Origin of the sequence: Streptomyces scopuliridis (genome assembly GCF_042790125.1) — a bacterium.
GTDB lineage: Bacteria > Actinomycetota > Actinomycetes > Streptomycetales > Streptomycetaceae > Streptomyces > Streptomyces scopuliridis_A.
Genome location: NZ_JBHTZS010000024.1, coordinates 1 through 114,704 on the forward strand (window position 1 = coordinate 1; position 114,704 = coordinate 114,704).

Below are 114,704 nucleotides of genomic sequence, written 5' to 3' on the forward strand. Positions count from 1 at the left end.
CAGCGATCAGTGGGCACAGCGCAAGCGCGCCTTGACCGGACGGTCGTCGTCGCGGTGGGCGGGCAGCATCACGAAGGCGACGCACGATCAGTGGGCGCTGGCCCGGCGCTGCCAGCTTGCTCACATCCAGTCCCTTGAGGCCGGTATCCGCGTGATCGCGCACCGCCTGTCGCTGCCCGTGGGAGCCAAGGGCAGCAAGCGGGCGCCGGGCGGATACCGCACCGCGCGGGAATGGTTCGCCAAGACCCGGCGCCTGCACGTGCTGGAGGACCGGCTGGCCGGCGAGCGAGCCGACCGCGAGGCCGGGCGGGTGCGCGTTGTACGCGGCGGTAAGCGGCTGATCAACAACCGGCACAACCTGACCGCCGCCCGGTTGGCTGAGCAGGAGTGGCGGCAGCGCTGGGAAGCCGACCGCCGGTTCCTCGCTGCGGACGGCGAGTCCGGGAAGCGCTACGGCAACGAAACCATCCGCGTCACACCCGGCGGAGAGGTCTCGGTCAAGCTGCCCACGTCGCTGGAGCATCTGGCCAACGCACAGCATGGCCGGTACGTGCTCGCCGCGAGAGTGTCGTTTGCGCACCGGGGCGAGCAGTGGCGCGACCGCGTCGAGGCAAACCGGGCCGTGGCCTACCGCATCCACGAAGACGCCGTTCGCGGGCGCTGGTACCTCACTGCGTCGTGGACGATCCCGCCGGTCAAGACGGTTCCCCTGGAGGCGGCCCGCGCCGGTGGGCTGATCGGTGTGGACACTAACGCCGACCACCTGGCGGCCTGGCGCCTGGACAGGCAGGGCAACCCGCTCGGCCAGCCGCGCCGGTTCGACTACAACCTGTCCGGCAGCACGGACCACCGCGATGCCCAGGTCCGGCACGCGATCATCCGCCTCCTGCACTGGGCCGCACGGCGCGGCCTGGCCATCGCGATCGAGGACCTGGATTTCGCAGGGGAGAAGACCCGCGAGAAACACGGCCGCAGGAAGCGGTTCCGCAAGCTGATCTCCGGCATGCCCGTGTCCAGGCTGCGGGCACGGCTCGTATCGATGGCAGCCGAGTCCGGTATCACCGTCGTCGCCGTGGACCCGGCCTACACCTCCAAGTGGGGCGCCCAGCACTGGCAGAAGCCCCTCACCAGCAGGACCAGGAAGACCACTCGCCATCACGCGGCAGCAGTGGCGATCGGAAGGCGCGCCCTGGGACACTCGATCCGGCGACGGATGGCACCGCCCCCGCACGACCAGAGCGATCGTGCGGGGCATCGGACCGTCCAGGCCAACTCGGGTGTCCCAGGGCGTGAGGAACCCCGCCCCCGCATACCCGGATCACGCACACGATGCGCTGACGCCGGGTGCGGCGAGAACGCGGGGAACCAGGGCGCCCAACACCGTTCGGGGCGTCCGGCTGAGCACGGGGCCTGGCAACAGGACTCACTCCCGCTCAGTCTTTAGGCACGGTCTCCCTCAGCGCCCGCCGAACGAGCACCGTCGCCCCCGACGCCCGCGAGGGCTGCCGTGGAACCAGGCCGTCGTGCCGCCGCGGGCGCTCTCCCAGTTCACCGTGGCGAGTCTGAACGGCTCCTGGTGCGTCATTTCGGGCCTTCTCGTTCCGGAGCCGCCCCTCTGGGCCCTGGTCACGGCGGCATTGACCGCCCGAGGGACAACCGGGCACGCCATGGCCGGTCCGACGGAGGCTCGCGCCGGACCGGCCACCGCTTCGTCATCGGTGCAGGCCCGTGCTCGTCGTCGGCGGCAGACCGATCACGCGGCGGGCGGCAGCTGGACGGCCCGCAGGTTGCGGCTCGCCCGCCACCCCGACACGAACGAGGTCATCGCCGACCGCGGCGACTCCTACTGCACCCCCGCCCAATGGGCCCAGCCCGCCCCCATGGCCTGGAACCGGCCATCGACGTCCACCCAGACCAGCGCGGCATCCGCCCCCGGCCCAACGACGGAACCGTCATCATCGACGGCACCCTCCTCACCGAAGCCCTCCCGCACCCACCGCGGGACCTGCCCGGCTGAGCGCCAAGATCCCCGACAGAGTCAAGCCGAAGTCCGTGATCACGAGTTTGGTGCATCAAGGCGTCCCGCAGGATGCGTTCGCAGAGGCGTCACACTTCCGGTCGGAGTTGTACGTGTGTCTGACTGCTCGGCGCGATGCATTGTTCGAGTTGTGCGACACCCTGTTGTGCACGGACGGACGTTACGACGTGGGCCGAGTCCTGGCCACCGGCGAGCCGTACAGCCGCCCCACCCACCACGAGACAGGCACCAAAACCCGCAGAACAGGCTGACATACGACAACGAGGATCAGCACACTGAGCACCGGTGCCGGGGCTGGTGTCCATCCAGCTGGCACCCGTTCAGCCAGGGGGTGGACTGGATGGCTGGTGACATGTGATGTCCGTAGCGTCGAGTCGTGATCTTTCACCGCTTATGGTTATCAACTGCTGCGCTGTCGCTGGCTGTGTCGGCTCTACCATTCACCGCATCCGCGGCAACGACACCTTCTTCTGCTGCGGGTTGGTCTGTGCAGCGTGGCGCCGACGCACTGCGTGACGCCGGGGTCACGGGGGTGTCGGTCCGTCTGGAAACCCCGCAGGGGACCACCACGGCCCGGTCCGGCGTAGGGGACATGGCCAGTAACCATCCGGTCCCGAAGGACGGCTATCTACGTCTGGGCAGTACCACCAAAACGTTCGTGGCCACCGTCGTGCTGCAACTGGTCAGCGAGAAGCGGCTGTCCCTCGACCAGACTGTGGAGCAACTGCTGCCCGGCACCGTGTCCGGGGTCGGTAACGACGGCCGGACCATCACGGTCCGCGACCTCCTGCAGCACACAAGTGGTCTGCACGACTACATCTACGACGTGTTCCCCGAATCGAGTGCTCAAACGTACTACGCCAACCGGTGGCGCACCTACCGGCCCGAGCAGCTGATCGCCAAAGCCATGCGTCATGAGCCTGCTTTCCCGGCGGGAACACGATGGGCTTACTCCAACACGAACTACGTCCTCGCCGGAATGATCATCGAGAAGGTAACCGGCCTTTCCTGGGAACAGCAGGTCCACGACCGCATCCTGCGCCCTCTGAGTCTGCGTCGCACGGAAACTCCCGGCACCTGGCCCTTCCTCCCGGATCCGCACGCGGCCAACTACCAGCAGTTCACCGCGGACGGCCCGATGGCCGACACCACGATCCCCTACCGCCCCTTCGACAGTGGGGCCGACGGCTCGATGACCGGCACGGCCCGTGATCTCAACCGCTTCTTCACCGCCCTGGCCACCGGATGGCTGCTGGGACCCGCTGAACTCGCTGCCATGCGGACAACCGTTCCGGTGCCGCAAGACAGCGGCCACCCGGCCGGCACCCGGGACGGCCTTGGACTGTTCTTCACCCCCTTGTCCTGCGGCGGTGGCTACTTCGGGCACGGAGGAAGCGGCTTCGGCTACGTCATCCGCACCGCCGTCACCACACACGGACGGCGCACCATTACCGTCTCTGCTCACAGCCGCTCCGCAGACCCGGACACCGCGATCCGCCAGGAAGACGCACTGCGCAACCTCATCGACCAAGCCCTCTGCCGTACGCAGTGAAAATGCTCGGCGCCATAGCCGATCAGATTCAGAGCGGGAGACAACCTGACGGACGTTTGGCTCCACGGGTGACCAGCGCTCCATCAGCTGTTTCGACGGCGGCCCCACTCACCTGTGGCAGCACCCGCCCCCAAGCGCAGGCCGTCCTGGCCCCCGCACTCAATGTCACCGAGGTCTTCGACAGCCTCGCCGTCCTCGTCAACGTCATGGAAGCCTCGAAGACAGGAGAGCTGAGCACCCTGTGGAAGTTCACCGACAACGGTGAAACCGCATGCCGCTGTTCCAACGGCACCCTCATCTACTACCCGGACCCCAAGGACACCACGGCGGAACTGACCTTGATCTTCTCCCGCACGAACCTGCCCGCAGTCCTCAACGCGAACGGTTCCCTGCCGAAGAACGTCCGTCACCACGGTGAGCCAGGAGTACTGAAACGCCTGCTGGCCCTCCTGCACAAGCCCGAGCCGGCACGATTCGCCATCGTCACTCCCTGACGATTGATCCACGGCCTCACCCGACCCGCGCCGCCCCCAGCCACAGCCACTCGTGTCCCGATGCCCGCAGGCCCTGAGTACCCCGCCCGAGTGAGTAGCACGGCGGATGGGCCGCACGGCAAGACCGACGTCGGATCAGCTACATGACGGCGACGCCCTCGTCCTCAACACCCACGCCGGCCCGTGGAAGAGACCCCCTCCGAGTCTGGTCCGGCCTGTGCGCCGCCTTGTCCGTCCGGGCGATCCCGGCCGCCGGAGTGCTGGCGCCGGCCTCGGAACGGGCCTCGCGCTGCGTGACATACGGGGAGAACTGCATCCCGGCGCTCCCTGGCTGGCTGTTCGGCTGGGCCGCCGGACTCTCGGCCGTAGCTAGCGCCGTCGCTCTCGCGGCACCCGCCGCACGCCTGCGGTGAGGCGCACTCGCTCTCCAGGTCCTCGCGGAGGGCACCTGCCTCCTGCCGGTCCTCAGCCACGCGTGACCAAGCGGGGAGGGTGGGACAGCGCAACCAGTGGGCCGTTGCGGGGGGAGGAGGGCACTCTCCGCTTACGTGATCCGTCGGCCCCTCGCTTCATGGAAGCCGCAAGGCTAGTAAGGCCCTCCCCGAAAGAGAGCACTCCCACGCGAACGCGGCCGGTCACCCCTTCGATACGCGGCATCAGAACGCTGCTCTGCCGATGAGCGATCGGCCAGAGCCCGCAACGCCCCCAGGCCGGCCAGGACTTCGGAACGGTTGTCCGCCCGCTTCATCCACACGGGAATCCGCGGGACCATCGCCGTCGTCGGCGAAGCGACACGCTGCCGCAGCACCGCGCCGACGAAAGCGCCCAGCTCATTGATGTGTTTCTCGTTGTACGCCCACAGGATGTGCCCGACGCAACGGGTCTGCAGCCACAACGGCTGCCGGAAGAACGGATCCTCGGTGCCCCCTACCGCCGCGCCCATGAGTGCGGCCCCCTCCGCTCTGGCTTCCCATTCGTCGGTGGCCCCGCATGCAGTGCACACAAGACGGCGCGGCATGAACATCAGCTCACTGAAGAACCGAGCCTTCTCAAGATCAGGCCGGGGCACGACGAGAGCGCGACTCCCGCACCGCGGACACACCACCAGAAGGCGGTCTGTGAACTGTGCCAGCCACTGTCCCGAATCGACGTGACGCGGCGGACGGCCCGGCTCGGAATCCATAGCGAGCACCATCGCACACACGCCGCGAAGCCTTCGGATGTGGGCTTCCACCCCACAGCTCCGCCGCTCTTGCCCGCTGGTCAGAGCCTCAGCCCCGCTCGTCCAGAAACGGACACATAGCTGTGCCAGCCGGCGTGCTCGGCCTGTGCGGCACCCCTCCGAAACAGACTGTCCATACAGGTCAGCGAGTTGTGTGAAACACCTGCGCGTACGGCGCGGACGATCCGGCCGGCTTTATCGAGCAGTAGCGGGATCAGGCACAAAATCCGTGAGGAGGATCAACGGCTTCAACTTCGTCGCCAGACGTGAGCGACGGCGTTCAGTCAGCCCATCCCGCGGTGTTCGAGTACGACTCATAGGAGTAGCGGGTGTTGCGGCCCCATTTCTCGCCGGTGATGCGTTCGTATGCATGGTCCGGTGCGTAGAGCAGGCTCTCGGCCCAGATGTGGTCGGTGGCGTACGGGACAAAGTCCGCAGGATCTCGGATGACGCTTTCGAACGCGGTGCGGCCGGCGGCGACGACCGCGCAGCGTGTGTAGAGGAAGGCGTCGCCGGACAGCCCCTCTCCGTGTTCCTTGCGGTCCAGACGGTAGAGCGTCCACGACAGTTGTTCGGCGAAGCCGGTGACCACAGACAGCGGGGACTGGGCGAGGCGGTCGCTCAATTCAGCTGCAAGCCGTTCGGCGTCAGGGTCCGGTCCCGTGGGCCTGCACTCTTCGATGAGCTGCCAGAAGGCGTCTTCGTTCATGCCGGTGAGCATGACGTACCGGTCTGACACTACGGCTGCGGTGTCCCCCTGTTTCCTGCTGCCGTCAGGAGGACACGTTGGTGGAGCAGGGGGAGCTTGACTCGTCCGAACATCTGGCGTTTGATCATCTTGATGTGGTTGACACGGTCTTCCACCGGACCGGAGTTCCAGCAGGTGGTCAGGCCCTGAACGACAGGTGCTCGGGGTGCCGCATCATCCAGCCGGTGACTTGACGGACGCCCGGAGGTGCTGGGGCGACAACTCGTATTCGTAGCCGCCGCCGCGGTCGCAGATAGTCGCTGATCGTCTGGTCTCGGCGCGGGCGGTGCGACGCACGGTGTTGCCGCCCCTGTGCAGTTCCCGGGCCATCTCGCGGATGCCGTGTCCCTGGTCCAACAGGGCGTGGACGGTCGCATGGCGTTCGCGGTTACGGGCCTCGATGGGCGACATTTCCTTCTCGGCGTCCGCGTGATCGGCAACAGCGTCGTTCGTCAGGCCCTCGTCACTGACGGTAGCCGACTTCAGGCAGTTGTTGTGGCGGCGCACGCTCCGTTCGACGGCCGTGCCGAGGTTCTGCCGGAGGTGGAAACGGTCAGCGATTTGGATGGCGTTCGAGGCAACGGTGCGGGCGGCTCTCGGCGTAAGAACCGGCGCGATCACGGCAGATGATCTCGGAACCGGGATGTTCCCGCAGCCATATGGCCAGGGTCGCAGCATCACGGCCGGGCAACAGGTCCAGAGGCCGACCGGTCTCGCAGTCGATGAACACAGTGCCGTAATGCTGTCCGCGGCGGGTGGCGAAGTCGTCGACGCCCAGCACCTTCGGAACGGTCCAGGCCGGATCGGGTAGGGCCATCACCGTCCGTAATAGTGCCGTCCGGCTCACCCGAGCGCGCAGAAGAGCAGCGAGACGGCTCCAGGCCCGGCCGGCGAGCGCGACGGTGACAGCCTCCAGAACTCGCCGGGCGGCAGGCGCACGACGGCCGTAGCGAACGGTCAGCCCCTCGACCTGCTCGGCAAACGTACGCCGTGAACAACGAACGTTCGCGCAGTACAGACGCCGCACGGTCAACTCGATCAGCACCGGTCGATCTCCAACCGGCGTGTCGGCAAGGCATCTTCCATACGTACTGTGCACCCGCTTGGACATCACCGCACATCCAGGGCAGGCGACCTCAGCCACCCGAGTTCTCGCCATCAGGCGAATCACTCCGCACTCGAAGAACACACGCTCCAGCAGTAGCGCGCTGAGGTGTGGAAACAGATCACCGACGAGCTCATCACACCGCACCACGGTCCCAGATGACGCCACGTCACCGAGACCGAACCCTGTTGATCCTCCTCACGGAATGTGTGCCTGATCCCAGCCGAGAGCATCCGCGACGACAGGGGCGGGCAGTTCGAGGAACTGCTGCCGGTCGGGGGCGCTGCGGGCACGGGCGGCGTCCAGGCCCTCACACCGCGCCGTACGAGTTCGTTCCTGCTCAGTGTTGACTGCCGAGGGCCTGGTGGGCGGCGTGGAGGCAGGCGGTGATGGCGGGGTCTTCCTGGGTGGTGGTCCGGGTGAGCGCCAGGATGGTGCGCTGCATGCGGGGAGCCAGTCGCAGTCCGGCGACGCCTGCTTGCTCCTGGGCGAGGCCGGCGGGCAGGAGGGCCACGCCGGCACCGGTAGCGACGAGTGCGGCCAGGATGTGGAGTCCCTCGAATTCCCAGCGCCGTGGGGGTGTGGCGTTGATGTCGGCCAGATACCGGTCGCCCGCGGCTCGGGAGAGTTGCCCGACGGGGGCGCACAGCCAGGTCTGGTTGTGGACGATCTGTCGCAGCCGTGCGGCGGTGACCGGGCCGGGCTGCTCGGCGAGGGGGCGGTCCTCGGGGATCGCCAGGACGATGTCCTCGCGGCGCAGACGGTGGACGGACAGACCGGTGCTCTCGACTGGTGGGTGCGCGGACCAGTCGTCGATGACGGCGAGGTCGTAGCGGCGGTCCAGGACGGCTGCGGCGGCGGTGGTCGAGCCGGTCTCGTGAGCGACGACGTTCAACTCGGGGTGCGCGCGTTGCAGCGCGGCCAGGTGGGGAGCGAGAGCGGGGGCCAAAGCGTGGATACAGCTGACGGTCACCCGGCCGCTGACGGTGCCGATGCGGGCGCGCATGCTGCTGTGAGCGGTTTCCGCGGCAGCGAGGATGCGTGCGGCGTGCTCGGCCAGTTCGCGTCCCGCGTCGGTCAGACTCGCACGCTGGGCGGTGCGCTCGATCAACGCGATACCGGCCTCCCGTTCCAGAGCGGCCAGTTGCTGGGAGATCGCCGACGGCGAATATCCCAGGTCGGCGGCCGTGGCGGTGATGGTGCCCCGGGCAGCGAAGCGGTGCAGGATTTCCAGCCGCCTCAGGTCCAGCATCAGCTCTCCTTAAAGCCCCCAACACGTTTTCGCGCTGTTGCTGATGCTACGCCTCGGGCACGCTGGGCGTGTGCCCGGCAGAGCGCTGCGGCACCACGACACCGGAGCTCGGTACCGATCAGGACGGTTCCTCATGACGACCCACTCCGCCACGCTCGCCATCGACGAGGCCGTTCACGCCCGCCTCGAAGCCGGGCATGACGTACTCCATCTGGGATTCGGGGAGGCCGGGTTGCCGGTCCCACCGGGCCTGGCCGAGGTACTCGCCGACGCCCACCTGCGCAATGGGTACGGCCCGGTTGCCGGCTCACCACAGGCCCGGACCGCCGCTGCGGGCTGGTTCACCAGACGCGGCCTGTCCACCGAACCGGGCCAGATCCTCTTCGCCCCAGGCAGCAAGACTCTGCTCTTCGCCCTGCTGGCCGCGATCGGCGGTGACGTAGTGCTGCCCTGCCCCTCGTGGGTCTCCTACGCGGCCCAGGCCGCCCTGCTCGGCCGTCGCGTCATCTCCGTACCCATCCCAGCCGAGGCCGGCGGCATTCCCGACCCCGAGCTGCTGGAACAGGCCCTGCGACAAGCCGCTGCGAACGGGGCCCGACCGGGCGTACTGGTCCTCACCATCCCGGACAACCCGACCGGCACCATCGCCCCCGACGAGCAGGTCGAGGCGGTCTGCGCGATCGCCGACCGACACGGCCTTGCGGTCATCAGCGACGAGATCTACGCCGAACTCAGCCACCGAGGCACCGCCCGCAGCCCGGTGCACCACCTGGCCGAGCGCACCGTCGTCACCACTGGGCTGAGCAAGTCCCTGGCCCTGGGCGGGTGGCGGATCGGCTTCGCCCGCACCCCAGCGGGCCGCTGGGGACAGCACCTGCAACAGGAACTGACCGGTATCGCCAGCGAGATCTGGTCCAGCCTGGCCGCACCCATGCAAGCCGTGGCCGCCCACGCCCTGAGCGAACCGCCAGAGGTCACCGCACACATCGCCGCCGCCCGCCGTCTGCACGCCCGCATCGCCACCGAGGTGCACACCCGACTGCTCGCGGCAGGAACACAGTGCCGCCCTCCCCAGGCCGGCTTCTACCTCTACCCCGACTTCGCCCCCGCACGTGAGGTTCTGCGCGTCCAGGGGATCACCATCGGCACCGACCTGGCCACCGCCCTGCTCGACCGGCACGGCATCGCCACCCTGCCCGGCAGCGCGTTCGGCGAACCCGCCACCGCCCTGACCCTCAGGCTCGCCACCAGCCTCCTGTACGGCGCCACCCCGGAGCAACGCCACATGGCGCTGACCGCGGAAGACCCACAGAGCCTGCCCTGGGTCGCCCCCGCCCTGACACGCCTCAGCGCAGCACTGAGCGAACTCACCGCCAGCCGATAGCGCCACCATCACAGGTGATCCTTTCGGTCACCCCGCCTCACTCTTCGCCCGCGTCCGACACACAAGGTCACCGGCGCCCTGGCCCAAGATTCGTAGGTGCCCGGTCCCTTGCGCAGCGATCCACCGACCATGGACGGCCCCCTTCGGCGGCCAGCCGCCCTGACGAGCGGCTGGCCGTCCCACGTTCTTGGACACGACAGTGCCGTCGTTTCTCATCGAGATCCGTGAGCCAAGTGATCACTAACTGGCTCCGGACGCGGTCGGCGCATGTTGTTCTTATAGATCAACGAAGCCAATCCGGCCTTGGGAGCGTGCATCCTCACTTTCTGGCCGCCGCCTACAGTTGCGGCCGGCCCGTTGAAGCCGCCCGTTGAAGCCGAGTCCATCACCACCGCGGTCCTCAGCGCGGTACGCGGCAAGGTCTCACCCCGCGTGGAAGCACTCGTCTGCGCCCGCCGAGCCCGTGCCCGCTCCACGGCGTCGCAATCCGCCCGGCGTACGAGCACGATCCGAAACCAGCGGGAACGTGACCATCCTCGACCTCCACCGGGAAGTCACCGTCGGCGGCTTCCGAGGCCAATACTCCCTCGTCCGCGACTGGATCCGGCGCGATCTGCCGCAGCAGGAAGGCTTCATTCCGGCTGCGCCCCCGCCGTCGGTGCGACAGGTGACCGGCTGGATCACCCGCCACCCCGCCACCCTCACCGAAGTGGAGAAGCTGCGCCGCAAGGCGGTACTCGACCGCTGCCCGGAACCCGTGTCCGCCGCAGAGCTGACCAGTTCGTTCGCCGAGATGCTCACCACACTCAGCGGCACCTGCCGGCACGTGTCGCGCCGCCCTGTAATGTGCGGGTCCGCACCTGCCAGACTTGCGTGAAAGCAGGTTCGCTGAGGAGACGGGGTGGGCGCATAGAGCGCATCGGTGGATTGTTGACGGGCTGCGGGTCCTCGGTGTTGGAAGCGCTCAGGACCGCCGGGTGGAGATCAGGACGACGGATCGACCCAGAGACCTGGACACAACAACTCATGGCGGCGGGGTTCAAGTTCAACGACGTAGCGACAGCGGTTTGGGCAGAGTTCGGCGAACTGACGATCGAGAGTTCTCCGGCTCGTGTCCCTTCCTCGTCGCTACGCCTGGATCCCGTTGACGCCTGTATCGACGCGTCTGCGGAGGCACAGAGGCTGAGGCGCCAATTCGGGGAGAACTACAGCCCTCTCGGCATGTGGTCAATCCAGTACAGGTCATACGTGGCGGCGAGCGGGCGTGTCATCGCCGTGGGACCGGGCATCCTGTGGGAACTGGGCACCAGCTTCGCAGAGGCACTGATCTACGTGGTGGATGGCGATGGCGGTGCCGATCGTGCCGAGCGGGCAGCCTGGCTGTGACTCCTTCGCATACCGTCTCAGGAACGATCCCACCAGGTGAGATGATCTTACGGTGTCTGGTGTGATCACGGCGTTGGAACCGTCCTGGATAGCCCCGTTCACCGGGCTGAGCCCGCGTGTCTTCGGCAAGCTGGTGACGGCCCCGTGCCGCGAAGGTGTGGATCCGGTCCACGATGGCCGCCCGTGGTCTCTTCCGCTGGAGGACCGTGTGCTGCTGGTAGTGGCTTACTGGCGCACGAACTTGACGTTGCGCCAGCTCGCCCCTCTCTTCGGTATCTCAAAGTCCGTGGCCGACCGCATCATCGAGCACCTCGGCCCATTGCTCGCGCTGCAACCCCGCAGGCGGTTCCGCAAGGACACTGTGCTCATCGCGGAAGGCACCCTTGTGTCCACGGATAAGCGAGCCGCCTGCCCGGAGGACGGGCACGTTCCGACTAGCCGGACGATCAATTGCGGGACAGCCCTTAGTCACCCATGAACAACAAGTAGCTGCCTGGCGTCGTTTCACATACTTCAAGGAGCTCGGCAAGGTCGAGCAGAGCCGCTTTCTGCTGCTCGTCAGCACACCCCCGCGTCAGGGCGGCGATTTCCTGGCGGGCGACTTGAGCCTCCTGTTCGTTGAACAGCGTGTCGCCGTAGGGATCCACCCATCCGAGCTTGCCCGAGCCATGCCGGTCAAGGGTTCTCAGCACCCTCGCCAACGCTTCACCGTGCTCGTAAGAGCCCCGCAGCAAGGTGTCCCGGGATGCCCCCTTTCGCGCGGGTCGCCCCGAGTGCAGCTCCAGCTCAATCCCCATGTTCCCTCCTTCGGCCTCGGACACCGAAGTTTCGCAGAGATCATTTGTCAGGCACGGCCCGGTCGGGCGCCGTCAGGATGACCGCCAGCTCGTCGGCCAGCGCGACGAGCCGATCCAGCTCCGCTCCCTGCCGGGCCCGGCGGAAACCGCGGCGGCGCCCCGAGAAGGCGGCTTGCACCGCGGAGAGCTGTGCCCAGCGTCGAGCGCGTTCACGATCGAGGCCGGCTGCCTCGGTGAAGATGTCGAGCGTACGGCGGATGGCCGTGCGTAGTTCGCCGTCTTCTACGAGGACCACGGAGCGGGACTTGAGCAGCGTGCCGCAGTCGGACGCGGGGTCCCCTGCCCACCCTTTCGGGTCGGCGGCCAGCCACGGCTCACGGTCCGCCTTGAGAATGTTGCGGGCGTTCAGGTCGCCGTGCACGAGGGTTCCGGGCTGGTCGCGGGCGAGCTCGTGGACGGTCGCGAGCGCGGCGCTCACGATGTACGTCGACAGCACGTGCGGCAACTGGGCAGCGTCTTGGCGCAGTTGTTTTTCCCATGTGTCGGCCTGTTCCTGCAGTCGGGGGAGGTGCGGAGGCGCGGGAGTGGCAAGGCGGCGGCTGATCTGTCCGGCAACCGTTGCCACTTCGTCGCCCGCTCCGGCCTGGGCCAGCGTGAGCGTCCGGGCCCGCTCCAGCAGCATCGCGAACTGCTGGTCGTCGCGTTCGTGCAGCAGGACAGCCCCGCGTCCGCCCCACTCCGCCAAGGCGTCCGGCTCATAGCGGTTTCCGGGGTGCGGGAAGGAGACCTTCAACGCGGTCGGCTCGCCGTCCTTCGGTGGCCGGCAGCGCGGCCAGCCACGGCGCGGCGCGCTCGCCCTCGCGCGCGAGGGTGCTCCGCACGAATAGCTCCGGCGGCTCGATCACCGGGCCCTCCTGCCGAATCCGTTCTCGTGCCGCCGCCCATAGGGGCCCATGTGCCCGGCGCCCAGATGCCTTCCTTCTCGTCCCGCAGGTGCATGAGGACCTCGCCGGCCTCGTTCGTGATCACTACCAGAGTCCCGTACGGGTCGTCCTTGGCCGGGCGGTCTTCTCGCGGGCGTCCCAGCACGCTCAGGACACGGGCGCGCAGCGCGGGGTCGCCCAGCTGCGAAGGGCTGCACCATTCGGCGCCGGAGGCATCCTCGGCCTGCAAAGTTACCTTGGCCGCGGAAGCGAGGGCGGAGACTGAGGCTGCCGCCGCGGAACTGTCTCTGGAACATCCGCAGCTCCCCTTGGCCTCCGCGTCGCCTGGCGACTGAGGTTTTCTCAGCGAATTTGACCTCCTTGAATCCGGTGCTCCGCTCCTCGCCCTGGCCCCTACAATCACACCGTGCTGGGACACAGGAGGAGGGCGAGGACGAGCGCGGGGCGCTCGTCGGGAAATGGGTCGTTCGACGAGACGAGCTGGTGGTGGGTCCCGGCCGGCGTCGTGGTGGGGCTCGCTGTGAGCTGGGGTATCGCCGGGCTCATCGAGGGTGGCTGCAGGCGGGGGCCGCGCGGCGGCTGCGTGGCAGCGGACGGCTACGAGTTGCACGGTTGGGTGCTCTTTCTCGCCGGCGTGCCAGCGATGGCGGTGGTGATCGTTGGAGTGGCCGCCGACTACTGGCCACCCGCACTGGGCCTCGCTGGCGGCGGTGCGGCCGGTGGGCTGTACGCGCTCGCTCAAGGTCGGACGGAACCGCACGTGATCAGCGCGGGCATCTTCTTTGCGCTTGCGATCGCGGCGCCCACTGTGACCTGGTGTCGCCGACGAACCCGTGACGGTGGACGTGCGAGGTCGCGTTGACGGGCACCGGCCACGGTAGGGCACACGAATGGCGCCGCCCGCACCTTGGTAGCCCTTGTCCGCCCAGCAGGCCAGGCCCGCCTCGGTGAAGGCTTCGATGATGCCGTGGGTGCGGGCGGCCTTGATGTCGTGCACTGCACCGTGCAGGGCCGAGGCCCACAGCAGCTTCGCGTGCGGATCGGCGATGACCTGCACGTTCATTCCGGGCTTCTTGTGCTTGCCGGAGTAGTAGGGCCGGTCGGCGGCGATCCGATCGATCGGCAGCAGCGTTCCGCCCAGGATCACGAACGCCTTGGCCGAGGCCGCAGTCACCGCCGTGGCGAGGCCGGGCGCCAGCGCCGCGAGCAGGCCGACGGCTTCCGTGATGTACCGGAACACCGTACTCACGCCCACCTCGAATCCGGCCGCGAGCTGTGCGTAGGTGTGCCCCAGTCGCAGGTGCGCCAGCACCTGCAGTGCCTGGCGGCCGGCGGACAGCTGACGCCAACGAGTCCCGACCGCCGCCCGATGCACGGACAGCCGGTCGGTCAGGAACCGCAGGTGCGGGGTGGACAGGTCGACGACATCAGCGCTGCGGCGTGCTCTGTATAGGCTGGTGCGCGTGGATGTGACGGGGTGTCTTGGGTGTGACCTTCTGACCGGGCGCCGGGAGTTGCCCGGGGGCGTCTTGCACGAAACCGCTGCTTGGGTGGTGAACCACGTCGTCGGGCCGATGAATCTTGGCACCTTGATCGTCGGTCCCCGGGACCATGTCGTGGCCGTCGCGGAGCTCGACGACATGGCAGCGGCGGAGCTCGGCCCCCTGCTGCGCGATACCGCTCGTGTCGTGGAGACGTTGTGCCGGCCTGAGCAGACCTACGTCTGCATGTGGTCGCATGGCTCTGACGCGCGCAAGCACCTGCACATTGCGGTCCAGCCGGTGACCGCCGAGGTGCGGGCCCACTACGGCGGGCTGCGCTCCGAGCAGCTCCAGGCCCGGATGCTGGCGGACGGTGATGAGCCGGACATCACGGACGTCCAGCAGTTCTGCGAGCGGGCTCGCGAGCTGTTCCGAGCGATCACCGACAGCGGCAATGAAGACCGCAGCTGATCATCGGCGCCAGACCGACACCACGGCACAGTCGGGCGAGCATACGCGAGGAAGCACTGCAGTCTTCTCCACCGCGCACCCTCAACGCGAGGTTGGAAAAGGCTCACTGAGGCCGGCGGGGGCGTTCGGGCGCACGGGGTGGTGGTGAATCCGGCCCCGGCTGTGCCGGTGCGGTTGCGTCGTGATCCAGTTCGGTGGCCAGGCGTCGCATGACCGTACGGTTGGCGCGCCGCATCGCGGCCCGGACGACGGGTGCCAGCAGGCGGTCGGCGAGCGGGGCGCGCTCCCAGGCGTACGTGAACGACACGCGACTTCCGCCGGTCCGCAGCGGTTCGATGGTGTAGGTGCCCTGGGCCAGCCGTCGGCCGGCGGCGCTGACGTTCCGTTCGACGATGCGCCGAGGCGGGTCCGCGTCGACGACCTGGATGGTGACGTCGGTCTTCTTGCCGCCCAGCGTGGCTGTGACCGTGGCGCACGATCCGATGCCGCGGCTCGGGCCGCTGTAGCGCCATCCGGTCAGGTAGTGGTTGGTGAATCGCTCGTGGTGAGCCATGACATCGAGGAAGTCATAGACCTGCTCGGGCGTCTGCGGAACATCGATGGACACGGCGACGGACTTCATGTACCACACGGTACACATGGCATGTACCAATTGGTACACTCGCGACGTGGTGAATATGGACAGCTCGCATCCTGAGGGCAAGGCCGCGCTCGGCACGGACGGGGACCGTCGTTCTCAACTGGTGAACGCAGCCGTCGACTACGTCGCGGCACATGGCTTCGCGGACCTGAGCCTGCGCGGCCTGGGCGCCGCGATCGGCGTCAGCCACCGCATGCTGATCCATTACTTCGGCTCCAAGGAAGCGCTGCTCGCCGAGATCGTCCGGACGTCGGAGCAGCGCCAGCGTGATCTGCTGTCGCGGTTCCGTCTGGAACCCGGTCTCTCGCCCTCTGATGCCGCGAGGCTTCTCTGGCGGCAGCTGACGGACCCTCAGCTAGCTGGTCAGGAGCGGCTCTTCTTCGAATTCTGCGGGCACGCGCTGCGGGGCCGCCCCGAAACCGCCCTGGTTCTCGAAGGGTTCGTGAACGACTGGCTGGATCCGCTCATGGCCGCCGAGGTTGCCGCGGGCGTGGACCCCGCCGTGGCACGGAACCGCGCCAGACTGGGGCTCGCCACCGTCCGCGGTCTGTTGCTCGACCTGCTCGCCACCGGTGACCGCGTCGGCGTCGACGCGGCGATGGAGGAGTTCCTCCGGCTGTACTACGGCTCGGAGTGACACAGTCGCCGATCAGGCCAGGCGGCCGGGGCACGTCCAGTAGCCGATGTCCGCGTCGAACTTCACCGGCTGGACGTGCCGGCGAGTTCGGGCGTGGCCCGCGGCGAGGATGTCCTCCCGTCAGGCGGGAACTGCCGCCGGCGCGCTGGCTCTGGGTGTGCTCCTCGCGTCCGACAACGGTCGGCGGGGGATCGCGGCCCCCCCGGGCTCTCCGCTGGGGATGTCCGTTCACCGATCGCGTTCGCTCTCGGTGCCCAGGATGGGTCTACGTCGATGGGCACGAGACTCGGCCGCCGTGCTCGTTTGACGAGCATCCTCGGCCACGACGGCGACTTCGCCCGCCGGGACGGTGATCATGCCCGGTGAACGGGTGCCCGAGAGGACATCGACCCCGGTCGTGGCCACCTGTGCGGGGTGGCCGGTGTGGTTCACGACGAAGAGCCAGGTCATGCCGCCGGTGGTGGTCCGGCGGGTGACCTCCACTCCTTGGCCGGCCCCTTGGACCGGCGCGGCGCAGCCCGCCTGTGCGGCCCATCGGGGAAGGAGCCGCAGGAGGGAGGTGGAGTCCGGGCGGGTGGCCAGGTAGCGGGTGTTGCCGCGGCGGAGGACGGCCGGGCCTCCTTGCGCGGGGCCGTCGATGAACCGGCTCTCCACCTCGGTGCCCGGATCGGGCAGGACACGCTCGGCCCACAGCTGGCCGGTCGCGTCGTCGTCCAGGTGGACCGACGCGCCGGCGGCGAGCGGAAGGTATTCGTCCACCCGCAGGCCGAGCAGGTCACGCAGCGCGCCGGGGTACGGGCCGGGGTGGACACGGTCGTGCGGGTCGACGACTCCGCTGAACGGGCCGACGACCAGGTGGCCGCCGCGTGCCGCGTAGTCCTCCAGTGCCCTGGCCGTGTCGGTGGACAGGGCGTAGAGCGAAGGCACCAGCAGGAGGCGCTGTTCTCCGGGGGCGGGTACCACGTCGCAGGACAGCCCGAGGTTCCACAGAGCGCGGTGCCAGTCACGAAGAACGCCGGAGCAGGTCATGTCGCCGCTGGGCCGGTGGGGCAGTTGCAGGGCCCACATGGCTTCGTAGTCCAGGAGGAGGGCGATGTCGGCGGGCGGGCAGGTGCTGCCGGCGATGTCGGCGAGGCCGGCCACGGTGGTGCCGAGGGCTTTGGCCTCCCGCCAGATCCTGGTGTCCTCTCCGCCGTGGGGAACCATGGCCGAGTGCCATTTCTCCGGGCCGTAGGCGGACTGGCGCCACTGGAAGAACAGGGCGCCGTCCGCGCCGCGGGCGAGGTGGGTCAGCGTGTTGCGGGTCATTTCCCCGGGGGTTTTGGCGACGTTGCGGGGTTGCCATTGCACCGCGGAGGTGGAGTGCTCCATGAGGATCCAGGGCTGTCCGTCCGCGAGACCACGGGTCAGGTCGGCGGCGAAGGCGAGGTCGGCGGCGCGGTCGGGGTCCTCGGACATGAGGTAATGGTCGTTCGAGACGATGTCGACCTCGCGCGCCCAACGCCAGTAGTCGCTCCAGCGGAGCGCGCTCGCCATGAAGTTGGTGGTGACGGGGCGGCCGGGGGAGTGGGCGCGTAGGATGTCCCGCTCCGCGCGGAAGCAGGCCAGGTGCTCGGCGTCGCTGAAGCGGTAGAAGTCCAGCCACAGCCCAGGCGAGAGGCTGCTGGTGCTGGTGCGCGGCGGAATGACCTGCCCCCAGTCGCTGTAGCGCATGCCCCAAAGGGCCGTTCCCCAGCGCTCGTTGAGGGCTTCCAGATCGTCCCCGTAGGTGGTGCGCAGCCAGTCGCGGAACGCGCCGGCCGAGGTCGGGCACCAGCAGTGGGCGTTGCCGTTGGCGTACTCGTTGTTGATGTGCCACATCACCACGGCCGGGTGATCGCCGTAGCGTTCGGCGAGGCGGCGGGTGACCAGCGCGGCGCGTTCCCGGTAGGCGGGTGACGATGCGCAGTACGCCTGACGGGAGCCGGGCGCGAGCGTACGCCCGTCGGCCGTGACCGGCAGCGATTCGGGGTGGGCGTGGGAGAACCACAGTGGGGGTGCGGCGGTTGGTGTGGCCAGGTCGACGGTGATGCCCGACGCGTGCAGGAGGGCGATGACCTCGTCGAGGCCGGAGAAGTCGAAGACGTCCGGCCCGGGTTCGATCCAGGACCAGGCGAAGACACCGAGGGTCACCATGTTGACGTCGGCCTCGCGCATCAGGCGGACATCGGTTTTCCAGGTCGCTCTGTCCCACTGCTCGGGGTTGTAGTCGGCGCCGTAGGCGGGGCGTGGCAGGCGGCCCCATGCGGGACGCGGGCGGTCGGATCGCGGCATGGCGAAGCTCCTGAGTCCTGAGCTGCGAAGTGCGGGGTCGAGAAGTACGGCGTCGGTCGGGGCAGTTGTGGGCGCGGGAGAGTGGGGAGCGGACCGAGGCGTGGGATTCGCTGGGGCCCGTCGGTGAACCAGGGGCGCCGCGGCCGGGGCACGGAGCTGTCGCGGCCGGTGGTGCGATCGCAGGGGTTGCCGGGACGTCCCACAGAGCGGCGGTGGAGGCTTTGCCGGTCACTGCCCGCCGCGGGGTCCAGGAGGCGGCGGTCCATGCCGCCCACGACGAGCGCGCTCAACTTAGGCGGGCCGCGTGGAGGTGTCAATGCGTGTGCGTGTGCCGGTGGCGGCCCCTCGTAACAGTCGTAAGGCTGCCGTCAATCCGAACTCCGCAGGTCGGCAGTTCGGATGATGCCCCGTCAGCCGTCGGACACGAACGGCCCGTTCTTCCCGGAGAGTCTCACGGCCCTGCTCCACGGGACACCCAAGTCGCCTGCCTCGGACGTCCGTTGAGTTCACCGCTGAGCAGGGTGGCCGAAAAAAACCTTCACGTCACACTCTTGACGCACTGTCGCAACGTCCGTACGTTCCCTGGTCATACGTAGAAGCGGAGACCGAAGGGTCTTCCACGGTCCAGGTCATACGTATGCGCACTTCTTCCGTGCCCCGCCCAGCCCTCACGAGGAGCCAGGAGTCAGCCATGCCCACGAGAAGAGTCTTTCTAGCGCGCACCGCCGCGGCGGCCCTCGCGATACCCCTCGGAGCGGGCGCCTGCACGGCTGGTACCGGCGGAGCCGGGGCGGGAGGCACGGGCACACAGGCGCTCGTATTCGGCAAGACCGACGGCGGGACCACCTTCGTCCGCAACTACAACATGTTCGGCCCCGCCACCCAGAAGTCCCCCAACAACGAGTTGATCTACGAGCCGCTGGCGCGGATCGACTACAGCGACGGTGCGAAGGTCAAGCCGTGGCTGGCCAGGAGCCTGGAGTTCGACGAGGCCGGCACCACCCTCACCGTGAAGCTGCGCGACGATGTGACGTTCTCGGACGGCAAGCCCATGACCGCCGACGACGTGGTCTTCTCGCTAGGCGTTCCTCTCAAGGACCCCGCCTTCAACACCGGTGGCACCACCTACGACCGCGTCACCAAGCAGGACGCCACCACCGTCACCGTCCACTGGCAGCGTCCCGCCTTCAGCGAACTGGGCCAGCTCGCGTCCCCGCAACTGCCCGTCGTGCCCCGGCACATCTGGGACGGCAAGGATCTCAAGAGCTGGGCCAACCCGGACCCGGTGGGCACGGGCCCCTTCGTCCTGGAGCGGTTCGCGCCCCAGCAGGTCACGCTCGGCGCCCGGAGCGACTACTGGGGCGGCCGGTTCGCCCTGAAGCAGCTGAAGATCATCCCGACCAGTGGCGACTCCGTACGGGCCCAACTGCTGCGCGGTGAGGTGGACTGGGCACTCGTGGCCTGGAACGGGGCCGAGCAGGAGTACGTCGGCAAGGACCCCGAGCACCACCTGTATCAGAAGTACGCCACAGGAGGCGCCTACTCACTCTTCTTCAACACCGCCAAGGCTCCCTTCGACAATGTCCATCTGCGGCGGGCACTCGCGATGACGATTCCGCGCAAGGACATCGTCACCACGCTCCAGCGTCCCGGTACGGAGGCGGGTCCCACAGGACTGGTCGACGAGATCTACGCCGACGCGATCCTTCCCGAATACCGGCACAAGGTGCAGGAGCTGGACGCCGGTGAAGCGCGGAAGGAGCTGGCTCTCAGCGGCTTCGAGGTCAAGGGCGGCAAACTGGTCAAGGACGGCAAGTCCTACGCTCCGAGGCTGTCGTTCAACCAGGACTTCGGCTGGGACCCCTATGCCAACATCATGATCCGCAGCTGGAAGAAACACCTCGGGATCGAGGTGAGGTCGGTCGGTGCCCCCAGCGCCAATCTCTACGAGCAGCAGCAGACCGGTGACTTCGACCTCACCATCAACTTCACGGGCGGCGCCGGCGTCGCCGGCATCTACAGCGCGCTGAGCAGCCGGGCCTACCGCCCGCTGGGCGAGACGGCCGCCACCAACGTCGGCCGCTGGAAGGACAAGGCCACCGATGCCGCGATCGAGAAGCTGCTGGGAACGCCCGACCCCGCGGTGGCGCGGAGCGCCGGGCACGAGCTTCAGAGGATCGTCGCCGAGCAGGTGCCGTACAGCCCCATCTACAACAGTTACTGGTTCATAGCCATCAGCGCGGACCACTGGGCCGGCTGGCCGACCGCCGAGGACTTCGACTATGTGCCGTTCCCGGGCCTGGGCCCCGACACCACGCTCACCCTCCTGAACCTGAAGCAGGCCAGCAAGTGACCGCGGTGACCACTTCCGCGGAGCCCGCCGCGCCCGCCGCGCCCGCCGTGCGCCGGGCCGGGGCACCCCGGCGCTGGGGCTTCCTGGTGCGTCGGCTCGGCTTCTATCTGGCCGCCGTCTGGTCGGCCATCACCTTGAACTTCTTTCTGCCGCGGCTGATGCCGGGCGACCCGTCCGCCGCGATCGTCGACAAGCTCCAGCGGGTCAGCGGCCAGCAACTGTCGCCCAGCGCCATGGAGTCGATCCAGAAGGTCTTCGGCGACCCGGACGCCAATCTCGGCCGCCAGTACCTCGACTACCTGGGCCAGCTGGCGCACTTCGACCTCGGTGTCTCGGTCAGCAACTTCCCCACACCCGTCAGCGATCTGGTGTGGCAGGGCCTGCCCTGGACCCTGCTGCTGGTCGGCACGACCACCGTCGTCGCGTTCGTCCTCGGCACCGGCATCGGCGCCGCGGCCGGCTGGAAGGCGGGCGGCCGCTTCGACAGTGTGATCAGCCCCCTCACCACGTTCGTCTCGGCCATCCCCTACTTCTGGATGGCCCTGCTGGGGCTGTGGCTCTTCGCCTTCCTGCTGGGCTGGTTCCCGCTGTCCGGTGGATACGACGCCGACCTGCCGATCGGTTTCTCCCCGTCCTTCCTGTTCAGTGTGCTGCACTACGGGGCGCTTCCCGCCGCCACCATCATCTTCTCGGCCTTCGGTGGCTGGCTGCTCGGCATGCGGAACATGACCGTGACCACCGTGCGCGAGGACTACGTCCTGCTCGCCCAGGCCAAGGGCCTGTCCAACGGCAGGGTGATGCTCCGTTACGCGGCCCGCAACGCTGTCCTGCCGAACTTCACGGGCTTCGCCCTCGCACTCGGTCATGTCGTCGGCGGCGCCCTGCTCACCGAAGTCGTCTTCAACTACCCGGGCATCGGCTATCTGCTCTACACCTCGCTCCAGCAGCGCGACTACCCGGTGATGCAAGGAGTCTTCTTCCTCATCATGCTGACCGTCCTGCTGGCCAACCTGCTGGCCGACTCGGTGTACGCCCTGCTCGACCCACGTATCAGAGAAGGAGGGTGACGGGCAGTGCGCACCGCGTTCCTCGCGAGTTGGAAGGTCCGTGTCGGCCTCGCCATCCTGGCCCTCTTCTGCCTGCTGGCCGTGTTCGGACCCTGGCTGGCGCAGGGCCTGCTCGGCCTCGACCCGCGCGCCAACGACACCAGCGTCATCGCCCAGCCGCCCATCGGCGCACACCTGCTGGGCACCGACCAGTTCGGCCAGGACGTCCTCGCCCAGGTCATCGCCGGCGCCCGAGGATCGATGTACGTCGGACTGCTCGGCGCCGTGGTCGGCACGGCGATGGCGATCCTGATCGGCGTACCGGCCGGATATTACGGCGGCCGGGTCGACGCCGGCCTGAACTTCCTGACGAACCTGTTCCTCGTCCTGCCCGTGCTGCCGCTGATCCTGATCGTGGCCGGCTATCTGGAGGGCACGGGACTCACCACCATCGCCCTGATCATCGGCTTCTTCGGATGGTCCGGCGGGGCCCGCACTCTGCGCGCCCAGGCTCTCAGCATCGCCAACCGCGACTTCGTACGGGCCATGCGCATGCTCGGTGAACGAGGCCGCCGACTGGTCTTCGCCGAAGTGCTGCCCCATCTGACGGGCCTCATCGCGTCCATGTTCCTCCACGCGATGATCGGCGCGGTGATGGCCGAGGCGGGGCTGGCGTTCCTCGGCATCTCCGACTCCTCGGCGATCAGCTGGGGCACGATGATCCAGTCGGCGCAGCAGCAGAGCGCCGTCCTGCGCGGCCTGTGGTGGTGGTTCGTCCCGCCCGGTCTGTGCATCGCACTCATCGGTACGGCCGCCGCCCTGGTCAACTTCGGCGTCGACGAACTCGCCAACCCCAAGCTGCGGGTCGCCCGCCCGGCGTCGGTGCGGCGCGCCAGGCGGCCGGCGCGAGCGGGCGGTGGGGCGTGATGACCGTGAGTCCCGTGCCGCCGCCTTCCCTGACCGTTCCGCCCGGAGGTGGATTCCGATGACCGTACAGGCCGAGCAGCACACGCCGTCCGTGGCCCCCGCCGGGCAAGCCGTCCTTGAGGTACGCGGCCTGACCGTCGAGTACGCCACCGGCAGCGTCCCCGTACGCGCCTGCTCCGACGTCTCCTTCACCCTGCGCCGAGGTGAGATCCTCGGCGTCGCGGGGGAGTCGGGATCGGGCAAGTCCACGCTGATCACCGCCCTGACCCGGCTGCAGCGCCCGCCCGCCGTCACCACCGCCGGGCAGATCCGCTTCCATGCCCGGGACGGCGCCCCGCCCGTCGACCTCGTCGCGCTCGACACCGGGCAGCTGCGCCGTTACCGGTGGACGACGCTGTCCATCGTGCTGCAGTCCGCGATGGACGCGCTGAATCCGGTGATGCGGATCGGCGCCCAGTTCGCCGACGTCCTGAGGGCCCGCGACCGCACGATGAGCAAACGGGCCGCCTGGGCACGGGCCGCGGAACTGCTCGCCCTGGTCGGCATCTCCGCGGACCGGTACCGCGACTACCCGCACCAGCTCTCCGGCGGCATGCGTCAGCGCGCCGCCATCGCCCTGGCCCTGGCCTGCCGCCCCGAACTGGTGGTGATGGACGAGCCGACGACGGCCGTCGACGTGGTGATGCAGCGGCAGATCCTCGCGCAAGTCCTGCGCCTGAGGAGGGAGCTGGGATTCGCGGTGGTCTTCGTCACGCATGACCTGTCGCTGCTGCTCGAACTGGCGGACCGTATCGCCATCATGTACGCCGGCCGCATCGTCGAGGTGGGCGACGCGGCAGCCCTCTACAGCGCCCCGAAACACCCCTACACCCAGGGCCTGCGGGACTCCTTCCCGCCTTTGCGCGCCCCGCTGCGCACCCTGCGCGGCATCCCCGGCACCCCGCCCGACCTGCGCCGCCCGCCGTCCGGCTGCCCGTTCCACCCGCGCTGCGCGCGGCGGACGGACGGCTGCGACCAACGGCTGCCACTCCTGCTGCCGGTGGGACCGCGGCCGAGGCACGAGGCGGCATGCCTCCTCAACGAGACCGGGTCCCGGACCGGGACCGGGAACCACAGCGGCGAGACGGGAGGCGGAGTCCGATGAGCGAGGTCCCGCGCGCGAAAGCGCCGGCAGCGGAGGAGCCGGAGTACATCCTGGAGGCGCGAAACGTCTCCAAGCACTTCACCGTCCGCGGTCCGCTCGGCCGTACCTCCGTCGTCCGCGCCGTCGAGGACGCGACCGTCCGCCTGAAACCCGGACAGATCCTGGCACTGGTGGGGGAGAGCGGCAGCGGCAAGACCACCCTGGCCCGGATGCTGGCCGGCTTCCACGAACCGACCCGGGGCGAGATCGTGCTGCGAGGCGAGCCCGTGGGCGGCAGCCGGCGGGCGCGGCGTGCGTACCACTCCGAAGTGCAGCTGATCTTCCAGGACCCCTTCGGCTCGCTGAATCCGCTGCACCGCGTCCGCTACAACCTCGACCGCGCGCTGCGACTGCACCAGCCGCACCTGAACGCCGCCCTGCGCGAGAGGCGGATCACGGAATTGCTGGAAGGGGTCAGCCTCATCCCGGCCGCCGAGTTCGCGGCGAAGTTCCCGCACGAGCTGTCCGGCGGGCAGCGCCAGCGCGCCGTCATCGCCCGTGCGCTCGCCGTGGAGCCCAGGGTGCTGCTCGGGGACGAGCCGATCTCCATGCTGGACGTGTCGATCCGGCTTGAGATGCTCAACCTGCTGCAGCGGTTGCGCACCGAGGACGGCCTCGCGTTGCTGTACGTCACGCACGACATCGCCAGCGCCCGCTATCTGTGCGACGAGATCGCCGTGATGTACGCCGGGCAGATGGTGGAGTCGGGCCCCAAGGAAGAGGTGGTCGCCGCTCCGCGGCACCCGTACACCAAACTGCTCATAGAGTCTTCCCCGGACCCCGAGCGCGGGGTGGGGGACCGCGAAGATCTCTTCGCTGGGGCCGACGAGCTGGGTGAGCCGCCCAGCCTGATCGACCCACCGGCCGGCTGCCGGTTCCACCCACGCTGCCCGTTCGCGATGCCGGAGTGCCGCGGCGAGGCGCCTCCGCGCACCGAGTTGGGCAACGGGCACTGGGCGACGTGCTGGCTGCACGTCAAGGGCCGGGCCGGGGAACTGGCCGGGACGACACACGCCGAGGCGACCGCCGCCCGGCGCGAGACACTGCAGGGGGCACCGTGACAGCACGACGGCGTGACAAGGCGCCCAGCCAGGCGGACGTGGCACGGCTGGCCGGAGTGTCCCAGTCGGCGGTGTCCCGGGTGGTCAGTGGCAACGCGGCGACCGCGCGGATCCCGGAGGAGACCCGGCAGCGCATCTTCGAGGCGGTGCGTGAGCTGGGTTACGTCGCCAACCCCGCCGCAAGGGCGATGCGCAAGCGACGCAACAACCTGCTGGGCGTACACACCTTCGAACGTGTCTTCCCGCGCGCACGCGAGGACTTCTACTTCGAGTTCCTGCTCGGGGTGGAGGAGCGGGCCGAGGAGACCGGCTTCGACCTGGTGCTGTTCACCTCGACCGGGTCCGGCACCGACGGCGAACGCAAGATCTACAACAATGGCACCAACCGGCTCAACCTGGCCGACGGGAGCATCCTGCTCGGCGTCGCCACCGACCGCGGGGAACTGGTCCGCCTCTGGTACGAGGGCTACCCCTTCGTCCACATCGGCCGCCGTGAGGTGCCCGGTGCGGAGATCCCGCAGATCATCCCCGACTACCGGTCGGCGAGCGCGCGGATCGTCGACCGGCTCGCGCGCCACGGCCACCGGCGACTCGGCTACGTACGCGACTGGCAGGAGATGGAGCCGTACGAGGACCGCCGCGTCGGGTACGCCGGGGCCGTCGAGCGGCTCGGACTGACCGACACCTCTCCGGGTCTCCACGGCACCGTGGGTCTCGACGGAGCCTGGCTCGACGAGGTGGCGGGCGGCGCGGTGACCGCGATCGTGGTGGAGTCCGTGGGGCTCGCGAATTCCCTGCGCGAGCAACTGGCCGCCCGCGGACGGAAGATCCCCGACGACGTGTCCGTCGCCGTGCTGGAGGCGGCGCCCGCGGACCTGTCCGGGCAGTGGGACTCCCTGGTGATTCCCCGTGTGGAGATCGGCCGTCTCGCCGTGGACCGGCTGCAGGCCATGCTCGACGACCCCGGGCTGCGGACCGGCAGCCTGCTGGTGCCCTGCCCGCTGATACCCGGCACCACCATCACGGACGCGAACGAGTAGGCCCGAGCGCCACGCGACACCACCCGGCACCACCGGGCAGCTGACACCACCTGGCACCACCGGGGACCTGACACCCCCGGCACCCCGGCAGCTCCGGACGCGCGCCGACAGGCGGATGGCGCCGTCCGCCGGTCCCGGCTGCCCCGAACCCGATGGCCGACCACTCCGACCACTCGACCACTCCGACCGGCACAACCGGCGGAACCGGCAGAAGGAACCCCAGCTCCCATGAGAGAAATGCGAACCGAGGTCCTCGTCGTCGGCGGCGGCCTGGGCGGTGTGGCCGCAGCGCTCACCGCCGCCCGGCTCGGCCGGACCGTAGTGCTCACCGAGGCCACCGACTGGCTCGGCGGACAGCTCACCGCACAGGCCGTGCCGCCCGACGAACATCCCTGGATCGAAGGCCCGGCCGCCCCGCCGGGCTACGCCGAACTGCGCCGCCGCGTGCGCGACTACTACCGTCGCAACTACCCCGTCGGACCCGGTGCCGCACAGGATCCGCTGTTCGACCCCGGTCTCGGCGTCGTGAGCAGGATGTGCCACGAACCGCGCGTGGCCGTGGCCGTCATCGAGGAGATGCTCGCCCCATGGCGGTCCTCCGGCGCGATCACCGTCCTGACCGGGTACGAGCCGGTCGCCGCGCACACCGACGGCGACCGCGTCGAGGCGGTCACGCTGACCGGTCCGCACGACGGACGCGAGATCACCGTCCACGCCGCCTATGTGGCCGACGCCACCGAACTCGGCGAGCTGCTGGAACTGGCCGGCGTCGAACACGTCATCGGCGCGGAGGGCCGCGACGAGACCGGCGAGCCGCACGCGCCCGCAACCGCCGATCCCCTCGACCAGCAGGCCGTGTCCTGGTGTTTCGCCCTGGAGCACCGGCCCGGCGAGGACCACGTGATTGACCGGCCCGCCTCCTACGACCACTGGTGCACGGCCGTCGCCCCGTTCTGGCCCGGCCCGCAGCTCTCCTTCACCGATGTCGTCCCCATCACCCTCCAGCACCGCACCTGGACGCTGATGGACGCCGACCGAACAGCAGACGACCACTTCGACCTATGGCGGTTCCGCCGCATTCTGGCCCGCGAACAGTTCACGGCCGGGGCCTTCGCCTCCGACCTCACCGTGGTCAACTGGCCGCAGATCGACTACTGGGAGGCGCCGCTCCTCGGTGTCGACGCCCAGCAGCGACGGAAGGCGCTCGACGCCAGCCGCGACCTCTCGCTGTCCTTCCTGCACTGGCTGCAGACCGAGGCCCCCCGCCCCGACGGCGGCACCGGCTGGCCGGGCCTGCGCCTGCGGCCCGACGTCACCGGCACCCCGGACGGCCTGGCCAAGGCGCCGTACATCCGCGAATCGCGCCGTATCAGAGCCGAGTTCACCGTGGTCGAACAGCATGTGGGCGTCGAGGCCCGCCCGCCCGGCGCCGGCGGCGCCGTGTTCCACGACAGCGTGGGCATCGGCGGCTACCGCATCGACCTGCACCCCAGCACAGCGGGCCGTACCTACATCGACATCGAGTCCTACCCGTTCCAGATTCCGCTGGGCGCCCTGATCCCCGTACGCGTCGACAACCTCCTGCCCGCCAACAAGAACATCGGCACCACGCACATCACCAACGGCTGCTACCGGCTGCACCCCGTGGAGTGGGCCATCGGCGAGGCGGTCGGAGCCCTCGCCGGATTCTGCCTCGACCGGGCCCTGCCGCCCCGCAAAGTCCGCTCCGATCAGGCCCAACTGGCCGATTACCAGCGGCTGCTCAGCCACACTCTCGGCATTCAGCTGGCCTGGCCGGAGGAGATCCGCAGCCGGCCTCACCACTACTGAGACGCCGCGCACGCCATCGGCCGTCGCCCGACGACGACTTCAGCTCCCGCGCCCCCGGGTCCCCTGACGACCGGGGGAGCGGGTCCGATCCATCCCTGAGAGGAATCCGCCATGAGCGGCCATGACCACGAGTCCCGAATCGGGGAACTCCTCGGCCGGATGACCGTAGAGGAGAAGCTCGGCCAGTTGCAGCAGTTGGCCTGGGCCTGGGACACCGGGCCGGGCGGCGGCGACACCGAGGCGACCGAGGCCGCCGCCCGCAAGGGCCTGCTCGGCTCGGTGCTCAACGTCGTCGGCGCCGGGGCGAGCAACGCGCTGCAGCGCATCGCCGTGGAGGAATCCCGGCTGGGCATCCCGCTGGTCTTCGGCCTGGACGTGATCCACGGCTACCACACCACGTTCCCGATTCCGCTCGCCCAGGCGGCCGCGTTCGACCCGTCGGTGACCGGGACGGACGCCGAGGTCTCCGCACGTGAGGCCCGCTCCAACGGCATCCACTGGACGTTCTCCCCGATGATGGACGTCACCCGCGAGCCGCGCTGGGGCCGGATCGCCGAGAGCATCGGCGAGGACCCGTATCTGACCACCGCCTACGCCGTGGCCAAGGTACGCGGCTACCAGGGCGACGACCTGACCGCGCCGGACCGGATCGCCGCCTGTGCCAAGCACTTCGTGGCCTACGGCGGCGCCGAGGGCGGCCGCGACTACAACACCGTGGACGTGTCCGAGCAGCGGCTGCGCAACCTCTACCTGCCCCCGTTCCAGGCCGCCGTCGACGCCGGCGCCGCCACCGTCATGGCCGCGTTCAACACCATCAGCGGCATCCCGGCCCACGCCAACCCGCACACCCTGACCGGCATCCTCAAGGAAGCGTGGGGTTTCGACGGCGTCGTGGTCAGCGACTGGACCGGAGTCCTGGAACTGATCGCGCACGGCGGCGCGGCGAACGAGGCCGAGGCGGCACGCCGCTCCCTGACCGCCGGAGTGGACATGGAAATGGTGTCCACCGCCTTCGCCGAACACGGCCGGGACCTGCTCGCCTCCGGGGCGCTGACGCGGGAACGGCTGGACGACGCCGTGGCGCGGGTGCTGCGCCTGAAGCTGCGCCTGGGCCTGTTCGAGCGCCCGTACGTGGCAGAGACCGCGGCACTGACCGCCCCGAGTGCCGGGTCGCGGGCGGCGGCGCGCGAGGTCGCCGGGCGCTGCATGGTGCTGCTGAAGAACGACGACGACGTCCTCCCCCTCGACCCGTCGGGCCTGCGTGCGCTGGCGGTCGTCGGCCCCTTCGCCGACTCGGCTGATCTGCTGGGTACATGGACCCTGCCCGGCGCGCCGGAGGCGGTCCCCGTCCTCGCCGGACTGCGTGCGGCACTGCCGGACACCGACATCCGCCACGCCGTCGGAGTGTCCCCGGAAGGGGCCGACACCGCCGGCATCGCGGAGGCGGTGGCGGTCGCGGAGGCCGCCGACGCCGTGGTGCTCGTGGTGGGCGAGCCGCCCGCGATGAGCGGGGAGGCGGCCGCGCGCAGCGAACTGGGCCTGACCGGCGCCCAGGAGCAGCTGGTCCGAGCGGTCGCCGGCACCGGCACGCCCTGTGTGGTGGTGCTGGTCGGCGGACGTCCGCTCACGATCGGCACCTGGGCGGACCGGGCCCCGGCGATCGTCATGGCCTGGCACCTGGGTATCGAGGCCGGCTCCGCCGTCGCGGACGTACTGACCGGAGCCGCCGTTCCCGGCGGCAAGCTGCCCGTGACGTTCCCTCGCACGGTCGGCCAGATCCCGGTCTACCACAACCACGAGACCACCGGCCGCCCGTACGACCCGGCCGCGCCCGAGGTGAAGTACGTATCGAAGTACCTCGACCTCCCCGCCGGTCCCGAGTTCCCCTTCGGCCACGGCCTGAGCTACACCACCTTCGCGCTGGACGAACCCCGGTTGAGTCCTGAGCGGATCGGGGCGGCGGAGCTGCGGGCGGGCGCGACGGTGGAGGTGACCGTCCCGGTCCGTAACACCGGTGAGCGCGCGGGCGACGAAGTGGTCCAGCTCTACCTCCAGGACCTTGCCGCCACCATCGCCCAGCCCGTTCGCCGGCTGCGCGGTTTCCGCCGCGTCCGGCTGGCGGCGGGGGAGGAGCGGCAGGTCCGCTTCACCCTGGGCGCCGACGACCTCGGCTACTGGACCAACGACCCCGCGGGCGAGTTCACCGTGGAGCCGGGCGAGATCCACCTCCACACCGGTAACAGCTCACGGACACAGGCCCGGTGCACGCTCCTGATCACCTGACTGACCACCTGACCACCTGACCACCGGCTCGGCGGCCCCGGCGGACGCCGCTCCGCCGCGGTGCGCCCGTGGTGGCCGGTCCACCCGGCCACCCCCGATGCCCCGGCGCCGGCCCGAACGGGAACAGGCCGGCGCGGGAAGGACCGTCTCGACCCGGACGACGGAAGCCGTCCGCCGAAGGGAGCGATGCGCCGAGGAGATCCCCTCAACCGCTCTTCGATCCACGTCGCCCGACGCCACACCGGCCGAGCCGTGTGTGGTCCGTCGAGGCATGCCTCAGCCACGAGTCGACACCTGCGTACCCGTGCGTCGTCACGGCCTCGCAGCGGGGAGAAAGCATGAGAGCACGAATTGCCGCGGCAGCGGTGGCCCAGGGAATGCTGGGCCTGCTCCTGGCGGGTACCGCCACGGGAACCGCACAAGCCGCCACCACCACGTACTACGTGTCGCCCAGCGGCAGTGACAGCAACAGCGGTCTCTCGCCCGACCAGGCATGGAAGTCGACCGGGAAGGTCAATGGCTTCACCTTCCCGCAGGGCGGCGTCGTCGCCTTCCAGGGCGGGCAGACGTTCACCGGCTGCCTGCTCTTCGACGGGGACAATGTGCCCGCGTCCTCGGCGTCGACGCCCTTCAAGGTCACCTCCTACGGCACCGGGCAGGCCACCCTCACGTCCAACTGCACGGGGGACTACTCGGCGGCGGTCACCGCGGACAACGTGAGCGGCTTCCAGCTGGACAACATGAAGCTGGTCAACGGCGGCACGACCGCGGCCGGTGTGCTGTTGCAGAACCAGAAGTCACCGACGGCGGCCAAGGGCCTGAAGGTGACCGGCTCCGACATCTCCGGCTTCGCCACGCCGAGCGGCAGCGGCAGTACCTTCGGCGGGCAGATCATGGTGCTCGGGTACGCGGTGAACGGCAACAGCGGGCCGCTGGACGATGTGCAGATTCTCAACAACAGATTGCACGGAGCCACCGTGACCTCGAACGCCGGACCGGGCGTCTACGGCTGGGGCTCGGGGATCAACATCACCAACGTCAGGGTCGAGGGCAACACCGTCTACAACCTCGGCATGGCGGCCCAGAGCACGGGGGCCGCGCTGACCGCGAACGGCTGGAACGGCGCGGTCATCCAGCACAACGTGGTCCACGACATCGGTGCCAACGTGACCTCGTGCGGCGGCGCCAGCGGCATCATGACGTACACCTCCAATGATGTGACGATCCGCCGCAACGAGGTGTACAAGGTGCAGCCGGTTCCGGCCTACACGGCCGGGTGCGACTGGGACGGGATCGACCTCGACGGTGGCACCACGAACTCGGTGGTGGAGTACAACTACACGCACAACAACGCGGGCAGTGGTCTGCTGGCCTACACCTCGACCGTCGGCTCACGGGTGTGGGGACCGAACACCTACCGCTACAACATCTCGGAGAACGACGACTGGGCGAACGCCCAGGGCGGTCTGTTCGACGTTGTGCCCAACGCGCCGAAGAACGCGCTGTCCATCTACGGAAACACCTTCTTCACCAACAAGGACCAGAGCACGAACAAGAGGGCGGGCGCCAGCGCGTGCTTCATGTTCGGCTACACCTCCGGGACCTGGGCCAGCGGTTCGCAGATCAAGGACAACATCTGCCACATGGCCAACAAGGGCACGTACGGCAAGACCGGCCAGCTCTATTACAACCCGTACGGACAGACCGGCATGACGCTGTCGAACAACCTGTACTACGGGACGAACACCGGCGGTTGGCGCTGGAGCGGCACGACCTACAGCGATTTCGCCGCGTGGCAGGCGGCCGGCCTGGAATCGGGCGCGGTGTGGGGCGATCCCCTGTTCACCTCGCCCGGCGTGGGTGGCACCTGCTCGTGGTCGCCGGCCTCGGGCACCGGACCGCAGCCGTGCCCCCAGGCATACACCCTCAAGTCCGGTTCCCCGGCGCTCGGCGCGGGCACGGCGGTGTCCGGCAACGGCGGGATCGACTATTACGGGACCACCATTCCCGGCAAGCCGAACATCGGGGCTGACGCGGGCTAGGGCCCGCCTTCAAAGTCCCGCCGCCCGGTGACGCCCGGCACGCACGCCCGCCGCGTTGTCGGGGTCTCCCCAGTACGTCCAGTACTGGGGAGACCCTCAGCCTCGCGATCGCACGCACGCACCGGACGCCGTCGGAGCGGCGGCGTCGTCGCGCTGCCCCTCCTCCTCGGCATCCGCATCCGCGGCCCGAGCAAGGCCCATCAGCGAGCAAGGCCCATCGGCCTCGCTCCCGGCTCGCCCGCGCCGACGGCCGACCGCCCAAGCGTCCCATCGGACAGTGAGGTACCCCATGAAGATTCGTTTGCTCGTAGCTGTAGGCGCGCTCGTCCTGAGCGGCGTTCCTGGCACGGTATCCACGGCGACCGACCACGCTTCCACCACAGCAGCGGCAGGGGATCCCCTGGCCGCGCAACCAGTCCTGCTCAACCAAAGCGGCTTCGGCCTCGGCGAGTCCAAGCGGTTCACCGCGCCGCGGGCCGAGGACGGTGCGACGTTCACCATCACCGACGTCTCCGGGAAGGTCCGGTACCGGGGCAAAATCAAAGGAAACGTAGGAGATTTCACCGGGTTCAACCCACGCGACACCGGGGACTTCACCGTCACTGTCACCGCGGCGGCCGGCACGGGAACATCGGTTCCCTTCGGGATCGGCGCGTACTGGACCGACCGTGTGTCCTACCAGCGCGCTCTCGAATTCATGGCGGGCAGCCGGTGCTACTTCGGCGACTACACGCGCAAGACAGTCGATCCTGCCAGTGACGAGTACGGCGCACGCGACTGCATGAAGGGAGTGGCCTGGCGCGATGCGGCGCAATACTCAAGGGAGATCCAAACGCTCATCGACATGTACTCGGCCAACCCAAGTGCGTTCGACCGGATCCAAGTGGACGCCGACTACAAGGGCCTGCCGGTGACACTGCCGGAAGACACTCCGGACATTGTGCGAATCATCTACTGGGGAGTCGAGCTGCTCCTGCAGGAGAAGGTCAACGATCCGCAGTTCAAGGAGCAGTTGGCCGCGTTCGTCTACGCCTATCCCCAGCTCGACAAATACATTCCTGAATCGGTGTACCGGCGCGCATGCGATCTCCTCTTCGCCTCATGGGGTGATCCGGATCGTGATCGGTACTACTGGCAGGCCTTCACACCCCACACCGGCGACCTGTTCCAGGTGTACACGCAGGTGGGGACTGGAAAGGGGGAGCTTGCACCAGGGCACTCGGTCCGGCCGAACCTGATGATGCATGAGGTGGCCAAGCGCGAAGGCCGCGATGATGCCGACCGTTACTTGCGGGCCGCCCGGAACCAGGCCGTCTGGTTGACCGGCCATCTGGACCTTGAGGATCCACGCGTCACCAAGGGGCAGCGGCAGAGTGAATCCGTACTGATCACCGGCCTGGTGCAATTCGCCGAAGCGTATCCGGACGAGGCTCCCCAAGGCATCAAGGAGTTCGTCAGGGAGTGGGCTCGCGTCGCCGTCGACCGCTCGGACAATCTGTGGGACTTCCGCCGCTACTCCGAGGACCGCTGGACCATTCCGGCCTTCAGCGGCGGCGGCGCTGACGACCCCAACGAGGTCGGAAACGTAGCCGGCTTCCCCGCGTCCGCACTCGCCGCCGCGAAGCTGTTGGGTCACGATCCGCTGGCCGCTCGACTCCGCGAGATCGCCACCGCTCAGGTGGACAACATCTTCGGCCGCAACCCCACCGGGCGGCACGCTTCGTACGACGCGCCCAGCGAGAAAACGGGATTCGAGGGCGTGGAGAACGGATGGTTCTCCGAATACTACGGCGGCGCGGGACTGCTGGAAGGTGTCCCCGGCGTGCTCGACGGGAGCCCCAAGAACGGGCACTATCCTTTCAACCCCGAGCAGGGCAACATCGGCCACACCGAGGGCTGGGTCGCCTTCAACACCGCATGGAACGAATCACTGGCCTGGCGGGCGGCCGACCAGACAAAGCTCAAGGCCAGCACCCAGGGCGATGTCCCGGCGCGTGTGGTCCGGGCGGATTCGACGGTGCGAATCGACCTGGAAGCGCCCCTGAATCTGGACGCGGACTCCCTTGGCCAAGGCACAGTTGATGTGCGAGTGGGCGACCGCACCACCAGGCAACTGACCGTCACACAGAAAGCGAGGAACTCGAAGACGTTCAGCGCCCCCCTCGACCTGGCTGAGGCGGGTGCCAAACCTCGCGATTCCATTACCGTGACGTACGGACATGGCCCATTCGCGGTGTCGTACTCCTTCACGCTGGCCAATACGCCATCGATGCGCACCGAATGACGCCAAGGGTTCTCCTGTAATCCCCGCATCCGCTTTCCCACGCTGTTGGTCAAGCGGCTGCGGTGACCGAGGCTGTGGCAGTGCCTGGTCCCACTGCGTCAGTGGTGTCTGGGAGACTTCGGGATCTGGTTGGCAAGGGGAATGGACCGGGCGAGGTGTTCGACTGGAAGGCCATCGAATCGGACCTCGGGCGGAGGCTTCCTGTGAGCTGGTCAGATGCAAGTGAAGACGGTCTGAACCAGGGGGTGATGCGGATGATGGAACACCTCAGCTTCCGCAGTAGCCGCCAGTCCTCCAGCGTGACCGCGGCCTGCTCGCCCATGGCCCGGATATTCCCATGGCGGAGGTTCGCCGCCTGCTGGCCTGTGGACCGGTTCTCCCACCGGCCGTGGTGGGGCACCAGGACCGCGGGGCCGGTACCTTGGTGCGCCTCGTCCGCGAAGCAGATCGCCTCCGCTTCCACGAATGAGCCGCGCGCTGAGATCGCAGAAGCCTGCCGTGGAGCGGCGGCGACAGGGTGGGGTGTGCTGATGGAGTCGGCTAGTCGGCTACCTACCTCGAACTCGGCCGATGCGGCGCTGAATCATTGGTCATCAGCGGCTGGTTCTGCGTCGTGGGGCTCGAATTCGATGTAGTCGAGGGGGTCCTCGTCGCGGCGTCCGAGCGGGGGCAGGCCCTCGGTCGCGTACCGGCCGCGCAGCCACTCCAGCAGGGTTTTGGTGAGGTCGGTGTTGAGCGGTGGGCCTTGGTCGGCATGGCGCGGTACGACGATCAATGGCCAGTCGTCCGGCGTGGCACCTTCGGTCAGCCAGCACAGTTGGTCGCCGTCGATGGAGTCGGCGAAGGGCAGGAATCCCCCGGGCTCGGGATAGACAGCAAGGGGGTGATACTCAGGGAACTCGGCTCGCTGCGCCTGGTAGGTCTCCGCGTACCACTCGGCCCATGGTGCGAGCGCGTACTGGTCCTCGCCGAAGGGGATGTTGAAGCGCAGCCAGCCGCACCAGGAGCCGGTCCCGTACCGGTTCATCAGTTGTACGCACTCGCCGGGCAGACGTGTACCCAGCCGTTCGTACAGCCAGTCCCAGTTGTGCTTACCGAGCGCGGGTGTCTCCGGCGGCGGGACGAGTGCGATCAAAGTCTCCAGGCCGCTGCCTGTGGTGAGCGCCGCCCGCTGCTGAGCGGTTGGCTCCGGTCGCCGAGGCGGCGGTGTCCACGGGGTGCGCTCCAGGTCGGTTTGCATGCCGCTTCGGGCGGCCACCGGGCGCATGCCGTCGGCCACGAGCCGGGCCAGCGTCGGCACGAGCGGGGTCGCGAAGCGCCGCCAGGGGTCGCGGCCCGCGTTCTCGTCGTCCTGACAGTGCATGACGACCGGCCACTGGTCGGGGTCGTCGGATGCTGTGGTGTCCCAGTAGAGGGTATCGGCGGAACGGGTGGCGCCGAAGGGAAGGACACCGGGGGCGTTACGCCGAGTCTGCTGGACCCAGGCCCCGTAGTCGAACCAACCGCGGTTGACGCATGGCATGTGAAGCCAGAGCCAGGCGCCGATGTCGAGTGGGCCGTACGCGGCGGCGATGGCCTTGTAGTCGGCGGGCAGGCTCGTCCCCAACCAGGACTCGACTGCCGGCCAGTCGACAGGTACGGAGTAGTCGGCCGGCGGATCGCCGAAGATCTCGGCGAAGGCGTTGACGTGCGGGTCTGAAGCATTCACGGGTCTATAGACCTTTATCGGGAGCGAACGGGTGTTGACCGGGAGGGCAGGGAAGCACATGAGCTTCTTCCAACCTGCCAACGCGGACAGGGTGGTTGGGCTGACAATGTGGTGAAGCCCCTGGTAGATGGGTTTTCGACCAAGAGAACCGTCTCCACCAGAGGCTTCGCATGCTTGTCTACCCGTCGGGCGTCGACGTGTCCAGTTCTGCCCTACGCGTCCTGGACGGCACGCTCCTGCCGATCGACCGCATTGCCGCGGACCGGCCTTTCTGCTCTGGGAAACACAAGCAACACGGCATGAACGTGCAGGTCCTCACGGCCCCCTTCGGCCACCTGCTGTGGGCCTTACCGGCCCTGCCCGGCGCCGTCCACGATGTCCGCGCGACTCGCGAACACGGCATCGTCGACGCCCTCGCCGAGACCGGCGTCGAGTGCTGGGCGGACAAGGCGTATCGGGGCGCCGGCGGCACGGTCCGTACCCCCTGCTGGGGTCGATGGGAAGTCCTTTCTGTCGGTCAGAAGGCCGTAAACCGGTCCCACGCGAATTCCGTGATTTCCGAGGATTCGCTGACTGGCATGGCGGAGGCGGGCTTTCGGTGAGCGGGCTGAAGTCGAACCGGGCGCATATACAGCACAGCGAAACAGCAGCGCAAGCGACCGAAAGAAAGGGGTGAACCGCCCGCCATTGGGCCGCCATTCGTCCCCGAATGTCCGAAGGGTTGACGTCGCCCGGTCGACCTGACTAGAAATCACCATGCCCCTGGCCAGGGGTGACGCATGTTCACCCCGCTGCCGGCCTGAAGTTTCGGGTCGGTTTGATTGGCGTGCCCACTTTCCGCGGAAAGGGCCGCCCCAGAAAGGGCATTGTGAAAGTAAGGCTGGGGAGACTCATCTCCTGTCTTGTGGTGTCGGCGGTCGCAGGTACTGCGCTGCCGCAGGTGGCTTACGCCGCCCCGGCACCCAAGGAAGACGACGGCAAGGGCGTTGTCGACACGGTCAAGGGCTGGTTTTCGGACGACGAGGAAGAAAGGGAACTGGCCAAGCCGCCGGTCGGCGGGAAGCTGGAGATTCCGAGCCGGGAGAAGCTGGCGAAGGGCGAGAAGCTTCCGAAGGCGAAGCGGGTCAAGGAGCTGACCGGGAAGCGTACGTCGCAGGCGCGTTTCTGGCAGCTGTCGGATGGCCGGATCGAGGCCGAGCTGACGGCGACACCGACCTCGTACAGGTCCGGGAGTACGTGGAAGCCGATCGATACCGAGGTGCGTGCCACCGAGGACAAGGGCTTCGATTTCGCCAACACCGCGAACACCGGGAAGAGCTGGTTCGGCTCTGACGCGGGCAGGCTGATGCGTTTCGAGGCGGAGGGCGGCGGGGCGGTCACGTTCGGCCTGGCCGGTGCTGGTGCGCTCAAGCCGGAGGCGAAGGGCGACCGGGTCGTCTACAAGGACGCGGTCGTGGGTGCGGACCTGTCGTACCGGGTCGGCAACGGTGAGGTGAAGGAGGACATCGTCCTCGCCGAACGTCCGGCGGGTCCGGTGTCGTTCACCTTCACCTTGGACACCGAGGGCGGTCTGACGCCGAAGGCGCGCAAGGACGGCTCGGTCGCCTTCTTCGGGGAGGCTCCGGGTACTCCGGTGATGGTGATCCCGGCTCCGTACATGACGGACGCGAAGAAGGATCCGGGGTCGGTCACCGGCGGCACGTACAGCACCGAGGTCACCCAGAAGCTGACCCGGGACGCCGACGGCAAGGGCTGGAAGCTGACCGTCACGCCGGACGCCAAGTGGCTTGCGGCGAAGGAACGCCAGTACCCGGTCGTCATCGACCCGACGATCACGATCACGCCGAACGCCTCGGCCTCCGAGGACACGATGGTCCTGTCGGACCAGCCGACGACGAACTTCAACAACACCTGGAAGCTGTCGGTCGGCAAGACCGACACCGGCATCGCCCGGTCGCTGATCAAGTTCCCGCTGAACGAGGTCCCGGCGGGGGTGAAGGTCGATGCGGCACGGTTGAGCATGTACTACGACCAGTCGCACACCACCAACGGCAATGTTGTCGCCCTTGAGGCGCACCGGGCCACCGGGGCGTGGAGCGAGTCGGGCGCGTCGCCCGCGACCTGGTCCAATACCAGCGCGCTGGTCGGTGAACTGTCGGGTACGACGGTGCAGTTGGACGATGGTGATGCCGGTACGGCGGCGGTCGGCGAGTGGCCGCGGGGCACGACCACGGGCGGCGCGGCGACCAATGACGACTACGCCTACAACAAGAACGCGCTCACGGGCGAGTCGTACACCTGGCAGCCGAGGGTCCCGGAGACCGACACGTACCGGGTGGACGTGCATTACCCGGCGGCGGCGGACGCGGCCACGGCCGCCCCGTACACGGTCACCCACAACGGGGGCACGAAGAACTACACGGTCAACCAGACCGGTAACGGCGGTGTATGGAAGACCCTGGACGCGGCGGAGCTGAGCTTCGCCAAGGGCAACGCCGGGAAGATCGTCCTCGGTGACACCGGCTCGGCCACCACCCGTACGCTGGCCGACTCGGTGCGGCTGGTGAATCCCGCCGAGATCACCAAGGGCGCCTGGGATTACAACAAGTGGCATGACTTCCCCGTCGCGGACACGGTCCAGAAGTGGGTCTCGGGCACGGCTGTCAACCACGGTTTCGTGCTCAAGGCCGCGGACGAGTCGGGCACCGCGCCGCAGGGCGGCCCGCGTTACGAGGCGGCCGACGGCAACGCCTACGGCGGTGAGACGTCCACGTATCCGCGTCTGACGGTGACGTACGGGGCGGTCGGTACGTCGCTGAATTCGCCGACGGTGGTTCACTCCACCGGTCCGGAGCTTTCGTGGCCGGCGTACGGCAACGGCAGTGGTGACAGCGGTCTGGACATCGTGGAGTACCAGCTGCACCGCTCCACGCAGCAGGTTTTCACGCCGTCCGCGGCGACGCTGATCGCGCCGATCGCGTCGACCACGACGGCGTACACGGACACCACGGCGGTGCCGACCCCGGACTCCTCTTCCAGCGAGATCGGGAAGTCGTACTACTACCAGCTCGCGGTCAAGACCAGGAGCGGGCAGCTGCTCGGGTCGCCGACCCGGATCGTGGGCATCCCGAAGGCCGGCCGGACGATGAAGATCATCCAGGCGGGCCAGACCGACACCACGCTGTCCTCGCAGCAGCCGACCGTCAACCACGACGGTCTGGTCTCCGGCAAGGCGCAGGCATGGCTGAGCGTGGGCAACAACTCCGGCACGTACGGCAAGACCCGCGCCGTCGTGAAGTTCCCCACCACATCCATCCCCACCACCGCCACGGTGCTGGAGAACAAGATGTACATGTGGGGCGCGGAGACCACCAGCACGACCAATGGTGCGATCTACGAACTCCACTCCCTGACCCGGGACTTCACCGAGACCCAGGCCACGTGGAACAACGCGAACTCCACGACGCCGTGGACCACCGCGGGCGGTGACTTCTCCGCCACCGTCTCCGACACCGTTCCGCAGATCACCGACGAGGTCGGGCGTCACTGGTGGGACGCCACCGGACTGATGCAGTCCTGGGTCAAGACCCCGGCCAACAACAAGGGCGTCCTGGTCAAGCTGAAGGACGAGACCACCACCGGCCCCCAGGAACGCACCCTGTTCCTGTCGTCCGAAGCCTCCGACCCGCAGCTGCGGCCGTACATGCAGGTCATCTACGTCGACTCCACCACCGAGGACACGTACTACGCGCCGACCACCCCGTCGCGCATGACCCCGAACTCCACCTACACGGTGGACATGACGGTCACCAACACCACCAGCAGCGCCTGGGCGGCCGGTGAGCGCCAGATGTCGTACACCTGGAAGCTGCCCGACGGCACGGACGTCACCAACGGCGGCAACCAGCTCTCGACCGCGATCCCGGCGCTGCTGCCGGGCAAGTCGGCAACGATCCAGGCGCAGGTCAAGACCCCCATCAACGCCGACTCGGGGAACAAGCGCAACGACTACGTGCTGGGCTGGGACGTACGCAGGATCTCGGACGGCAGCTGGCTGTCCGCAGGCACCGGCGGCATCCCCTCGCTGAAGCAGAACGTGGCGGTGGAGGACCCGACCTCCAACCAGCTGGGTCTGGAGAAGTTCTACTCGTATGCGGGCAAGAACACCGGCGCGGGCTCGTCGCTGATGAACAACACGGCGTCCGGCAACAGCGTCTGGTCGTACAACGCCTTCAGCAACCCGGGCCGCGGGCTGAGCACCTTCGCGCGCCTGGCGTACAACACCCAGGACACCTCGGACACCGTCCTCGGCCACGGCTGGTCCGGCCAGCTCGCCGGCCCGACCCGGCTCGGCGCGCCGCTGGACTTCCACCCCAACCCGAACCCGACCGAGATCCGGCTGCCGGACGGTGACGGCACCACGCACGTCTTCCGCAAGCAGGCGGACGAGTCGTGGAAGGCGCCGGCGGGCGTCCACTACAAGGTCACGATGAAGTCCGGCCTGGACTGCAAGCCGACCAAGGACCCCGTCCCTGACGCGTGGACGCTCACGCGCCCGGACGGGACCCGCTTCCTGTTCGGCTGCGACGGTTACATGACGTCCGCCGTCGACAAGAACGGCAACACGCAGAGCTATACCTACGAAGAGCGCAAGTCCAACAACAAGCCGACCAAGTTCCTGAAGTACATCACCGACCCGGCCGGCCGTAAGACCCTGACCGTCGACTACTACGGCAAGGGCGACGCCACCTACGCGTACATCGACGACGCGGGCGCCAAGGTCTCAGGCACCAACCTGAACAACTCCAAGATCTACGACCACGTGAAGTCCATGACGGACATCTCCGGCCGCAAGATCTCCTTCTATTACACCACCAAGGGCCTGCTCGGACAGTTCACCGACGGTGACGGCTCCACCAACGGTGCGCCGAAGGACTTCAAGTTCACCTACGACGCCACGCAGGGCAACAAGAACGTCAAGCTGGTCAAGGCCACCGACCCGCGGGGCAACGCGACCGGCCTGGCGTACTACTACCCGAAGGAGGGAGACGACCCGAAGTACCACTGGTGGACGCAGACGATCACTGATCGCAAGAACTTCACCACCGGCTTCGCGTACAAGCCGAACACGGCGAACACCAAGTTCACCGACACCAAGCTCACCGACGCGGAGAGCCACGCCACGGACTACGTGACCGACGACTTCGGCCGCCCGGTCCAGATCACCAACGCCAAGTCCCAGACCACGAAGATGTCGTGGGACGCGGACAACAACGTCACCTACCTCGAAGAAGCCAACGGCGCCAAGACCGCCTATTGCTACGACCAGAAGACCGGCTACCCGCTCTGGCAGCGTGACGCCGAGAACAACAAGGCGGGCGTACCCCCGTCCTCGGACTGCGCCCCGGGCACCTACCCGGCCAACGCGGCCAAGTACGAGTACCAGACCCGTGTGGACGGGTACTCGGCCGACATCTTCAGGAAGACGTCCCCCGAGGGCCGCACGCACCAGTTCGGCTACGACACGTTCGGCAACCTGAAGACGGTCACCGACCCCAAGGGCGTCGCCACCACAACGGTCGACGACTACACCACGAAGTACGAGTACGACTCCTACGGCCAGCTCACCAAGGCCACTGACGCCAACGGCAACCCGACCACCAACAGCGCATTCGGCCCAACCGGCTACCCGGCGACCATCACGGACGCGCTGGGCAAGGCTTCGACATACGTCTACGACGAGCGGGGCCAGGTCCAGGAGGCGGTGAACGCCAAGGGCGCGAAGACGACCCAGGCGTATGACACCTTCGGCCGGCCGAAGGAGCAGAAGGCACCCAAGAGCGCGGCGGACGGGCAGTTCATCACCGTTCCCGCGCCCGTCTACGACGTCAACGACAACGTCACCAAGGTCACCTCGCCCTCGGGCGCGGTGTCGACATCGGTCTTCGACGCCACCGACCAGATCACCGAGTCGATCGCGCCCGGTGACGAGGCCGCAGCCCCCGGACGCAAGACGACTCGCACCTACGACAAGGTCGGCAACGTCCTGTCGGTGACGGAGCCGAAGGGCAACGAGGCCGGTGCGGTGGCCGGCTCGTACACCACCAGGATGGCGTACGACGAGATCTACCAGCCGACGCGTGCCACCAACGCCAAGGGCGACACCGCGGTCTCGGTGTACGACAACGTCGGCAACGTCGTGAAGATGATCGATCCGAAGAAGAACGCATCGGCGGATCCGGACGACTTCACGGTCAAGGCCGATTACGACCTCAACCACCGGCCGTTCCTGGTCACGGACGCTGCGGGCAAGACCGCGTCGACCACCTACGACAAGGACTCACTCACTCTCTCCACGACGGACGCGGAGAACAACAAGACCCTTCTGACGTATGACGAGCGCGGTGCGCTCACCGAACAGAAGGTTCCGCACTCCAAGGACGGCTCCGGCACGATCACGTACCGGACCACCAAGTTCGAGTACGACCAGGTCGGCAACCAGACCAAGGTCGTCAGCCCACGCGGCGTCGAGACCACCGGCGACGCCACGGACTTTGTCGCCGAGTCGAAGTACGACGAACTGAACCGGGTCAAGGAGCGGCTGAGCCCGTTCAAGGCGGGTGACTCCGACTCCGGAAGCCCGGACAAGACGTTCTACTTCTACGACGAGGTCGGCCAGCTGGAGCGGCTGTCCGCACCGCCGTCGCAGGGCCAGACCGTCCGCAACGACACGAAGTACACCTACTTCGACAACGGCTGGACGAAGTCGTCGACGGATGCGTTCGACATCTCGACGGCGTACGACTACAACGACCTGGGCCAGCAGACCAAGAACACGCTGACCTCGGCCGGCGGTTCCTCGCAGCGCACGATGACCTGGGACTTCTACCCGTCGGGCAACCAGAGGGCCCGCTCCGACGACGGTATCCCGGTGGGCAAGCAGGTCGCGCTCGTCGACTCGACGGACGTCAACAACACCGCGACCCAGGGCTACTGGGACGCCTCCCAGGCGACCGGCCAGTGGGGCTACGACGTCCGTACGCACGCCAAGGGCGACGGCACCTCGCAGTTCGTGTGGCAGCTGAACATCCCTCAGGACGGCTCGTACGAGGTCTTCGTCCGGCACGGTGATGTGACGGGTGCGGCTTCGGACGCTTCCTTCAAGGTCACCCACGCCACGGGTGAGGTGACCAAGACGGTCGACCAGTCGACGCGCTCCAACGAGTGGATCTCCCTGGGCTCGTACTCCTTCACGGAGGCCGCGGCCCAGAAGATCACGCTGACGGACGCGGCGAACGGCACGGTGGTCGCCGACGCGGTGAAGCTGGTCCGCTCGAACACGGGCGAAACCGACAACGAGAAGAAGGACTTCACCTACCGCTACGACGCCAACGCCAACCTGGTGGAGGTCAAGGACCTCGCGGCAGGTGCCAAGATCGACAGCTACGCCATTGCCTACGACGGGCTCAACCAGCTGTCGAAGGTGGAGGAGAAGTCGGGCAGCACGGTCAAGAACACGACCGCGCTGGACTACGACGTCAACGGCAACATCACCAGCTCCACGCACGACCTGACCTGGTCGAAGATCGAGTACGACATCCGGGACAAGATCTCGAAGGTCACCAACGCCGATTCGCCGACGGCCGGCAATCAGCAGATCTTCACCCAGACCTACACCGACCGGAACCAGCCGCTGAAGCAGACGAAGGCGAACGGCAACACCGTCGACTTCACCTACTTCCTCGACGGTCCGGCCAAGTCGGTACTGGAGAAGACCTCGGCCGGCGCGGTGGTCGCCCGGCACGACCTGGAGTACGACCCGAACGGGAACCGCTCGAAGGACACGGCGAAGGTCATGAACGCCGACGACTCCTCGGCGTACCTGGACACGGTGTCGTCCTTCGAGTACGACCCGCAGGACCGGATCAGGAAAGTCACCAAGACCGGTGACGGCGCGGGGACGGAGTCCTATCAGTACGACGCCAACTCCAATGTCGTCAGCCAGACGGTCGGCGGGGTCACCACGTCCTCGACATACGACCGCAACCGCCTGCTGAAGAACACCACGGCCGGGGTGTCCTCGACCTACAACTACGACCCGCTCGGCCGCCTGGACACGGTGTCCTCCAATGGGTCGACGCAGGAGAAGTACACCTACGACGGCTTCGACCGGATGGCCAAGCACACCGCGGGCAGCGGTGGTTCGGCGAGGACGACCTCGTACGTCTACGACGCCTTCGACCGTACGCAGTCGCAGACCACGTCGGGGACGAGCGGCAAGACCACGGCCTTCACCTATCTGGGCATGGACAGCAAGGTCCTGCGGGAGGAGGTCGCGGGCAAGGCGACGAAGTCCTATCAGTGGTCGCCGTGGGGTCAGCAGCTGACGCAGATCAAGCACAAGGACGACGGGAGCAAGGAGTACTCGCAGTTCACGTATCACCCCAAGGGTGATGTGGAGGCGATCACGAAGGACGACGGCACGACCCGGGCGACGTACGGGTACACCGCCTACGGCTCGGACGAGTCGAAGCTCTTCACCGGCGCGGACAAGCCGGACGCCCAGAACCCGGCGGCGGAGCCGTACAACGAGTACCGGTACAACGGCAAGCGCTACGACGCCGCGTCGAGTACGTACGACATGGGGTTCCGCAACTATGACCCGGGGCTGAACCGGTTCTTGACGCGGGACATGTACAACGGCGCGCTGGCGGACATGACGCTGGGCAGTGACCCGTACACGGGCAACCGGTACGCGTTCGCGGGCGGCAATCCGATCGCCTTCGTGGAGCTGGACGGTCACCTGTTCGGCGTCGACATCTCGATCTCGGACGTCGGGCACGCGGTGCTGGATGTCGCGGGTCAGGTGCCGGTGATCGGTGAGGTCGCCGACGGTGCGAACGCGATCTGGTACGCGGCCGAGGGCAACTGGGTCGACGCCGGAATCTCCGCGGCGGGGATGATCCCGTTCGCGGGCAGCGTGGCGACGGGGGCACGGCTGACGTCCAAGACGGTCAAGGCCGTCGACGCCATCTCCGACGGTGCGAAGACCGCGGACAACGTGGCCGGCACGGTGAAGGCCACAGACACAGCGGCCGACACCGCGAAGGCAGCACCGGCCGCGCCGAAGGACGCACCAGCGGCCACACCGCGGGAGGCACCGAGCTGCAAGAACAGCTTCGTGCCGGGCACGCGCGTGGTGATGGCGGACGGGTCCAGCAAGAACATCGAGGACCTGAACGTCGGCGAGCAGGTCCTGGCCACCGACCCGGAGACGGGCGACACCAGGGCCCGCGAAGTCACCAACACCCGCAACCACAAGAGCGACAAGCACCTGACCACCCTCACCGTCGACCCCGACGGCAAGAACGGCCAGGCTAAACCGGCCAAGATCACCTCAACCTCGGCACACCTCTTCTGGCTCCCGGACGCGGGCAAGTGGGTCAAGGCCCAGCAGCTCAAGCCGGGCATGTGGCTCCAGACCTCATCGGGCACCTGGATCCAGATCACCGCGATCGACAACAGCCACCGCAGCGAACGAGTCCACAACCTCACCGTCGCCGGCGTCCACACGTACTATGTGCTGGCGGGGGCCACGCCGGTCCTGGTTCACAACTGCAATCCGCTCGACGACATCGCGGACGAGTTGGCAGGCAGCAAGATTACGACTGGTCAGGTCGTTGATGATGCTGGAAATAGAGTCGGAGCTCCTGTATCAAGCGGTGAGAATGGTTCATTCGTGCAAGTGAGGGACGCGCTCAGAAAATCTGGCGCGCCTCACGACGCTGCAGGCGGGTTCGCGGCCGCATCTCATGTAGAAACCAAGATCGCTTTGGCCATGAGAAGCAATGGCGTTCAGAGGGCGACAGTCGTAATCAACAATTCTGACGGGGTTTGTTCTGGTCCCTATTCATGCATGACTGGGGTGTCTGCAATTCTACCAAGAGGGTCTAGCCTGACATCCGTTTGGCGCACCAAAGAGGGCTGGCACGGGGTAACTATGCTGGGCGGCGGTTAGTCTTAAGAGGTGCAATATCTGGCTGGCCCTGCCCTGGGGTAGAATCCTCCGGGGTGGGGCCGGTCTAATTTCAGTATTCCGCATCGCCTCACCTGCGAACGTTGGAGGATAATAATGATTCTGACTATTTTCAATGGCGGTACGACATATCATGCAGTATCGGAAGCTATTCTTAGGCGCTTGATTAGCGAGTTGGTGACCGGCGGACCCGACCGAGGTCCAGATGTGGTTGGACAGCCAAAGGGTGGCATTCTTGCAACGTTTGTGCTCTTGGCGCCGCATAGGGATCCGATGAAATCAGATCGGCACTTTGACAGCTGTCTTCAAGTCTCGACAAATCCGCTTACGGGATATGGCGCATTGAGGTGGCAAGTTCCCGAGGATTCCGTAGTTCGAGTGGATCGGGAGATTGCGAGGAGCGTATGGACCTCTAGGAATCCGGAACCGCCGGTGTTGGATCAAAACGTTGTTGCTGATTTGCACGATTGGAGGCTGTTCGAGCCCCGCAATACGCTGCCGGTAGCTGATATTCGTGCGGCCGTCGAGGAATTTTGCGAACTAAGAAGCGGTCAGAGGCCTACGGCGATTTGCTGGGATCGTGGTGAATTTGGCGCGCACCACTCTCTGAATGGACAGGCGGATGTGACGCCTTCCTACTGTCAGGATCCGTGGTGCAGAGACTCGGGTACACGGCACCCATTGCACTGATGAAGGTTCTCGGTGGCGCTTCGTGCAAGATGAAATCTCCCTTTCGGTGAGACGGTATTTATTACTCGATCACGGAGGTTATGTGTGAATTTCGCGTTGATGTCGCTGTTTGTTGAATTTCCATTTGCTTGTGGATGTGTGTAAGTGAATTTGACGCCCCGTCAGGCGGTGTCTGGCGAGGCGTCTGCGTGGGGTGACGGCAGTAGTTGACGGCAACGTCAGCGGACGAGGGCTGCGCAGGCTGGCGGTCCATCGCCGTCGCCGTAGGTCGTCTCGGTGATCTCCAAGCTGCCGAGCGTGGTGCTGAGGGTGTCGATGGCGTCGCGCTGGAGGCGGAGTCGGACGTGGGCTTAGACGTCGTTTCCTTTGGTGTGATCGTTCGTTGTTCCGTGCATGACGGGTCTGGTCGAACGGTTGGTGCCGGAGGGATTATGGGTGCTGTTCCGGCGGGTGGTGCCGCCAACTGAGGTGAAGCGCCCGCAGGGCGGGGGCCGACGCCGGGCCGGTGACCGCGAGGCTCTCGCTGCGATCATCTTCGTGGCCACTTCGGGCTGCACCTGGAGGCAGCTCCCGCCGGTGTTCGGCCCGGCGTGGCCCACGGTCTACCGACGCTTTGCCCAGTGGAGCCGGGACCGGGTCTGGGCCCGGCTCCATCGCGTCGTCCTCGACGAGCTCGGCGCCCGAGGCGAGCTGGACTGGTCGCGGTGCGCGATCGACTCCGTCTGCGTCCGAGCTGCAAAAGGGGGCCACTGACGGGACCGAATCCGACCGATCGCGGCAAGCTGGGATCGAAGATTCACCTGCTCACCGACCGGAACGGACTGCCGTTGTCTCTGGGCATCTCCGGTGCCAACATGCACGACAGCCAGGGCCTTGAACCGCTCGTGCGCGGTATCCCGCCCATCCGCTCCCGCCGGGGCCCGCGCCGCCGGCGCCCGGCGAAACTGCACGCCGACAAGGGATACGACTACGACCACTTGCGCCGGTGGCTCCGCGCGCGGGGAATCCGCCACCGCATCGCCCGCAAGGGCATCGAGTCCTCACAGCGGCTGGGCCGACATCGGTGGGTGGTCGAGAGGACCGTGTCCTGGCCGGCCGGCTGCCGTCGCCTCCACCGTCGCTACGAACGCAAGGCCGAGCACTTCCTCGCCTTTGTCGGCATAGCCGCGACCCTTATCGGCTACCGCCGACTGATCCGGTGAGCCAGTCGGTCGGGAGCAACAGCTGGCCGGCGCCGGTGGTGTCAGTGACGGCTCGTAGGGTGCGCTGGTATCCACGAGGAGGTTCCATGGGCTTTTCCGGTCATCTGGTCTTTGCGTGCAGCGAGCGCCCGCTACTGGAAGCACCCCTGTTCGGCGGCAGCGATCCAGGGCTGGGGGACGACGTGCATGAGTGGCAGCCGCGACCGGGTGGCTGGCAGACCCTGCAATTGGAGCAAGGTGTCTGGGAGGACAAGGACCTGTCCGCCTTGGTCGAATGGACCGGTGCACCGGCCTGCGTAGCTGATGTCTCCGACAGCAGCATCGCTCTCGTGACAGGCCTGAACACCGACGGGCACCGCTGGCAGGCGTGGCTCAACCTGGACAATGCTGCGGCTCTCCTCGTCGAGGAACCCGAGGACGTAGACGACGTGAGCCTGTGGGTGACCACCCCGGAGTTCGAAGAGGCCATCAGGCATAAACGCGCAGAACTCGATGCGGAGGTGCCGGCCGACGCCGAAGGCGCTCTCGTGTGGGCTTCAGCAGCTGGTGTCCAGACCGCGGCGCAGCAGTCCCGGATCGAGGAACTGCTCCGCGCACGGGAGACCTTCGTAGAGGAACTGTTCGACGCGCTGCTGGATGAACTGGGCTTCCCTGAGGCCGCCCCGTCCTCACCGCAGCCATAAGAAACGACGTCTTAGCGGATGCGGAGCCGTTTGAACTGGTGCGGTCAGGCGAAGGCGCGCTCCGCTACCCAGCACACTGTGCCCAGCCCGGCGCAGCTGCTCGATCCGGCGCGTCGCGTGATCCTTCCCCGGTGCTCACGGTTGCCACCTCCGCACCCGGAAGAGGTGTACGTATCACCGGGTCCGCCGGGCTGCTCGCACCGCACTGGTCCCGCCCCCGCGCTCGCAGTGTGCTGCCGCTGCGAGGGCGGGGGCGGGGGCGGGACAGCGTGTACGTGGAGAGAATGTCCGATCTTCAGTCGGTCCGGGCCGTGGGCCGGGCGGTCACCACCATGTGGCGGTGCATCCGCTCTTCGCGGCGGCGTTGCCCTCACAGAGCTTGACGTCGAGCACCGTGTCCATGTCGATGGTGACGTGGGCGGACGATCCACGGGGGACGCCGGCCGGCGGCACGTACCGGGTACCGGCGGTGGTGCGCACAGCGAGCACGGAGGAGTAGAACGGGCTGCTGAAGCTTGTCACGATCTTCGCCTTCGCCGTCCAGCCCATCTCCGACTGGTACTTGGTCACGTACGCGGTTGCTCCGGCGCGCGCGGTGGTGACGGCCTTCTCCCCCGTGTAGATCACGTGATACTTCGTGAGGGTGGTCAGGAAGGGGCTCTTGGCGACGTTCGACCCTGGGTTGTTCGCCAGCCAGGTGCCCGCGGGGGGATTGGCGCTGAAGTAGTCGTCGCTGTTGCAGTCGATGTCGTCCCCGAACGCCTTGGGGCACAGGTCCTGCAGCGGATACGTGGCAGGGTTGTCATCGTCGTCGTAGCACATGATGTCAGCGTCGTCCCAGCAGTGGCCACCGGCCGTGCCGTGGGGTGCCTTGATGTTCACGGCGCCCAGCGTGTGCAGCAGTTCGTGTCCGGCCGCGTTCCAGGACCAGCAGCCCGAGCCGACCATGGCGTACGAGGGTCCGGAATCGAACGTTCCGCGGGCGGCCAGGCCGCAGAAGGCGGCTGTCTGCGCGAAGATCAGATACTTGCGGTCGGTTCTGTTGTACCCCTTCGATTCCAGGTCCCGCACCACGGCGTCGAAGTCCATGATGTTGGTGGTGGACGAGACAACCACGTTGCCGATGTTGGCGGCGCAGTCGCTGTTCCGGACGTAGCGGACGTTGAGCTCCCCGCCCGTCTTCAACGCCGATTTGTTGACGACATTGCCTATCTCGTTGGCCATCACGTTGAACTCGTCCGCCATCTCGGCGTAACGGTCGGCGCCCGCGGGTGAACGCACGTAGAGGACCTGGACCTTGTGCGTGCCCCCGTCGTCGCCGATACAGGCGGCGGCGGCCTGCGGCGCTGCGGCGGTGGCGGTTGACGGCGGTACGACGGCGGCGGTTGCGGTTGACGGCGGGACGACGGCGGCGGCCAGCGCCATCGCCGCGCCGAGCAGCACGGACAGCAGTCTTCTCTTCTTCATGCAGCCCCCTTGGGAAGGTGGGAAGGTTTGTGCGTGGTGGAGGGACGAGGGCCCCTGTTGGGCCCCTCACACGGTGGCGGCGCGGCCCTGGGAAAACCTGCGGAAAGTCTTGAATCGGCCTTGGATCGAGGCGGCGTCGGATGGATCTTTAAGGGCGACGTGATCACCAGGGGGCGCTGATGGCAGTTGTGTTCGGCCTGCTGGGCACCGTCGAGGTATGGCGGGGACAGGAGCCCGTCGACGTGGGGCACGCGCGTCAGAGACTCGTGCTGGCGGCCCTGCTCATGGATGCCGGCCGCGTCGTCTCCACGGGCACGCTGGTCGACCGCCTGTGGGGGGAGAGCGCGCCACAGCGGGCTCGGGAGACCCTCTACGGGTATGTCTCCCGGCTGCGGCAGGCGCTGGCCGGGGCCGGTGTCGCCGCGGACCTGGCACGGGCGCGGGGCGGGTACCGGATCGAGGTGGCACCCGACGCGGTGGACGTGCTCAGGTTCCGTGAATGTGTCCGCCTGGCTCGTTCGGCGGAGCGTGCCGAGGACGCGGTCCGGCTGGGGGAGGAAGCGCTGGCGCTATGGCGCGGGGAGGCGTTCGCCGGTACGGACACCGCGTGGTTCAACGGCCAGCGCGACATGCTTGAGGCCGAGCGGCTGGCGATCAGGCTGGACCTGGTGGACCTGAGACTGTCGCTGGGCCAGTACGACCAGGCGGTCGCCGAAGGCGCGGTCCTGACCGAGCACCAGCCGTTCGACGAACGGGTCGCGGGTCAGCTGATGCTGGCGCTGTACCGGTGTGGGCGGCCGGCCGACGCGCTGGACCACTACGCACGCCTGAGGCGCCGTCTGGCCGAGGAGATGGGTACCGATCCCGGCCCGGCGATACGGGACCTCCACCGGCGGATTCTCGACGCCGACCCCGCCCTGGGCGGGATACCGCACCGGGTGGTGGCGCATGGGGAAGGCGGGCCGTCGAGACCGACGCCCCGGCAGTTGCCGCCCCGTCCGGCCGCCCCGGTCGGCCGGGGCAGCGAACTCGCCGCCCTCGACCGCCTGCTGAGCGGATCGCCCGACGGGGACGGCGGCCTGACAATCGGCGTCGTCACAGGGGTGGGCGGCATTGGCAAGACGGTGCTGGCGCTGTGGTGGGCGCATCGGCACGCCGATGAGTTCCCGGACGGGCAGCTCGTCGTCAATCTGCGCGGGTACGACGCGGCCGCGGCTCCCCTCACGGCATCGGCAGCGCTCTACGGCTTCCTCGACGCCCTCGGTGTTCCTCCCGAAGAGGTGCCGACGGACCTCGACGCCCGTACAGGTCTCTACCGCTCCCTGATCGCCGGCCGGCGCATGCTCGTCCTGCTGGACAACGCCCGTGACGCCGACCAGGTACGGCCTCTCCTGCCCGGCAGCAGCAGCTGCCTGGCCGTGATCACCAGCCGCAGCGACCTCCCGTCCCTGCTGGCCGGCCACGGTGCACATCCGGTGCGTCTAGAGGTGCTTCCCGACGGTGCGGCCCGTGAGGTCCTCACCCGGGCCCTGGGGCCGGACCGGCCGGCGCCGGAGCCGGACGCGGTGGAGGGGCTGGTCCGGCGCTGCGCCGGGCTTCCCCTGGCTCTGGGGATCGTCGGCGCCAGGGCGGCCGCCCGGCCAGGTCTGCCGCTGTCCGCCCTGGCGGCGGAGCTGGAGCACGCCGCCGACAGACTCGACGCGCTGAGTACCGGGGACCTCACCACCGACGTACGCGCCGTCTTCGAAACAACCCTCGGCGCCCTGGACGAGAGGAGCGCACAGATCTTCACCCTGCTGGGACTGGCCCCGATGCCGGACATCGGCCTGCTGGCCGCGGCCGGCCTCAGCGGGGTCGGCCGGTCCCGTACGCGAGGACTGCTGCGCCATCTGGAGGGAGTCCATCTCCTCCACCAGCACACGCCCGGCCGGTACCGGATGCACGACCTGGTGCGGCTGTACGCCGTCGAACGCGGACAACTGGGTCCCGCCGCCGCGCGCTCGGCCGCGCTGCGCCGCCTGGTCGACTCCTACCTGCACACCGCTCATGCCGCCGACCGGCTGCTCTACCCCCACCGTGACCCGGTAGCCCTGGATCCGCCGGCCGCCGGCGCCACAGCCCACGCGCCGGCCGTGGACGAGGCGATGTCGTGGTTCGACACGGAGGGCCCGAGCCTGCTCGCGGTACAGGCACTCGCCCTGGAGAACGGCCTGCACCGCCAGGCCTGGCAGATGGCGTGGACGTTGGACGCCTTCCAACGGCAGAGAGGGTACGTCCGGGACGGGATCACCGTGTGGACCACCGCCCTCACCGCCGCGGACAGAATGGAGGACCCCGAGGCCCGGGCCACCGCGCACTGGCTGCTCGGCCGCACCCGCACCGACCGGGGCGAGCACATCCTGGCCGTGGAGCACCTGCGGCAGGCACTCACCCTGTTCGAGCGGATCGGCGACCCGGCGGGCCAGGCTCATGCCCATCGGACCCTGGCCAGGATCCGGAACCATCAGGATGACCCCCAGCTGGCCCTACGGCACGCGGAGGACGCGCTGCTGCTCTACCGGACCCTGGACAACCCGGTCTGGCAGGCCAACGCGGTCAACGCTGTGGGCTGGTACAACGCCCTGCTGGGCAAGACGGAACTCGCCCAGCGCCACTGCACGGCGGCGCTCGCCCTGTTCCGTGCGGCGGACTACCCCATCGGCGAGGCGTCCGCTCTGGACAGCCTGGCCTACATCGCCCGGCAGGCGGGCCGCTACGGCGAGGCGCTGGAACACTACCGGCAGGCGCTACGCCTGTGCCGGGAGACCGACAACTCCGCGCAGGTCGCGGACACGCTGGTCAGGCTCGGATCGGTGTACCGGGAACTGGGACAGGACACCGACGCCCGCCGCAGCTGGCAGGAAGCCGCCGCCCTGTACCGGGCCCAGCACCACACCACGAAGGCACGGCAGACCGAAGAGCTGCTGAGTGCGCTCGCGGCGGAACGCCCGGCTACGTCCGCCCCGCCTGCGCCCTGAGCCAGGCGGGCGACGGGGAATCGCCCTCGCCCGGATCTCTGTCGTCAATCCGGGCGCGAGGACGACGGACACGGTCATGCGGCTCCTGCGCGGCGCCCACGACGCCTGGGTCCCGCGCAGGACGGAGTGGGACCCAGACTCGTTATGCCTGTTCCTCCTACTTGCGTCGGGAGGTGTTGATGCCATCCAGGGTGGTGCAGCCTCGCCAGACCGTGTTCGCGGGACCGGGCGGGTTCAGGGTCAGGTCACCGGCGTCATCGTGCTCCAGGAAGAACCGGTAGTTCCGGAGGTCCTTGAGTGCGGACAGTGTGCGGGTCCAGTCGATGTCGCCCTTCCCGACGTCGACGAACCGGAACTTCCTGCCTCCCGCGCGGGTGCCCGCGGCCGCCGTGCGGTTGCCGTTCGGGTCCCACTTGACGTCCTTGATGTGGAAGGCGACGAATCGCTTCCCGTGCTTCTTGATCCACCAGTACGGGTCCTCGCCGGCGACCGTGACCCAGCCCAGGTCGACCTCGAACTTGACGTAGCGGGGGTCGGTGTACTCGAGCAAGGTGTTGTAGAGCGGGACGCCGTTCTCAAGGGCGAACTCACTGTCGTGGTTGTGGAAGAAGAAGCCGCCGAAGCCCTGCGAAACGGCGTGCTCGCCGCACTCGTTGAATATCTCCGCCAGGGCCTTGAAGCCATCGCTGGTATTCCCACCGGATCCGGCACCGGGGAAGCCGAACATGCTGCCAGTCCCGACATGGGGAAAGTTGCCCAGTGTCTGGGCGTCCTCGAAGATCTGCATCCTGCCGTCGTGGGTCAGCCACGGGTTCGGGAGGTTGGCTCCGCGTGGGCCGAAGTGGTTGCTCACGATGCGAAGTCCGTGCGCATGGACGATGGACCTGAGCTGAGGCGTCGTCTTCGTGTAGTAGTCGCCGGCGAGTTCGAGCTCCCGGACACCGGCGTCGTGGACCGCTTCCAGGGCGATTTCGAGGTTCTTGTAGTCACTGCCGATCAACTGGCGGACGGTGTAGATCTGCAAGCCGATGCGGTCGGCCGGAATCACGTTCGGCCCGCCACCGGGCCGGCCCTGCGGCGAGGACGCGAGGGCTGAGGCCGGGCTCGCATGGGCGGTGAGCGCTCCGGTGGCCAGAACGCCGGCACCGGCGCCGAGCATGGCGCGACGGCTCAACTCGTTTTCCACGGGCTCTCCTTCTGTACTGGCGCGGCCCTACGACCGTCGCCCTCCAGCGTTGCCGTGCCGACCATAGGGCGACGGAGAACTTTCAACAAGAGTCCGACAGAAGTCTGTAGATCAGCATGCTTAAGTGGCTGGGTCGGCGGCATAAAGGCGGCCGTGACGCAAGACTCATCCCGGTGTTCGGCCGTCCGTCGATCCGAAGTGGGTGGTTCGAGGCTCGCGGACCATGGACGGGCGAGGCCAGGAACCGGGGCACCGGGAAGCCGATGACCTGACCAGGGGTTGCCGACGGGCCTGTGGACGTCGGCGCCGGCCGTGCCGAGGACGCTGCCGTCTGCTACCTCTCTCACTCTTGCCCGGCCTTCGCGCACAGTTGCTTCTCGGACAGCACGATCGTCTCGTGGCGACGTCGTGTGGTTCACTTCGACCATGCCCCAGTCCGCATCCGCGCCACGTGCGCCGGCTCATCGCGACGCGGCGGCTTCTGGCGGGTTCCTCAAACCAGGCTCAGGCGCTCCCGGCGCCGGGGAACTACTCCAGCTACTCCGTGACGGGCGGCCCCGGACCCGTACTGAGCTGGCCGGACTCACCGGACTGGCCCGGTCCACCGTCAACATCCGCGTCGATGCCCTGCTCGCCAGCGGTCTGCTCGCTCCCTCGGGCAGGGCGGCGTCAACCGGCGGCCGCCCTCCGGCCAGGTTCGCCTTCAACCCACAGGCTCGGGTCGTCGTCGGCGCCGATCTCGGAGCGACCCACGGGAATGTCGCGCTGACCGATCTCACCGGCCGGCCCCTGTCTGAGATTGCCGAGCGCATCGACATCTCGGCAGGGCCGGCCACGGTCCTCGACTGGGTCGTCGCGACGATACGACGACTGCTCGACGAGGCGGACCGGGACGTCAAGGACCTGGTCGGCATCGGGATCGGCCTGCCCGGCCCGGTCGAGCATGCGAGCGGCAGGCCGATATGCCCGCCCATCATGCCGGGTTGGGACGGCTATGACGTACCCGGGCATGTGCGGCTCCACTGGGACGTTCCCGTGCTCGTCGACAACGACGTCAACCTCATGGCCCTCGGCGAGCACGTGACGGCCCATCCGGAGCTCGATCACCTCCTGTTCATCAAGGTCGCCACCGGAATCGGGGCCGGGATCATCAGTGGTCGTCGCCTGCTCCGAGGCGCGGTCGGGGCTGCCGGCGACCTCGGCCACGTGGCGGCCCCTCACGTCCCCGACGCCCTGTGCACGTGCGGCAACACCGGATGTCTCGAGGCCGTCGCGAGTGGCCGCGCGATCAGCGAGCACCTCACCGCGGTCGGGGTACCCGCCAAGACGAACAGCGATGTCGTCGCGCTCGTCCGCGACGGCAATACCGCTGCCGCGCAGGCTGTTCGTCAGGCCGGACGCACGGTCGGCGAAACCATCGCGACGTGCGTGAGCCTGCTCAACCCCGAACTCGTCGTCATCGGTGGTTCACTCGCCCAGGCCGGCGAGGGTCTCATCGCCGGGGTGCGAGAGGTCGTCTACAGCCGCACCCACCCTCTCGCCACCGCGCGCCTCCGGATCGTGCCGGCAACGACCGGCATCCAATCCGGCGTCATCGGCGCGGCGGCGATGGCTATCCAGCACGCCCTCGCCGCCGATCGCCTCGACGCTGCACTCGCTGACGCGTCATCGCCTCCGATCGCCACCGGCGGATAAACCCTTCACTTCAAGCGCCCGGTCGGCAGTCCTTCGAGCACACCGCCGAGACGAGCACACCGCCGAGACGAGCACACCGTCGAGTCGAGCCGACCGCGTCATGCGCCTGCCGAAGCCACCGAGGACGCACGGCGTCAGCGGTCGCCCGCCCAACCACGGCCCGGAACTTCCCTTCGCCGAGCCGGAGACCCGGCCTTGCCCCCCCCGCGACGCGGTCGCGCGGCCGGCCATCAACCGTTTGGTTTTCTGGGCCGGCCGGCAGCGGCGGAGATCGTCCAGGAAGGCGGCGTCCTGCCCGACGCGTCCGCCTGTCTCCGCACCTTGTTCCTGAAGCGAATGCCCCGTTCCTGAAGTGAGTGGCCGCGGACGCGATGTCCTGCTCAGTGCCCGCTGCTCTCGTAGTGGCGGGACTGGTGCTCCCAGAAGCGATACGCCGCGTACATCAGCAGCACGCCGACGGCGGGTGCGCCCCAGCCCAGCCAGGCGGGCACGGCCAGTTCCTCCTCGCGGTCCAGCAGAACGGTCGCCGGGAGGTAGGCGACGAACGCCAGGGGGAAGACGAAGGTCAGACCGAACCCGGCGACCGAACCGAAGATCTTCAGCGGGTAGTTGCCGAAGTCGCTGAAGACCATGTCGATGGCGAACTTGATCGGGGTGACCTTCTTCATCCTGAACGCCAGCCCCGACGCCGCGAGTTGCAGTGAACCCTCCACCAGCGCGCCACCGACCACCGCCAGCAGCAGAAAGCCGACGGCTCCCGGTGACCAGTCGACCGGCGCCCGGGCCGAGGCGATGGCCAACAGCACGACCCCGCCCACCAGATCGCCGAGCGCGCTCAGCCGGAGTCGTCGGGTGAGGAGCTGGATCAGCGGCGACACGGGCCGGATCAGATATCTGTCGTACTCCCCTTCGACGACGACCTCGTCGACATGGATCAGCTGATGGCCGGGGACGAGCCACAGGCCATGGGCGGTGAGCCGCAGCCCGTAGAGGAAGGCGATCTCGCTCAGCCCCCAGCCGCCGACCTCGCCGAAACGGTCGAGGACCGCCCAGATGAAGGCCAGACCGACACCCTGGTAGAACAGACCGCCGATGATGTTGATGAACAGGTTTCCCCGGTACTGGAATTCGGAACGGAACGCCGCACCGGCCAGCAGCAGATAGACACGCAGCCCTCGCATCGCGTTCACCCGCCCTGCGACAGGACTCGGTGCCGCGCCCGTGACCAGACCAGCGTGGCCAGCCCGCCCAGGGCGACAATCCACCACAGCTGCACACCGAGGGCGGCGGCGATGCCCGGACCCTCGATCTGGCCGAGGTAGACGGCGGCCGGGGTGTGCGCGGTCGCCTGGAAGGGGAGCAGCTCGGCGGCGGCCCTGACCGGGTCCGGCATGAACCACAACGGGACCAGGGCCCCGGAGAAGAACTGGGCGACGAAACGGTAGGCCAGCAGGGCTCCGCTCACCTCCAGGGTCCAGAAGGACACCATGCCGAGCAGCAACCCCAGCAGCTGGTTGACGACCAGAGCGCCGAGCAGAGCCAGCGGGTAGGCGAACGCGGCGGCCGGTGACTCGGGGGCCCGGCCCGCGCCGACCAGCAGGGCGAACGGCAGCGCCACCACCAGGACCGGCACCGAGGCGGAGATCCACCCGAACTGACCGGCCAGCATCTGCCCGGGGAAGCCGATGGGGCGCAGCAGATCCACCGCGACCTTGCCCTCGCGCACCCGCTGATCGATGGGCGAGGAGCGCCAGGGACTGACCAGGTTGTACTGAAGGGTGGCCAGGGTCGCGTACGCCGTCATGGTGCCGAGGCCGATCCCGTCCACCTCCTCTCGGCCGTCGTAGAACGCGCTCCACACCACCGTCAGCAGGTAGATCTGCAGGAGCATCATCACGAACGTCGACAGATACGATGTGCGGTAGGCGAGGGCGACGCGGAATTCCATCCGGGCACAGGCGAGATGGGCCTTCATCGGCGGTCCGCGTAGATCCGGTGGATGACGCTCTCCAGCTCGGGTTCCACGATCGACAGATCGGTCACCCGGTGTTGCGCCAGTACCGCGGCGACCAGCCGGGCGGGCGAGGTCCGCGCGGGGTCGAAGCGGAGCCACACCTTGCCCCCGTCGCGCCGGACGATCTCGGCGCCCTCGACCTGCTCAAGATGGTCGGTCTGCACGACGAGTTCGCGGTGTGGGGCATAGCGTGCCTTCAGTTCCTCCACGTCGCCGTCGTAGGCGACTTTGCCGTGGTCGATGAGCACGATGCGATCGCACAGTTCCTCGACGTCGTCGAGGTCGTGGGTGGTGAGGACGACCGTGGTGCCGGACTGGCGGTTGAGTTCGGCGACGAAGCCGCGTATTCGCTCCTTGGCGACGACATCGAGCCCCACGGTGGGCTCGTCGAGGTAGAGGATGCTCGGGTCGTAGAGCATCGCGGCGGCGAGGTCGCCGCGCATCCGCTGGCCGAGCGAGAGCTGACGTACCGGGGTGTCGAGGAAGGAGCCGAGGTCGAGCAGTTCCGTGAACTGCTTCTGTTTCTCGGCGAACCGGCCCGGCGGCACGTCATAGAGCCGGCCGATCAGCCATAGCGAGTCGCGCAGGGGCAGGTCCCACCAGAGCTGGCTGCGCTGGCCGAAGACCACACCGATCTGGCGGGCGTTACGGGCCCGGTCGCGCCAGGGCGTGGCCCCGGCGACCCGGACGGTCCCGGAGGTGGGCACGAGTATGCCGGTGAGCATTTTGATGCTGGTGGATTTCCCGGCGCCGTTGGGGCCGAGGTAGCCCACCATCTCGCCCGGCTCGATCCGGAAACTGATGCCGTCGACGGCCCGGTTGACGGTGCACTCGCGGGTGAGCAGAGTGCGGATGCCCGCGAACGAGCCATGTTGCCGCTTGGGTCTGCGGAATTCCTTGACGAGATCGGTCACCTCGATGACGGGCATGGCTGCCTCTCCTGGACCGCGCGGGCCCGGCGGGAAGTGGACGAACAGCGAGTGTGCACGTCAACTCGACCTCCCCGCGGGCGAATTACCGATCAAGTCGACGGCGCTCCGCCTGGCTTCCACCGTGATCTGCGGCGCGAGCCCGGGTGACCACGAGTCCGTGTGACATGGGGCCCCTGCGGCATGTCCGGCTTGACGATGTAGTGCCAGATCGGTGTGTCGTCCACGATGAGGTCACGGTGGAAGCGGTGTGTCTGCTGTCCGGCGCGAGCGATGTTTCCGCTGGCCTCCAGCGTGTACCCCGTCTCGTCGCGTTCGATGGCGAAGGTGTAGCCCTCGCTCGGCATCAGCTCGGGGCTGGAGTTCGGCCGCGGACGACAGCCGCTGCTCGGTGACGCCGTCCGGACAACCGGTCATGGATCACTGCGAGGTACCGACCAGGCAGCCCTGGCCCACTACGCAGCCCGCGACGTCCTGGAGCACGCCGTGCCCCGGCACGGCATCATGTTCCAGCAGCAGATCGCCCTGCGCGCCGCCCTCACTGCCGACGCCCCGCAGACGCCGGACGATCTCGTCACCCAGTTCCAGGGCTCCCGGGGCAACGCCACACTGAACGGGACGCTGCGTCGCTCGTCCCTCGCGAGACGGAAGTTGCCACCGATGCCGAACCGGTCGAAGACGACCGTCCCGTCCGACTCTCCGCCTCTGTTGTGAGTCGTCCCCGAGCCGCGAACCGGTGCGCGGGAATCACACGGTACGCACCGGACCGCAGCACGTGATTACTTGGCGGAGGCGCCCAGCACGGCCAGGGCCTGCGCCCAGCGCGTGTACTTCAGATCGGCCAGATCGGCGACGGTCCTGACGCCAAACGCCTCCTGGAGCAGCTCCCCGTCCCGGTCCGAGACCCCCTTCAAGGCTGATACCGGCGCGGCGAGGATCTCGGGCAGCGTCTTGTCCGCCCACGCCTTGTCCAGCATCTTGTCCAGGTCGATCGAAGCCACGAAAGCCCTCCCAGGGAATACAGATGAATGAGAAAATGCCCTACGTGCCTTACCGGAGGGCAGCACCGCGTGCAGGCAGCCGGAAGCCCGGGTGCCCGCGCAATATCTACAAGGCTGTAGAAGCATAGGCTTGAGGCTGTGCTCTTGGGCGGCCCCTTTGGCCGATCCGAGGGAACAAGTCCGAAAACCATCCGGTCGGGAGTCGCATCGCGCCCAGAGGGTTGGCGCTTCCACGTGGACGCCGACCTGGGTCTCTGACGTCTCCGTCCGGGAAACCCACCCGCGCGCAGCCGGCACGGGCAGGTCCGCAGAGCCTTCCTGACGACAGATCGGCGCCACGGGGGGCCACCGGGAATTGTCATGGTGACGTGGAAGCCCCGTCAGCCGTCGTGGTGGGCGCCACGGTCCAATTTGCTTAGGTACGCGACTAGTTGCAGGCCCGCGAAGGCCCGAAGCCCACTTTCTGGCCGAGCCCGGCGGACTACGTCGGCGGCCACGGAACCACAGCTGCCGGCCCGCGGTCTGCCTCGCCGCGCCCGTCGGCTTGAGCGGAGTCGCCCCAGGAGCCCGGACCGGCGACACGCGGCACCGGGACTTGCCCAAGGGGTCTCAATCGACCGCCGCCGTTTGACGCATACCGATATGGGCATATGATGGTGCCCATGGCACGAGCAGCGACGACGTCGGACGTCTTCAACGCGATCGCCGAGCCGCAGCGCAGGGAGATCCTGCTGTTGCTGCGGGCGGGTGAGCGGCCGGTGACCGAGTTGGCCCAGGAGCTGGGGATGACCCAGCCGGGGGCGTCCAAACACCTGCGGGTGCTCCGAGAGGTTGGGCTGGTGCGGGACCGCAAGGCAGGCAAGCAGCGCCTGTATGGCCTTGACGCCCGCGGGCTGCGACCGGTCCACGAGTGGACCGGCGGGTTCGAGCAGTTCTGGAACGAGAGCTTCGACCGGCTGGACGCCTACGTACAGGACCTCAAGCAGGCAAGGCAGGAGGAGTAGGTTATGAGCGCGAAGCGACGAGGAGCGCCGGCGCAGTCCGCGACGACCGACCGCGAGATCGTGATCTCCCGGGTCATCGACGCCCCACGGGAGCTGGTGTTCGAGGCGTTTACCGAAGTGCGGCACCTGTCGCGATGGTGGGGACCGGAGGGGTTCACCACCACCACGCGATCCTTCGAGTTCCGCGTCGGCGGTGAGTGGGACTTCGTGATGCACGGACCGGACGGGACGGACTACCAGGAGTGGATCTCCTGGACCGAGATCGTCCCGCCGGAGGGGATCGCGCTGCTGCACGGGGAGTCTCGCGGCGACCCGAACGCTTTCGAGTCGGTGCTCACGTTCGTGCCCGACGGGGCGGCGACCCGGATCGAGATGCGCACGGTGTTCCCCACCAAGAAGCTGCGCGACGAGGCGGTCGAGAAGTACCACGCGATCGAGGGCGGCCAGCAGACGCTGAGCAACCTGGATGCCTACATCACCGAGACCGTTCGGAAGGGAGCTGAGGGCTGATGGCCGGGAAAGTGTTCTTCAGTGTGACGATGTCGCTGGACGGGTTCATCGCGCCCGAGGAGCGCATGGACGACCCGGATGTGCAGCGCTGGATGGCGCAGTGGATGGAACTGCAGCAGTGGATCTTCCCGCAGCGGTTCTTCCGGGAGAACCTGAAGCTCGGCGAGGGCGGCGAGGAAGGGCGCGACAACGACATCGTGCGGGAGACGTTCGAGCGCACCGGCGCGAGCGTGATGGGCAAGCGCATGTTCGACCTCGGTGAGCAGGCGTGGCCGGAGGAGGCGCCGTTCCACACGCCGGTGTTCGTCGTGACGCACGAGAAGCGCGACCCTTGGGAGCGGCCGGGCGGGACCACCTTCCACTTCGTCAACGACGGCATCGAGACCGCGCTCGACCGGGCCCGCGAGGCAGCCGGCGACCGAGACGTCCGCATCGCGGGCGGCGGCGCAACGATCCTGGAGTACGTGAACGCCAGCCTGATCGACGAGTTCTCGATCGCGCTCTCACCTGTGCTGTTCGGCTCCGGAATCCGCCTGTTCGAGGGTGTGGACGCGAGCCGCGTGGCCCTGGAGCCGGTCCGCGCGGAGCCGACGCAGCGGGTGACCCACCTGACCTACGCAATCCGGGAGCGGTAACTGTCTCGACCCCAGCGCTCCCCACCGAGGTCAGTAGCGCGATGGGATCCTCGACGCTCTGAGCGCGGCCTGACGCCCCAGGCCGCCTCAACAGTGACGACGCGGGCGACGACTGGCAGCGGCTGGGTCCGGGCTCCGTTCGTACGGTGGGTGCTCGCCTCCTGAGCACGCGGGGAGACTGGACAATGCCGCCGGTGTCGCCAGGTTCGAGATCACCTGCGCCCATGACATGTGGGACTGAGCGGTTCTTCTTGCGCCGCGCGTTGTCGTGGTAAAGCCGGCGCAGCGGCGCCCGGCGTCGGGCGTTGGGCTCGGCCCCCTCTCACTTGCAGGCGAGGACGCTGTCGCAGACGGCGATTCCCTGGGGTGAGGCGGAGGGGTGGGCGAGGTTGTCCCAGCTGTTCAGGACATAGAACCCGTCGCTCGGGCCGGATCCCGCCTTGATGACGATCATCGTCTGGTCACCCATCTCCTCGCCCCGAGTGGCGACCACCACATTGTCGTAGAGCGCCTTGAAGAGGTTCAGGCTCCCGATGCTGCCCACGTGGACCGCGCGATAGCTTCGCGGTTGCGGAGCTCCGGCCTGGTCCTGCCCGGTGACCGTGATCAGCGTTCCGGGCCAACTCGGCAGGTCCTTGGCGATCCTGCCTGCTTGGGCGGCCTTGTCGAGCTCGGCCTTCACGCCCGGCCGGACCTCGGACATGTGGATGTGCAACTGATCGTGGGAGCGGTGATGGGCCGCGTTGATCCCCAGCCCGACCTTGCCCCACGGCGGCCCCTTGAACCAGAAGTAGGACCGGTCGTCGGCGACCTGCCAGTAGTTGTACTTGGCGTAGGCGCCGGACACGAGGTCAGGGCACTCGATGCCCTTGACGCGATCGGTGGGGACCAGAAGGAATCCTTTGACTCCCTTGGACACGAGCCAGAAGGCGTCGATCTGCCGCTCCTGGCATTCCCACGCCATGTTCCAAAGAGGCTCGCCGGTGTCCTTGGGGTCTCCGCACAGGTCCACTGGCGGAGCGGTGAGGTTGTTCTCTCTGAGGACGTCGGCCATGTCAGCACCTCCAGGGTGATCGGGCACGGCTCCGGCCAACCCGTCCCGGAACATCCCTGCTTCTGCTCCCCGGTTGCCGAAGACTCGAAGAGCCCGTCCTGCGGCCCGGCCGCACGCCACTCGCATCGCACGGCCCCTTCCACCGCCAGGCTCCGCTGTGGAGCGGACACCGATCGGATCGGCAGGGCGGCGGCGCACGGTCTCCTGCGGGCGTGTGGCCGTCCCACTGGGGCCGAGGTACGGGCTGTACAACCACCGTGCCACCACCCACGGGCCCGCGCATCCGCTGTGCGCGCCACGGACGGTGGACACCGCCGAACCGTTCACCAACCGCCCGCAGCATGAAGCGACCTGGCGGTGTGCGCCGTGGTGGCCGCCACCGTCACCGGCGGAGGATGATCAGGGCGGCGTAGTCGGTGGCGCCGGCAGGTGGGATCAGGTCTGTCAGGAGGGCGTCGGCGAGTGCTTGGGGGCCGGTGGCCCGGTGGTGGGTGAGGGAGTCTGCGAGCCGGGCCAGGCCGGCATCGATGTCCTCGTGGCGGCGTTCGATCAGCTCGTCGGTAAGTAACACGAGGGGTGTCCCCCTCGGCGAACGCGGTCCCGGCCCGGGGACGGGCCATGTGCTCGGCTGCAGACCGGGGTGCATGACGCGCTCGTGGGACCGGACGGTGTGCCGGACGTCGCAGTGGCCTGCGGGAAGCTTGCCCAGGATCAGGAAGAAGCTGTCCGGCGGGGTGCCGCGGAGACCTCGGCGTGGACAGATGACACACGGTGTTGATCCGGGTCGACCTGCCTGCCGGCTGGTTCATGCGGCCGTCGTTTGGGGGAGGCGGGTTTCGTAGAAGGTGCCGTCTCTGAGCATGGCGAACAGGACGCTGATGCGTTGGCGGGTGAGGCGGAGGAGGGCTTGAGTGTGCGTCTTGCCGAGGGCTCGCTGTCGGTCGTAGTGGGTGCGCGAGGCGGGATCGTGCAGGGCGGCAAACGCGGACAGGAACATCGCGCGTTCGACTGCCGGTTGCCGCCTCTTGATGCGTGTTCGCCGTGGATCGAGGTCCCCGAAGACTTCGTCGTCGGGGCGAGACCGGCGTAGGAGGCCAGGTGGGCGGCGGTGGGGAAGCTGGTGCCGTCGCCGACGGTGACCAGCAAGATGGCGGCGGTCCTGACACCGACCCCCGGAATCGAGGTCAGGACCTTCGAAAGCGGGTGCTTCTCCAGCAGGGCCTCGATCTGGGCCCCCAGGGCCGGGCGCTGGTCGTTAACGGCGGCGAGCGAGCGGGCCAGGGACGGGATCACTATGTCGAGCGTGCCGGGTGCCCCGGGACCACGACGGTCTGCTCATCGAGCGCGACGAAGACCTCGTCGATCAGCCGCTGGGCCATGCGCGGGGCCTTGGCGCGGATCACCTCAACGAGCCTGCGACGACCGGCCTTTCGCAAGCTGGCCGGGGATCCGTAGCGTTCCAGCAGCCGTCACGGCCCGGTGGTCCGGACGCGAGCCGAGGACGCGTCACAGCGAGGGGTGGAACTGGGTGAGCAGGCCGCGTAGGCGGTTGGAGGCGCGGGTGGCCTCGGCCGCGAGGTCCTGGTCGAAGCCGACCAGCACGGTCAGTTCGGCGGTGATCTGGTCGATCAGTTCCAGCGAGCGCAGGGTGTGCGGCATCCGGTCGCGGAACTGCGCGGTCAGGCGGATGCCCTCGCCCCGGAGGTCCGCGAGGTCGATGTGCGGATCCAGCGTACGAACTGGGAGGTCGATCTGCTGGACTGAGTAGTCCGGCAAGTTGGGGGATGATGTGGAGCAGGTAGCAGCTTCGGAGGCGTGCACACACCGAGGGGTGGCGGCTTTCCAGCCCACTCCTGGCGCGTCAAGAGCAACGCGGGGGTGCCGGTACCTCGGTCGCGTGGAGACGCCGACGCCTGGAAGGCTGAGCGGCCGCGCCGGGAACAGCCGGGCCGGTCGGCACGGTTGCATCGACCGAGGGACCGGCGCCGCACGGGCGGGGAACACGGAGACCACAAGGTCGTCCGCCCCATCTGGATCCGGGCTCTCGGGGTCGCGGTATGCCCGCCGCGCACACGGACCAAGACGTATCTCTGCAGGAGGACATGTTTCATGACTGACCGGCCCTTGACGCTTATGGCAGTACACGCCCACCCCGACGACGAGGCCACCGGGACCGGTGGGGTCCTCGCGCGGTACGCGGCGGAAGGCATCCGCACGGTTCTCGTGACGTGTACCGATGGCAGTTGCGGTGACGGACCGGGGGGTGTCAAGCCGGGCGATCCCGGTCACGATCCGGCGGCCGTCGCCTCGATGCGCCGTCAAGAACTGAAGGCGAGCTGTGACGTCTTGAAGGTCAGCGATCTGGAGATGCTGGACTATGCCGACTCCGGGATGACGGGCTGGCCGAGCAACGACGCCCCCGGATCCTTCTGGCAGACCCCCGTGGAGGACGGCGCCGCCCGGCTCGCGGAACTCATGCGGCACTACCGACCCGATGTGGTCGTCACCTACGACGAGAACGGCTTCTACGGCCACCCCGACCACATCCAGGCGAACCGCATCACGATGGCGGCGCTGGAGATGACCGCGCTGACACCGAAGGTGTACTGGACGACGATGCCCCGCTCGATGATGCGGCGGTTCGGGGAGACGATGCGCGAGTTTCAGGAGGACATGCCGGAGCCGGATCCTGCCGAGGCCGCCGCGATGGCCGAGATCGGCCTCCCCGACGATGAGATCACCACGTGGGTGGACACCACCGCGTTCAGCGGTCAGAAGTTCGACGCGCTGGCCGCGCACGCCAGTCAGGGCGAGAACATCTTCTTCCTCAAGATGGGCAAGGAGAAATTCGGCGAGATGATGGGCATGGAGACCTTCATACGCGTCCAGGACGCCACCGGCGCGGCCGTACCCGAGAACGATCTCTTCGCCGGACTGCGCTGATCCACCCATCAGGAGCGGAGCTCAGGAAAGCTCATCAGCCGCACGGTGCGATCGAGCGCGTCATACACCCGGGGTGCACGTATCTGGCCGACTGGACGGCGACGGGACCGGGATCATGTGCGCGTTCGGGCCCCGGCCTCACCGTGTCCGCGATCCGAGGCACCTGGATACCTCGATATCACCGGCAGCTCCGCCGGGGCCTGTCGGCCGACGATGCGGAGGTCGCGGCGCTCCAGGAACTGGCCTCATCAGGCTGCACGGACAGCACTGTGGAGTACGAAGTCGCGAAGTAGCCCGCGGCCGGACAGAACTGTGCCCTCCTGCTCTCCTCGCGGGAGGGCAGGAGCCCTGGAGCCGCCGCTGGCCGGGGATGCGGCCGAGTTTCATCACGTCGACGTGGATCAGCTCGCCCGGCCGGTTGAGGATGCGGTGCACGGTCGAAGCGGGCAGGCCCAGGATGGGGCCGATCCTGGCGGGGTCGAGTGCGCGGTCCTGGCGCAGCCGGCAGACCCGGACCTCGGTGCCGGCCGGGGTCCGGTGGCGTTCCCTGGAAGAACTACGCTCCAGGCACTCACAACAACTGACAGGCACAGTGGCAAGGGCTGAGCGGATCCGGCCACAGCCACCGTGGTGGATCAGCCGCCGGCCAGGGCCATGAGCCGCCGGTATGAAGCTGGGTCAGCCGCAGTTCTGGGTCTGGCGGTGTGAGTGCAGCCACGCCCGGAGCCCCAGGATGCGCACGTCTCGGCGCACAGCTTCCGGGGAGACCCGACAGAGCGCAATCAGGCCATCGATGTCCGGGATCAGCCTTCGTACATCCTGGTTCACGGCTTCGGTGACGAAATGGAGGTAAGCATCGGGTAATTGGGCCCACTCCTGCGGAATCGCCTCTGGAAAACGCTCAAAGACATCGGTGGCCTCGACCAGGTAGTACTCGGGCTGGAAGGGCCTGGCGTAGGATCCCGGCAGATAGGTAGGCCGCATGATCGCGTGCCGGAGCCGCTCTGCTGCGAGGCGAGACGGAACCGACCAGTCCAGAAGGGGCGTACCTGGAACGGCCACGCGTTCATCAACGATTTCTTGAGCGAGCGGCACAGAGCTCGCCAAGATCTCATTGATCGCTTCGCGCTCGACGCGAGCTTGGTTCAGGTTGATGCGGCCGACCTGGAGCTCATTCGGTAGTCTGCTGAACCCCTTGGCCCCGAACGCGAGCGGCTGACCAGGCGCAGGGTCCAGTGGACTCGTTTCGGTGTGCACGCAGACTTCCTGCAGCGCGAGATTCAGAATGAAGACAATTCCTCTTGAGTCGTAGTGGGATGACGACTCGGGCCGGACCCAGGAGTCGTCCAAATAGCGAACAGTCACCTGATTCCCATGCATTGACGCATCCTCTCGAGTCATTGATTCACGCACTGTGGGCGATCCGCAGTTCCCGAAGCGTTGGGTCACGGCCAGGATGACGTAAGACGTGCCAGTAGTTGATCCTCAGCGCTTGCGGCGGGCAACCGGCCCTCCGATTCGTAGAGCATCGTCCAGCACGTCTTCTCCCGCAAGGCGACGTCCAGGCGCCCCAGGGCGGCGATCTGGTTCCCCGCCAGGGCCTTGGAACGGTCCGGTGGTGCCGGGCACTGCTCGATGCCGATCGTCGGAGCGCATTCGATCCAGCCCCTGCGCTGCCACCAGCCGCGCGCTTTGCGCGCGATGGACAGCTCCCAGTTGACGGTGTCGGCGTCCCTCGCGTCCGCCCGCACCGCCGCCAGTTCCGCCCGCAACACCTCCGGCGGCCGGGTCGTCGATCGCGGCAACCGGGACGACGGGCGGCTTTGCACCCCGGGGGGCGGGCCGGTCGGGGCGGGTTCGCTGTCAGTTCGCTCTATCAGGTGTTCTTCGACAGCTCATACGCGGTAACGCTCGCCCTCGACCCTGCGGGCACGGACCTCGCAGTCGCCAACACCGATAGTCAGGCACGGGTCTGCGAGCAGGAGGCAGTCCACACGCGGATTCCCGTGGGCAACGGATGACAGGCTCGTCGGACTGACACCGGACGGACGTGTTGTCATCTCCCGTGATGGGCAGATGTATTTCGTCAACCCCGACAGCAACGGAAGCGACCTCTCGATCCCGGCCACTACTGGGGTGGGCCTACGTCGACGGGGACCAGTTCGTCGTCGACTCGGGAGCTGCGCGAAAGTACTTCGACCTCCGGCCTGAGGTGCGGTTCCGTGCCTTGTGGGGGTTCCGCCGGACGGGACCGCACCGATGCCGAACGAAGACTGCTGCCCTACGGCACACCCGACGAGCCACCGTGTTCCTGACCACACACATGCGAGGCGTCATCTTGACCGACGATCAGTCGTCGCAGCAGGCATCTGCCGAGCGGGGCAGGCAAGCCTCGGCCGCCATGCTCGTTTGACGAGCTCCCTCGGCCATTACGGCGACTTCGCCCGCAGGGATGGTGATCAGGCCCGGTAAACAGGTGCCTGAGGGGACATTGACCCCGGTCGTGGCCCACCTGTGCGGCGCGGTCGGTGCGGTCAGCTTTGCGGGCCATACGGACGCCGATGCGTTTGCCGCGGACGCCGCGCTGCCGTGGCTGACCGCCAGCGGACACATCCCGCCCGCCGCGGCCGTTGGGCTGTGACCCCTTCGCCTGGGAGTCGAGAGAGGATCAAGACGAACACACATATCGAGGGCGAACAGCACCGGTACGCAGGTTCGGGACTGTCCTGCCGTTCCTGCGGCCGCTGGTGCGTGGTGGAGGGCAAGGCCGGGCCGACCTGCTGGGCAGACCAACGGCTACCGCACGCCCTCCACCAGTCGACCAGCCCGAACCCCGCTAAACGATCACTTCGAAGTCAAGCCGCTGGATCGGGGCTCAGTACACGGTTCCGTTGGCGCGCTGGCCGGGCGAGCTGGGCAGCGAGCTGATGGTGTTGTGCTTGACCCAGGCGCCGGTCGCCGAGCCGTCAGGGCTTCGGTTGATGGACACCCCGTCGGAGTTCGCCTGGCTTGAGGTGTAGCTCATCGACTGGACCGTCGCTCCGGCCGAATCCCGCAGGATCACCTGGTCACCGCTGTTGGACAGGTTGAGGTCGCCGGTGCTGGCCGGCACCGCCACGATGCCACCGGGGATCGCGGAGGCCGCGCCGAACACGGTGATCGCCTTGCCGGGCTGCAGCGTCGTACCGGCCGCGAACGTGTGCCGCACTGCCGACCCGTCCCGGACGGTCCAGTCGGCGATGCTGATTGCCGTGCCACCGGTGTTCACGATCTCGATGGCCTCGCCGGCGGTGCTGCTGCCCGGTTCGTTGGCCAGCACCTCGTTGATTACGACGTTGGCGGGTCCGCCGCCACCGCCGGCGGTGACGGTGACGTTCTGGGTCGTGGTGTGGGTGGCCCCGCCGTTGTCCGTCACGGTCAGCGAGACCGCGTAGGTTCCGGCCGATGCGTAGGTCACGGTCGGGTTCACCGCCGTCGAGGTCTGGCCGTTGCCGAAGTCCCAGCTGCGCCTCACGATGGTGCCGTCGGAGTCGGTACTGCCATCGGTGAAGGTGCAGTTGAGAGCGGTGCAGGAGCGCGTGTACGACGCCGTGGGCTGCTGATTCGCGCCGCCGCCACCGCCGATGACGAAGTTGTAGCGAGCCAGCACCGGGTAGTGGTCGCTGGTCGTCGTCGTGTAGTTCGGGACATAGGCCTGGGGCTGGAAGGCGGTCGCCGAACCGGCGACGTACTTCGCCTGCACCTCGTTGGTGGTGAGCTGGTGGTCGATGAAGTCCGGGTAGCTCGCCGTCGACGACACGCCCGCCAGCGACAGGGCCCGCGTGGGGAACGTGTAGCGCGCCGCGTCGTTCACGAAGTTGGCGTAGGGCGAAGCCTTCCCGGAAGTGATAGAGGTGTCGACGTCGTCGTTCCAGTCACCGATGACGAAGACGTTCTGAGTGGGGTAGGTCGTGTCGAGGTAGGACTTGAGGGCCTGCGACGCGGGGTTGCGCAGGTTCCACGCATCCTGGGTGGACCCGGACTTCGCGTGCAGGACGATGAAGACGAGGTCACGGGTGACACCGTCGAACGTGCCGCGCAACGTGAACTCCACCGGCGGGCGGCCGGCGAAGTTGCTGTTCTGGTCGGTCAGGATGACCTTCGCGCTCACCAGGGTGGCCATGCTGGAGCGCCAGACGAGGGCGACCTTCTGCTCGGTGTTGCTGAAGTCCGAGTAGTACTTCGCACCGTTCGTCACGATCGGGTCGTTGGCCACGACCCCGGTGTACCCGGGCATGCCGGCCACGAGTGTGTCGAACGCTGAGGTGCTGACGACCTCGGAGAGGCCCCATACGTCCATGTCGGCGCCCGCCATGACGTCGCGGACGTTCTGCTGCTGAAGCGCCTCGTTGGTCGGGCCGAAGTCCGGCGCTCCGAACCACTCGACGTTCCAGTTGCCGACGTCGAGCTGTGTCGGCGATCCCTGCGACGGAATCGAGGCGGCGGCATTCGCCGCGGGGGCGGCGGTGAGCGTTGCCAGCGTCACGGCGGCGGCCAGCGCCCCTATGAGCGCGCGGAGCCTGAGTTTCATCGACAAGAGACCCTTCCGAGTTGGCGTGTGGGACTGGCCCGCAACCATGCTGTTGGCGGGCTGAGGGAAGTGTCCCGGCCCGGCCCTCCGGCGTACATCGCGCATGCTGCAAACGTGCAGCCACGTGTAGGTGAACATTCGACTACCGGCCCGATCGACCGGGGCGATCCGTGTTCGGGTTGCGGAGCGAGTCGAGGAAGGCGTCGGCAGCCGCGCGGACGGTCAACGCCTTTCCGGTCGGCAGTCGCACGACGGTGGGCGCCGCCTCCCCCTTGCCACGGAGAGCGTCGCCGCAGGCGGCGGATCAAGCTCCCGCAGATATTGGGGCGTTATCCGTGGAACAGCTTCAGACAGCCCCATGAACGACATCCCGTCAGCCGCCCATCAGGGCCGACGAACGCTCAGCGCACGAATCTGACACGGCTGTTCCTCGGACCCCGAGGACGGGCGCACAGCCCCTCTCCTTTGCAGCGGGCTTCACCGGCTGGGGACGCGCGACGTTCGCTACGCGAGCAGGGCGTCGGCGATTACCGCTTCCAGGAAAGGGTTTCGCTGAGACCGAGCGGCCCAGTTGCGCAGGTGTGCCTCCGCCTCGACGGCCACGCCACGAACGAGTCGTGGCAGGTGGATAGGATCCCCCGATGAGCGCGATCCGGGTTTGGGAGATGGCGAGCCGGAGGGACAAGAGGACGGCAGTCATCGTCGGGGCAGGCAATCTGCTGATGAGCAGCGTGCTCTTCTTGATGATGATCGGCGGACTACCGTTCTACGAGCCCATGACCCGTCAGCAGGAATCTGCATCTCAGCGGTCCGCCATCCCGGTCTTCGGTGGCTGGCTCGCAGCCGGACTGGTGCTGTCCCTTGTCCTGGGCATGACTCGGACCGCGTTGAGCCACCTCGCCACGATGCTCGTTCCGCCCGCCGCACTGACTCTGATTCTGCTGGCCCTGTGAAGCCCGTCCGCCTGGGCCGCGCACACCGTCTTTGAGCTTCAGGCCAGCCAATTGAAGCGCTTCAGGTGTCGTTGTGGCGTGGGGCTGACCGTTCGGCATGGCGGATGAGATCGTCGGCGAGGTTGTCCAGGTTCTGGATCTGGGTTTGTGCGAGCTGCTGGGCGAGGGCGTGCCTGGCGTCGTAGAGGCCGGCACGGTCCAGGGCCTGGGCGATCAGTCCGGCAAGGGAGGAGAGGAGGGCACGTTCGGCAGGGAGGAAGGTGCGGGGCCGGTTGTAGGAGAGGGCGACAGATCCGATGCCGTGACCGGATGCGGTCAGGGGCAGGAAGGCCCAGGCGCTCCTGGCTTTGCAGCGGGGTGCGTCGGGATGGGCGCGCTGGAAGTCGGTGAAGGTGGAGTAGAGGACGGGGTCACCCGTGGCCAGTGCTTGCGCGGTCGGGGTGCGGAAGGCCAGGCGCGTGCCGTCGAAGCGGCTGAGAAACTCGGCGCTTAGCCGCGGTGGTCGATGATGTTCAGTCGGCCCTCCTCGGCGACCATGAGGACCAGACCCTGGGGGCCGAAGGCGGGCACGATCTGGTCGGCGACGACATCGATCACCTCATGAACGCTCGCGGCCTCGGCGAGGGCGGTCGCCATGTGCGTCAAGTGGTACAGCGCCATTGCGCCGGCCGGCTCGCCGGATGCCGAAGTCTCCGTGGTGACTGTCTGCTGCGTGGAGGGGGTGATGCGGACGCTGATGCCACTGTCGTCGGGGTAGAGCTGGAAGAGGAGTGGTGTGTCCGGGGGCGCACGGCGGTGAAGGAGGTGGGCTGGCAGGTGACCACCGCCGCCCGGTAGCTGTCTTCGCTGACCCGGGCATGCATCCACGGCAGCACTTCCCAAGGGCGATTGCCCCTGAGCGAGAGGGCGTCGGCGCCGACCAGGTCGGCACCGGCGGAGTTGATGAAGGTGAGTCGGCCGTGGAGGTCCAGGCTGCAGCAGCCGACAGGGAGGCGTTCGGTGAAGCCGAGCGCGGCCATCACCTGGGCGGGGTCGGCCTCCTTGAGCGGTGCTGGAAGCGACCGGGGTTCCTCGGGGGGCAGCAGAGGACTGCCGTGGTCGGCGGCTTGTTGAAGAAGATCTGCCGCGTGCCCGCAGCATGTGGTGACCGCTTCACGCTGGTGTGGAGCGAGTCGTGGCGGGTGCCTGACGGGCCACAGCAACCCGATGCCGCCCCACACCAGGGTGCCGCTGGCGAGGGGTTGCGTCAGCCGCGGCCTGGCCGAGCTCGATGCGGGGGTGGAACCAGACGGGCGTGTACGGCGGCCGGGGGAGGGCCGTCCGGCCCTGACGGACAAGGGCCCGGGGCTAATCGCTGCGCCGCCTCGCGGACGAACTCGCCGCCCAGGGCCGGAAGGTGGGCCGCGACACCGTCGCGGTCCTTCTGAAGGCGGCCGGGTTCAGCCTGCGCGGCAACGCACGGGTGCTGGTCGGCAGCCACTACCGGGACAGGGACGCGCAGTTCCGGCACCTCAACGCCATGGTGGCCGACTTCCTCCAGGCCGGTGACCCAGTGATCAGCGTGGACACCAAGAAGAAGGAGCAGATCGGGCTCTTCGCCCGCCCCGGGCGGGAGTGGGGCCCGTCGAGAATCAAGTGGCGCGCTGGTATGTCCCTGGCCTGCGGTGGGTGAACACGGCCTGCGCGTAGGCCCTTGAGCAGGTGGGGCAGCAGCCGGGCGGCGCCGGTGTCCCAGTAGACCGGCTCCAGCACGAAGTTCTCGCGGACCGCGCCGCGGCGACGGGGTTGCGGACCGTGTTCGGGTTGCCGAGCGAGTCGCGCAAGGTGGGCGCGGGCTCGTGCTGCTGGAGGCGGTGGTCGACAAGTGGGGGTGGATCCGCCGGGCGAGAGGCGGCAAGACCGTGTGGTTCGAATGTAGTCGGTGATCTGGAACGCGGTCCCTGGGATGGGTAACCTCTCATCGCCAAGAACCGCGGATCGCGGTGGGGAGACGACGAGCGCACGGGGGGCACATGCGTACCGTCATCACGGTGGGGCCGGACGGGGCCGAGGAACTGCGGGGCTGGTTGCTGGACGTGCCGGAGCTGCGCGGCCGGATCCATCGGGACGAGCCCGCGACACCGCGGTCCGGCGCCATGGGACCGGCGACCGACGCGCTGGTCGCCCTGCTGGAGCCGGGTGGAGTTGCCGCGGTCTTCGCCGGGGCCACCGTCGCCTGGGTGCAGAGCCGCCGCAGCAATCACACCATCACCATCACCCGCTCCGACGGAAGCACGATCGAGATCACGACTCGGCAGACCCGCAACCTCAGTCCGCAGGAACTCGCCGAGTTGGCGGAACGGCTTGCGCGGCCGCCGGAGGAAGACCCACCGGCGTGACCGGCCACCTGGCGACTTCCGGTGCCTGGGCGCTGCTGATCGGCACGGGCAGGCACGTCCCCGGATCGAAGCTCTCCGACCTGCCCGCCGTGGACGCCACGCTGGAGGATCTACAGAAGGCGCTGCACGAGGTCTGCGGCATGGCGCCCGAACGCGTGACGCGGGTCCCGGGCGGTGCGGACCCCGCCGAGGTGGTGGCCGCAGTCGAGGAAGCCGCTGCGCAGGCGGCAGGGCCGCTGCTGCTCTACTACGTGGGACACGGCCTGCTCGGCCCCGGCGACGAGCTGTACCTGGCCACTCGCTCCAGCAGCTCCGCCCGGAACATCGCGCACGCCGTCCCGTACCGGACCCTGCGCGCTCTGCTGGGGGAGGTGGGAGGGGGCAGCCTGGTGGTCCTCGACTGCTGCTTCTCCGGGCGGGGCAAGGTGCCACGGTCGGACGGCGGCATGCGGCAGCCGTTCGTCTCCGCCTTGCCGCGGGGCAGCTTCCTGCTCAGCTCGGCCTCGAACTATGAGCTGTCCTTCGCGCCCGAGGGCGAGCAACACACCCTGTTCAGCGGGCGACTGCTGCGCCTGCTCACGGAAGGTGACCCCGCAGGGCCGCCGTGGCTGACCGCGGACCGCCTTCACGCGGCGCTGGACCGGGAGTTCGCCGACGACACGCGCGTCCGCCCGGCCCGGCAGAGCGAGGGGACGCTGGGCGAACTGGTCATCGCCCGCAACCGCGCCTACCGAGTCCCGGGCGGCGACGCCGTCGAGCCGCCCGCCGACGTGCCTTGCCCCTACCCGGGTCTGGCGCCGTTCCGGGCAGAGGACAGCGGCCACTTCTCCGGCCGTGACGACCTGGTGGAACAGCTGCTGACGGCTGTCGTACGGCCCGGGAGCGAACCGGGTGAACCGGTCGTGGTGGTCGGTGCCTCGGGAGCGGGCAAGTCCTCCTTGCTGCGCGCGGGGCTGCTCGCGAGCCTCGAACGCCGCCACGCGGCCGACGGCAGCGAGGACCTCTGGCCCGCGCTGCTGCTCCCGACGCCCGGAGCCCACCCGATGGACGCGCTGTCCGAGGCATGGGCCGAGGCCACGGGGCGCGAGACGCACGAGGTACGTACGGCACTGGAAGCAGGCCGCTTCCCGCCGCCGCGGGCCGACGGCGAGCCGTGCCGATTACTGGTCGTCGACCAGTTCGAGGAACTGTTCACGCACTGCCAGGACATCGGGGAACGCCACGCGTTCGTCGCGGTGCTGACGGCCGACGCCGGTGCCGCCCGCCCCCGGGTCGTGCTCGGACTGCGCGCCGACCACTACGGCAGCTGCCTGGCCCACCCGGAACTGGAGAGCGCCCTCGAACACGGTCAGGTGAACGTACCGCCGATGCGGGAGCGGGACCTGCGAGCCGCCGTCGAGGAACCCGCCGCCGCGGTCGGGCTCGGCCTGGAACGCGGACTGACCGACCGGCTTCTGCACGACCTGAACGAGGGCCGCCTCGGCGACGACGAAACGGGCGCGCTGCCCTTCCTGGCCCACGCCCTGCGCGAAACCTGGCGGGAGCGCAGCGGTACTCGGCTCACCCTCACCGGATACCAGGCCACGGGGGGCATCTGGCAGTCGGTGGCCAAGACCGGCGAAGCCCTGCACGAGTCGCTGGACGATGATGGCCGAGGGGCCCTGCGGGACCTGTTGCTGCGGATGGTGCACCTGCCTCCGGACGGCACCGGGGCCCGGGCGGGGATCCGGCGTCCGGTCCCGCTCGACTCTCTGCTGGACGGCCTTCCTCCCGGCGCGCGGAAGATCCGCGACCGGCTGGCCGAGGACAGGTTGATCACCGTGGGCCAGGACACCGCGCAGATCGCCCACGAGGCACTGCTGCGCGCCTGGCCCCGGCTGCGCGACTGGATCGAAGAGGACGCCGCCACGCTGCTGCGGCGGCAACAGCTGCGCACGGCCGCCGACGACTGGCGCGCCGCCGACCGGGACGCCGCGTTCCTGCTCACGGGCAGCCGGCTGCAAGCCGTGCTGGAGCTACGGGATCCCGGCGGCCACGGGCCGCTGCCGGAGCGGGAGTCGGAGTTCCTGACCGCGAGCGAGGAGGCCGCCGAGAGCGCGCGCCGGCGCGAGCGGCGGCGGGTCTTGGTGCTGAAGACGGCGGTCGTGGCGCTGGTGATCGGCCTGGTGGTGGCTATCGGGTCGGCCGTGGTGGCGATACGCCAGGAAGAGAAGGCGCAGGAGCAGCGCAGGAGCGCCCAGAAACAACGGGAGTTGGCCACGTACCGGGCGCTGCTGGCCGAGGCGCAGAACCTGCGCGGGACCGATCCGCGCAGCTCGCTGGACCTGGGCCTGGCCGCGCACGCGCTGCGTCCGACTGCCGAGTCCCGGCGGGTGATCTCCGAGACTCTGAGGGAGAGCCCGTTCCGCAGCAGCACGGTGCTGAAGACGAGCGTCTACGAAACGGTGCTCGGCTCCGACGGACGGACGCTTGCCGCGGTGGATGTCAAGGGCGGTATGACGCTGTGGGACGTCAGCCGGCGGACCACGCGCCGCACCCCGCTGGCCAAGCTGGACTGCCAACCCTCCTACGCCCGGGACGTGTCCTTCGGCGGGCCAGGAGGCACGATCCTGGCCGCCCGCTGCACGGAGGACACTCTGTCGCTCTGGGATCTCACCGGCCTGCACAGCGGCACCGCGCCACAACGCCTGACCACGCTGCACGTCGACGGTCTGCCGGGCTCACCGGATGCTCTGGCTCTGAATGCCGCTGGCACAAGGCTCGCCGCGACCGGCTGGTGGAGCGAGGAAGAGGACATGGCGGCGGAGAAGGGCGCCGCACTCGTCCTGTGGGACGTCTCCGAACCGCGGCGGTCGCGACGCCTCTCGGTCACCAAGGGCGTGTACGAGGCGGATCGGGTGGCGTTCTCCCCCGACGGCCGTACGCTCGCCACCTCGGCGGATACGGTCCGGACCCGCGGCCCCCTCGACGTGGGGAACGCCTATGTGACAAGCGGCGTGCGCACGTGGGACGTCTCGGACCCGCGCCGGCCCCGGCACGGCGACAAGGTGACCGGGTCCCAGGGTGACGTCGCGTTCAGCCCGGACGGCAACTCCCTGGTCACGATCGATGATCGAGCCGCCAAGCTGATCGACGTCACCGCGCCGACGGCCCCGGAGGTGCTGGCCGAATGGCCTGTCCACTCCGCCGAAGTCGAGGGGTTCGCCTTCTCGCGGGACGGCCGTCGACTGGCCACAGCAGGCGGAGACGGAGTCGTCGCCGTGTGGGATGTGAGCGACCGGCGTGCCCCCAAGCGGACGGACCGCCTCGTGGGACACGCAACCATGCAGGGGAAGGTCAACCAGGGCGTGGGGATCAACGCCCTGGGGTTCGGGGCCGACGGCCGCGCTCTGGTCTCGGTGAGTACCTTCGGAGGGTACTCGGAGGTCATCCACTGGAACCTGGGAAGCGGTCAAAAAGCCCATGTCGTGGGGAAGGTGGACAGCGGCGGAGGCTCGACGCGGATGGCGCTGACGCCTGACGGCAAGACTCTGGCCGTCAGCGGGGGGACCGGGACCAGCCTTTGGGACGTGAGTGACCGCACCCGCCCCAAGGCGAAGGCCACGCTCCGGGACACCTACAGCCTCATCGACGACATAGCCGTGAATGCCGACGGCACGTTGCTGGCGAGCGCCCACATCAACGGGACGGTCGTGCTGTGGGATGTGTCCGACCGGACCCGTCCGCGCATCGCCGGCAGGTTCACCACGGAGGAGTCGAGCGGGATAACCCTGGCCTTCTCGCCCGACGCACCGCTCCTCGCGGTCCACGGCGAGGATCTCGACCTGTGGAACCTCACGAACCCCGCCAGACCGGTGAAAACCGCCCATATCGCCGAGCCCCGCTCCTACGCCGACGTCTCGTTCAGCCCCGACGGCAGCCGTCTCCTGACGTCACCGGGCAGGGTCTCCCCGGGCGTCAGCCTGTGGGACCTGTCGGCAGGTGACAAAGGGTTCGTGATGCTGCCCTCCCCGCAGCATTCGCGGATGGGCATCTACGGCGATGGGGCGTTCAGCCCGAGCGGCACCCTCGTGGCGATCGCAGACCCGATCTTGTTCGGCGAAGACGCAGCCCTGGTCCTCTTCGACGTCAGCGACCCGCGCCACCCCCGGCACGTGAGCACCGTGAGCCGTGAGGACGAGAAGCAGGTCAAGTTCAATCGCGTGGTCTTCCACCCCGACGGAAACCTGCTGGCAGCCGCCGGCGAGGACGGAATCACCTGGTTGTGGAGCGTCGCCGACCCCACGAAACCGCACTTGGCGGGCCGTCTCGGCGAGCACCCGAACACGGTGGACGACGTGCTCTTCGGCCCGGACGGACAGACCCTGGTCACCTCCAGCGACGGCATCGCGTACCTGTGGGACCTGGGCGACTACCCGGAGATCGCCGCGGACACGATCGGCATGGCCTGCCGTGTCGCGAGTGGCGGCCTGCTGGACTGGGAGTGGCAGGTGTACGCGCCCGACGTCCCGTTCCGCACGGCGTGCCCTTCCGGTTGAGAAGGTCAGCCCGAAGTCCGGTCCTTCACCGGCTCCGGCGAGCTGCCGGCCACGGCGCCCCTGATCCTCGTACGCGCCCGCGGCCCCTGGAACACATAAGCCAGCCCAAACCCGGCGCCGACCGCCATCGCCCCGCCCACCGCGTCGAGGACAAGAGTGCCGCGGCCGTCGACGGCCTTCGGGCAGGCGACGAGCCAGTGCGGGGCGACGTGCGAGAAGCGGCGGACTGCTCGGGGAGTGCGATCGCGGCGCCGGTTGTTGGCCGCGTCCACCTGGCGGAGGATCGTCAGCGCCGGTCGACGCCGAGATCGTCGGTGAGGCCGATACGATGCCCAGGCCCGGCCGCCATCCCGATGTGAGGATTCCGTACTGACTCAGCGGCGTTGCGCCCGTGCGGCGGTGTTCTCGGCCGGGTCCTGGGGCGCCGCCGTCGCCAAGATCCTGGCCGATGCCGGCACCGATGTCATCGTGCACGCCCGCCGCAGCGCGATCGCCGACGCAATCAACACGCAGCACCGCAACCCCGGCTCCTTCCCGGACATTGCACTGCCCGCCGCTCTGACGGCGACGACCGACCCGGCCGCCGCACTCGCTGGCGCGGACTTCCTGGTGCTGTCCATCCCCGCCCAGACCCTGCGGACCAACCTCGTCGCGTGGGCGCCGCAGATCGGGCCGGCACGGTGATCGTGTCCCTGATCCATCCCGCCGACGAGGCTCTACGTCGGGCATTACGAGGCGTATGACCCTCCGCGTAATCTTGGCTGGGTCCCCGCGCCCACCGCGGGGATCTACGTGGTCCCACCGGAGAACTCGGATGTGGACGATGCGGGGTGCATGCTTTATCTCGGTGGTGCTGCACCCATTCGAGTGGAGCCAGTGGAGGACTGACGCCAGGGCGCGCTTCTTCGCTCGGCGTCGGACTATCGCCCTCGAAGTCGACGGCAAGACTGAGCTTCCGGTCGCCGAGGCCGCGCGTCGGGCGAAGGTGTCCGAGCAGTCGGTCGGGAACTGGAAGCGCCATATCCTGGAGCCGGGCCGGGCCGTGCTGGCGTCCGGGAAGTCCGGCCCCGGCAGCCGGGACCAGGAACCCAGATGTGAAAGCACATCGAGTACGGGCGGACGTTGCAAACGGCTCAGTCGTGCGACTTCAGCGCATCGACCAGGTGACGCCCTTCTTGTGTCCCGTTGCGCAGCAGTACCGCAGCCGTGGTGTGCAGCTCGTTCCAGGCACGCGGGCGTCAGACCACAGCAGCCTCAGGAACCGTCGCAAGGGAGGCCGTCAATGCCTGCTCAGGCTCTCCGGCCCCCGCAAGCGCATGCCCAGGCAGGATCGATACCACGCCTTGTCGCGGCGATAGTTGTCCGGTAGCGCGGCGGCCGCGGTGATGTGACTCGCCGCCGAGTGACGGAGGTCGTGGAACCGGATGCGACGGAGCCGGCCCGGTGGAGCAGGGCGGTGAAGTGCCGGGGGAGGGTGGCCCCTTCGATCGGGGCTCCGTGGGCCGGGTGAAGATGTAGTTGCTGTCCTGCCAGCTTGTGCCTGCCGCTTCGCGTTCCTGGTGCTGCTGGGTGCGGTGCTGTTCGAAGGAGCGCAGGCACGGCGTGGGCAGGGGCGATGCGTCGTTCGGAGCTCTGAGTCTTGGTCGGGAGGGTGGTCAGGCCGCCGGAGTTGGTGCGCTGGAGGGTGCGGCGGATGCTGGCAGTTCCGTCGGCGAGGTCGAGGTCTTCCCTCCGCAGACCGAGGAGTTCGCCCTGCGGAGTCCTGTGCGCAGGGCGAGTTCGAACAGCGGCTCAACCGGTGACCGCTGGCGGCGGCCAGGAACTTGCGTGCTTCCGCAGCGTCTCGGTGTCCCCCCGAGATCGCTGGCGACGGACTCGATCGCCGCTCCCGGCCGCGACCGGTACAACGCGACCCGCTTGAGCGCGCCCTGCACATGTGCGCGGGGCAGTCGAGCCGCCTTCGTCGGTGTCCGGGCCAGCTTGAGGATCTCGTGGGCCTCGGGCCGACAGAGGCCGTTCTTCCAGGATTCGACGGCCACGAGAGCGGCAGGGTAGTACTCGCGCAGCAGAGATCGGAGCTGGTTGGGGATCCGCTGGCGGCTCCAGGTTGCGTCCTGCTGAGCGCGCGCGAGGACGGCGACGGCGCGGGGCCAGGTCGCTGTCCTGGGGAGGTGGCCGGTGGGCGTGCATGTCAGTCCGCAGCACGTTGGCCAGGACCAGGGCGTCGCCCGGATCGGACTTCTTGCGCGAGACGGAGTGACGGTCGCGCTATCGGGCGGCGGCCGTCGGATTGATCGCGAACACCTGCCGCTTGCCGGTCCGCAACACCGCTACCAGTAAGCCCCGGGATGTGTCGATCGCAACTGGGATCGGGGATTCCTCTGAATCGCCGCACTCGGCGAGCAGATCCAGCAGGGTCTCGTAGCCGGCGGCGTCATCGGTGATGTGCTACGTAGCCAGTAACTGACCGCTGTCGTCGACCAGGGCTACGTCGTGCGTGCGCTCCGCCCAGTCGATGCCGCAAAGGATCAAGATCCTTCCCCTCTCAGGGTTCGGGTGTTCGTACTGGTCACGAGCTCATGCGGGACTACGCAGCGACCTAATCCCAGGACTCGACGCGAGGGTCGGTCCGCCACCTCAGTAGCTGTTCGTGGCACCAGCTCACCGCACGGGCCCCGGCCTGCGTTGGAGCTGAAGGCTCGGGCATCACGAGGGGTCGCCATGCGGCGGGCTCCTACCACACTCACCAACGAGTGATCAAGTGGGCAGTGTTGACAATGATGGCGGTCACGAGAGCATCGAGCACCACCGCTCTGGATATAGGGATCAAGTCCCCAGACGGCTCAAGGCGTTCGGCCCGACACCCACGTGACCGCCATCGCGACCAACGCGTCTACTGCTCCAACCGACCGGCGGGTGTGCGTCCCTCAAGGACTGTCGCTATCAGCGGATTAGGACGGCTCCGAGCTCAGCAGCTGCGTCATCGGCCGTCGGGATGAGCGCCACAGGTGTTGCATGCTGGACGTCGCAGCGCCAGAAGTCCAGTTCACGGAAGCCGGAGATGACACGCAGGTCGCAGGTCGGGGCGATGACGTAGGTCAAGTCGAGGAGGATCCGAGCTTCGTGTTCAGACGGTATCGGCCACCCACAACCGCCCCCTCCGTGTCAACTGCCGTCGCGTCCACGGTAAATGGCGGCACCGATAACTGGGAGATCGCGGCCATCGGGACGAGAGAGAGAACAGGCCAGGCTGCCGCACTTCCGGCCTTGGCGCCGAGGGGAGAATGGCAGAGCGCGGCACAATCCGACTGAAGCGGGGTACCCGGTTGCCGGTCCGTGTCAGCTTCGCTCGTGGCCAGGGCCATCAGGTCATCAGCGTCCGAGCTGAAGGTGCGGTCAAGAACCGGGTCACGGGCCAACAGCGGGGTGATGGCCATGCGAACGGGCAGGCGGCACCGTTTTCCATCCGTGGGTAAACACCCCGGGCGCGTGCGGCTGTATCTGGGTGTCACTGCTGTGAGTCCGAGGAAGGACGCGAAGATGATCGACCCTGTGGTGCTGGTCGTGGTACCGGTGTGTGCCCGGCTGGTGTACGCGCTGGCGGCATTGTGGATGCGGCCCGCGAAGGAGCGGGCGTGGGCGCAGGCTCTGGCCACGGTCGTGCGGGCGGCGGGGCCGGGCGGCACGGTCGAGGTCACACGAGCGGACGGCGACACGCTGACCGCGCGCTCGGCGGCGGCCCTCGGGCCCGCCGGGACGGACCGCCCGTGAGTACGGAACCGGCCGTGCGGCCCCGTGACTTCGAGACCTTCTTCTCCGGCTCGTACGCTCGCATTGTGGCGCAGGTGATCATGCTGTGCGGCAGCCGCGCGGACGCCGAGGACGTCACTCAGGAGGCGTTCGTGGAGGCGTACCGGGCCTGGGAGCGGATCGCCGGGTACGAACTGCCCGAGGCGTGGGTGTACCGGGTGGCGGTCCAGCGGCTGTGGAAGACCCAGCGCAGGCGCAGAACGGGCGAGCAGCGACTGCCCGATGTACCGGTTCCCGTCCAGGCGGGCCCGGAGCAGAGCGCCGAGGCACGCGAGGTGCTGCGGCTGCTCGCCGCCTTGCCACCGCGGCAGCGGACCACCATGGTGTTGTTCTGTCTGCACGGCTGGTCCCAGAGCGAGATCGCCAAGGCGCTGCGGATGACACGCGGCGGGGTCGCCGCGAACGTGTCCAAGGCGCGCCAGACGCTGAGGGAGGCGCTGGGCATGAGCGCGGACGAGACGATCGGTGGTCGTGATCCGTTCCTGGGCGGGGCGGAGCCGGGCCGTCTCGGCCGGGTGGACGCGAGCCGGATCAGCCTCGGCCGTGACCCTGTCGACGCGGCTCTGCGCGACACGGAAAGCTGGCTGCGGGCGGCCCTCCAGGCGGACCCGGAGCGGCTCGGCCGGGCGCGGGCCGCAGTGGCCCGCCGAGCGGAGGAGAGAGGGTGACGGCGGTTCTGGGCTGGTTACGCGGGCTGTTCGCCGTAGGACTGCTCGCCGGGTTCTACGTCGTGGCGTCCGCGCTCCTCGTGACCGACGTGGCGCTGGTCGCGGCGATGCTGTGGCTGATGGTCGAGGCACCCTCGCGGGCGGGCAACTGGTCGCTGGTCCTCGGCGGCAGTATCCCGGCGGCCGTCGCGCTTCTGTACGGCATCGCGACGGTGAGCCGCACGGAGGAGCACCCACCCGCTGCGGTCCTCGTCAGCCGCGCCGAGGCGCCCGGCCTGTGGCGGCTGGTCGAGGACCTGGCCGGGCGGTTGCGCACCCGGCCGCCCGACCGGATCTACCTGACACCGGAGGCCAACGCGTCCGTGTCGGAGAAGGCCCGGCTGCTCGGGTTCGCCGTCGGGGACCGGACCATGTACCTCGGCGTCCCCCTGTTGAGGTGGCTGAAGCCCATGGAGCTGCGGGCCGTGCTCTGCCATGAACTCGGCCACTACGCGGGCCGGCACACCCGGTTCGGCGCGCTCACCTACCGGGGCGCGGCGGCACTCGGCTCCGTTCTGTTCCGGCTCCGGATGACCGCGCGGTCCGAGGAGGTCAGGTCGGGGTACGCCTGGCTGTTCCACTCGGTGATCAGCTGCTACGGGTGGCTGTACTTCCGCCTGTCGCTCGCGGTGCGCCGGCGTCAGGAGCTGGAGGCGGACGCGGAGGCGGTCGCGGCGGTCGGCCCGGCGGTGACCGCCGACGCGCTGCGCGCGGTTCACGCGCTCGCCCTCACCTGGGCCGGGTTCGAGAGCCGCTACCTGCGGCCGGTGCAGCGCCTCGGGTTCGCGCCCGAGGACGTGTTCGAGGCCTTCGCCGCCATGCTGGACGATCCGTGCGTCCGGGAGCGGATGGCCGACCTGCGCGAGCACCCGGTCGAAGCGGGCCGGTCCCCGCTGGACTCCCACCCGCCGCTGGCCCGGCGGCTGGCCCTGATCGAGGCGCGGCCCGCCGGGGACGCCCCGGACGTCGTCGACGACGGGCCGCTGGTCACCGCCGACAGACTTGTGCGGCGGGTACGGCGGAGCGTGCTCGACAAGGCCGGGGGTCCGGTGACCGAGCTGTCCGTGACCACCTGGGCCGACCTGGCCGCCGAGGCGTTCGCGGTCGAACTCGCGAGCCTCCTGCTGGACGCGGCACGCGGCGTCGGCAGCACCGCGCGGCCCACCCTCGCCACCGTTCTCGATCTGCTGGAACACGGGGAGCCGGCCGAGCTGATACGTCGTCTCACCGATGCCCCCGAGCCCGAGGAGCAACTCGCCGAAGCGCTGTACGCGCTGACCGGGCAAGCGCTGGCCGGAGCGGGCCGGGCCCGCTGGACACTCAGCTGGACCCACGGCTACCTGTTGGACTGCCCTCAGGACCCGGCCGGCCGCCTGGAGGACCTGGTAGCCGCCGCCGTACGCGACCGTGCGGGAGTACACGCCCTGCGCCGGGAACTGGCCCGCCTCGGCCTCGACACCGAGGCGCCCGTCGTGCTGGCCCTGCGTACGGTGGCCGCGCCGGCCGGGCGTACGACCGTCCATCGGACCACCCGGGGCGCCCCGGACCTGGTCCTCGGGGAACTCGCGCGGCAGCGGAAGGTCGCCAAGGTGACCGTAGGCGCGCTGATCGTCACGGGGGCGGTGTGGGGCATCGCTCTGATCGGCGCCGACTCGCCGCAGCCCTACCGGCCGGCGTTCCCCACGCCGGCCGCCCCGCAGTACTCGCCCGCCCCGCAGTACTCGCCCGCCCCGCAGTACTCGCCCGCGCCGCAACTCACCTTGCCGCTGCCGACGCGGCCGGGTCTCGACATGCCGCTGCCCACTCCGAGCCTGAGTTTCACGCTTCCCATGCCCGTCTTCCCCTATCGCGTCCACCGCGTGGTGCCCGGTGACACGCTGACCGAAATCGCCTGCCGGTACGGCACCACGGTCGAAGCCCTCCAGGAGTACAACGACATGGGGCGCGGGACCGGCCTCATCGCGGGGCAGCGGTTGCTGGTGCCGGAGGGCGGCACGGCACGGTGCCGGTGACCGGGAACGGCGGGTCAGCGACGGCGGCCACGCCGCTTCGGCCGCGGCTCCTGGACGGGGCGCCACCAGGCGAACCGGTCGGCCCGCCGCCAGGAGACGCCGGGATCGTGCTCCGGGAAGGGCACGGAGTGCACCCGGCGCTCGTCCGCGACCGGACCAGCGCCGGGCGCCCACGCGAAAGGGTCGGCCGCGGGCGGCGGCTCGGCCTGAGTCCACCGCGCACCGGCCGACGGCGTCCTCGTACGGCGGCGATCGTACGCGGCACGCCGCACCGGGTCGGTCAGCGTCTCGTAGGCCAGGTGCAGGCCCTGGAACACCTTGGCGTCGCCGCCCTTGTCGGGATGGTGGGTGAGCGCCTTGCGGCGGTACGCCCGCCCGATCTCGGCCCGGTCGGCGTCGGCAGGGACACCGAGGACGGCGTAGTAGTCCGGTTCGGCCGCCTCGGTCATCGGGCCGCCACCTCGGCCTGCCGGCAGATCAGCCGCCATGACGCGCGGTGCGCGGGCCCGGACAGAGCCGTGCCGTGTCCCGACACGAACGTCACCCAGCGGCGTCCGGCCAGATAGCACCAGACGTCCATCTCGTCCCCGTCCCCGGAGTAGTGGAAGTCCCCGTGGTCGAACACGTCACCGTTGACGAACGGCCATTGCAGCCGCGACTGCGCCTCCACGGGCAGATTGCCGAGGAATCCGCGCATCCGCGCCGACAGCGGCAGTTCCTCGCCGCCCCGCCGCTCCGGAGCCGACGCGCCTGGCAGAGCGACTCTGCCGGGCCGGGCCCGTGTCGGCTTCTGTACCACCACCGCATGCCGTAAGGACGACGGCACGAAAGGCGTCACAGTGAGCAACTGGGCTGGCCCGCCACGGTCGTTGAGCGTCGGAGTGCTCACGGCGAGGCCCCGCTCCCCGAACACCACCGCGTACGGCCGCTCGTTGTCCGTCCGGTGGCAGTACGCCCACCACTCGACCATCGGCCCGACCCTGGCGATCATCCGGTCCCGGACCGCCTCGCTCAACTGCCGCCACCAGTAGTCCCGTCCGGGCCGGTCGACGAACCCGAGCGTCCCGGCGTCATGCACGGGAGCCCCCACGGACGGCCTCGGTGCCGGGAACCGTCCGGACCGGCGGCCCACCGCGCCGCCCTCACCGGGCCAGGGCACAGGCTGCGACGTCATGCGGGGCCTCCCGGAGCGATTCAGCCGATACCGGCCTCATTGTCCGGGGGCGCACGCGTGAAAACCAGCGCCTGGCACGGAAATCCGCCGACGCCCACCCTTCTCGATCACCGACTGCCCCGTCCACGACTGGTGATCGGCTTGAACGCGCCGGGCGTGTTGCGGACATCCAGAGGCGTTCTCCGAAGACGGTGCCGCCGGTGCCGGTGAGCACGCGGACCGCACCCAGCGCGAACTCGTTGTCTCCTTCCGTGATCTCGCCGGCCCGGATGTCGGGATGCCACGCGGGCGGTCCGCTGAACAGCCGGATGACAGACCATAGTTCGGGTACGTGGGCCGGCTCGGCTCAGTTGGCCTCCCCCAGGTGGCTCAGGGCTTGGCGGAAGTCATCGAGGGCGGGTCTGAACTCGCGGGCGGCGGTGTGGAAGGCCGATCGGTCGATCAGGCTCCGGGACAGTGTTCGCGTTCCCTCTGCCGGGTTGTGCTCGGTCAGACGGCGGGCCAGGCTCACTCCGTCGTCGAACAGGGGGCGCACGTGCTCCGCGAACAGATGGGTGCGGTTCTCCCAGTAGACGGCGGAGCGGATGGTGAGGACGCGATGGAGGCGGACCAGTTCGGCCAGGTGTTGGTCCGGATCTTCGGTGGCTCGCGGAGCAAGGGTGTCCACCTCTTCGCGGAGGGCGTGACGGCTGTCGAAGTAGCGCCGCTTGGCGTCGGGCGACCACTGCATGGGCGCCGCACCCGAAGGCGGACGCGGTCCATCGGACGCGGGCCGATCGCTTTCGGCGCCGGAGAGGGTCAGCAGCGCCGCCCAGAAGGATGCCTGATAGCCACTCCAGGATTTCCGCTCACCGGTATCGGCCAGCTCCGTCAGCAAGGCGAGTGCCTCTTGCCGCACGAGGGCCGCCTGCTCGCCTCGGCCGTGGGTGTCGAGCATCTGTGCGTACCCGATGAGCGAGTAGAGATGGCAGGCCATCGGGCCGCGGTCGTTCGCGGCTTCGGCCGCCTCCATGCTGACGAGTGTCTTGAACGCGGCGAGTGCTTCGCCGGACCGGCCGGCGTTGTGGAGAGCGGCGATCCACTCCAGGAGTGACCAGGCGAGAGCCCCACTGCGGGGCCCGTCGGGCAGGATCGCCGCGACCAACTCGGTCATGGCATCGGCAGCCTCGGCATACCGGCCTTCCTCGGAGAGTCCCGCAGCCCACTCATGCAGCCCTCTGACCACGGAGTCTCCGGACAGTTCGGCCTGTGCACGGCCGATGGCGAGCATCTCGGCGCGCATGGCGAGCCCTTCGGCGCGTCGCCCCAGGCTGTACAGCTCTCGCTGACACGTGCTGAGGGCCTCGTACAGAACATCCGCACGGGCAGGTTCGGCCGGATCGATGGACCGCGCCACGGTCACCGCCTCCTCGCACAGCGCCAGAGAGGACGCGTGCCTTGTGCCGGAGCCAGCGTCGTAGCTCAGACGTTGCAGCGCCTTGGCCAAGAGCGGTAGGTACGAGGCGGGGCTGACCTGAGCGAGCACCCGGTAGGCGTCGACTTCCTCGCGCGGCGTGCGGCGCCCCGACGCGAGCAGCACATTCCGTGCCCGCACGATGTCGTCCTGATCGACTTTCCCCGAGTGATTCATAACGGAGATTCTGGGTGCCCCTGAGACGGCCGAACAAGGCTGGTCACCTGTGCCGTTCCTCCTACGGAAATGCGCTCTGACCTGTCATGATGGGTGTGACATCACTTTCCCCGGGGACTCTCTCGCTGGTCCGTCTGATCGGCGCGGTCGGGTCGGGCAAGTCGGCGCGGGCCGGCACCTGGGCCCGACACCCAGGTCCTCGAACTCGACAGGTTCCGGGCCCTGGCCAGCGACGATTCTCTGTCACGTTCAGCGTGTTGATGTCGTGGGTGGCTCCAGAGCGGAGCGTATGAGTGCCGACGCCGGACTTGGAAGCCGCTGTACATGAAGCGGTCATCGGACAAGGTCCGGGTAAGGCGCACCAAGCGGCCAACCGGAAGAAGAAGGGCGCGAGGGGCGGGCGTCCGGTCTCGCACGACGCCGAGTTGTACAAGGAGCGCAATACCGCGGGGCGGTGCATCAACAAGATCAAAAAGTGGAGGGGGCCGGCCACGCGTTTCGACATCGATGGCTGTAGCGGGCCACGTCTTCGCATCGCCGGCTCGACCGACGAACGAGATATCTCATGACCGGCGGCGGCCAATATGGCAACCACCTCCCGTTGCGGCACCTGGGGCGCCGGCGTCTCCCTGCTCAGCGAAGACCGCGCTTCTCGCGTTCGGCTTCGATCAGCTCCTCCATGAGTTCTTCCGGGCCCACTGTGTACTCGGTGTCATCGAGGGCGTCGTAGTCCTGGGTGCTCAGCGGTAGGCCGAGTTCGGCGAGTTCGGCGGCCAGTTGTGTGAACGCGATTCGCTCGTCGGGCTCGTCCTGATAGCTTGCCTGTGCGGCGGCGGCCCCCTCGGTCAGGGTGAGGCCGACCAGGCCCCAGAAGGTGAACTCGGTGTCCAGCTCTATGAGGTGCCAGGCACGGTCTGCGGGTTCGTCGGGGTGCAGCCAGTAGCCGATCCACCCCTTTCCGCCCTTCGCCACGAGCTTGACGTACTTGGCCATCTCCGCGACTCCGGCGTCGACGGCCTGCGACTCCGGGTCCGCGAGTTCCTTTTCGCTCCGATAGCTGGTGTCCAGGAGGGGGTGGACCTCTCCCGCCTCGAAGAAGTCGAGGTCGAGAAGGTGGGTGAAGTCGGTGTGGCCTTCCCACTGCGCCACCAGCAGCACGCGCAGATCGTCGGGTATTGGACGGCCGTCCAGTCGCTCGCGGGAGAACTCGGCGAGCCGTTCGTCGTACATACGCCCTCTCCAGAGGTCGAGGCAAGATCCTCGCGCCAACGTAACAGCGGTGTCGACCCCAAGGCGCCTGGCGCCCACATCGCACAGGCCATGCGCACCCTGCCGGCGCACCTGCCCACCGACCCGACTCCCGAGCAGGTGGACGCCTGGGTGGAGTTGGCCGAGCTGGTCAGTGACGAGCAATTCCGGGAGAGGGTACGCGAGATGGCTCTGGCCGGAGCGCAGGGGGAGCAGCAGCCGGAGGGTCTCGACCCGGCGAAGGTCGCAGAGCACGTCGGCCGGGTGATGCGCGAGCACATCGCCCCCGAATCGGCCGCGGGCACGGAGATCCTTCACCGTATTGTCGACTCCCACTTGCCCGCAGCCGAACGCGCCCGTCTGGCCGATCGGTTGGCCACCTTCACCGACCGCGGGGTGGAGCGGTACTGGCAGCTGCTGGGCGTGCTCAATGGGTGGCCGCCGGCCCCCTCGAGAGTGCCGGCGTTCGAGTGGCTGATCGCTGCACTGCGAGCACCTGTCTAGTGCTGTGACCGGGAAGGTTCGCCGGGGTCAGCTCGGTCAGTCCGATCGTGCTGCTTTCCACCTCCATGAGGTTTGACGAGGGAGGCCGTCGAGCTCCCCGCGGCCGGTGCACCAGAGAAGTACCTGAGTGGGGTCTCCGGGCGGGGCGGCGGGGAAGAGCCGGTTCAGTATGGCTGCGCTCAGCGATGCTGGTGGTAGCCAGTTCACGGACAGGCCCTGCGTGATGTCGTGGGTGTGCAGCAGGGTTTCGGCGACGCCCATCGCTGCGAACCCTTCGGGGTCGCAGGGACCCCAGTGCCAGGCGCGCAGGCCCGGGTGGGCCGTGGCCAACGCGCTGCTGAGCAGCCCGCCGCAGGCGGTGACGGCTTGGAGCACCTCAGCCGGTGAGGCGGTGGGGCGGATGTTCAGGTCGAAGGGAAGATAGGCGTCGGCGGGCTGTGCTGCCAGTTGCCCTGCGTAGGCCAGCAGGTCATGGCCGATGTGTCCTGCTGTCTGCCAGCAGGTCCATTCAAGAGGCCCCGCCGGCACTGTCCAGTCCTCTGCGGTATGGGGGCTGAGCACCCGCAACATCTCTGCCACGGCGGCGTCGACGTCCTGATGGTCCATGCGGAGCTCCTTGCGGTTCGTGTGGTGTGACTGGGCTGTGCCGGTAGTCGTTCGTTCACGCTGCCAGGCACCTGACACGTCCGTCCCGGCGGTTGCCCTTCTCGCTGCGGATACGGGCGCGTTCTTTGCGCTGGGCGGCGAGCACGTCGGGGTGGCGGACGTTGGCGTTGTGCCGGCGCAGGTAGCGGTGCAGGGCCCGGGTCTGCGTGGGGTGGCTGGGGTGGTGGGAGTTGGGGGTCCGCGCCGACGCGCGTACGTCCTGATAGCTCGTGGCCAGCCAGATGGGTGCTCCGTCCAGGCAAGAGCCCGCAGGGATGCGGTTGTGGAGCGCAGGGCGGCGTACGAGGCGAGGGGGTCAGCCTGGAAGGACTCGTTGAGGAGCACGGGGGCCGGGTGCCGGACATGGGCGTGATTGATTCCCCGTCGGCTCGAAGGTGATGTCGTCGGTGAGGTTTTGTGCCCGGTCGCGGCATTGCGGATGGCGGTGGCCACGATGACAGGGTCTGCAAAGGGTATGGCGTTTGAGGCACCCGATGCAGTGAAGTCGACCTCACGCAGTGAACTCGACTTCACGCCGGAGAACTGCGGCCCAGCCTCGCCGAAGATCGGAACGAAACCGCCGTGTGCGACGGCGGTGTGTACGTCGGATTCTCGGTCACCCGCGCTCTGGCACAACCGGCACACCGACCAACAGCCATCCGGTCAGCGACCGCCTACGACCCCTGACTTGGAATCAACCATCTACTGGGCGCCTCCGCGCGGGGCGATCAGCCCCGTCTCGTAGGCGAAGACGACGGCCTGGACACGGTCGCGCAGGTCCAGCTTCGACAGGATGCGGCCGACGTGGCTCTTGACCGTGGTCGGGCTGAGGAACAGCCGGGAGGCGAGTTCGGCGTTACTGAGGCCCGTCGCGAGCAGGCGGAGCACCTCGAGCTCGCGCGGGGTCAGGCCGGACAGATCGCGGTGCGGGGCGATGGTCCGCGGTTCGTCGTGATGGGCGAAGCGCTCGATCAGCCGACGCGTGATCGTGGGCGCGAGGAGAGCGTCGCCGGTCTGCACCAGGCGTAAGGCGGAGACCAGATGTTCGGGGGTGACGTCCTTGAGCAGGAAGCCGCTGGCGCCGGCCGTGAGCGCGGCGTAGACGTAGTGGTCGAGGTCGTATGTGGTGAGGATGATGACCCGCGTTCCGTCCGGGCCGGCGTCGCCGATGATGCGCCTGGTGGCCTCGATGCCGTCCATCTCGGGCATCCGGATGTCCATGAGGACGACGTCGGACCGCGTACGGCGGACCGCCGCGACAGCCTCGGCCCCGTCGGCCGCCTCGGCCGTCACTTCGATGCCGTCCGCGGCCAGGATCATCTTGAAACCGGTGCGTACGAGGGCCTGGTCGTCGGCGATGACGGCGCGCAGCGGTGGCTGGTCCATTCTCATACGGTGCTCCACGGGATACGGGCCGTGACCCGGTAGCCGCCGGTGTTTGTCGGCCCTGCTGTCAGTTCGCCCTTGTAGACGGCCAACCGCTCGCGCAGCCCCATGTGGCCACGGCCATTGTTCTCCACCGGCGGGGAATCCTCGGTGCCGCCGGTGTCCGTGACCTCGATCTCCAGACAGGCGTCGGTGTAACCGATGGCGACGGACGCCTGCGCGCCGCACGCATGCTTGATCGTGTTGGTCAGCGCCTCCTGTACGACGCGATACGCCGTGAGGTCCACCCCCGGTGGCAGCGGATCCGGCGGCAGCGACACTCCGACGTTCACGGGTGTCCCGGCGGCGCGTACCCGTGCGACCAGCGCGTCGAGCTGCGCGAGCCCGGGCTGGGGCTCCAGGCACTCGGGCCTGTCGTGGTCCGGGGCGGCCAACAGGCCCATCACGTGGCGCAGTTCGGCCATGGCGGCCCGACCGCCCGCCTCGACGGCCAGCAGTGCCTCCTTCGACTGCTCGGGCATCATGTCCATCACCTTGCGGGCCGCGCCCGCCTGGATCACCATCACGCTCACATTGTGGGTCACAACGTCGTGCAGTTCGGCGGCGATGCGGGCGCGCTCTTCCTCGACTGCTCGGCGCGTGGCCTCCTCCTGAGCGGCCCGCAGTTCTGTGACCTGGTCCCGGCTGGACGCCAGCCGAAGTTGCAGAAAGCGGACGAGGCTGGCCAGCATCCCGGCCACCAGCAGCACGAATCCCGGGCTGGACCATCCCGGGAGCACGGGGTCCGCGTTGCGGAAAGCGAAACCGGACAGCACAGCGGCAATCACCAGGACGGCAATCGCCGTTATCCGGTAACGGCTGTATACGACGGCGCTGTAGGCGCCGACGACACAGGCCAGGACGTTGATCCAGGAGGCGCAGCTGCCGATGGCCAGTGCTGCGCCCAGCACCACCACGAACAGGGGCAGCGGATACCGCCGCCGGGCTGCCAGCGGCAGCGTCGACAGGACGACCAGGGCCCAGGGCACGGAGGGAGGCTCGTCCTCCACGGGTGCCTGACCAGGGTCGGGAGGCAGGGGCGGAACCGGAACCCCGCTCCCGAAGTTGGCTTCCGGGTTGACGTTCACCGGCCCGTCGCCGGGATAGCGCACCGCCACGAACAGGGCAATGACGGTCAGTACGACCGCCAGCACCACATCGGCGCGCACCGCTCGCCGGGACAGCGGGGCGTCCTTCGCCTCCGGGCGTAGCGCGTCGATGAGCTGCTGACGCCAGTTGCGCCGGTCTTCCGTCACCATCCGTGCATTGTGCTGCGTTTTCCGCGCGGCCCGCGTCCGTCTGTCCGACCAGGGCATTGCCCCAGAGGCCTACTTCTCAGGTATGACTCCGCGGCTGGATCCTCCGCGGGAAGGGCCTGATGTGGGTTCCGCGGCCGACGCGCCCCGTACGCGGCCCCTCTAGGTTCGCAGGACCGGCAACGGCATGTGTCTCTCGCGACCGTAAGGACGGACAACTCGTATGCGTCAAGTGATCGAACTGGAGGGTGTGGAGAAGCGGTACGACAGCTCTGGCGCCCCGGCGCTCGGACCGCTCACGCTCAGCGTCGCCAAGGGGGAGGCCCTTGCCGTGACGGGCCCTTCCGGCAGCGGCAAGTCCACACTGCTGAACCTCCTCGCCGGCCTGGACAAGCCGACCGATGGCGCCGTGATCGTGGCCGGGCGACGGATCGACCAGTTGAGCGAGCACGCCCTCGCCACGTTCCGTCGCGAACACATCGGCATGGCCTTCCAGTTCTTCAACCTTCTCGACGACCTCACCGTCACCGACAACATCCAGCTCCCGGCCCAGCTGACCGGGACCAGCCGTCGCAAGGCCGCGGCCCGAGCGGGTGAGCTCATGGAGTCGCTGGGGATCCAGAGGCATGCCCGCGCCTACCCGGGCCGACTGTCCGGAGGTGAACGCCAGCGGGTTGCGGTCGCCAGGGCGTTGGTCAACCGGCCCGCACTGCTGCTCGCCGACGAGCCCACCGGTGCGCTCGACACCGCCTCGGGTCACGACGTCCGCGATCTGCTGCTGGATCTGAACCGCGCGGGACAGACCATCGTGCTGGTGACGCACGACCTGACGCTGGCGGGGGAGTGCGCGAGCCGCACGATCCACCTGGTCGACGGTCACGTGGCCCTCGACACGAACGCGCAGGCCGTCCGATGAGCCTGTTCGGTACCGGCGCGCTCGGCCGGGTCGTACGCTCCGGGGTGGGCCGGCGGCGGGTGCGGACGGTGGTGATCGCCGTGGCCACGATGATGGCCGTGGCCTCGGCCGTGGTCGCCGGATCGCTGATGATCGCCGCGGCCGCACCCTTTGACCATGCCTTCGGGAAGCAGCAGGGCGCCCACATCACCGCACAGTACGATCCGGCCAAGGCGAACGCGGCGAAGCTGGCGGAGACCAGGAAGCTGGCCGGCGTCACCGCGAGCGCGGGGCCGTACCCGTCCACGGCGTTCCGCCCGGTGGATCAGACTGGCTTCGAACTGCCGACGCTGACCCTGGTCGGACGGTCCGGTCCGGACGGCGACGTGGACCGCGTGGATCTGAAGTCCGGCCGGTGGGCGCAGAAGCCGGGCGAGATCGTGCTCGCCGCGTCGTTCGAGGGACCCTCCACCGACGTCGGCTCCGCCCTGAAGACTTCGGACACCGCGAACGCCTCGACGCTGTCAGTCGTCGGCTTCGCCGTGTCGGCCGGCAGGACCGCCGACGCCTGGGCGACCCCCGCGCAGGTCGACGCGCTGGCGCCAGAGGGCAACCCGCTCACGAGTCAGATGCTCTACCGCTTCGACTCCGCGAGCACGAAGGAACAGATCCTCGCCGCCCGGATGAAGCTCGCCGCCTCCGTGGACTCCGGGGCGCTGCTGGGTACCCAGTCCTGGCTGGACACGAAGTGCGCCGCTGATCAGGGTGCGGCGGCGACCGTCCCGTTCATGATGGCTTTCGGCGTGCTCGGCATCGTGATGTCGGTGATCATCGTCAGCAGTGTGATCAGTGGTGCCGTCGGCACCAGCCTGCGCAGGATCGGCATTCTCAAAGCCATCGGCTTCACTCCGTGCGAGGTGGTACGCGCTTACGTGGCCCAGGCGCTGATTCCGGCCTGCGCCGGCATCGCCGTGGGGGTTGTCCTGGGAAACCTCCTGGCAGTGCCGCTGCTGGCGGACACCGAGGCGGTGTACGGCACCGTCTCGCTTTCGGTGGCCTGGTGGGTGGACATCGCGGTGCCCGCCGCGACACTGGTCATCGTGGGTCTCTCGGCGCTGATTCCCGCTCTGCGGGCGGGAAAGCTGCGCACGGTCGAGGCCATCGCGGTCGGCCGGTCGCCGCGCACGGGGCGCGGTCAGTGGGCGCACCGGGTGATGGGGCTGCTGCCGCTGCCGCGACCGGTGACCTACGGTCTCGCCACCCCTTTCACGCATCCGGTCCGTACCCTCGCGATGCTGCTCGCGGTGGCGTTCGGTACGGTCGCGGCGACCTTCGCGGTGGGGCTGACCTCGTCCCTGGGCGCGATCGGTGCCTCGCAGGACACCGACAGCCGTGCCGCGGTCACGGTCACGACGGTCAAGCTGAACACCCTCGTTCCCCCTCCGCCTCCTCCTGCGGGCGGCGGCATGGCAAGCACGTCTCCCGTGAGCAGCAGTGTGGCGAGCACGTCCGAACCCAAGGCCGCGGACCCGGCGCAGGTGCGGTCGGCCATCAAGGAGCGGGCGGGCACGGGGTCGTACTACGGCAAGACCCGGACCGGGGTCTCCGTGGCCGGAGTCTCCGGCTCGGTCCGGATCAGCCTCTACGAGGGCGATTCGCGCTCCGGCAGCTACGAGATGCTCTCAGGGCACTGGCTCACCGGTATGGGGCAGGTCGTGGTGCCCACACGCTTCCTGGAGAGGACCAGCACCACGATCGGCGACACGGTGCGGGTGACCTATGAGAAGGACGCCGCGAACTTGCGGATCGTGGGCGAGTCCTTCGACACCTCGGGCAACGAGCCGGAGATCCACGCGGACATGGCCAACTTCCCGTCGGCCGAGCCCAGTACCTTCCTCGTCGAGGTGAAGTCCGGTGTCTCCGCCGAGAAGTACGCCCAGAACCTCGCCGCGGCCGTGCAGCCGCTGGGCGGCGACGCCACCACCAACGCCCCCTCGGATCAGGGAGGCATCATCCTCATCATGGACGCGATGGCGGTGCTGCTCACCCTCATTTTGATCTCCGTGGCGGGCCTCGGCGTACTCAACTCCGTGCTCCTGGACACCCGGGAACGCATCCGCGACCTGGGCGTCTGCAAGGCGATCGGCATGTCGCCGCGGCAGACCATGAGCCTCGTGCTCGCCTCGGTGGCCATGATCGGCGTGATCGGCGGGCTGACCGGCGTGCCGGCCGGGTACGCGCTGCACGGCATCGTCATGCCGGTCATGGGGCGTGCCGTGGGTACCACTCTGCCGTCGTCGGTCCTCGATGTGTACGGGCCTGTCGAACTGCTCCTGCTGGGCCTGGGAGGGGTCGTGCTCGCGATGCTGGGCGCGCTGGTCCCGGCCGGCTGGGCGGCCAAGGCCCGTACGGCCACGGCGCTGCGCGCCGAGTAACATCCGGCGGAGCGCGAGCCGCTGGGGCCGGTCCGCCGCATCGAACCTCCGGAGTCGCGGGCGCCAACCGTCCCACCCGAGCCGATCAGCGGGCCCTCGATTCCCGGCATGGCTGCCACGAAGGGGCGAACGTCATCGACACCGCAGCCACCCCAGCCACTCCAGTCACAAGCGGCAGGCACGAATGGCTTTGTCCACGAGAACGGGTTCTGGTCCAACTTCTGTGGTGTGTCTACTCCCTGTGACTGTTGGTCCTGCTCGTAGGTCTCGCGAGATCGTCCGGAAAGTGACGGTGTCGACAACGTTCGGGCTGATGGTTCTGGGCTGTGCGCGAGGTACTGCTCCGATTGGAAGAGCTGCTCTTCCTGGCAGATTCGGGGATCAGGGTGGAGTCGGTCCAGGACGATGGCGAGGTGATCCGAGTTGGTGTCAGTTGCCGGACGGCTGGGGCTCGGTGTCCGGGCTGCGGGAGCTGGTCGGGGCGGTTGCATGGCTCATACCTGCGATTCCCCGCCGATCTTCCCGTGGCGGGACGGCGGGTGGTGCTGCGACTTCGTGTCCGGCGCTTCATGTGCGAAGACGTCTCCTGCAGGCGGCGGACGTTCGTCGAGCAGGTCGCGGGCCTGACCCGGCGGCACAGCCAGCGGACCGAGCGAATGCGGTCAGCCCTTGCCGAGGTCGGCGTCGCCCTGGCCGGCCGCGCCGGCGCCCGGCTGGCCGACGTCTTCGGGGCGAGGGTCAGCCGGAACACGGTCCTGCGGCTGGTCGACACCCTCCCGGAGCCCCAGCCACAGGTCCCACGGGTCGTCGGCATCGACGAGTACGCGATGCGCAAGGGCCGTGTCTACGGGACCGTGCTGGTCGACGTCGAGACCCGCAGGCCGGTTGACCTACTGCCGGATCGTGAAGCGGGCACAGTCGCGGCCTGGCTGGCCGAACGCCCGGGGATCGAGGTCGTCTGCCGCGACCGCGCCCCGTTCTTCGCCGAGGGCGCCAGGATCGGGGCACCCACCGCAGTCCAGGTCGCGGACCGGTTCCACCTCTGGCGCAACCTCGGCGAAGCGGCCGAGCGGTGCGTCTCCCGCCACCGCCCGTGCCTCCGCGCAACCATCGCAGAGCCGGTGCCGGAGAAGGCGCCGGCGCCGGCCGAGAGCGGGGCACCGTGGCCCACCGGGCACCGGTTCGCCGACCGCACCCGCGCCAAGCACGCCACCGTCCACGCGCTGCTGGCCGCCGGCCACAGCCGACGCACGATCCAGCGCCAGCTCGGCATGACCTACCGAACCGTCCAACGGCTGGCCGACGCCGCGAGGCCGGAGGATCTGTTCCAGGGGCAGTGGCAGAACCGCAGGACCAAGCTCGACGACTTCAAGCCCTACCTGCACGAGCGATGGGCCGAGGGCTGCACGAACGCCTGGGTCCTCTGGGAAGAGATCAAGACTCACGGCTACACGGGCGGCTACGGAGCCGTCCGCGCCTACCTCCGGCCGTTCCGCACATCCCCGACGGCACCGGCCGCCCGTCCGCCGTCCCCGCGCACGGTCACCGGCTGGATCCTGACTCACCCCGACACCCTGCCGGAGAGCGAGCGCCTGAAGCTCAAAGTCCTCCTTGCCGGCTGCCCCGAACTGGATGCCCTCACCGGGCACGTCCGCGTGTTCGGGAAGATGCTCACCCAGCTCCAGGGCGACCAGCTTCCGCAATGGATCAAGGCGGTCCGCGCCGACGACCTGCCCAGCCTCCACACCTTCGTCAACGGTCTCGAACGAGATCTCGCCGCCGTCACTGCGGGCCTGACACTGCCGTGGAGCTCAGGCGTCGTCGAGGGCCACGTCAACCGGATCAAAATGATCAAGCGCCAAATGTACGGGCGGGCCGGCTTCGACCTGCTGCGGAAGCGAGTCCTGCTGGCCTGACCGCAGCTGTGATACCCAACAGTGGGTCCGTTCAGTTGATCGCAAGCGGCATAGGATCCAGGCCCAGCTTGCTCCGGCATGAGTCGACGCCCCGGGCGACCCAGGCGGTCACGGCGTCGCGATCTGCCGCGATCGCTTGCAGCTCACGCGCTTTCTCCTGGGCTTCGACCATCCACGGGGCCAGCGGGTCCTCTCGAAGGACTCGCTCGAAGTGATCGCGGGCCGTGTCCGGGTCGCCGACCAGGGCGGCCGCGATCCCGGCGTCGAAGCCGTCCCAGAGGAATCCCCGGCGCATCGGCCTGAGCGTCAGGTATCGGGCGACGCTCGGCAGTGCTGGGAACTTCTCCCTCAGCGCGGTCACGTTCGCAGCCGCCTGTCGGCTGAGTTCGAGTGCCAGCGGCGTGAACTGGTCCTCGGTGCGGAACAGCTCGGAGCCGACCCGGACTGCGTCCACGTGGAAGGCTAGGTGGCCCACGTCGTGCCACAGCCACATCGCACCGACGTGCAGACCGCTGCCAGCAGTGCGTGGCGGGGCGAACTCCACAATTCCCAGCCACCACCCGTGATCATCAATCCACAGCCGCGACCGCCCACGCTGGGCCAGGCCGAGCGGCTTCAGGGACTCCCGCGCCGCCGAGGTGATGATCCGGAGAACCGGACTGCGATCTGCCATGACCGGCATTATCAACCGTCCTACCGACACCCCCGTCGGTACTGAGCGTCACCGGTCCACAGAAGTTGGACCAGAACCCGTTCTCGTGGACAAAGCCAACTGCACATCTCGTCAGCAGGAATGCACCGAATCAGTTGAGCGTACGCACCACCAGCCGGGCAACTCCCTTTATTCCTCGCCGGATCCACTCAAAAAAGTCCTGCCGGCACGGCCAGGTCGGCGGCACCAGCGGCCGCGGTCTCCCGGCCCGCCCCCGAATGGCACGGAGGGCAGGAACGGGGCCAACGGCGCTTTTGCGCACCGCCCCGAGTCGGGAGCGGGCCTCGCGGGCTGGGACACCCAGGGCGGGGCTGCCTGGGCCCCCGGGGGCGGCTGCCCGACCACCCCGTGGACGTCGGTGACCAAGGCGGGAATGTCATCACCGACACAGAACTTGGCCTCAGACGTTCCTGACGGGGAGAACAACACAGTGTTGGACGCCCAGGGCCTCACGTTCGGATCATGTCGAGCTCGTCACCGACGAGCTACGGCCCTCGGGGCGGGCCGTGGTGTTCTCGGCATGCTCGCGACACCGTCCGCGATGCAACGTTCGGCGGCCGGTGAGCGTCTCATCGGGTGTGATGGATCTTCCTGAGACCACGAACCCCGTCGACACCCAGGACGAGCACGAGGATGAGCGAGTGCGGTCCGGCCCGCTGTGGCGCCACGCGCTGTGGGCGGCGCTCGTCACCGCCGCCGGAGTGACGCTGGGGTGGTTGGGCGCCCTGTTCCGCATCGGCCCGGAGGAGTACGGCCTGCCGCCCGCCGCGCCGGGAGCGCTCTGGCCCTATCTGCTCGCCTGGGCCGTGATCGGCCTGGGGCTGGGCGCCATCCTGCGGTTCGTGGCGGCCAAGGTGCCGGTCTACTCCCCGTCGGAGGTCCTCCTCGGCACCGTCATGATCGGCACCCGGCTGTCCCTGGGCTGGCGGCCGGAGCCCATCGAAGTCGCGGGCCTGGCCGCGGCCGCGCTGCTGCTGGTGATCGTCTGGTGCGCCGTCGCACTGCGCGGGGCGGCCGTCGTGCGACGGTCCCAGGACGCTTCCGGGGTCGCCTAGGCCGGTTCGCTTGGATCACTTTCCGCTGGCCGAGGTTGTCGTTGATGAGTCCATGTGACTCACCGCATCAGCGCTCTGATCTCGGTCTTCGGCGTTTTGCCGGCGTGATGCTGCTCGTTCTTGCCCTTCGTGAGTACCGCTCTGGGGCCTCGGTTCTCTGGCTCGTGGCTGGAGCCGTGATCTTCCTCAGTCCTCAGCACTTCGTACACACTCGTAGAGCCTTCGAATTATCCGACAGCACCTGCGGACATCGGCGCATCCAGGCCCAGCTGGACCGCTGGGGCGTCACCGCGGGAATGGAAACTGGTCCGCCGCACCATGCGCGGACGGGGCCTGGTGCCCTGCTGGCCACGGCGGAAGAGGTTCGGCCCCACCCAGGCCGGGGCCGGCCAGGTACCGGACCCGGTCTGCCGCGACTTCACAGCGGATACGCCCGGCGAAAAGCTCGTCGGTGACATCACCTGCGACGGTGGCGCCGACGTCTTCCTCGCCACGTCCGAGAAACGTGACCGGATGCGCGATCGGCGTGACGACTTGCTTTCACGTCATCCCTCGGGTCCCTGACCGGCTCGGCTCGCCGCCCCGCTCAGAATGGTCTCCACGGCAAGTACCGGGTTGAGAGGTTCCACGAGTTCCTTGGTGGCGATGGCCATGAGGCGCGCGGGCGTATCACCGTTCAGCAACGCGTTCACGTATGCGACGGCCTCCGCTGGCGAGAGGACAGGCAGCGTCTGGCGCAATGTCCGTACAGCGTGCATGCGTCCGCGCGTAGCGGCTACTTCGCGTAGTGCATCGTATAGATCGTCTACGGCGGTGCGCACCGGCAGCCCACGTATCCGGGCTCGGTAGTCGTCCTCCCACTCTCCGGTTTTCGCGGAGACGACGGCGATCTGGTGCAGCCCTCCGTCGACGCGGTCGATCAGGTACGGCCCGTTGCCCATCAGCATGTACTTCGAGTTTCGAGTGCGTGCGAACTCTTCGGACTGCCAGGAGACGATCCACACCAGCTCGTGCTCCTCGACATGGACCACAGCCATCCTCACCGCGTCCGCGCTCACAGCCCGCCACTGCCGATAGTCGCGCTCCAGCTGCTCTTCGACAGCCCGAACGGCGGCTTCTCGCTCGATCACGCGTGCAGCATCCCGTACAGGCCCGGTTTCGACCAGCGAATTCCCACGGCTCAGGGCCACGCAGATGGGGCCAACGAACCTCCTCGCCCGGGAGTACAGCAGCTGAAAGCAAGTACTCTGCGCGCCAAAGTCACACGGCAGGGCACCACGAGCCCGCGGGAGCAGAGCATCGCGCTGCGGGTGCTCGCGGCGGCGACCTCCCGGGCAAGTTTGCGGCGAGTTGATCAGTCTTCGGGGACCCGCCACGATCCTCGTCGCATGACGGAATCGGAGGCACACATCCAGTCCGCGGCCCCCGGCCTTCTCCTGAGAAGGCGTTACTGATGCGGGATGTGGATGCCGGCCGCACGCAGGTGCGCTTCGACCAGGGCATTCAACCGGGCGATGGAGGGTCCCTGGTCTTCCCCGTGGTGGTTGACCAGTCCGTACCGGGCGGCGGCGTCGGACTGGTTCTGAAACCCGGTCGGCATCGTCTGCAGCGCACGGTTGGTCAGCAGATTGGCGGCCACCGCGGACGCGAGCCCGTCGATCCGCGGGTCGTCGGGATCCCAGGATCTGGCGTCCCAGCTGCGCTTGGTCAGCTCGATGAACTCGGGGTCGGCGAGCGAGTGTTCGAGCTGGGTCAGAAAGCTGTCGAAGATCTCCGGAATCAGTGCCCGGGCCAGCACCAGACCCTCGCGTTGAACGGACACGTAGTCGGGGCTGAAGCCGAGATCGGTGAGCCGGTCCAAGATCGCGCAGGCCCGGTCGGGCAGAAGGGCCCGGTCGCTGTGGTCGAGCCGGTGCAGCGTGTCGCGGCGTGCGGTGAGGTCCTCGATTCGCTCGGTGAGGCGGCGATGGACGTCGTCCAGGGCGGCGGAGAACCGCTCGGGATCGGCGTCGAGCAGGTCGCCGACCTCGGCCAGTGGTACGCCGGCCCCGGCCAGGGTCCTGGCCTGGATCAGCCGGAGCAGGTCGGCCGACCCGTAGCGCCGGTAGCCGGCACCGTCACGTCCCGGCTCGGCGACCAGGCCGAGCCGGTGATAGTGCCGCACCGTCTTGATCGTGACGCCGACGAACGCCGCCGCCTGACCGATCGTGAGCCCGTTCGCCATCGGCTCAGCACGCCTCCAGACCGTGGGCGGCCGCGGTCTCGGGGCACGGGTTGCGGGCGATCACAGGAGCGAGGGTAGCGCGCAATGACCGGTGCCGGGCAGCCCGTGGTCGCGATGGCGGTTGACCTTGACCTTGGGTCAGCGTGCACGCTCGTCGCGAGGCCGCCTCGAAGGGGCCGGTAGCCACCAGGGCCGACTGTCGCGAGATTGAGGAATGACCATGAGCGAGTCCCTCCACACCACAGAGAACTCCGCTGCCGGACGGGACCGCCCGGAGCTGCAGAAGGCCATCCAGGAGATCGTCGATTCCGGTCTCGCCGGGGTGTCGCTGCGCGTGAACGATGCGCGGGGCGAGTGGGTCGGCAGTGCCGGGGTGGCCGAGCTGGGCGAGGCTGCCAAGCCGCCGGTCAACGGGTACGTCCGGATCGGCAGCAACACCAAGACCTTCACCGCGACCCTGGTGCTGCAACTGGTGGCCGAGGGCAAGATCGAACTGGACACCCCGGCGGCCGACTACCTGCCCGAGTTCGCCCTTGACCGGCGGATAACGGCGCGGATGCTGTTGCAGCACACCAGCGGGGTGTTCAACTTCACCGGCGAGCTCTTCGAGGACGGGACGGTCGTAGCGGGGATCCCCTCCACCATCTCGGGCCAGGAGTGGGTGGACAACCGGTTCAAGACCTACCCGCCGGAAGAGCTGGTACGGCTGGCGTTGTCCAAGCCGGCGCGGTTCGAGCCGGGGACGGGCTGGAGCTACTCCAACACCAACTACGTGCTGGCCAGGCTGCTCGTCGAGAAGGTCGCCGGCCGCTCGTGCGCCGAGGAGACGCAAGAGCGGATCCTGGGCCCGCTCGGCCTGTCGGACACCGTGGTGCCGTACACCTCGTCGGAGATCCCCGAGCCGCACGCCCACGCCTACTACCGGTACGAGGAAGCCGGCCGGCAGAAGACGGTCGACGTCACCCGCCACAACCCCTCCTGGATCTCCGCCGGCGGAGACATGATCTCCACCACCCGGGACCTCCACACGTTCATCTCCGCCCTGGCGGGCGGCAAGCTCCTGCCGGCCGGGCTGCTGGCCGAGATGCGCACGCCACATCCCGAGAGCGGCTTCGGCCTGGGGCTGCGTGTGCAGGACGCGGGCCCCGACGGCGACACGCTCTTCTTCCACAACGGCGGCGCCGCGGGCCACGCGGCGCTGATGTACAGCACGCCCGACGGCAGCAAGACCCTCACCGCCTCGCTCAACTATGTGGACGACGCCGCGATGTCCCTGGCCGAGGCGTTCCAGAAGGCGATGCAGAGGCTCGTCGATGAGGTGTTCGGCGGCGAGCGGGCCGGATCGACTCACGAGGTGGCCGAGCCGACGCAGCCGACGGACTGAGCACCTCGCACCCGTATCCCTTGAAGGTGGGCTCGGGATGGAAGGCAGCCCGCGGGGAGGATCGTCTGTCAGCGCTTGACTCCGAGGTTCGTCGGAACGAGAAGGGCGCGCAGCAGGTTCGTCGCGCGGGCGGGGTCGGTGCGGAGCTAGGTGAGGGGCCGCCAGTTCTTCAGGTGGGCGAAGCCGTGTCCGTTCGACCGGGGCGCGTCCGGCGGCGAGTACCCGGTTGGCGCCCTTCTGACTGGCGGTGAGCTTACGGGCGCGGGCGGCCGTGAAGCCGGTGACGATCACGGGGTCGCCCGGGTTCGGGCCCCGTCAGCGAGCCCCCCTTTTTTTGGCGCGAACGGAGGCCGCGTCGACCATCGCCGCGGTCCGGTCCACCTCGCCCCGGACCCCGAGTTCGTCCAGCACCGCCCGGTGCAGCCGACGCCACAGGCCGGCCTCGGTCCATACCGTGAAGCGGCGATGCGCGGTGGCGGAGGACGTGCCGAACGTCGGCGGCAGCTGCCGCCCAGGCACAGCCGCTGGTCAGCACGTACACCACTGCGGTGAACACGGCCCGCTCGTCACGCGGAGCGGTCCCGCCACCTTGTGGTCGAGCCGCGAACGACGGCAGTAACGGGGCGACCAGCTTCCAGAGTTCATCAGGAACCAGACGCTTCGACAGATCAGCACTCACGGTCGGCATCATGCCGCTCGAACATCAAGATGCGTGGGACAGCCTTCTTCGCCTTGCCTGATGCGGCCGATCTGGCGGCCTGCTCGATCTTCGCGCGGTAGGCGGTGCGGTCGTCCTCATCGATCTGTATCTCGTGTTCGGGGCGCATCCCGGTTCGGCCGTCGACGCCTTCGCGCAGGATGTCGGCGTGCCCGGCGTGCCGGTTGGTCTCGCCGAGGACGTGGACCAGGATGGCGAACAGGTTCGTGTTGGAATAAGGCTCCGGCCACCACGGCACGTGGCCGGGGGCATCGAGGGCAAGCTCGTCGATCGTCGCGTCTGAGTGTTCCCACGTGCGCCGGTAGGACTCGATGATCTGGTCGCGCGCCTCGTCCTCAGCCGCCCACAGATCGCTGCCGTCGTGGTCCTGCCACCGGGGCAGCGGTTGCGGGGACGGCCGGTCGAAGACCTCGCCGAAGTACCTGGCCTCGACGCTGGCCACGTGTTTGACCAGGCCGAGGAGGTTGGTCCCGGTCACTGTCAAAGGTCGGCGGGCGTCGTACTCGGACAGGCCGTCGAGTTTCCAGAGCAGCGCCTTGCGGTCCCGCCGCAGTCTCCCGTGCAGGCTGTTCTTCGCGAATTCATCGATCATGCGGCATGAGCCTGCCATGGGCTACTCGTGGCCTCAAGATCCCGTACGTCGACCACCGCAACGACCGGCAGAGCCGAAGCCTGGCCATGGCCACCGCCCTGAGCTATTCAAGAAGCTCGCGGAACTTGCCACGTGAGACAACCTCTGAGGCGACTGCTGGGCGTGCGTCATTGTCGCGCCCATGGTCGCGGTCTTCCTTCTGCTCTCGGGCGACCTGTGCCTGCCGCCGTGAACAGGCAGCGACCTTCTGTGCTCGGCCGTCAACTCCGTGGTTGGAACGAGCGCCCTGGCCACAGGTCACGTCGCCCCGGAGACTTGGTCTTGGCTGCCCTGATTGGTGCGGCTTACGGCGCCGTCATGACGGGCTGAGGGCGGTGGCCATGCTCTTCTGAGTGGCGTCGGCTTCAGCGAGACGGACCACGTCGCGTGCCAGGTCGACGCCTTCGAGACTGCGGCGCGTCTCTGCCTCGCTGTCCGTGATGTCGCGCGCTTGCGTGATCCGCCAGGCCATGCCGCGCGCGTCCAGCTCTGCCTTGCGGGCTGCGGGGAGAATTGTGGTGTCTCCCCGGTGGTTCTTCTTCATGCCGTTTATGCAGGTTGCGGTAGTAGCTGACCGGTCTTGCCGAGGGGATAGCCGTCCTCGTCGACGTAGTCCTTGCGACCGTCGCGGAGACTGCCGTGCTGGGCGGTGTAGCGGTCCGCTGCCGCGACGAAGGCCATCCACGCGCCCGTCTTGCCCGCGGCGCCCGGCCGCCGGCCCAGTTCCTTCAGCGTGGCCAGTTGGGCCCGCTCGAGAGTTCCCTCCCGCCACTCTTCAGGTAGCGCTTGAGTCGCGCGCCGAGGTGTAGCCGCTGTATGGCTTCCACTTGACGGGAACCTTCAGATGCCCGTGCTCGGCCGCTAACTTCGCGCATGTTGTCAGATGCGGCTCGGGAGCGTCGAGGTGTGCCGTGTCCGGAGACAGATTGCGTCAGCCACTACCGTCGTGTGGGCAGAGGGAGGCAAGATGGGCCTGTGATCACACAGATTTCGCGGGCGGACTTGCCACTGCTGGAGAAGGCGGTCCGTCACTTCCGGGGAGCTGTGAGAATCGACGCGATTGGGGCGTTCTCTGACGCGCCCGGCGCACTCGCCTTCGTGGCGGCCGATGAGACAGAGATCCTTGGGTGGTGCTGGGGGCACCATCTCGCGCGCCCGGACTCGTCATCGATGCTCTATGTCCACCAGCTTGAGGTGGCGGAAGTGCACCGGCGTCAGGGCGTCGGACGTAGTCTTCTTCGAGCCTTCATGGAGGCCGGTACGAAGGCTGGAGCCACGAAGATGTTCTTGACCACGGGTGAGGAGAATCTGGCGGCCCGGTCGCTCTACGAATCCCTCGGCGGTGGGCTTGCTGCGCAGGGGCCAACGGTGAACTACTGGTTTCTTCTGGGTCCGCACCAGGGGTGAGCGCGGCTATTGGGTGTCGTGAGGGCCACCAGGGTTGATCGTCTTCGTGAGCTGGGTCAGGGGAACGAAGTTGTCGGTGGTGCTCAGCTCCCTTGGGGTTGGGCCGGCCGGGGCGAGGGTTCTGCCAAGGCGTTCGACGAGGGCGGGGCCCGCTTTACGGTCTCCTTCAAGGGCTACGCGTTCGTCGTCGGTCAGTACCAAGTCGGCCTTCGGCCGTCCCGTCCTCGACATCGCGTCATGATGCCAACCCGCTCCCAACTCACGTAGCGACTCTGCGACTCAGGACACGAGTCGCCGGTACCGCCCGTTCCACGCCCCGCCCCCTGGGTACTTCGCACTCCCTCGGCCACTCCACTCCAACCACCCGGCGAAACCCACGGGTCAGACAGCGAAATCCTCTGGAGTACCAGGTTGTGTTTCCTCGATCAGCTCGTACGGCTCCAGACGATCTATGCCGCAGACTGCCGCCCACGGTCAGCGTGAGCATTCCGAGAGCAGGTCACACAAGTCCTGTGACCTGCAACTTCAAGTTGGCGGAGGCTCAGTGCGCACCATCCGGTGGGCCGTGCGGTTCATCGTGCACAACTCATCGCGCCGTGGCTCACCGGTGCGGACCCACGCGCCGCCGCCCGGCTGCGCGCTCCCGGCAGATGTCGGCAGCCGAGCGGGGAGTTCGCCGGCGCGGAGCCTCGCCGTCCAGCAGCCGGCCCGACCGTTGAACTCCGGGTGTGTGGTATAGCGTCGGCCACGGTCAAACCCGGCCAGTCCACGGGCAGTTGAGGCGAAACGGACGCCCATCGGCGGTGACCGTCAGATCGCGGACAAGGGGCCCTCCTCACGGTGGCCCCGGCCCGCACGCCGATCCGCGTGCGAGGCCGGACGACCGCCGACCCGGCTGGCAGGTCAGGAGGAGCGAGGAAACCGTGCCCGTAGCCGACCGCCCCGCCCCTTCCCATCGCTCCACGCGGCCACGATCACGGACCCCCGGCCGCCGCGCCTTCGCAGCCTGGCCCGGCCGCGCCCATCGCTTCGGCTGCTCGGCAAGCCCCGGTGAGCTGTTGCCGTCGACGCTTGCGTTCCCACTGCCGAAGCCACTTCCGTGCCCGGCACTCTCCCATCCGTCATCGAGTCCGGGGGCTGGTTACCTCCGCGGCCGGGGGCCGGCGCCCGGCCGCTGGCCGGACGCGGACGACGGGAGGGCGAGCCTGGGCCGGACGGGCCTTGAAAAGCATGAACCGGACGGTGTCGGCGTGCCGCTGGGCGGCGGACGATCTGCGCTCGGAAGCGCGGGGCGTCGTCTACTCGCCTTGCAGCTTTGGCCAGCTCGCCGTCGACGTCGACCTTGCAGATGCATCCTCACGGCCTTCGTGCTGAGTTTGTGTTCCTTGGCCGGATCACATGCTCAGCCGAAGGCCGCCTGTGTGTAAGGCAGTTACCAACCTGAGTGATCAAGTACGGGATGTCGTTCGAGCCACGAGATTAAAGATCGAGTTGGGGAAGCTGGTTGACCGTGGCGGCGGCCGTAGAGTGATCACTCGTTTGGGTGGAGAATGTGCTGCGTGGTGTCGTGGGCGCGTGGCCGGGGATGTTGCGGAGGTCTCATCGCCGTTCCGGTGACGGGACCCAGCAGTGTTGATCCAGAGGGGAATCCATGCCGGACAATCAGTTGATCACGGCGCAGGACACCGCAACCCGTGGCGGAAGCCCGGACTCAGCAGTGGACCGGGTGGCCGACTTCTACGGGGCCTACATCGACGCTGTCTTTGACGGCACCGACGACCTGGGCACGGAACTGCGCGCCCACTACCTGACGCAGGACTTTCAACAACGCCTGGCTGCCTGGGAGGAGGTCAACCACGCTGATGGTGTCTTGCGTGCCCAGGACGTGCCCACTCGTTGGGAAGTCCGGTACCACGACAACGGCGCCGGGCACCTGTTCACCACGGTCACCCTCACCTGGGGCACCGGTCCGGATGCCGGACACACGGTGTTGGCGGTGCAGAGCGATCTGAGCACCAAGCTCATCTCGGACATCGAGGACGGCGCCTGAATCGGAGTGCCGAGAGTCCTGGGGCATGGTCATCCACGCAGCCGAAGCCGGATGAGGGCGAGAGGAACCATGCCCCATCCTCACGGGTCAGTACACCTGAAGGGCGTCGTTGTGGGCGACCAAACGCGCACGACCAGGGCGTCCAGCGGGCTTGTACTCCAGGAGGACGGCAATTTTGTGCTCTACAAGAATGACGGTGCGGTGTGGTCCACTGAGACCAACGGCCAGGATGCCGACCGGCTGGTCGTGCGGGCTGACCGTAACGCGGTGCTGTACGGCAGTGACGGGGGCGCGCTGTGGGCATCGGACACCAACACCGACCCCCCGCCTGAAGGAACGGAAGGTGTGATCAGCCGGGGAGGGGTCGCCGATCGGTCCGTCGGCACGGCGGAGGGCAGGGCTCCCGGCGGTCGTGGTCAGCGCAGGGGTTTCCAGAAGTCGTAGCGGTGGTCCTTGGCGAAGTCCACCGGGTGGATACCGCCGGGCCCGGAGGCGATGGACTGCGCGTTCGGTGCCGCCGGAGTGGTGGGCTTCCAGTCCGCCTTGCCCGTGCGGGCGAAGTCCGTCCAGATGCGGATCATCTCTTTGGAGAGGCCCAGCTGTGCCGCGGTGAGCGATTCGTAGGCGTCGAGATCGAAGAGGTACGGAAGCTCAAAGGTGTGCGCGGCTCCTACCTCGAACTCGGGCTTCTGGTAGTCCGCGTCCGAGTACCAGGGGACCTCGCTGTCGGCGAATTCGTATGTACGTGGGCACGTGGCCGGACAGCGCCCGGCCGCTGTCGACGGAGTGCCGGGCCCAGTTCCCGTCGGTCAGGGCCGCCGCGAGCGCAAGGGCCGGTGAGTTGTCGTGGTCGCTGATGGGGTAGCGGGCGGCGATGACGGAGGCTTGTTCCTTGCCGAACTCCTGCTCCAGATGGGCGTGGTAGTCGGACTGGTCGATCTGCGCGTCCGGGTCACCGGTGGCGGCCTTCTTGGCCAGCTCAAGGCCGTAGACCCTGGCCCGTTCCTCGTAGTGGTTGATGCCCTGCAGCACCGGGACCTTGTTGAACTGCCCGGTGGCGAAAGCCTTCTGCGGGGTGCGGGGCAGGAGCTTGCCGCCGTAGACGGGCGCGTATTCAGGGCCCGTACCGAAGGCATTCACCCATTGCTCGGGGGAGGCGGTACGCCAGTCGTCCAGACCTTGCTCCTTCTCGATCTCGGAGGCGGTCGCCATGCCCTCCGCGAGAGCGTCTTCCCGGTCCCGTTGGCCCATCGTGGCCGTGCACGGGGCGCTCTGCTGGATGACCCGGTCGAAGAGGCCGGCCGATGACGGGGCGACCAGATGGGCGCAGGTGCTGTAGCCGCCGGCGGACTGGCCGAAGAGTGTGACGTTGTCCGGGTCGGCGCCGAAGGCGGCTGCGTTGCGCTGCACCCAGCGCAGGGCCGCCTGCTGGTCGCGGAAGCCGTAGTTCCCGGACTCACCGCGCGTTTCCAGGTCCGGATGGGCGAGGTAGCCCAGGGCGGCGAGCCGGTAGTTGACTGTCACCACGATCACATTGCCCTCGGCGGCAAGGCGCTGAGCACCGTGCATGGCGCCGGCGCCGTCCGTGTGGTCGCCGCCGTGCAGGTACACCATCACAGGGCGCGGCTTGGTCGAAGTAGCGTGTGGGGTGGTGACGTTGAGGAAGAGGCAGTTCTCGTCGTCGGACCTGGGCCCGACCGGCGGGAGGAGTCCGGTCTGGGGGCAGGCGGCGCCCGGCTCGGTGGCGTCCCGGACACCGCGCCACGCCTTGGCGGCCGCAGGGGGCGCCCAGCGCCGTTCGCCGGTGGGCGGGGCGGCGTAGGGGATGCCCTGGAAGATACGCACGGTGTTGGTCACCGAGCCGCGTACGACGCCCTTGTCGGTCCGTGCCAACGAGGCGTCACCGCCGTCCGCCGCAATGGCGGTTACCCCTGCGGCGGCCACGGTGCCTGCGGCGAGAGCGATTGCCATGGCTGAGTGTGCTGTTCGCTTCAACATGCAGATGAGCGTATGAAGTTGGCGGTCTCACGAGCAGCCGGTCAGCCACCGACCGCATGGTGGCGCCAACCACACCCTGAGCCTCTGGGTGTCACCACCGCGACGAGCTGCCCCCACTCTTGCCCAGACCACCCGGCCATCGCTCAACTGGCCGACGAGCGGCCCTCAAGCTGTGCCGCGCTTCAGTTTGGACCTGGTGACGACGAAGTTGCCTCCGGGATCCCTCTGGGGAAGATCGTGAACTTCAGGCCGGGGAATTTCGCGAATGTCCACAGCAGGAGGCCGTCGGCTTGGTTCTCCGGCTTCCGCACCTGACCCGGGCGAGGCCAAGGTGAGCACAGCACCATCTGCAGCTGCGGTGGCCTTAGCGGCAGTGTGCGGGCGCGCACGTGGTCGGCGAGACGGTCCTCGTTCTGGGGCCCTGGCAGTGTGGGCAGCGCCGTGGCGCGGATGGGCGGGGCGCTCAGGGTTCGTACCGTCGCCCCGCGACGTCAGGGGCGGCGTTCCTCGGCGACGAGGGCGAGAACTCGTTCGCGTTCGTGGTGGCCCCAGGTTTCTTTGGTGGTGAGGATTCCGGCAAGGCCGACTCCGGCGGCGCCGAGGTAGAGCAGGGCGGCGCCGGGCCAGCCGAAGGCGCCGACGAGTGCGGTGGCGAGCAGTGGTGCGAAGCCGCCTATGGCCGCGGCGATCTGGTAGCCGAGGGAGGCTCCCGAGGTGCGTGTGGCGGTGCGGAACTGTTCGGTGAGCAGGGCGCCTTGTGTTCCGGTGAGGGTGGCGTGGATCAGTCCGATGCCGATGATGAACACGGTGACGATCAGTGCGGGGTGGGCGGTGTTGGTGAGCAGGTACATCGGGAAGGCGAAGAGGATTGCTGCTGTGCAGCCGGCGATGTAGAGGGGGCGGCGGCCGATGCGGTCGGTGAGGGTGCCGGCGAGGAAGGTGACGGCGATGGCCAGGACGCTGGCGGTTGTGATGGCGCCGAGGGCTACGGGACGCAGATCGGGGTCGCGTTCGGTGATGTAGTTGAGCAGGTAGGTGGCGGTGGAGTAGTAGGCGAAGGATTCGACGACGCGCAGCGCGATCACGCGCAGGATGCTCGACCAGTCGTGGCGCAGTGTTGCGATGAGGGGGTTCTTCTCGGTCTTGCCGCTGGCCTGGACCTCCTGGAACTCGGGGGATTCGGAGAGCCGGGAGCGCACGATCAGCGCGGCGATGACGAGGACGGCGCTGAGCAGGAAGGGTGTTCGCCACTGCCAGTCGCCGTCGAGTGTGGCACTCCAGGCGAAGACGCCGCTGGCGAGGGCAATGCCCAGGGGGTTGCCGGACTGGGGGATGGCGGCGAACATACCGCGGCGGTGCCATGGTGCGTGTTCGTAGGCCATGGTGATCGCTCCGCCCCATTCGGCGCCGAACGCCAGGCCCTGGATCATGCGGATCGCGACCAGCAGGATCGGTGCGAGGACGCCGGCCTGCCCGTAGGTGGGCAGCACGCCGATGAGGAATGTGGCGGCGCCCATGACGACCATGGCGGCGACGAGGACGGGTTTGCGGCCGAGCCTGTCGGCGAAGTAGCCGCCGATCGCGCCGCCGAGCGGGCGCATGACGAAGCCGACCGCAAGGGTGGCGAACGACAGGAGTGTGCCGACGAACCGGTCGCTCTCGGGAAAGAAGACGGCTCCGAAGTAGAGTGCGGAGGCGGTTCCGTAGGCGATGAAGTCGTAGTTCTCGACGCTGGTGCCGACGGCTGCGGCGACTGCGGTCTTGACGCGGTCTTTCGTTCCGAGCACGCTTCGCTGTCCGGCGACGGTGCTGGTGGACATGGGGTCTCCTTGCGGGTGTTCTCCGGGTGGTGTTTGTGTGAGGCGGGGGTCGCGGACCGCACCGCTCACCGGGGCCGGGGGGCCTTTGCGGTGGTTTCGGGTACGCCGGGGCGACGCGTGGCGGTGTCGTATGGACGGGGTGCGGCGGGGTTGCCCGCCGGTGGTGTCAGGCCGGTGGGATCAGGGTGTCGAGCGCGTTGAGTTTGGTGACTCTGCGGCGGGTGTCCTCGTCGTCGTCGAAGGTCGCGGCGAGGAACTCGCGGATGATGTCGGGTACGAGGGCGTGCGGGACGAGCCAGGCCCCCATGGCGATGGCGTTGGCATCGTCATGCTCGACGGCCTGGTGGGCGGAGTAGGGCTCATGAGCGAGACCGCAGCGGATGCCGGGCAGTTTGTTCGCGGCCATGACGGCACCCTGGCCGGTGCCGCAGACGAGCACGGCCCGGTCTGCGGTTCCGGAGAGCACCGTGTCGCAGGTGGCCCGGGTGATGTCGGGAAAGTCGACGGGATCGCACGTGTGGGTGCCGCAGTCGACGATCTCGTGTCCGAGGTCCTCAATGGCTCGGCGCACGGCGTCTTTCAGCGGGTACCCGGCATGGTCTGCCCCGAGGGCGACTCTCATCGGCTGGTCCGTTCGAAGAGGGCGGGCTCGCGTTCGGCCCGGCGGGGGATGGGTGTCGCGGCGCCGTGCCGGGTGGCGGCGGGCGGGGCGGCAGCGGGCGCCGCGCGTGGTCGCTGTCCGATGGAGTGTGCGCAGCTGCGAGGTAACCGGTGATGGTGGTGCCGGGGGCTGTTGTGCCGGCGGCACTGGCGCGGGTGGCGTGTCTGCTCGCTCTTGCCGCCGCGGAGTTGGCGGGCAACACGGTCGGAAGCCCCTGTCGAGGAGTGCGCGCCGGTGGTCTCACCGGGGCCGGGTACTGGGCCGGGGCGGACGGCATCGTCCATGGTGACGCTGCCCGAAACGGCGGTGCGCAGACTCATCGGATGCCTCCCGGTGACCGATCGGCAAAGGAGGTGGCGATGCGTTGCCCGGACACGGCGCGGCCGGCGAGGAGGTCGACGAGTGCGCGCACGCCGAGGCTGCCGATTGCCGAGGCGTCATTGCGGACGGCGCTGATGGGTGGTGATGCGAACTCGAACCAGTCGAGATCGTCGAAAGAGACGACCTCGATGCGGGCTGCGCGCTCCGCGCCGAGGCGCTCGCGCATCGCGCGCACCGCCCCCAGGGTGGTCAGGCCGTTCGCGCCGAAGACGGCGGTGAAAGGGACTTCCCGGTCGATGACACGACACATCGCCTCGGCCGCGCCACTGGCCAGGAAGTCACCTGCGTCCAGCAGCCTGTCGTCGGTGCTGATCCCGTGCTTCTCACGCCCGGCAAGGTAGGCGGCACGGCGTTCCGCACCGGTGGAGACCGTGTCGGGGCCGCCGATGAACGCCACGTCATGGTGTCCACGCCGCTGCAGCCAGGCCAGGACCTGCCCGACGCCCTGCGCGTTGTCGGTGCCGTACAGCGGGGCGTCGACGCCCTCGATCGAACGGTTCAGGAAGACGAGCGGCAGTCCGGAGGTGAGCGTGGCCGCGAGCTGCGGCGAGACCGTGCCCTGCGGGGAGAACAGCAGGCCGTCGATACGTTGCGAGGCGAAGGTCCGCAGATACGCGTCGGCTTGTTCGGCGTCCTCGTTCGCGTTGGCCAGCAGCACGGTGTAGCCGTGGTGACGGGCCTCTTGCTCCGCCGCATGCGCGAGCTCGGAGAAGAACGGGTTGCGGATGTCGGAGACAAGCAGCCCCAGCACATCGGTACGGGAGCGCCGCAGAGAGCGGGCGGGTCCGTTGGCGATGTAGCCCAGCTCGGCCGCGGCGGCGAGAACGCGGGACCGGGAAGCGGCCGAGGTCTGGCTGCTGCCGCTGAGTACCCGGGATGCGGTACCCAGCGAGACCCCGGCTCGTACCGCGACATCTTTGATCGTGGCCACCGGTCCACCTCCTCGTGGAAACGTTTCCATGGCGGGAATGGCTCAAAGATTGCACACAGAACACGAAAGGAGCAAGACCCCTCCACGTCCTGAGGCGGAAGCACCGCACGAACCTGTCGCCATGCGCTCTCGCCTGGCAGCTTGATTACTTCAGCGGGAGCGGAGGCTCGATTTCCACGAATCGCATGCCTTGAGTGATGGCTCACTCCAGCCGGACTCAGCTCTTCGGAGCTGGTCGACGGCGTGAGGTGGAGGCGCAGCGGGCCGTAGCGGGGGCAGGGGTTCATTGCCAGGCCGTCCCACGCGAACCTGTACGTCAGGGATCGCCCGGGGCAGGCTTGCCGCGCGG

The 114,704-nt window shown here is 68.4% G+C and carries 91 protein-coding genes and 12 pseudogenes; 50 read left to right on the forward strand and 53 right to left on the reverse strand.

What is annotated here, in order from left to right; all coding sequences use genetic code 11:
• From ACFRKB_RS28655 to ACFRKB_RS28670, 4 genes are all read left to right on the forward strand, one after another.
• Positions 1-1,444 (forward strand): IS200/IS605 family accessory protein TnpB-related protein (locus tag ACFRKB_RS28655; RefSeq protein ID WP_383109429.1); only part of this gene is annotated, 1,444 nt, incomplete at its 5' end.
• Positions 1,445-1,861: 417 nt separating this feature from the next.
• Positions 1,862-2,017 (forward strand): hypothetical protein, encoded by a 156-nt coding sequence (locus ACFRKB_RS28660; protein ID WP_383109430.1) that lies wholly within the window; start codon positions 1,862-1,864, stop codon positions 2,015-2,017.
• A 397-nt stretch (positions 2,018-2,414) separates the two neighbouring features.
• The gene (locus ACFRKB_RS28665) at positions 2,415-3,590 is read left to right on the forward strand and encodes a serine hydrolase domain-containing protein (RefSeq protein ID WP_383109431.1); all 1,176 of its coding nucleotides are present in this window, start codon (positions 2,415-2,417) and stop codon (positions 3,588-3,590) included.
• A gap of 68 nt (positions 3,591-3,658) precedes the next feature.
• Positions 3,659-4,084, forward strand: a complete 426-nt coding sequence (locus tag ACFRKB_RS28670) for an alkyl sulfatase C-terminal domain-containing protein (RefSeq protein ID WP_383109433.1) — start codon at positions 3,659-3,661, stop codon at positions 4,082-4,084.
• Between the two features lie 586 nt (positions 4,085-4,670).
• Here ACFRKB_RS28670 and ACFRKB_RS28675 read toward each other — a convergent pair.
• The 6 genes and pseudogenes from ACFRKB_RS28675 to ACFRKB_RS28700 all read right to left on the reverse strand — a co-directional run bounded on the left by ACFRKB_RS28675 (position 4,671) and on the right by ACFRKB_RS28700 (position 8,411).
• Positions 4,671-5,267, reverse strand: coding sequence for a hypothetical protein (locus tag ACFRKB_RS28675; RefSeq protein ID WP_383109434.1), 597 nt, complete (start codon positions 5,265-5,267; stop codon positions 4,671-4,673).
• 319 nt (positions 5,268-5,586) lie between these two features.
• Positions 5,587-6,015: a DUF4240 domain-containing protein gene (locus ACFRKB_RS28680; protein ID WP_383109435.1), complete on the reverse strand. Its 429-nt coding sequence runs from the start codon at positions 6,013-6,015 to the stop codon at positions 5,587-5,589.
• Between the two features lie 213 nt (positions 6,016-6,228).
• Positions 6,229-6,675, reverse strand: a complete 447-nt coding sequence (locus tag ACFRKB_RS28685) for a hypothetical protein (protein WP_383109545.1) — start codon at positions 6,673-6,675, stop codon at positions 6,229-6,231.
• The gene (locus ACFRKB_RS28690) at positions 6,608-7,099 is read right to left on the reverse strand and encodes a transposase (protein ID WP_383109532.1); all 492 of its coding nucleotides are present in this window, start codon (positions 7,097-7,099) and stop codon (positions 6,608-6,610) included. Before ACFRKB_RS28690 ends, ACFRKB_RS28685 begins: the two co-directional genes overlap by 68 nt.
• A gap of 18 nt (positions 7,100-7,117) precedes the next feature.
• Positions 7,118-7,213, reverse strand: a pseudogene (locus ACFRKB_RS28695) (hypothetical protein); the annotation flags it as partial.
• A 286-nt stretch (positions 7,214-7,499) separates the two neighbouring features.
• Positions 7,500-8,411, reverse strand: a complete 912-nt coding sequence (locus ACFRKB_RS28700) for a LysR family transcriptional regulator (protein ID WP_383109436.1) — start codon at positions 8,409-8,411, stop codon at positions 7,500-7,502.
• 133 nt (positions 8,412-8,544) lie between these two features.
• On the opposite strand from ACFRKB_RS28700, the gene ACFRKB_RS28705 reads away from it, so the two are divergent.
• The 4 genes and pseudogenes from ACFRKB_RS28705 to ACFRKB_RS28720 all read left to right on the forward strand — a co-directional run.
• A complete protein-coding gene (locus ACFRKB_RS28705) occupies positions 8,545-9,795 on the forward strand; it encodes a pyridoxal phosphate-dependent aminotransferase (protein ID WP_383109438.1) in 1,251 nt (416 codons plus the stop codon).
• Between the two features lie 526 nt (positions 9,796-10,321).
• Entirely contained in the window at positions 10,322-10,672 is a 351-nt protein-coding gene (locus tag ACFRKB_RS28710; RefSeq protein WP_383109439.1) for a hypothetical protein, read from the forward strand.
• 74 nt (positions 10,673-10,746) lie between these two features.
• Complete coding sequence (locus tag ACFRKB_RS28715) at positions 10,747-11,181, forward strand: SUKH-3 domain-containing protein (protein ID WP_383109440.1); 435 nt, start codon at positions 10,747-10,749, stop codon at positions 11,179-11,181.
• 52 nt (positions 11,182-11,233) lie between these two features.
• Positions 11,234-11,575: pseudogene (locus ACFRKB_RS28720) on the forward strand (helix-turn-helix domain-containing protein); the annotation flags it as partial.
• Between the two features lie 70 nt (positions 11,576-11,645).
• On the opposite strand, the gene ACFRKB_RS28725 reads toward ACFRKB_RS28720, so the two are convergent.
• Genes ACFRKB_RS28725 through ACFRKB_RS28735 form a run of 3 tightly spaced genes read right to left on the reverse strand, consistent with a single transcriptional unit; the run spans position 11,646 to position 14,339 of the window.
• Positions 11,646-11,978 carry a hypothetical protein gene (locus ACFRKB_RS28725; RefSeq protein ID WP_383109441.1) on the reverse strand — a complete coding sequence of 111 codons (333 nt, stop codon included), beginning with the start codon at positions 11,976-11,978 and terminating at the stop codon, positions 11,646-11,648.
• A gap of 40 nt (positions 11,979-12,018) precedes the next feature.
• On the reverse strand, positions 12,019-12,771 hold the full coding sequence (locus ACFRKB_RS28730) for an aminoglycoside phosphotransferase family protein (protein ID WP_383109443.1): 753 nt from the start codon (positions 12,769-12,771) through the stop codon (positions 12,019-12,021).
• Positions 12,768-14,339: a transposase family protein gene (locus ACFRKB_RS28735; RefSeq protein WP_383109533.1), complete on the reverse strand. Its 1,572-nt coding sequence runs from the start codon at positions 14,337-14,339 to the stop codon at positions 12,768-12,770. Before ACFRKB_RS28735 ends, ACFRKB_RS28730 begins: the two co-directional genes overlap by 4 nt.
• Before the next feature lie 172 nt (positions 14,340-14,511).
• Here ACFRKB_RS28735 and ACFRKB_RS28740 point away from each other — a divergent pair, with 172 nt between their 5' ends.
• The gene (locus tag ACFRKB_RS28740; RefSeq protein WP_383109444.1) at positions 14,512-14,874 is read left to right on the forward strand and encodes a hypothetical protein; all 363 of its coding nucleotides are present in this window, start codon (positions 14,512-14,514) and stop codon (positions 14,872-14,874) included.
• Positions 14,875-14,977: 103 nt separating this feature from the next.
• Here ACFRKB_RS28740 and ACFRKB_RS28745 read toward each other — a convergent pair whose 3' ends face one another.
• Positions 14,978-15,496: an SRPBCC family protein gene (locus tag ACFRKB_RS28745; protein WP_383109445.1), complete on the reverse strand. Its 519-nt coding sequence runs from the start codon at positions 15,494-15,496 to the stop codon at positions 14,978-14,980.
• Positions 15,497-15,551: 55 nt separating this feature from the next.
• Here ACFRKB_RS28745 and ACFRKB_RS28750 point away from each other — a divergent pair, with 55 nt between their 5' ends.
• Positions 15,552-16,151: a TetR/AcrR family transcriptional regulator gene (locus ACFRKB_RS28750; protein ID WP_383109534.1), complete on the forward strand. Its 600-nt coding sequence runs from the start codon at positions 15,552-15,554 to the stop codon at positions 16,149-16,151.
• Positions 16,152-16,379: 228 nt separating this feature from the next.
• On the opposite strand, the gene ACFRKB_RS28755 is transcribed toward ACFRKB_RS28750, so the two are convergent.
• Positions 16,380-18,464: a beta-galactosidase gene (locus ACFRKB_RS28755; protein WP_383109446.1), complete on the reverse strand. Its 2,085-nt coding sequence runs from the start codon at positions 18,462-18,464 to the stop codon at positions 16,380-16,382.
• Positions 18,465-19,155: 691 nt separating this feature from the next.
• Between ACFRKB_RS28755 and ACFRKB_RS28760 the strand changes: the two genes are divergently transcribed.
• From ACFRKB_RS28760 to ACFRKB_RS28805, 10 genes are all read left to right on the forward strand, one after another.
• A complete protein-coding gene (locus ACFRKB_RS28760; RefSeq protein WP_383109448.1) occupies positions 19,156-20,817 on the forward strand; it encodes an ABC transporter substrate-binding protein in 1,662 nt (553 codons plus the stop codon).
• Between the two features lie 47 nt (positions 20,818-20,864).
• Positions 20,865-21,884 (forward strand): ABC transporter permease, encoded by a 1,020-nt coding sequence (locus ACFRKB_RS28765; RefSeq protein WP_383109535.1) that lies wholly within the window; start codon positions 20,865-20,867, stop codon positions 21,882-21,884.
• Positions 21,885-21,890: 6 nt separating this feature from the next.
• Positions 21,891-22,790: an ABC transporter permease gene (locus ACFRKB_RS28770; protein ID WP_383109449.1), complete on the forward strand. Its 900-nt coding sequence runs from the start codon at positions 21,891-21,893 to the stop codon at positions 22,788-22,790.
• Between the two features lie 58 nt (positions 22,791-22,848).
• Complete coding sequence (locus ACFRKB_RS28775; RefSeq protein WP_383109450.1) at positions 22,849-23,934, forward strand: ABC transporter ATP-binding protein; 1,086 nt, start codon at positions 22,849-22,851, stop codon at positions 23,932-23,934.
• On the forward strand, positions 23,931-25,034 hold the full coding sequence (locus ACFRKB_RS28780) for an ABC transporter ATP-binding protein (protein WP_383109452.1): 1,104 nt from the start codon (positions 23,931-23,933) through the stop codon (positions 25,032-25,034). Before ACFRKB_RS28775 ends, ACFRKB_RS28780 begins: the two co-directional genes overlap by 4 nt.
• Positions 25,031-26,074: a LacI family DNA-binding transcriptional regulator gene (locus tag ACFRKB_RS28785; RefSeq protein WP_383109453.1), complete on the forward strand. Its 1,044-nt coding sequence runs from the start codon at positions 25,031-25,033 to the stop codon at positions 26,072-26,074. The genes ACFRKB_RS28780 and ACFRKB_RS28785 overlap by 4 nt, the downstream gene beginning before the upstream one ends.
• A gap of 237 nt (positions 26,075-26,311) precedes the next feature.
• Positions 26,312-27,904 carry an FAD-dependent oxidoreductase gene (locus ACFRKB_RS28790; protein WP_383109537.1) on the forward strand — a complete coding sequence of 531 codons (1,593 nt, stop codon included), beginning with the start codon at positions 26,312-26,314 and terminating at the stop codon, positions 27,902-27,904.
• Between the two features lie 111 nt (positions 27,905-28,015).
• Positions 28,016-30,187, forward strand: a complete 2,172-nt coding sequence (locus ACFRKB_RS28795) for a glycoside hydrolase family 3 N-terminal domain-containing protein (RefSeq protein WP_383109454.1) — start codon at positions 28,016-28,018, stop codon at positions 30,185-30,187.
• 338 nt (positions 30,188-30,525) lie between these two features.
• Positions 30,526-32,229 (forward strand): right-handed parallel beta-helix repeat-containing protein, encoded by a 1,704-nt coding sequence (locus ACFRKB_RS28800; protein WP_383109456.1) that lies wholly within the window; start codon positions 30,526-30,528, stop codon positions 32,227-32,229.
• Between the two features lie 289 nt (positions 32,230-32,518).
• Positions 32,519-34,513 carry a hypothetical protein gene (locus ACFRKB_RS28805; RefSeq protein ID WP_383109457.1) on the forward strand — a complete coding sequence of 665 codons (1,995 nt, stop codon included), beginning with the start codon at positions 32,519-32,521 and terminating at the stop codon, positions 34,511-34,513.
• Between the two features lie 583 nt (positions 34,514-35,096).
• Here ACFRKB_RS28805 and ACFRKB_RS28810 read toward each other — a convergent pair.
• On the reverse strand, positions 35,097-36,221 hold the full coding sequence (locus ACFRKB_RS28810; RefSeq protein ID WP_383109458.1) for an SMI1/KNR4 family protein: 1,125 nt from the start codon (positions 36,219-36,221) through the stop codon (positions 35,097-35,099).
• 215 nt (positions 36,222-36,436) lie between these two features.
• On the opposite strand from ACFRKB_RS28810, the pseudogene ACFRKB_RS28815 reads away from it, so the two are divergent.
• The 5 genes and pseudogenes from ACFRKB_RS28815 to ACFRKB_RS28835 form a co-directional block, all read left to right on the forward strand.
• Positions 36,437-36,823 (forward strand): annotated as a pseudogene (locus ACFRKB_RS28815) (transposase family protein); the annotation flags it as partial.
• Positions 36,824-37,161: 338 nt separating this feature from the next.
• The gene (locus ACFRKB_RS28820; RefSeq protein ID WP_383109459.1) at positions 37,162-46,239 is read left to right on the forward strand and encodes a golvesin C-terminal-like domain-containing protein; all 9,078 of its coding nucleotides are present in this window, start codon (positions 37,162-37,164) and stop codon (positions 46,237-46,239) included.
• A 291-nt stretch (positions 46,240-46,530) separates the two neighbouring features.
• Positions 46,531-46,947, forward strand: coding sequence for an Imm1 family immunity protein (locus ACFRKB_RS28825; protein ID WP_383109538.1), 417 nt, complete (start codon positions 46,531-46,533; stop codon positions 46,945-46,947).
• Positions 46,948-47,340: 393 nt separating this feature from the next.
• A protein-coding gene (locus tag ACFRKB_RS28830) for an IS5 family transposase (protein WP_383109461.1) occupies positions 47,341-48,149 on the forward strand; the annotation gives its coding sequence in 2 pieces (ribosomal slippage) (positions 47,341-47,683 and positions 47,683-48,149; 810 coding nt in all).
• 86 nt (positions 48,150-48,235) lie between these two features.
• Entirely contained in the window at positions 48,236-48,832 is a 597-nt protein-coding gene (locus ACFRKB_RS28835; protein ID WP_383109462.1) for a hypothetical protein, read from the forward strand.
• Between the two features lie 324 nt (positions 48,833-49,156).
• Here ACFRKB_RS28835 and ACFRKB_RS28840 read toward each other — a convergent pair whose 3' ends face one another.
• A complete protein-coding gene (locus tag ACFRKB_RS28840) occupies positions 49,157-50,299 on the reverse strand; it encodes a hypothetical protein (RefSeq protein ID WP_383109463.1) in 1,143 nt (380 codons plus the stop codon).
• A gap of 179 nt (positions 50,300-50,478) precedes the next feature.
• Between ACFRKB_RS28840 and ACFRKB_RS28845 the strand changes: the two genes are divergently transcribed.
• Positions 50,479-53,316 (forward strand): AfsR/SARP family transcriptional regulator, encoded by a 2,838-nt coding sequence (locus ACFRKB_RS28845; RefSeq protein WP_383109464.1) that lies wholly within the window; start codon positions 50,479-50,481, stop codon positions 53,314-53,316.
• Between the two features lie 157 nt (positions 53,317-53,473).
• On the opposite strand, the gene ACFRKB_RS28850 is transcribed toward ACFRKB_RS28845, so the two are convergent.
• The gene (locus ACFRKB_RS28850) at positions 53,474-54,502 is read right to left on the reverse strand and encodes a sugar phosphate isomerase/epimerase family protein (protein WP_383109466.1); all 1,029 of its coding nucleotides are present in this window, start codon (positions 54,500-54,502) and stop codon (positions 53,474-53,476) included.
• Between the two features lie 426 nt (positions 54,503-54,928).
• On the opposite strand from ACFRKB_RS28850, the gene ACFRKB_RS28855 reads away from it, so the two are divergent.
• The gene (locus ACFRKB_RS28855; RefSeq protein ID WP_383109467.1) at positions 54,929-56,197 is read left to right on the forward strand and encodes an ROK family transcriptional regulator; all 1,269 of its coding nucleotides are present in this window, start codon (positions 54,929-54,931) and stop codon (positions 56,195-56,197) included.
• A 380-nt stretch (positions 56,198-56,577) separates the two neighbouring features.
• On the opposite strand, the gene ACFRKB_RS28860 is transcribed toward ACFRKB_RS28855, so the two are convergent.
• From ACFRKB_RS28860 to ACFRKB_RS28875, 4 genes are all read right to left on the reverse strand, one after another.
• Positions 56,578-57,378 (reverse strand): ABC transporter permease, encoded by an 801-nt coding sequence (locus ACFRKB_RS28860; RefSeq protein ID WP_383109468.1) that lies wholly within the window; start codon positions 57,376-57,378, stop codon positions 56,578-56,580.
• Between the two features lie 5 nt (positions 57,379-57,383).
• A complete protein-coding gene (locus ACFRKB_RS28865; RefSeq protein ID WP_383109469.1) occupies positions 57,384-58,172 on the reverse strand; it encodes an ABC transporter permease in 789 nt (262 codons plus the stop codon).
• The gene (locus tag ACFRKB_RS28870; protein ID WP_383109470.1) at positions 58,169-59,140 is read right to left on the reverse strand and encodes an ABC transporter ATP-binding protein; all 972 of its coding nucleotides are present in this window, start codon (positions 59,138-59,140) and stop codon (positions 58,169-58,171) included. The genes ACFRKB_RS28865 and ACFRKB_RS28870 overlap by 4 nt, the downstream gene beginning before the upstream one ends.
• A gap of 92 nt (positions 59,141-59,232) precedes the next feature.
• Positions 59,233-59,487: a hypothetical protein gene (locus tag ACFRKB_RS28875; protein WP_383109472.1), complete on the reverse strand. Its 255-nt coding sequence runs from the start codon at positions 59,485-59,487 to the stop codon at positions 59,233-59,235.
• Positions 59,488-59,626: 139 nt separating this feature from the next.
• Here ACFRKB_RS28875 and ACFRKB_RS28880 point away from each other — a divergent pair, with 139 nt between their 5' ends.
• The gene (locus ACFRKB_RS28880; protein ID WP_383109473.1) at positions 59,627-59,854 is read left to right on the forward strand and encodes a hypothetical protein; all 228 of its coding nucleotides are present in this window, start codon (positions 59,627-59,629) and stop codon (positions 59,852-59,854) included.
• Positions 59,855-59,919: 65 nt separating this feature from the next.
• Here the strand turns inward: ACFRKB_RS28880 and ACFRKB_RS28885 are convergent, their stop codons facing one another.
• Positions 59,920-60,141, reverse strand: a complete 222-nt coding sequence (locus ACFRKB_RS28885; RefSeq protein ID WP_383109474.1) for a hypothetical protein — start codon at positions 60,139-60,141, stop codon at positions 59,920-59,922.
• 662 nt (positions 60,142-60,803) lie between these two features.
• On the opposite strand from ACFRKB_RS28885, the gene ACFRKB_RS28890 reads away from it, so the two are divergent.
• From ACFRKB_RS28890 to ACFRKB_RS28900, 3 genes are read left to right on the forward strand one after another with little or no spacing between them, the layout of a single operon-like run.
• A complete protein-coding gene (locus tag ACFRKB_RS28890) occupies positions 60,804-61,145 on the forward strand; it encodes an ArsR/SmtB family transcription factor (protein WP_383109475.1) in 342 nt (113 codons plus the stop codon).
• A gap of 3 nt (positions 61,146-61,148) precedes the next feature.
• The gene (locus ACFRKB_RS28895) at positions 61,149-61,655 is read left to right on the forward strand and encodes an SRPBCC family protein (RefSeq protein WP_383109477.1); all 507 of its coding nucleotides are present in this window, start codon (positions 61,149-61,151) and stop codon (positions 61,653-61,655) included.
• Positions 61,655-62,290, forward strand: a complete 636-nt coding sequence (locus ACFRKB_RS28900; protein ID WP_383109478.1) for a dihydrofolate reductase family protein — start codon at positions 61,655-61,657, stop codon at positions 62,288-62,290. Before ACFRKB_RS28895 ends, ACFRKB_RS28900 begins: the two co-directional genes overlap by 1 nt.
• Before the next feature lie 322 nt (positions 62,291-62,612).
• Here the strand turns inward: ACFRKB_RS28900 and ACFRKB_RS28905 are convergent, their stop codons facing one another.
• From ACFRKB_RS28905 to ACFRKB_RS28915, 3 genes and pseudogenes are all read right to left on the reverse strand, one after another.
• Positions 62,613-63,344, reverse strand: coding sequence for a CDP-diacylglycerol diphosphatase (locus tag ACFRKB_RS28905; RefSeq protein WP_383109479.1), 732 nt, complete (start codon positions 63,342-63,344; stop codon positions 62,613-62,615).
• A gap of 382 nt (positions 63,345-63,726) precedes the next feature.
• Positions 63,727-63,915 carry a hypothetical protein gene (locus tag ACFRKB_RS28910; protein WP_383109480.1) on the reverse strand — a complete coding sequence of 63 codons (189 nt, stop codon included), beginning with the start codon at positions 63,913-63,915 and terminating at the stop codon, positions 63,727-63,729.
• A gap of 234 nt (positions 63,916-64,149) precedes the next feature.
• A pseudogene (locus ACFRKB_RS28915) lies at positions 64,150-65,003 on the reverse strand (IS110 family RNA-guided transposase); the annotation flags it as partial.
• A gap of 450 nt (positions 65,004-65,453) precedes the next feature.
• On the opposite strand from ACFRKB_RS28915, the gene ACFRKB_RS28925 reads away from it, so the two are divergent.
• On the forward strand, positions 65,454-66,287 hold the full coding sequence (locus ACFRKB_RS28925) for a PIG-L family deacetylase (protein ID WP_383109482.1): 834 nt from the start codon (positions 65,454-65,456) through the stop codon (positions 66,285-66,287).
• A gap of 312 nt (positions 66,288-66,599) precedes the next feature.
• Here the strand turns inward: ACFRKB_RS28925 and ACFRKB_RS28930 are convergent.
• The 3 genes and pseudogenes from ACFRKB_RS28930 to ACFRKB_RS28940 form a co-directional block, all read right to left on the reverse strand.
• Positions 66,600-66,827, reverse strand: a pseudogene (locus ACFRKB_RS28930) (IS481 family transposase); the annotation flags it as partial.
• 138 nt (positions 66,828-66,965) lie between these two features.
• Positions 66,966-67,667, reverse strand: coding sequence for a hypothetical protein (locus tag ACFRKB_RS28935; protein WP_383109483.1), 702 nt, complete (start codon positions 67,665-67,667; stop codon positions 66,966-66,968).
• Positions 67,668-67,732: 65 nt separating this feature from the next.
• Positions 67,733-68,092 carry a hypothetical protein gene (locus ACFRKB_RS28940; RefSeq protein ID WP_383109484.1) on the reverse strand — a complete coding sequence of 120 codons (360 nt, stop codon included), beginning with the start codon at positions 68,090-68,092 and terminating at the stop codon, positions 67,733-67,735.
• 647 nt (positions 68,093-68,739) lie between these two features.
• On the opposite strand from ACFRKB_RS28940, the gene ACFRKB_RS28945 reads away from it, so the two are divergent.
• Positions 68,740-68,928: a hypothetical protein gene (locus ACFRKB_RS28945; RefSeq protein ID WP_383109485.1), complete on the forward strand. Its 189-nt coding sequence runs from the start codon at positions 68,740-68,742 to the stop codon at positions 68,926-68,928.
• Positions 68,929-69,162: 234 nt separating this feature from the next.
• On the opposite strand, the gene ACFRKB_RS28950 is transcribed toward ACFRKB_RS28945, so the two are convergent.
• Positions 69,163-70,857: a lamin tail domain-containing protein gene (locus ACFRKB_RS28950; protein ID WP_383109486.1), complete on the reverse strand. Its 1,695-nt coding sequence runs from the start codon at positions 70,855-70,857 to the stop codon at positions 69,163-69,165.
• Between the two features lie 163 nt (positions 70,858-71,020).
• Positions 71,021-71,107, reverse strand: a pseudogene (locus tag ACFRKB_RS28955) (integrase/recombinase); the annotation flags it as partial.
• Between the two features lie 391 nt (positions 71,108-71,498).
• Here ACFRKB_RS28955 and ACFRKB_RS28960 point away from each other — a divergent pair.
• A complete protein-coding gene (locus ACFRKB_RS28960; protein ID WP_383109487.1) occupies positions 71,499-71,810 on the forward strand; it encodes a hypothetical protein in 312 nt (103 codons plus the stop codon).
• A gap of 61 nt (positions 71,811-71,871) precedes the next feature.
• On the opposite strand, the gene ACFRKB_RS28965 is transcribed toward ACFRKB_RS28960, so the two are convergent.
• Genes ACFRKB_RS28965 through ACFRKB_RS28975 form a run of 3 tightly spaced genes read right to left on the reverse strand, consistent with a single transcriptional unit; the run spans position 71,872 to position 72,829 of the window.
• Positions 71,872-72,264, reverse strand: a complete 393-nt coding sequence (locus ACFRKB_RS28965) for a GAF domain-containing protein (RefSeq protein WP_383109539.1) — start codon at positions 72,262-72,264, stop codon at positions 71,872-71,874.
• Positions 72,265-72,299: 35 nt separating this feature from the next.
• Positions 72,300-72,446, reverse strand: a complete 147-nt coding sequence (locus ACFRKB_RS28970; protein ID WP_383109488.1) for a hypothetical protein — start codon at positions 72,444-72,446, stop codon at positions 72,300-72,302.
• A 5-nt stretch (positions 72,447-72,451) separates the two neighbouring features.
• A complete protein-coding gene (locus ACFRKB_RS28975; protein ID WP_383109540.1) occupies positions 72,452-72,829 on the reverse strand; it encodes a PAS domain-containing protein in 378 nt (125 codons plus the stop codon).
• Between the two features lie 335 nt (positions 72,830-73,164).
• Between ACFRKB_RS28975 and ACFRKB_RS28980 the strand changes: the two genes are divergently transcribed.
• The 3 genes from ACFRKB_RS28980 (at position 73,165) to ACFRKB_RS28990 (ending at position 78,726) form a co-directional block, all read left to right on the forward strand.
• The gene (locus ACFRKB_RS28980) at positions 73,165-73,482 is read left to right on the forward strand and encodes an ISAzo13-like element transposase-related protein (RefSeq protein ID WP_383109542.1); all 318 of its coding nucleotides are present in this window, start codon (positions 73,165-73,167) and stop codon (positions 73,480-73,482) included.
• A gap of 340 nt (positions 73,483-73,822) precedes the next feature.
• Complete coding sequence (locus tag ACFRKB_RS28985; RefSeq protein WP_383109490.1) at positions 73,823-74,188, forward strand: effector-associated constant component EACC1; 366 nt, start codon at positions 73,823-73,825, stop codon at positions 74,186-74,188.
• Positions 74,185-78,726, forward strand: a complete 4,542-nt coding sequence (locus ACFRKB_RS28990) for a caspase, EACC1-associated type (RefSeq protein ID WP_383109491.1) — start codon at positions 74,185-74,187, stop codon at positions 78,724-78,726. Before ACFRKB_RS28985 ends, ACFRKB_RS28990 begins: the two co-directional genes overlap by 4 nt.
• Positions 78,727-78,731: 5 nt before the next feature.
• Here the strand turns inward: ACFRKB_RS28990 and ACFRKB_RS28995 are convergent, their stop codons facing one another.
• On the reverse strand, positions 78,732-78,998 hold the full coding sequence (locus ACFRKB_RS28995) for a hypothetical protein (protein ID WP_383109492.1): 267 nt from the start codon (positions 78,996-78,998) through the stop codon (positions 78,732-78,734).
• A 97-nt stretch (positions 78,999-79,095) separates the two neighbouring features.
• On the opposite strand from ACFRKB_RS28995, the pseudogene ACFRKB_RS29000 reads away from it, so the two are divergent.
• Positions 79,096-79,424, forward strand: a pseudogene (locus ACFRKB_RS29000) (NAD(P)-binding domain-containing protein); the annotation flags it as partial.
• Between the two features lie 692 nt (positions 79,425-80,116).
• Here the strand turns inward: ACFRKB_RS29000 and ACFRKB_RS29005 are convergent.
• The 3 genes and pseudogenes from ACFRKB_RS29005 to ACFRKB_RS29015 all read right to left on the reverse strand — a co-directional run.
• Positions 80,117-80,629 (reverse strand): annotated as a pseudogene (locus tag ACFRKB_RS29005) (tyrosine-type recombinase/integrase); the annotation flags it as partial.
• 10 nt (positions 80,630-80,639) lie between these two features.
• Positions 80,640-81,258: pseudogene (locus ACFRKB_RS29010) on the reverse strand (IS110 family transposase); the annotation flags it as partial.
• A gap of 411 nt (positions 81,259-81,669) precedes the next feature.
• Positions 81,670-81,828 carry a hypothetical protein gene (locus ACFRKB_RS29015; protein WP_383109494.1) on the reverse strand — a complete coding sequence of 53 codons (159 nt, stop codon included), beginning with the start codon at positions 81,826-81,828 and terminating at the stop codon, positions 81,670-81,672.
• A gap of 438 nt (positions 81,829-82,266) precedes the next feature.
• Between ACFRKB_RS29015 and ACFRKB_RS29020 the strand changes: the two genes are divergently transcribed.
• From ACFRKB_RS29020 to ACFRKB_RS29030, 3 genes are read left to right on the forward strand one after another with little or no spacing between them, the layout of a single operon-like run.
• Positions 82,267-82,497: a hypothetical protein gene (locus ACFRKB_RS29020; protein WP_326614443.1), complete on the forward strand. Its 231-nt coding sequence runs from the start codon at positions 82,267-82,269 to the stop codon at positions 82,495-82,497.
• Entirely contained in the window at positions 82,494-83,204 is a 711-nt protein-coding gene (locus tag ACFRKB_RS29025) for an RNA polymerase sigma factor (RefSeq protein WP_383109495.1), read from the forward strand. Before ACFRKB_RS29020 ends, ACFRKB_RS29025 begins: the two co-directional genes overlap by 4 nt.
• Complete coding sequence (locus ACFRKB_RS29030; RefSeq protein WP_383109496.1) at positions 83,201-85,255, forward strand: M48 family metalloprotease; 2,055 nt, start codon at positions 83,201-83,203, stop codon at positions 85,253-85,255. The genes ACFRKB_RS29025 and ACFRKB_RS29030 overlap by 4 nt, the downstream gene beginning before the upstream one ends.
• Before the next feature lie 14 nt (positions 85,256-85,269).
• Here ACFRKB_RS29030 and ACFRKB_RS29035 read toward each other — a convergent pair whose 3' ends face one another.
• The 3 genes from ACFRKB_RS29035 to ACFRKB_RS29045 form a co-directional block, all read right to left on the reverse strand.
• Complete coding sequence (locus ACFRKB_RS29035) at positions 85,270-85,704, reverse strand: J domain-containing protein (RefSeq protein ID WP_383109497.1); 435 nt, start codon at positions 85,702-85,704, stop codon at positions 85,270-85,272.
• The gene (locus tag ACFRKB_RS29040; protein WP_383109499.1) at positions 85,701-86,429 is read right to left on the reverse strand and encodes a hypothetical protein; all 729 of its coding nucleotides are present in this window, start codon (positions 86,427-86,429) and stop codon (positions 85,701-85,703) included. The genes ACFRKB_RS29035 and ACFRKB_RS29040 overlap by 4 nt, the downstream gene beginning before the upstream one ends.
• A 346-nt stretch (positions 86,430-86,775) precedes the next feature.
• Positions 86,776-88,059 (reverse strand): tetratricopeptide repeat protein, encoded by a 1,284-nt coding sequence (locus ACFRKB_RS29045; protein WP_383109500.1) that lies wholly within the window; start codon positions 88,057-88,059, stop codon positions 86,776-86,778.
• Between the two features lie 347 nt (positions 88,060-88,406).
• On the opposite strand from ACFRKB_RS29045, the pseudogene ACFRKB_RS29050 reads away from it, so the two are divergent.
• Positions 88,407-88,562 (forward strand): annotated as a pseudogene (locus ACFRKB_RS29050) (IS5/IS1182 family transposase); the annotation flags it as partial.
• 130 nt (positions 88,563-88,692) lie between these two features.
• On the opposite strand, the gene ACFRKB_RS29055 reads toward ACFRKB_RS29050, so the two are convergent.
• Positions 88,693-89,289 carry a hypothetical protein gene (locus ACFRKB_RS29055; RefSeq protein ID WP_383109501.1) on the reverse strand — a complete coding sequence of 199 codons (597 nt, stop codon included), beginning with the start codon at positions 89,287-89,289 and terminating at the stop codon, positions 88,693-88,695.
• A gap of 90 nt (positions 89,290-89,379) precedes the next feature.
• Here ACFRKB_RS29055 and ACFRKB_RS29060 point away from each other — a divergent pair, with 90 nt between their 5' ends.
• Positions 89,380-89,811: a hypothetical protein gene (locus ACFRKB_RS29060; RefSeq protein WP_383109502.1), complete on the forward strand. Its 432-nt coding sequence runs from the start codon at positions 89,380-89,382 to the stop codon at positions 89,809-89,811.
• A gap of 36 nt (positions 89,812-89,847) precedes the next feature.
• On the opposite strand, the gene ACFRKB_RS29065 is transcribed toward ACFRKB_RS29060, so the two are convergent.
• The 4 genes and pseudogenes from ACFRKB_RS29065 to ACFRKB_RS29075 all read right to left on the reverse strand — a co-directional run bounded on the left by ACFRKB_RS29065 (position 89,848) and on the right by ACFRKB_RS29075 (position 93,140).
• Positions 89,848-90,417 (reverse strand): DinB family protein, encoded by a 570-nt coding sequence (locus ACFRKB_RS29065; protein ID WP_383109504.1) that lies wholly within the window; start codon positions 90,415-90,417, stop codon positions 89,848-89,850.
• A gap of 55 nt (positions 90,418-90,472) precedes the next feature.
• Positions 90,473-90,649: pseudogene (locus tag ACFRKB_RS38970) on the reverse strand (IS630 family transposase); the annotation flags it as partial.
• Positions 90,650-91,158: 509 nt separating this feature from the next.
• A complete protein-coding gene (locus ACFRKB_RS29070; protein ID WP_383109505.1) occupies positions 91,159-91,848 on the reverse strand; it encodes a response regulator in 690 nt (229 codons plus the stop codon).
• Positions 91,845-93,140, reverse strand: coding sequence for a sensor histidine kinase (locus ACFRKB_RS29075; protein WP_383109506.1), 1,296 nt, complete (start codon positions 93,138-93,140; stop codon positions 91,845-91,847). Before ACFRKB_RS29075 ends, ACFRKB_RS29070 begins: the two co-directional genes overlap by 4 nt.
• A gap of 220 nt (positions 93,141-93,360) precedes the next feature.
• On the opposite strand from ACFRKB_RS29075, the gene ACFRKB_RS29080 reads away from it, so the two are divergent.
• The 3 genes from ACFRKB_RS29080 to ACFRKB_RS29090 all read left to right on the forward strand — a co-directional run bounded on the left by ACFRKB_RS29080 (position 93,361) and on the right by ACFRKB_RS29090 (position 98,383).
• Entirely contained in the window at positions 93,361-94,053 is a 693-nt protein-coding gene (locus ACFRKB_RS29080) for an ABC transporter ATP-binding protein (protein WP_383109507.1), read from the forward strand.
• Positions 94,050-96,467 (forward strand): ABC transporter permease, encoded by a 2,418-nt coding sequence (locus tag ACFRKB_RS29085; RefSeq protein ID WP_383109508.1) that lies wholly within the window; start codon positions 94,050-94,052, stop codon positions 96,465-96,467. The genes ACFRKB_RS29080 and ACFRKB_RS29085 overlap by 4 nt, the downstream gene beginning before the upstream one ends.
• A gap of 326 nt (positions 96,468-96,793) precedes the next feature.
• On the forward strand, positions 96,794-98,383 hold the full coding sequence (locus tag ACFRKB_RS29090) for an ISL3 family transposase (RefSeq protein ID WP_463291764.1): 1,590 nt from the start codon (positions 96,794-96,796) through the stop codon (positions 98,381-98,383).
• Positions 98,384-98,414: 31 nt separating this feature from the next.
• Here ACFRKB_RS29090 and ACFRKB_RS29095 read toward each other — a convergent pair whose 3' ends face one another.
• Positions 98,415-99,056: a hypothetical protein gene (locus tag ACFRKB_RS29095; RefSeq protein ID WP_383109509.1), complete on the reverse strand. Its 642-nt coding sequence runs from the start codon at positions 99,054-99,056 to the stop codon at positions 98,415-98,417.
• Between the two features lie 620 nt (positions 99,057-99,676).
• On the opposite strand from ACFRKB_RS29095, the gene ACFRKB_RS29100 reads away from it, so the two are divergent.
• Positions 99,677-100,150 (forward strand): hypothetical protein, encoded by a 474-nt coding sequence (locus ACFRKB_RS29100; protein ID WP_383109511.1) that lies wholly within the window; start codon positions 99,677-99,679, stop codon positions 100,148-100,150.
• 545 nt (positions 100,151-100,695) lie between these two features.
• On the opposite strand, the gene ACFRKB_RS29105 is transcribed toward ACFRKB_RS29100, so the two are convergent.
• Positions 100,696-101,280, reverse strand: a complete 585-nt coding sequence (locus tag ACFRKB_RS29105) for a YrhB domain-containing protein (RefSeq protein WP_383109512.1) — start codon at positions 101,278-101,280, stop codon at positions 100,696-100,698.
• Between the two features lie 317 nt (positions 101,281-101,597).
• Entirely contained in the window at positions 101,598-102,374 is a 777-nt protein-coding gene (locus tag ACFRKB_RS29110; RefSeq protein WP_383109513.1) for a MerR family transcriptional regulator, read from the reverse strand.
• A gap of 220 nt (positions 102,375-102,594) precedes the next feature.
• Between ACFRKB_RS29110 and ACFRKB_RS29115 the strand changes: the two genes are divergently transcribed.
• Positions 102,595-103,758, forward strand: a complete 1,164-nt coding sequence (locus tag ACFRKB_RS29115) for a serine hydrolase domain-containing protein (RefSeq protein WP_383109515.1) — start codon at positions 102,595-102,597, stop codon at positions 103,756-103,758.
• A 253-nt stretch (positions 103,759-104,011) separates the two neighbouring features.
• Here ACFRKB_RS29115 and ACFRKB_RS29120 read toward each other — a convergent pair whose 3' ends face one another.
• The 3 genes from ACFRKB_RS29120 to ACFRKB_RS29130 all read right to left on the reverse strand — a co-directional run bounded on the left by ACFRKB_RS29120 (position 104,012) and on the right by ACFRKB_RS29130 (position 105,651).
• Complete coding sequence (locus ACFRKB_RS29120; protein ID WP_383109516.1) at positions 104,012-104,449, reverse strand: transposase; 438 nt, start codon at positions 104,447-104,449, stop codon at positions 104,012-104,014.
• Complete coding sequence (locus tag ACFRKB_RS29125; protein ID WP_383109517.1) at positions 104,427-105,068, reverse strand: DinB family protein; 642 nt, start codon at positions 105,066-105,068, stop codon at positions 104,427-104,429. The genes ACFRKB_RS29120 and ACFRKB_RS29125 overlap by 23 nt, the downstream gene beginning before the upstream one ends.
• 355 nt (positions 105,069-105,423) lie before the next feature.
• A complete protein-coding gene (locus ACFRKB_RS29130; protein ID WP_383109518.1) occupies positions 105,424-105,651 on the reverse strand; it encodes a hypothetical protein in 228 nt (75 codons plus the stop codon).
• A gap of 431 nt (positions 105,652-106,082) precedes the next feature.
• Between ACFRKB_RS29130 and ACFRKB_RS29135 the strand changes: the two genes are divergently transcribed.
• Both ACFRKB_RS29135 and ACFRKB_RS29140 read left to right on the forward strand, forming a co-directional pair.
• Complete coding sequence (locus ACFRKB_RS29135; protein WP_383109519.1) at positions 106,083-106,514, forward strand: GNAT family N-acetyltransferase; 432 nt, start codon at positions 106,083-106,085, stop codon at positions 106,512-106,514.
• A 1,651-nt stretch (positions 106,515-108,165) separates the two neighbouring features.
• Positions 108,166-108,564 carry a hypothetical protein gene (locus ACFRKB_RS29140; protein ID WP_383109521.1) on the forward strand — a complete coding sequence of 133 codons (399 nt, stop codon included), beginning with the start codon at positions 108,166-108,168 and terminating at the stop codon, positions 108,562-108,564.
• A 416-nt stretch (positions 108,565-108,980) separates the two neighbouring features.
• On the opposite strand, the pseudogene ACFRKB_RS29145 reads toward ACFRKB_RS29140, so the two are convergent.
• The 5 genes and pseudogenes from ACFRKB_RS29145 to ACFRKB_RS29165 form a co-directional block, all read right to left on the reverse strand.
• Positions 108,981-109,214: pseudogene (locus ACFRKB_RS29145) on the reverse strand (carboxylesterase); the annotation flags it as partial.
• Between the two features lies 1 nt (position 109,215).
• The gene (locus ACFRKB_RS29150) at positions 109,216-110,535 is read right to left on the reverse strand and encodes a carboxylesterase/lipase family protein (protein ID WP_383109522.1); all 1,320 of its coding nucleotides are present in this window, start codon (positions 110,533-110,535) and stop codon (positions 109,216-109,218) included.
• A gap of 518 nt (positions 110,536-111,053) precedes the next feature.
• Complete coding sequence (locus ACFRKB_RS29155) at positions 111,054-112,382, reverse strand: MFS transporter (RefSeq protein ID WP_383109523.1); 1,329 nt, start codon at positions 112,380-112,382, stop codon at positions 111,054-111,056.
• Positions 112,383-112,548: 166 nt separating this feature from the next.
• Positions 112,549-113,004 carry an RpiB/LacA/LacB family sugar-phosphate isomerase gene (locus ACFRKB_RS29160; protein ID WP_383109524.1) on the reverse strand — a complete coding sequence of 152 codons (456 nt, stop codon included), beginning with the start codon at positions 113,002-113,004 and terminating at the stop codon, positions 112,549-112,551.
• 355 nt (positions 113,005-113,359) lie between these two features.
• The gene (locus ACFRKB_RS29165) at positions 113,360-114,355 is read right to left on the reverse strand and encodes a LacI family DNA-binding transcriptional regulator (RefSeq protein ID WP_383109525.1); all 996 of its coding nucleotides are present in this window, start codon (positions 114,353-114,355) and stop codon (positions 113,360-113,362) included.
• Between the last annotated feature and the right edge of the window lie 349 nt (positions 114,356-114,704).

What these genes read in the sequence shown, in the direction of transcription:
- ACFRKB_RS29020 (WP_326614443.1), top strand. Translation starts at nt 82,267, where the DNA reads ATGATCGACCCTGTGGTGCTGGTCGTGGTACCGGTGTGTGCCCGGCTG.
- ACFRKB_RS28985 (WP_383109490.1), top strand. Translation starts at nt 73,823, where the DNA reads ATGCGTACCGTCATCACGGTGGGGCCGGACGGGGCCGAGGAACTGCGG.
- ACFRKB_RS28840 (WP_383109463.1), bottom strand. Translation starts at nt 50,299, where the DNA reads ATGAAGAAGAGAAGACTGCTGTCCGTGCTGCTCGGCGCGGCGATGGCG.
- ACFRKB_RS28945 (WP_383109485.1), top strand. Translation starts at nt 68,740, where the DNA reads ATGGTGATCAGGCCCGGTAAACAGGTGCCTGAGGGGACATTGACCCCG.
- ACFRKB_RS29160 (WP_383109524.1), bottom strand. Translation starts at nt 113,004, where the DNA reads ATGAGAGTCGCCCTCGGGGCAGACCATGCCGGGTACCCGCTGAAAGAC.
- ACFRKB_RS28750 (WP_383109534.1), top strand. Translation starts at nt 15,552, where the DNA reads ATGGACAGCTCGCATCCTGAGGGCAAGGCCGCGCTCGGCACGGACGGG.
- ACFRKB_RS28780 (WP_383109452.1), top strand. Translation starts at nt 23,931, where the DNA reads ATGAGCGAGGTCCCGCGCGCGAAAGCGCCGGCAGCGGAGGAGCCGGAG.
- ACFRKB_RS28905 (WP_383109479.1), bottom strand. Translation starts at nt 63,344, where the DNA reads ATGGCCGACGTCCTCAGAGAGAACAACCTCACCGCTCCGCCAGTGGAC.
- ACFRKB_RS29060 (WP_383109502.1), top strand. Translation starts at nt 89,380, where the DNA reads ATGCGCACCCTGCCGGCGCACCTGCCCACCGACCCGACTCCCGAGCAG.
- ACFRKB_RS28790 (WP_383109537.1), top strand. Translation starts at nt 26,312, where the DNA reads ATGCGAACCGAGGTCCTCGTCGTCGGCGGCGGCCTGGGCGGTGTGGCC.
- ACFRKB_RS29110 (WP_383109513.1), bottom strand. Translation starts at nt 102,374, where the DNA reads ATGGCGAACGGGCTCACGATCGGTCAGGCGGCGGCGTTCGTCGGCGTC.
- ACFRKB_RS29095 (WP_383109509.1), bottom strand. Translation starts at nt 99,056, where the DNA reads ATGGCAGATCGCAGTCCGGTTCTCCGGATCATCACCTCGGCGGCGCGG.
- ACFRKB_RS28775 (WP_383109450.1), top strand. Translation starts at nt 22,849, where the DNA reads ATGACCGTACAGGCCGAGCAGCACACGCCGTCCGTGGCCCCCGCCGGG.
- ACFRKB_RS28760 (WP_383109448.1), top strand. Translation starts at nt 19,156, where the DNA reads ATGCCCACGAGAAGAGTCTTTCTAGCGCGCACCGCCGCGGCGGCCCTC.
- ACFRKB_RS29125 (WP_383109517.1), bottom strand. Translation starts at nt 105,068, where the DNA reads ATGATCGATGAATTCGCGAAGAACAGCCTGCACGGGAGACTGCGGCGG.
- ACFRKB_RS29120 (WP_383109516.1), bottom strand. Translation starts at nt 104,449, where the DNA reads ATGATGCCGACCGTGAGTGCTGATCTGTCGAAGCGTCTGGTTCCTGAT.
- ACFRKB_RS28875 (WP_383109472.1), bottom strand. Translation starts at nt 59,487, where the DNA reads ATGCCGAGCGAGGGCTACACCTTCGCCATCGAACGCGACGAGACGGGG.
- ACFRKB_RS29045 (WP_383109500.1), bottom strand. Translation starts at nt 88,059, where the DNA reads ATGAATCACTCGGGGAAAGTCGATCAGGACGACATCGTGCGGGCACGG.
- ACFRKB_RS28660 (WP_383109430.1), top strand. Translation starts at nt 1,862, where the DNA reads ATGGGCCCAGCCCGCCCCCATGGCCTGGAACCGGCCATCGACGTCCAC.
- ACFRKB_RS29035 (WP_383109497.1), bottom strand. Translation starts at nt 85,704, where the DNA reads ATGACCGAGGCGGCCGAACCGGACTACTACGCCGTCCTCGGTGTCCCT.
- ACFRKB_RS28705 (WP_383109438.1), top strand. Translation starts at nt 8,545, where the DNA reads ATGACGACCCACTCCGCCACGCTCGCCATCGACGAGGCCGTTCACGCC.
- ACFRKB_RS28725 (WP_383109441.1), bottom strand. Translation starts at nt 11,978, where the DNA reads ATGGGGATTGAGCTGGAGCTGCACTCGGGGCGACCCGCGCGAAAGGGG.
- ACFRKB_RS29155 (WP_383109523.1), bottom strand. Translation starts at nt 112,382, where the DNA reads ATGTCCACCAGCACCGTCGCCGGACAGCGAAGCGTGCTCGGAACGAAA.
- ACFRKB_RS28745 (WP_383109445.1), bottom strand. Translation starts at nt 15,496, where the DNA reads ATGAAGTCCGTCGCCGTGTCCATCGATGTTCCGCAGACGCCCGAGCAG.
- ACFRKB_RS28925 (WP_383109482.1), top strand. Translation starts at nt 65,454, where the DNA reads ATGACTGACCGGCCCTTGACGCTTATGGCAGTACACGCCCACCCCGAC.
- ACFRKB_RS28755 (WP_383109446.1), bottom strand. Translation starts at nt 18,464, where the DNA reads ATGCCGCGATCCGACCGCCCGCGTCCCGCATGGGGCCGCCTGCCACGC.
- ACFRKB_RS29065 (WP_383109504.1), bottom strand. Translation starts at nt 90,417, where the DNA reads ATGGACCATCAGGACGTCGACGCCGCCGTGGCAGAGATGTTGCGGGTG.
- ACFRKB_RS28870 (WP_383109470.1), bottom strand. Translation starts at nt 59,140, where the DNA reads ATGCCCGTCATCGAGGTGACCGATCTCGTCAAGGAATTCCGCAGACCC.
- ACFRKB_RS28890 (WP_383109475.1), top strand. Translation starts at nt 60,804, where the DNA reads ATGGCACGAGCAGCGACGACGTCGGACGTCTTCAACGCGATCGCCGAG.
- ACFRKB_RS28675 (WP_383109434.1), bottom strand. Translation starts at nt 5,267, where the DNA reads ATGGATTCCGAGCCGGGCCGTCCGCCGCGTCACGTCGATTCGGGACAG.
- ACFRKB_RS28825 (WP_383109538.1), top strand. Translation starts at nt 46,531, where the DNA reads ATGAAATCAGATCGGCACTTTGACAGCTGTCTTCAAGTCTCGACAAAT.
- ACFRKB_RS28700 (WP_383109436.1), bottom strand. Translation starts at nt 8,411, where the DNA reads ATGCTGGACCTGAGGCGGCTGGAAATCCTGCACCGCTTCGCTGCCCGG.
- ACFRKB_RS29080 (WP_383109507.1), top strand. Translation starts at nt 93,361, where the DNA reads ATGCGTCAAGTGATCGAACTGGAGGGTGTGGAGAAGCGGTACGACAGC.
- ACFRKB_RS29085 (WP_383109508.1), top strand. Translation starts at nt 94,050, where the DNA reads ATGAGCCTGTTCGGTACCGGCGCGCTCGGCCGGGTCGTACGCTCCGGG.
- ACFRKB_RS28855 (WP_383109467.1), top strand. Translation starts at nt 54,929, where the DNA reads ATGCCCCAGTCCGCATCCGCGCCACGTGCGCCGGCTCATCGCGACGCG.
- ACFRKB_RS29140 (WP_383109521.1), top strand. Translation starts at nt 108,166, where the DNA reads ATGCCGGACAATCAGTTGATCACGGCGCAGGACACCGCAACCCGTGGC.
- ACFRKB_RS28975 (WP_383109540.1), bottom strand. Translation starts at nt 72,829, where the DNA reads ATGGCCGCGCTCGGCTTCACCGAACGCCTCCCTGTCGGCTGCTGCAGC.
- ACFRKB_RS28795 (WP_383109454.1), top strand. Translation starts at nt 28,016, where the DNA reads ATGAGCGGCCATGACCACGAGTCCCGAATCGGGGAACTCCTCGGCCGG.
- ACFRKB_RS28950 (WP_383109486.1), bottom strand. Translation starts at nt 70,857, where the DNA reads ATGAAACTCAGGCTCCGCGCGCTCATAGGGGCGCTGGCCGCCGCCGTG.
- ACFRKB_RS28895 (WP_383109477.1), top strand. Translation starts at nt 61,149, where the DNA reads ATGAGCGCGAAGCGACGAGGAGCGCCGGCGCAGTCCGCGACGACCGAC.
- ACFRKB_RS28960 (WP_383109487.1), top strand. Translation starts at nt 71,499, where the DNA reads ATGAGCGCGATCCGGGTTTGGGAGATGGCGAGCCGGAGGGACAAGAGG.
- ACFRKB_RS28805 (WP_383109457.1), top strand. Translation starts at nt 32,519, where the DNA reads ATGAAGATTCGTTTGCTCGTAGCTGTAGGCGCGCTCGTCCTGAGCGGC.
- ACFRKB_RS29130 (WP_383109518.1), bottom strand. Translation starts at nt 105,651, where the DNA reads ATGAAGAAGAACCACCGGGGAGACACCACAATTCTCCCCGCAGCCCGC.
- ACFRKB_RS28970 (WP_383109488.1), bottom strand. Translation starts at nt 72,446, where the DNA reads ATGGCGACCGCCCTCGCCGAGGCCGCGAGCGTTCATGAGGTGATCGAT.
- ACFRKB_RS28835 (WP_383109462.1), top strand. Translation starts at nt 48,236, where the DNA reads ATGGGCTTTTCCGGTCATCTGGTCTTTGCGTGCAGCGAGCGCCCGCTA.
- ACFRKB_RS28865 (WP_383109469.1), bottom strand. Translation starts at nt 58,172, where the DNA reads ATGAAGGCCCATCTCGCCTGTGCCCGGATGGAATTCCGCGTCGCCCTC.
- ACFRKB_RS28845 (WP_383109464.1), top strand. Translation starts at nt 50,479, where the DNA reads ATGGCAGTTGTGTTCGGCCTGCTGGGCACCGTCGAGGTATGGCGGGGA.
- ACFRKB_RS29115 (WP_383109515.1), top strand. Translation starts at nt 102,595, where the DNA reads ATGAGCGAGTCCCTCCACACCACAGAGAACTCCGCTGCCGGACGGGAC.
- ACFRKB_RS28935 (WP_383109483.1), bottom strand. Translation starts at nt 67,667, where the DNA reads ATGCATGGGAATCAGGTGACTGTTCGCTATTTGGACGACTCCTGGGTC.
- ACFRKB_RS29150 (WP_383109522.1), bottom strand. Translation starts at nt 110,535, where the DNA reads ATGGCAATCGCTCTCGCCGCAGGCACCGTGGCCGCCGCAGGGGTAACC.
- ACFRKB_RS29040 (WP_383109499.1), bottom strand. Translation starts at nt 86,429, where the DNA reads ATGACGTCGCAGCCTGTGCCCTGGCCCGGTGAGGGCGGCGCGGTGGGC.
- ACFRKB_RS29055 (WP_383109501.1), bottom strand. Translation starts at nt 89,289, where the DNA reads ATGTACGACGAACGGCTCGCCGAGTTCTCCCGCGAGCGACTGGACGGC.
- ACFRKB_RS28680 (WP_383109435.1), bottom strand. Translation starts at nt 6,015, where the DNA reads ATGAACGAAGACGCCTTCTGGCAGCTCATCGAAGAGTGCAGGCCCACG.
- ACFRKB_RS29070 (WP_383109505.1), bottom strand. Translation starts at nt 91,848, where the DNA reads ATGAGAATGGACCAGCCACCGCTGCGCGCCGTCATCGCCGACGACCAG.
- ACFRKB_RS29100 (WP_383109511.1), top strand. Translation starts at nt 99,677, where the DNA reads ATGGATCTTCCTGAGACCACGAACCCCGTCGACACCCAGGACGAGCAC.
- ACFRKB_RS28900 (WP_383109478.1), top strand. Translation starts at nt 61,655, where the DNA reads ATGGCCGGGAAAGTGTTCTTCAGTGTGACGATGTCGCTGGACGGGTTC.
- ACFRKB_RS29075 (WP_383109506.1), bottom strand. Translation starts at nt 93,140, where the DNA reads ATGGTGACGGAAGACCGGCGCAACTGGCGTCAGCAGCTCATCGACGCG.
- ACFRKB_RS28860 (WP_383109468.1), bottom strand. Translation starts at nt 57,378, where the DNA reads ATGCGAGGGCTGCGTGTCTATCTGCTGCTGGCCGGTGCGGCGTTCCGT.
- ACFRKB_RS28800 (WP_383109456.1), top strand. Translation starts at nt 30,526, where the DNA reads ATGAGAGCACGAATTGCCGCGGCAGCGGTGGCCCAGGGAATGCTGGGC.